125 protein-coding genes and 2 tRNA genes (1 of these 127 running past the window's edge) are annotated in these 109,277 nt (G+C 63.8%); 44 read left to right on the top strand and 83 right to left on the bottom strand.

Translation table 11 applies throughout. From position 1 onward, the window contains the following. The coding region (locus HKK80_RS06935; protein WP_411798885.1) for a hypothetical protein at positions 1-218 on the top strand (218 nt) is incomplete at its 5' end. A gap of 14 nt (positions 219-232) precedes the next feature. On the opposite strand, the gene HKK80_RS06940 is transcribed toward HKK80_RS06935, so the two are convergent. Both HKK80_RS06940 and HKK80_RS06945 read right to left on the bottom strand, forming a co-directional pair. Further along, positions 233-415 carry an HVO_2922 family protein gene (locus HKK80_RS06940; RefSeq protein ID WP_411798886.1) on the bottom strand — a complete coding sequence of 61 codons (183 nt, stop codon included), beginning with the start codon at positions 413-415 and terminating at the stop codon, positions 233-235. Positions 416-458: 43 nt separating this feature from the next. Continuing rightward, entirely contained in the window at positions 459-788 is a 330-nt protein-coding gene (locus HKK80_RS06945) for a hypothetical protein (RefSeq protein ID WP_411798887.1), read from the bottom strand. A gap of 126 nt (positions 789-914) precedes the next feature. Here HKK80_RS06945 and HKK80_RS06950 point away from each other — a divergent pair, with 126 nt between their 5' ends. Then, complete coding sequence (locus HKK80_RS06950; protein ID WP_411798888.1) at positions 915-2,105, top strand: redox-regulated ATPase YchF; 1,191 nt, start codon at positions 915-917, stop codon at positions 2,103-2,105. Between the two features lie 5 nt (positions 2,106-2,110). On the opposite strand, the gene HKK80_RS06955 is transcribed toward HKK80_RS06950, so the two are convergent. From HKK80_RS06955 to HKK80_RS06965, 3 genes are all read right to left on the bottom strand, one after another. Further along, complete coding sequence (locus tag HKK80_RS06955; RefSeq protein ID WP_411798889.1) at positions 2,111-2,632, bottom strand: CinA family protein; 522 nt, start codon at positions 2,630-2,632, stop codon at positions 2,111-2,113. Positions 2,633-2,704: 72 nt separating this feature from the next. Further along, positions 2,705-2,977, bottom strand: coding sequence for a hypothetical protein (locus HKK80_RS06960; RefSeq protein ID WP_411798890.1), 273 nt, complete (start codon positions 2,975-2,977; stop codon positions 2,705-2,707). Next, positions 2,977-3,360 carry a helix-turn-helix domain-containing protein gene (locus HKK80_RS06965; RefSeq protein WP_411798891.1) on the bottom strand — a complete coding sequence of 128 codons (384 nt, stop codon included), beginning with the start codon at positions 3,358-3,360 and terminating at the stop codon, positions 2,977-2,979. The genes HKK80_RS06960 and HKK80_RS06965 overlap by 1 nt, the downstream gene beginning before the upstream one ends. Positions 3,361-3,662: 302 nt before the next feature. On the opposite strand from HKK80_RS06965, the gene HKK80_RS06970 reads away from it, so the two are divergent. Together HKK80_RS06970 and HKK80_RS06975 are read left to right on the top strand one after the other, a co-directional pair. Next, on the top strand, positions 3,663-3,995 hold the full coding sequence (locus HKK80_RS06970; protein ID WP_411798892.1) for an ArsR/SmtB family transcription factor: 333 nt from the start codon (positions 3,663-3,665) through the stop codon (positions 3,993-3,995). A gap of 6 nt (positions 3,996-4,001) precedes the next feature. Continuing rightward, positions 4,002-4,301, top strand: coding sequence for a helix-turn-helix transcriptional regulator (locus tag HKK80_RS06975; RefSeq protein ID WP_411798893.1), 300 nt, complete (start codon positions 4,002-4,004; stop codon positions 4,299-4,301). Here the strand turns inward: HKK80_RS06975 and HKK80_RS06980 are convergent, their stop codons facing one another. Beyond that, positions 4,302-4,862 (bottom strand): TATA-box-binding protein, encoded by a 561-nt coding sequence (locus tag HKK80_RS06980; RefSeq protein WP_120102471.1) that lies wholly within the window; start codon positions 4,860-4,862, stop codon positions 4,302-4,304. A gap of 148 nt (positions 4,863-5,010) precedes the next feature. Here HKK80_RS06980 and HKK80_RS06985 point away from each other — a divergent pair, with 148 nt between their 5' ends. The 4 genes from HKK80_RS06985 to HKK80_RS07000 all read left to right on the top strand — a co-directional run bounded on the left by HKK80_RS06985 (position 5,011) and on the right by HKK80_RS07000 (position 9,420). After that, positions 5,011-6,408 (top strand): sensor histidine kinase, encoded by a 1,398-nt coding sequence (locus HKK80_RS06985; RefSeq protein ID WP_411798894.1) that lies wholly within the window; start codon positions 5,011-5,013, stop codon positions 6,406-6,408. 353 nt (positions 6,409-6,761) lie between these two features. After that, on the top strand, positions 6,762-7,808 hold the full coding sequence (locus HKK80_RS06990) for an ABC transporter substrate-binding protein (RefSeq protein ID WP_411798895.1): 1,047 nt from the start codon (positions 6,762-6,764) through the stop codon (positions 7,806-7,808). 56 nt (positions 7,809-7,864) lie between these two features. Continuing rightward, entirely contained in the window at positions 7,865-8,665 is an 801-nt protein-coding gene (locus HKK80_RS06995) for an ABC transporter permease (protein ID WP_411799024.1), read from the top strand. Beyond that, positions 8,662-9,420, top strand: coding sequence for an ABC transporter ATP-binding protein (locus HKK80_RS07000; protein WP_411798896.1), 759 nt, complete (start codon positions 8,662-8,664; stop codon positions 9,418-9,420). Before HKK80_RS06995 ends, HKK80_RS07000 begins: the two co-directional genes overlap by 4 nt. Positions 9,421-9,431: 11 nt before the next feature. Here the strand turns inward: HKK80_RS07000 and HKK80_RS07005 are convergent, their stop codons facing one another. Next, on the bottom strand, positions 9,432-10,583 hold the full coding sequence (locus tag HKK80_RS07005; protein ID WP_411798897.1) for a DUF63 family protein: 1,152 nt from the start codon (positions 10,581-10,583) through the stop codon (positions 9,432-9,434). A gap of 80 nt (positions 10,584-10,663) precedes the next feature. Continuing rightward, complete coding sequence (locus HKK80_RS07010) at positions 10,664-11,464, bottom strand: inositol monophosphatase family protein (protein WP_411798898.1); 801 nt, start codon at positions 11,462-11,464, stop codon at positions 10,664-10,666. Between the two features lie 92 nt (positions 11,465-11,556). Between HKK80_RS07010 and HKK80_RS07015 the strand changes: the two genes are divergently transcribed. Further along, positions 11,557-11,742 carry a hypothetical protein gene (locus tag HKK80_RS07015; protein WP_411798899.1) on the top strand — a complete coding sequence of 62 codons (186 nt, stop codon included), beginning with the start codon at positions 11,557-11,559 and terminating at the stop codon, positions 11,740-11,742. Here the strand turns inward: HKK80_RS07015 and npdG are convergent, their stop codons facing one another. Beyond that, complete coding sequence (gene npdG, locus HKK80_RS07020) at positions 11,743-12,411, bottom strand: NADPH-dependent F420 reductase (protein WP_411798900.1); 669 nt, start codon at positions 12,409-12,411, stop codon at positions 11,743-11,745. It abuts the gene before it with no gap. Positions 12,412-12,470: 59 nt separating this feature from the next. Beyond that, positions 12,471-13,346 (bottom strand): TIGR01548 family HAD-type hydrolase, encoded by an 876-nt coding sequence (locus HKK80_RS07025; protein WP_411798901.1) that lies wholly within the window; start codon positions 13,344-13,346, stop codon positions 12,471-12,473. Positions 13,347-13,506: 160 nt separating this feature from the next. On the opposite strand from HKK80_RS07025, the gene HKK80_RS07030 reads away from it, so the two are divergent. From HKK80_RS07030 to HKK80_RS07040, 3 genes are all read left to right on the top strand, one after another. Next, positions 13,507-14,028 carry an archaemetzincin family Zn-dependent metalloprotease gene (locus tag HKK80_RS07030; RefSeq protein ID WP_411798902.1) on the top strand — a complete coding sequence of 174 codons (522 nt, stop codon included), beginning with the start codon at positions 13,507-13,509 and terminating at the stop codon, positions 14,026-14,028. 115 nt (positions 14,029-14,143) lie between these two features. After that, positions 14,144-14,443, top strand: coding sequence for a DUF6516 family protein (locus tag HKK80_RS07035; RefSeq protein WP_411798903.1), 300 nt, complete (start codon positions 14,144-14,146; stop codon positions 14,441-14,443). Next, on the top strand, positions 14,430-14,867 hold the full coding sequence (locus HKK80_RS07040) for a transcriptional regulator (RefSeq protein WP_411798904.1): 438 nt from the start codon (positions 14,430-14,432) through the stop codon (positions 14,865-14,867). The genes HKK80_RS07035 and HKK80_RS07040 overlap by 14 nt, the downstream gene beginning before the upstream one ends. An 11-nt stretch (positions 14,868-14,878) precedes the next feature. Here HKK80_RS07040 and HKK80_RS07045 read toward each other — a convergent pair whose 3' ends face one another. The 6 genes from HKK80_RS07045 to HKK80_RS07070 form a co-directional block, all read right to left on the bottom strand. Further along, the gene (locus HKK80_RS07045) at positions 14,879-15,709 is read right to left on the bottom strand and encodes a DUF2797 domain-containing protein (RefSeq protein WP_411798905.1); all 831 of its coding nucleotides are present in this window, start codon (positions 15,707-15,709) and stop codon (positions 14,879-14,881) included. Positions 15,710-15,784: 75 nt separating this feature from the next. Continuing rightward, entirely contained in the window at positions 15,785-16,696 is a 912-nt protein-coding gene (locus HKK80_RS07050; protein ID WP_411798906.1) for a cation diffusion facilitator family transporter, read from the bottom strand. A 111-nt stretch (positions 16,697-16,807) separates the two neighbouring features. After that, positions 16,808-18,001, bottom strand: coding sequence for a mechanosensitive ion channel family protein (locus HKK80_RS07055; protein ID WP_411798907.1), 1,194 nt, complete (start codon positions 17,999-18,001; stop codon positions 16,808-16,810). A gap of 76 nt (positions 18,002-18,077) precedes the next feature. Continuing rightward, positions 18,078-18,953, bottom strand: coding sequence for a class 1 fructose-bisphosphatase (locus tag HKK80_RS07060; RefSeq protein ID WP_411798908.1), 876 nt, complete (start codon positions 18,951-18,953; stop codon positions 18,078-18,080). Further along, on the bottom strand, positions 18,953-19,774 hold the full coding sequence (locus tag HKK80_RS07065) for a class I fructose-bisphosphate aldolase (RefSeq protein ID WP_411798909.1): 822 nt from the start codon (positions 19,772-19,774) through the stop codon (positions 18,953-18,955). Before HKK80_RS07065 ends, HKK80_RS07060 begins: the two co-directional genes overlap by 1 nt. Positions 19,775-20,017: 243 nt before the next feature. Further along, positions 20,018-20,389: a DUF3209 family protein gene (locus HKK80_RS07070; RefSeq protein ID WP_411798910.1), complete on the bottom strand. Its 372-nt coding sequence runs from the start codon at positions 20,387-20,389 to the stop codon at positions 20,018-20,020. 105 nt (positions 20,390-20,494) lie between these two features. Here HKK80_RS07070 and HKK80_RS07075 point away from each other — a divergent pair, with 105 nt between their 5' ends. Further along, entirely contained in the window at positions 20,495-21,364 is an 870-nt protein-coding gene (locus HKK80_RS07075; RefSeq protein WP_411798911.1) for a hypothetical protein, read from the top strand. On the opposite strand, the gene HKK80_RS07080 is transcribed toward HKK80_RS07075, so the two are convergent. The 11 genes from HKK80_RS07080 to HKK80_RS07130 form a co-directional block, all read right to left on the bottom strand. Next, entirely contained in the window at positions 21,336-22,556 is a 1,221-nt protein-coding gene (locus HKK80_RS07080; RefSeq protein WP_411798912.1) for a CbiX/SirB N-terminal domain-containing protein, read from the bottom strand. The two genes, HKK80_RS07075 and HKK80_RS07080, sit on opposite strands and share 29 nt — an antisense overlap. Continuing rightward, on the bottom strand, positions 22,553-23,236 hold the full coding sequence (locus HKK80_RS07085; RefSeq protein WP_411798913.1) for a cobalamin biosynthesis protein: 684 nt from the start codon (positions 23,234-23,236) through the stop codon (positions 22,553-22,555). The genes HKK80_RS07080 and HKK80_RS07085 overlap by 4 nt, the downstream gene beginning before the upstream one ends. Beyond that, positions 23,233-23,499 carry a ferredoxin gene (locus HKK80_RS07090; RefSeq protein ID WP_411798914.1) on the bottom strand — a complete coding sequence of 89 codons (267 nt, stop codon included), beginning with the start codon at positions 23,497-23,499 and terminating at the stop codon, positions 23,233-23,235. Before HKK80_RS07090 ends, HKK80_RS07085 begins: the two co-directional genes overlap by 4 nt. Position 23,500: 1 nt before the next feature. Beyond that, positions 23,501-24,433 (bottom strand): precorrin-3B C(17)-methyltransferase, encoded by a 933-nt coding sequence (gene cobJ, locus HKK80_RS07095; protein ID WP_411798915.1) that lies wholly within the window; start codon positions 24,431-24,433, stop codon positions 23,501-23,503. Positions 24,434-24,435: 2 nt separating this feature from the next. Continuing rightward, positions 24,436-25,329, bottom strand: a complete 894-nt coding sequence (locus HKK80_RS07100; protein WP_411798916.1) for a precorrin-3B C(17)-methyltransferase — start codon at positions 25,327-25,329, stop codon at positions 24,436-24,438. Next, a complete protein-coding gene (cbiG, locus tag HKK80_RS07105; protein ID WP_411798917.1) occupies positions 25,326-26,327 on the bottom strand; it encodes a cobalt-precorrin 5A hydrolase in 1,002 nt (333 codons plus the stop codon). Before cbiG ends, HKK80_RS07100 begins: the two co-directional genes overlap by 4 nt. After that, positions 26,324-27,295 carry a cobalt-precorrin-4/precorrin-4 C(11)-methyltransferase gene (locus HKK80_RS07110; protein ID WP_411798918.1) on the bottom strand — a complete coding sequence of 324 codons (972 nt, stop codon included), beginning with the start codon at positions 27,293-27,295 and terminating at the stop codon, positions 26,324-26,326. The genes cbiG and HKK80_RS07110 overlap by 4 nt, the downstream gene beginning before the upstream one ends. After that, positions 27,292-28,011: a cobalt-factor II C(20)-methyltransferase gene (locus HKK80_RS07115; protein WP_411798919.1), complete on the bottom strand. Its 720-nt coding sequence runs from the start codon at positions 28,009-28,011 to the stop codon at positions 27,292-27,294. The genes HKK80_RS07110 and HKK80_RS07115 overlap by 4 nt, the downstream gene beginning before the upstream one ends. Next, positions 28,008-28,601, bottom strand: coding sequence for a precorrin-6Y C5,15-methyltransferase (decarboxylating) subunit CbiT (gene cbiT / locus HKK80_RS07120; protein ID WP_411798920.1), 594 nt, complete (start codon positions 28,599-28,601; stop codon positions 28,008-28,010). The genes HKK80_RS07115 and cbiT overlap by 4 nt, the downstream gene beginning before the upstream one ends. A 193-nt stretch (positions 28,602-28,794) precedes the next feature. Then, entirely contained in the window at positions 28,795-29,226 is a 432-nt protein-coding gene (locus HKK80_RS07125; RefSeq protein ID WP_411798921.1) for a type II toxin-antitoxin system VapC family toxin, read from the bottom strand. Next, positions 29,227-29,496 (bottom strand): AbrB/MazE/SpoVT family DNA-binding domain-containing protein, encoded by a 270-nt coding sequence (locus HKK80_RS07130; RefSeq protein WP_411798922.1) that lies wholly within the window; start codon positions 29,494-29,496, stop codon positions 29,227-29,229. It lies immediately after the preceding gene. Positions 29,497-29,622: 126 nt separating this feature from the next. Between HKK80_RS07130 and HKK80_RS07135 the strand changes: the two genes are divergently transcribed. Further along, on the top strand, positions 29,623-29,940 hold the full coding sequence (locus HKK80_RS07135) for an RPA12/RPB9/RPC11 RNA polymerase family protein (RefSeq protein WP_411798923.1): 318 nt from the start codon (positions 29,623-29,625) through the stop codon (positions 29,938-29,940). Between the two features lie 227 nt (positions 29,941-30,167). On the opposite strand, the gene HKK80_RS07140 is transcribed toward HKK80_RS07135, so the two are convergent. The 4 genes from HKK80_RS07140 to cobN are packed head-to-tail and all read right to left on the bottom strand — an operon-like array spanning position 30,168 to position 36,847. Continuing rightward, positions 30,168-31,472, bottom strand: a complete 1,305-nt coding sequence (locus HKK80_RS07140; protein WP_411798924.1) for a cobyrinic acid a,c-diamide synthase — start codon at positions 31,470-31,472, stop codon at positions 30,168-30,170. Beyond that, positions 31,469-32,233: a cobalt-precorrin-7 (C(5))-methyltransferase gene (locus tag HKK80_RS07145; protein WP_411798925.1), complete on the bottom strand. Its 765-nt coding sequence runs from the start codon at positions 32,231-32,233 to the stop codon at positions 31,469-31,471. Before HKK80_RS07145 ends, HKK80_RS07140 begins: the two co-directional genes overlap by 4 nt. Beyond that, positions 32,230-32,973, bottom strand: coding sequence for a precorrin-8X methylmutase (locus HKK80_RS07150; protein WP_411798926.1), 744 nt, complete (start codon positions 32,971-32,973; stop codon positions 32,230-32,232). The genes HKK80_RS07145 and HKK80_RS07150 overlap by 4 nt, the downstream gene beginning before the upstream one ends. Continuing rightward, positions 32,966-36,847 (bottom strand): cobaltochelatase subunit CobN, encoded by a 3,882-nt coding sequence (gene cobN, locus HKK80_RS07155; protein WP_411798927.1) that lies wholly within the window; start codon positions 36,845-36,847, stop codon positions 32,966-32,968. The genes HKK80_RS07150 and cobN overlap by 8 nt, the downstream gene beginning before the upstream one ends. Positions 36,848-36,878: 31 nt before the next feature. Here cobN and HKK80_RS07160 point away from each other — a divergent pair, with 31 nt between their 5' ends. Both HKK80_RS07160 and HKK80_RS07165 read left to right on the top strand, forming a co-directional pair. Further along, the gene (locus HKK80_RS07160; protein ID WP_411798928.1) at positions 36,879-39,053 is read left to right on the top strand and encodes a VWA domain-containing protein; all 2,175 of its coding nucleotides are present in this window, start codon (positions 36,879-36,881) and stop codon (positions 39,051-39,053) included. A gap of 101 nt (positions 39,054-39,154) precedes the next feature. Next, complete coding sequence (locus HKK80_RS07165; RefSeq protein ID WP_411798929.1) at positions 39,155-40,408, top strand: Glu/Leu/Phe/Val family dehydrogenase; 1,254 nt, start codon at positions 39,155-39,157, stop codon at positions 40,406-40,408. A 12-nt stretch (positions 40,409-40,420) separates the two neighbouring features. On the opposite strand, the gene HKK80_RS07170 is transcribed toward HKK80_RS07165, so the two are convergent. Then, positions 40,421-40,822, bottom strand: coding sequence for a thioredoxin family protein (locus HKK80_RS07170; RefSeq protein WP_411798930.1), 402 nt, complete (start codon positions 40,820-40,822; stop codon positions 40,421-40,423). A 116-nt stretch (positions 40,823-40,938) separates the two neighbouring features. On the opposite strand from HKK80_RS07170, the gene HKK80_RS07175 reads away from it, so the two are divergent. Next, positions 40,939-41,400, top strand: a complete 462-nt coding sequence (locus HKK80_RS07175) for a pyridoxamine 5'-phosphate oxidase family protein (RefSeq protein ID WP_411798931.1) — start codon at positions 40,939-40,941, stop codon at positions 41,398-41,400. Between the two features lie 49 nt (positions 41,401-41,449). Then, the gene (locus HKK80_RS07180) at positions 41,450-42,361 is read left to right on the top strand and encodes a PLP-dependent cysteine synthase family protein (protein ID WP_411798932.1); all 912 of its coding nucleotides are present in this window, start codon (positions 41,450-41,452) and stop codon (positions 42,359-42,361) included. Positions 42,362-42,388: 27 nt separating this feature from the next. On the opposite strand, the gene HKK80_RS07185 is transcribed toward HKK80_RS07180, so the two are convergent. From HKK80_RS07185 to cyaB, 5 genes are all read right to left on the bottom strand, one after another. Continuing rightward, positions 42,389-44,104, bottom strand: a complete 1,716-nt coding sequence (locus tag HKK80_RS07185; protein ID WP_411798933.1) for an ATP-binding protein — start codon at positions 44,102-44,104, stop codon at positions 42,389-42,391. A 188-nt stretch (positions 44,105-44,292) separates the two neighbouring features. Next, the gene (locus tag HKK80_RS07190; protein ID WP_411798934.1) at positions 44,293-44,745 is read right to left on the bottom strand and encodes a DUF5804 family protein; all 453 of its coding nucleotides are present in this window, start codon (positions 44,743-44,745) and stop codon (positions 44,293-44,295) included. Between the two features lie 37 nt (positions 44,746-44,782). Beyond that, positions 44,783-45,913, bottom strand: coding sequence for an ATP-binding protein (locus HKK80_RS07195; protein WP_411798935.1), 1,131 nt, complete (start codon positions 45,911-45,913; stop codon positions 44,783-44,785). 41 nt (positions 45,914-45,954) lie between these two features. Further along, positions 45,955-47,157, bottom strand: coding sequence for a methionine adenosyltransferase (locus HKK80_RS07200; protein WP_411798936.1), 1,203 nt, complete (start codon positions 47,155-47,157; stop codon positions 45,955-45,957). A 72-nt stretch (positions 47,158-47,229) separates the two neighbouring features. Further along, complete coding sequence (gene cyaB, locus HKK80_RS07205; protein WP_411798937.1) at positions 47,230-47,775, bottom strand: class IV adenylate cyclase; 546 nt, start codon at positions 47,773-47,775, stop codon at positions 47,230-47,232. 134 nt (positions 47,776-47,909) lie between these two features. On the opposite strand from cyaB, the gene HKK80_RS07210 reads away from it, so the two are divergent. Next, positions 47,910-48,851, top strand: coding sequence for an FKBP-type peptidyl-prolyl cis-trans isomerase (locus HKK80_RS07210; RefSeq protein WP_411798938.1), 942 nt, complete (start codon positions 47,910-47,912; stop codon positions 48,849-48,851). Between the two features lie 40 nt (positions 48,852-48,891). Here HKK80_RS07210 and HKK80_RS07215 read toward each other — a convergent pair whose 3' ends face one another. Beyond that, positions 48,892-49,221 carry a hypothetical protein gene (locus HKK80_RS07215; protein ID WP_411798939.1) on the bottom strand — a complete coding sequence of 110 codons (330 nt, stop codon included), beginning with the start codon at positions 49,219-49,221 and terminating at the stop codon, positions 48,892-48,894. Positions 49,222-49,326: 105 nt separating this feature from the next. Between HKK80_RS07215 and HKK80_RS07220 the strand changes: the two genes are divergently transcribed. Together HKK80_RS07220 and HKK80_RS07225 are read left to right on the top strand one after the other, a co-directional pair. Beyond that, positions 49,327-49,497, top strand: coding sequence for a hypothetical protein (locus HKK80_RS07220; protein WP_411798940.1), 171 nt, complete (start codon positions 49,327-49,329; stop codon positions 49,495-49,497). After that, entirely contained in the window at positions 49,494-49,706 is a 213-nt protein-coding gene (locus tag HKK80_RS07225; RefSeq protein ID WP_411798941.1) for a CNNM domain-containing protein, read from the top strand. The genes HKK80_RS07220 and HKK80_RS07225 overlap by 4 nt, the downstream gene beginning before the upstream one ends. Positions 49,707-49,718: 12 nt before the next feature. On the opposite strand, the gene HKK80_RS07230 is transcribed toward HKK80_RS07225, so the two are convergent. The 3 genes from HKK80_RS07230 to HKK80_RS07240 all read right to left on the bottom strand — a co-directional run bounded on the left by HKK80_RS07230 (position 49,719) and on the right by HKK80_RS07240 (position 51,742). Continuing rightward, positions 49,719-50,093: a YlbF family regulator gene (locus HKK80_RS07230; RefSeq protein ID WP_411798942.1), complete on the bottom strand. Its 375-nt coding sequence runs from the start codon at positions 50,091-50,093 to the stop codon at positions 49,719-49,721. A 50-nt stretch (positions 50,094-50,143) separates the two neighbouring features. Further along, positions 50,144-50,923, bottom strand: coding sequence for a sulfite exporter TauE/SafE family protein (locus HKK80_RS07235; RefSeq protein WP_411798943.1), 780 nt, complete (start codon positions 50,921-50,923; stop codon positions 50,144-50,146). Between the two features lie 162 nt (positions 50,924-51,085). Further along, positions 51,086-51,742, bottom strand: coding sequence for an alpha/beta hydrolase (locus HKK80_RS07240; protein WP_411798944.1), 657 nt, complete (start codon positions 51,740-51,742; stop codon positions 51,086-51,088). Positions 51,743-51,895: 153 nt separating this feature from the next. Here HKK80_RS07240 and HKK80_RS07245 point away from each other — a divergent pair, with 153 nt between their 5' ends. Then, on the top strand, positions 51,896-52,360 hold the full coding sequence (locus HKK80_RS07245; protein WP_411798945.1) for an Lrp/AsnC family transcriptional regulator: 465 nt from the start codon (positions 51,896-51,898) through the stop codon (positions 52,358-52,360). Positions 52,361-52,384: 24 nt separating this feature from the next. Here HKK80_RS07245 and HKK80_RS07250 read toward each other — a convergent pair whose 3' ends face one another. Beyond that, positions 52,385-53,401 (bottom strand): amidohydrolase family protein, encoded by a 1,017-nt coding sequence (locus HKK80_RS07250; protein WP_411799025.1) that lies wholly within the window; start codon positions 53,399-53,401, stop codon positions 52,385-52,387. 305 nt (positions 53,402-53,706) lie between these two features. Between HKK80_RS07250 and HKK80_RS07255 the strand changes: the two genes are divergently transcribed. From HKK80_RS07255 to dph2, 3 genes are all read left to right on the top strand, one after another. After that, positions 53,707-55,200: a proton-conducting transporter membrane subunit gene (locus HKK80_RS07255; protein WP_411798946.1), complete on the top strand. Its 1,494-nt coding sequence runs from the start codon at positions 53,707-53,709 to the stop codon at positions 55,198-55,200. Continuing rightward, positions 55,190-57,658 (top strand): DUF2309 domain-containing protein, encoded by a 2,469-nt coding sequence (locus HKK80_RS07260; protein ID WP_411798947.1) that lies wholly within the window; start codon positions 55,190-55,192, stop codon positions 57,656-57,658. The genes HKK80_RS07255 and HKK80_RS07260 overlap by 11 nt, the downstream gene beginning before the upstream one ends. A gap of 133 nt (positions 57,659-57,791) precedes the next feature. Further along, positions 57,792-58,850, top strand: a complete 1,059-nt coding sequence (dph2, locus tag HKK80_RS07265) for a diphthamide biosynthesis enzyme Dph2 (protein ID WP_411798948.1) — start codon at positions 57,792-57,794, stop codon at positions 58,848-58,850. 19 nt (positions 58,851-58,869) lie between these two features. Here the strand turns inward: dph2 and HKK80_RS07270 are convergent, their stop codons facing one another. Further along, positions 58,870-60,651, bottom strand: coding sequence for a histidine kinase N-terminal 7TM domain-containing protein (locus tag HKK80_RS07270; RefSeq protein WP_411798949.1), 1,782 nt, complete (start codon positions 60,649-60,651; stop codon positions 58,870-58,872). Positions 60,652-60,873: 222 nt separating this feature from the next. Here HKK80_RS07270 and HKK80_RS07275 point away from each other — a divergent pair, with 222 nt between their 5' ends. From HKK80_RS07275 to HKK80_RS07295, 5 genes are all read left to right on the top strand, one after another. After that, a complete protein-coding gene (locus HKK80_RS07275; RefSeq protein WP_411798950.1) occupies positions 60,874-61,839 on the top strand; it encodes a C-terminal binding protein in 966 nt (321 codons plus the stop codon). 77 nt (positions 61,840-61,916) lie between these two features. Next, on the top strand, positions 61,917-62,756 hold the full coding sequence (locus tag HKK80_RS07280) for an MBL fold metallo-hydrolase (protein WP_411798951.1): 840 nt from the start codon (positions 61,917-61,919) through the stop codon (positions 62,754-62,756). 228 nt (positions 62,757-62,984) lie between these two features. After that, on the top strand, positions 62,985-63,194 hold the full coding sequence (locus tag HKK80_RS07285; protein ID WP_411798952.1) for a hypothetical protein: 210 nt from the start codon (positions 62,985-62,987) through the stop codon (positions 63,192-63,194). Positions 63,195-63,333: 139 nt separating this feature from the next. Beyond that, positions 63,334-65,646 (top strand): hypothetical protein, encoded by a 2,313-nt coding sequence (locus tag HKK80_RS07290; protein WP_411798953.1) that lies wholly within the window; start codon positions 63,334-63,336, stop codon positions 65,644-65,646. Positions 65,647-65,718: 72 nt separating this feature from the next. Beyond that, complete coding sequence (locus HKK80_RS07295; RefSeq protein ID WP_411798954.1) at positions 65,719-66,618, top strand: hypothetical protein; 900 nt, start codon at positions 65,719-65,721, stop codon at positions 66,616-66,618. A 2-nt stretch (positions 66,619-66,620) separates the two neighbouring features. Here the strand turns inward: HKK80_RS07295 and HKK80_RS07300 are convergent, their stop codons facing one another. The 18 genes from HKK80_RS07300 to HKK80_RS07385 form a co-directional block, all read right to left on the bottom strand. Continuing rightward, positions 66,621-67,676: an Mrp/NBP35 family ATP-binding protein gene (locus tag HKK80_RS07300; RefSeq protein ID WP_411798955.1), complete on the bottom strand. Its 1,056-nt coding sequence runs from the start codon at positions 67,674-67,676 to the stop codon at positions 66,621-66,623. A gap of 60 nt (positions 67,677-67,736) precedes the next feature. Then, on the bottom strand, positions 67,737-68,237 hold the full coding sequence (locus HKK80_RS07305) for a hypothetical protein (protein WP_411798956.1): 501 nt from the start codon (positions 68,235-68,237) through the stop codon (positions 67,737-67,739). 107 nt (positions 68,238-68,344) lie between these two features. After that, the gene (locus HKK80_RS07310) at positions 68,345-69,133 is read right to left on the bottom strand and encodes an isopentenyl phosphate kinase (RefSeq protein WP_411798957.1); all 789 of its coding nucleotides are present in this window, start codon (positions 69,131-69,133) and stop codon (positions 68,345-68,347) included. After that, positions 69,133-70,149, bottom strand: a complete 1,017-nt coding sequence (gene mvk / locus HKK80_RS07315) for a mevalonate kinase (RefSeq protein ID WP_411798958.1) — start codon at positions 70,147-70,149, stop codon at positions 69,133-69,135. Before mvk ends, HKK80_RS07310 begins: the two co-directional genes overlap by 1 nt. A 443-nt stretch (positions 70,150-70,592) precedes the next feature. Continuing rightward, positions 70,593-71,528: a hypothetical protein gene (locus HKK80_RS07320; protein WP_411798959.1), complete on the bottom strand. Its 936-nt coding sequence runs from the start codon at positions 71,526-71,528 to the stop codon at positions 70,593-70,595. A 77-nt stretch (positions 71,529-71,605) separates the two neighbouring features. Then, the gene (rpsB, locus tag HKK80_RS07325; protein WP_411798960.1) at positions 71,606-72,499 is read right to left on the bottom strand and encodes a 30S ribosomal protein S2; all 894 of its coding nucleotides are present in this window, start codon (positions 72,497-72,499) and stop codon (positions 71,606-71,608) included. After that, positions 72,496-73,695: a phosphopyruvate hydratase gene (eno, locus tag HKK80_RS07330; RefSeq protein WP_411798961.1), complete on the bottom strand. Its 1,200-nt coding sequence runs from the start codon at positions 73,693-73,695 to the stop codon at positions 72,496-72,498. Before eno ends, rpsB begins: the two co-directional genes overlap by 4 nt. Continuing rightward, the gene (locus tag HKK80_RS07335) at positions 73,692-73,865 is read right to left on the bottom strand and encodes a DNA-directed RNA polymerase subunit K (RefSeq protein ID WP_142444403.1); all 174 of its coding nucleotides are present in this window, start codon (positions 73,863-73,865) and stop codon (positions 73,692-73,694) included. Before HKK80_RS07335 ends, eno begins: the two co-directional genes overlap by 4 nt. After that, positions 73,862-74,056: a DNA-directed RNA polymerase subunit N gene (locus tag HKK80_RS07340; RefSeq protein ID WP_411798962.1), complete on the bottom strand. Its 195-nt coding sequence runs from the start codon at positions 74,054-74,056 to the stop codon at positions 73,862-73,864. The genes HKK80_RS07335 and HKK80_RS07340 overlap by 4 nt, the downstream gene beginning before the upstream one ends. 12 nt (positions 74,057-74,068) lie before the next feature. Beyond that, a complete protein-coding gene (locus HKK80_RS07345) occupies positions 74,069-74,467 on the bottom strand; it encodes a 30S ribosomal protein S9 (RefSeq protein WP_120099941.1) in 399 nt (132 codons plus the stop codon). Then, the gene (locus HKK80_RS07350; protein WP_411798963.1) at positions 74,461-74,898 is read right to left on the bottom strand and encodes a 50S ribosomal protein L13; all 438 of its coding nucleotides are present in this window, start codon (positions 74,896-74,898) and stop codon (positions 74,461-74,463) included. Before HKK80_RS07350 ends, HKK80_RS07345 begins: the two co-directional genes overlap by 7 nt. Beyond that, complete coding sequence (locus HKK80_RS07355; RefSeq protein ID WP_411798964.1) at positions 74,895-75,248, bottom strand: 50S ribosomal protein L18e; 354 nt, start codon at positions 75,246-75,248, stop codon at positions 74,895-74,897. Before HKK80_RS07355 ends, HKK80_RS07350 begins: the two co-directional genes overlap by 4 nt. Before the next feature lie 27 nt (positions 75,249-75,275). Further along, positions 75,276-75,360, bottom strand: a tRNA-Leu gene (locus tag HKK80_RS07360). Between the two features lie 164 nt (positions 75,361-75,524). Continuing rightward, a complete protein-coding gene (locus HKK80_RS07365) occupies positions 75,525-76,274 on the bottom strand; it encodes a DNA-directed RNA polymerase subunit D (RefSeq protein WP_411798965.1) in 750 nt (249 codons plus the stop codon). Position 76,275: 1 nt separating this feature from the next. Next, the gene (locus HKK80_RS07370; protein ID WP_120099951.1) at positions 76,276-76,665 is read right to left on the bottom strand and encodes a 30S ribosomal protein S11; all 390 of its coding nucleotides are present in this window, start codon (positions 76,663-76,665) and stop codon (positions 76,276-76,278) included. 3 nt (positions 76,666-76,668) lie between these two features. Continuing rightward, entirely contained in the window at positions 76,669-77,196 is a 528-nt protein-coding gene (locus HKK80_RS07375; protein WP_411798966.1) for a 30S ribosomal protein S4, read from the bottom strand. After that, positions 77,193-77,741, bottom strand: a complete 549-nt coding sequence (locus HKK80_RS07380; RefSeq protein ID WP_411798967.1) for a 30S ribosomal protein S13 — start codon at positions 77,739-77,741, stop codon at positions 77,193-77,195. The genes HKK80_RS07375 and HKK80_RS07380 overlap by 4 nt, the downstream gene beginning before the upstream one ends. A 20-nt stretch (positions 77,742-77,761) precedes the next feature. Then, positions 77,762-77,847 (bottom strand) — tRNA-Ser (locus HKK80_RS07385). Between the two features lie 188 nt (positions 77,848-78,035). Between HKK80_RS07385 and HKK80_RS07390 the strand changes: the two genes are divergently transcribed. After that, positions 78,036-78,242 (top strand): hypothetical protein, encoded by a 207-nt coding sequence (locus HKK80_RS07390; protein WP_411798968.1) that lies wholly within the window; start codon positions 78,036-78,038, stop codon positions 78,240-78,242. 6 nt (positions 78,243-78,248) lie between these two features. Here the strand turns inward: HKK80_RS07390 and HKK80_RS07395 are convergent, their stop codons facing one another. From HKK80_RS07395 to HKK80_RS07420, 6 genes are all read right to left on the bottom strand, one after another. Continuing rightward, positions 78,249-79,403, bottom strand: coding sequence for an ABC transporter ATP-binding protein (locus HKK80_RS07395; RefSeq protein WP_411798969.1), 1,155 nt, complete (start codon positions 79,401-79,403; stop codon positions 78,249-78,251). Positions 79,404-79,436: 33 nt separating this feature from the next. Further along, entirely contained in the window at positions 79,437-80,360 is a 924-nt protein-coding gene (locus HKK80_RS07400; RefSeq protein WP_411798970.1) for a carbohydrate ABC transporter permease, read from the bottom strand. Continuing rightward, entirely contained in the window at positions 80,357-81,349 is a 993-nt protein-coding gene (locus HKK80_RS07405; protein ID WP_411798971.1) for a carbohydrate ABC transporter permease, read from the bottom strand. Before HKK80_RS07405 ends, HKK80_RS07400 begins: the two co-directional genes overlap by 4 nt. A gap of 24 nt (positions 81,350-81,373) precedes the next feature. Beyond that, positions 81,374-82,654, bottom strand: coding sequence for an ABC transporter substrate-binding protein (locus tag HKK80_RS07410; RefSeq protein ID WP_411798972.1), 1,281 nt, complete (start codon positions 82,652-82,654; stop codon positions 81,374-81,376). Between the two features lie 447 nt (positions 82,655-83,101). Continuing rightward, positions 83,102-84,637, bottom strand: coding sequence for a sodium:solute symporter family transporter (locus tag HKK80_RS07415; protein WP_411798973.1), 1,536 nt, complete (start codon positions 84,635-84,637; stop codon positions 83,102-83,104). A gap of 157 nt (positions 84,638-84,794) precedes the next feature. Beyond that, on the bottom strand, positions 84,795-85,550 hold the full coding sequence (locus HKK80_RS07420; protein ID WP_411798974.1) for an MBL fold metallo-hydrolase: 756 nt from the start codon (positions 85,548-85,550) through the stop codon (positions 84,795-84,797). Between the two features lie 324 nt (positions 85,551-85,874). On the opposite strand from HKK80_RS07420, the gene HKK80_RS07425 reads away from it, so the two are divergent. From HKK80_RS07425 to HKK80_RS07445, 5 genes are all read left to right on the top strand, one after another. Continuing rightward, on the top strand, positions 85,875-88,646 hold the full coding sequence (locus HKK80_RS07425) for an ATP-dependent helicase (protein WP_411798975.1): 2,772 nt from the start codon (positions 85,875-85,877) through the stop codon (positions 88,644-88,646). Between the two features lie 73 nt (positions 88,647-88,719). After that, entirely contained in the window at positions 88,720-88,905 is a 186-nt protein-coding gene (locus tag HKK80_RS07430; RefSeq protein WP_411798976.1) for a hypothetical protein, read from the top strand. Between the two features lie 3 nt (positions 88,906-88,908). Next, the gene (locus HKK80_RS07435; protein ID WP_411798977.1) at positions 88,909-89,562 is read left to right on the top strand and encodes a VOC family protein; all 654 of its coding nucleotides are present in this window, start codon (positions 88,909-88,911) and stop codon (positions 89,560-89,562) included. A gap of 130 nt (positions 89,563-89,692) precedes the next feature. Then, the gene (locus HKK80_RS07440) at positions 89,693-90,706 is read left to right on the top strand and encodes a hypothetical protein (protein ID WP_411798978.1); all 1,014 of its coding nucleotides are present in this window, start codon (positions 89,693-89,695) and stop codon (positions 90,704-90,706) included. Positions 90,707-90,730: 24 nt separating this feature from the next. After that, complete coding sequence (locus HKK80_RS07445; protein ID WP_411798979.1) at positions 90,731-91,306, top strand: hypothetical protein; 576 nt, start codon at positions 90,731-90,733, stop codon at positions 91,304-91,306. A gap of 37 nt (positions 91,307-91,343) precedes the next feature. Here HKK80_RS07445 and HKK80_RS07450 read toward each other — a convergent pair whose 3' ends face one another. The 6 genes from HKK80_RS07450 to HKK80_RS07475 all read right to left on the bottom strand — a co-directional run bounded on the left by HKK80_RS07450 (position 91,344) and on the right by HKK80_RS07475 (position 96,603). Further along, entirely contained in the window at positions 91,344-94,082 is a 2,739-nt protein-coding gene (locus tag HKK80_RS07450) for an AAA domain-containing protein (RefSeq protein WP_411798980.1), read from the bottom strand. Positions 94,083-94,127: 45 nt separating this feature from the next. Further along, entirely contained in the window at positions 94,128-94,508 is a 381-nt protein-coding gene (locus tag HKK80_RS07455) for a hypothetical protein (protein ID WP_411798981.1), read from the bottom strand. Between the two features lie 3 nt (positions 94,509-94,511). After that, a complete protein-coding gene (locus tag HKK80_RS07460; protein WP_411798982.1) occupies positions 94,512-94,889 on the bottom strand; it encodes a transcriptional regulator in 378 nt (125 codons plus the stop codon). Between the two features lie 67 nt (positions 94,890-94,956). Further along, positions 94,957-95,415: a type VII toxin-antitoxin system HepT family RNase toxin gene (gene hepT, locus HKK80_RS07465; RefSeq protein ID WP_411798983.1), complete on the bottom strand. Its 459-nt coding sequence runs from the start codon at positions 95,413-95,415 to the stop codon at positions 94,957-94,959. Beyond that, entirely contained in the window at positions 95,412-95,846 is a 435-nt protein-coding gene (mntA, locus tag HKK80_RS07470; protein ID WP_411798984.1) for a type VII toxin-antitoxin system MntA family adenylyltransferase antitoxin, read from the bottom strand. Before mntA ends, hepT begins: the two co-directional genes overlap by 4 nt. Positions 95,847-95,877: 31 nt before the next feature. Next, entirely contained in the window at positions 95,878-96,603 is a 726-nt protein-coding gene (locus tag HKK80_RS07475) for an SOS response-associated peptidase (protein WP_411798985.1), read from the bottom strand. Positions 96,604-96,689: 86 nt separating this feature from the next. Between HKK80_RS07475 and HKK80_RS07480 the strand changes: the two genes are divergently transcribed. Beyond that, on the top strand, positions 96,690-97,448 hold the full coding sequence (locus HKK80_RS07480) for a ribonuclease H-like domain-containing protein (protein ID WP_411798986.1): 759 nt from the start codon (positions 96,690-96,692) through the stop codon (positions 97,446-97,448). A gap of 5 nt (positions 97,449-97,453) precedes the next feature. On the opposite strand, the gene HKK80_RS07485 is transcribed toward HKK80_RS07480, so the two are convergent. Beyond that, positions 97,454-98,869, bottom strand: coding sequence for a polymer-forming cytoskeletal protein (locus HKK80_RS07485; protein WP_411798987.1), 1,416 nt, complete (start codon positions 98,867-98,869; stop codon positions 97,454-97,456). 129 nt (positions 98,870-98,998) lie between these two features. Here HKK80_RS07485 and HKK80_RS07490 point away from each other — a divergent pair, with 129 nt between their 5' ends. After that, positions 98,999-99,199, top strand: coding sequence for a DUF5800 family protein (locus HKK80_RS07490; protein WP_411798988.1), 201 nt, complete (start codon positions 98,999-99,001; stop codon positions 99,197-99,199). A 55-nt stretch (positions 99,200-99,254) separates the two neighbouring features. Next, positions 99,255-100,436 (top strand): redox-regulated ATPase YchF, encoded by a 1,182-nt coding sequence (locus HKK80_RS07495; protein ID WP_411798989.1) that lies wholly within the window; start codon positions 99,255-99,257, stop codon positions 100,434-100,436. A 27-nt stretch (positions 100,437-100,463) separates the two neighbouring features. Here HKK80_RS07495 and HKK80_RS07500 read toward each other — a convergent pair whose 3' ends face one another. From HKK80_RS07500 to HKK80_RS07515, 4 genes are all read right to left on the bottom strand, one after another. Beyond that, the gene (locus HKK80_RS07500; protein WP_411798990.1) at positions 100,464-100,814 is read right to left on the bottom strand and encodes a 4a-hydroxytetrahydrobiopterin dehydratase; all 351 of its coding nucleotides are present in this window, start codon (positions 100,812-100,814) and stop codon (positions 100,464-100,466) included. Positions 100,815-100,904: 90 nt separating this feature from the next. Next, positions 100,905-101,198: a type II toxin-antitoxin system RelE family toxin gene (locus tag HKK80_RS07505; protein WP_411798991.1), complete on the bottom strand. Its 294-nt coding sequence runs from the start codon at positions 101,196-101,198 to the stop codon at positions 100,905-100,907. Continuing rightward, positions 101,191-101,385, bottom strand: a complete 195-nt coding sequence (locus HKK80_RS07510; RefSeq protein WP_142444431.1) for a hypothetical protein — start codon at positions 101,383-101,385, stop codon at positions 101,191-101,193. The genes HKK80_RS07505 and HKK80_RS07510 overlap by 8 nt, the downstream gene beginning before the upstream one ends. 86 nt (positions 101,386-101,471) lie before the next feature. Next, positions 101,472-102,602, bottom strand: coding sequence for a pyridoxal phosphate-dependent aminotransferase (locus tag HKK80_RS07515; RefSeq protein ID WP_411798992.1), 1,131 nt, complete (start codon positions 102,600-102,602; stop codon positions 101,472-101,474). A gap of 89 nt (positions 102,603-102,691) precedes the next feature. Between HKK80_RS07515 and HKK80_RS07520 the strand changes: the two genes are divergently transcribed. Together HKK80_RS07520 and HKK80_RS07525 are read left to right on the top strand one after the other, a co-directional pair. Next, positions 102,692-103,177 carry a hypothetical protein gene (locus tag HKK80_RS07520; RefSeq protein ID WP_411798993.1) on the top strand — a complete coding sequence of 162 codons (486 nt, stop codon included), beginning with the start codon at positions 102,692-102,694 and terminating at the stop codon, positions 103,175-103,177. Positions 103,178-103,208: 31 nt separating this feature from the next. After that, positions 103,209-103,430 (top strand): hypothetical protein, encoded by a 222-nt coding sequence (locus HKK80_RS07525; protein WP_411798994.1) that lies wholly within the window; start codon positions 103,209-103,211, stop codon positions 103,428-103,430. Positions 103,431-103,460: 30 nt separating this feature from the next. Here the strand turns inward: HKK80_RS07525 and HKK80_RS07530 are convergent, their stop codons facing one another. Together HKK80_RS07530 and HKK80_RS07535 are read right to left on the bottom strand one after the other, a co-directional pair. Continuing rightward, positions 103,461-104,096 (bottom strand): rubrerythrin family protein, encoded by a 636-nt coding sequence (locus HKK80_RS07530; protein WP_411798995.1) that lies wholly within the window; start codon positions 104,094-104,096, stop codon positions 103,461-103,463. Positions 104,097-104,303: 207 nt separating this feature from the next. Next, the gene (locus HKK80_RS07535; RefSeq protein ID WP_411798996.1) at positions 104,304-105,170 is read right to left on the bottom strand and encodes a sulfurtransferase; all 867 of its coding nucleotides are present in this window, start codon (positions 105,168-105,170) and stop codon (positions 104,304-104,306) included. Between the two features lie 261 nt (positions 105,171-105,431). Here HKK80_RS07535 and HKK80_RS07540 point away from each other — a divergent pair, with 261 nt between their 5' ends. Together HKK80_RS07540 and HKK80_RS07545 are read left to right on the top strand one after the other, a co-directional pair. Then, positions 105,432-106,229, top strand: a complete 798-nt coding sequence (locus HKK80_RS07540) for a sulfurtransferase (protein WP_411798997.1) — start codon at positions 105,432-105,434, stop codon at positions 106,227-106,229. A gap of 88 nt (positions 106,230-106,317) precedes the next feature. Then, positions 106,318-106,782 (top strand): hypothetical protein, encoded by a 465-nt coding sequence (locus tag HKK80_RS07545; protein WP_411798998.1) that lies wholly within the window; start codon positions 106,318-106,320, stop codon positions 106,780-106,782. 85 nt (positions 106,783-106,867) lie between these two features. On the opposite strand, the gene HKK80_RS07550 is transcribed toward HKK80_RS07545, so the two are convergent. Then, positions 106,868-107,062: a cold-shock protein gene (locus HKK80_RS07550; RefSeq protein ID WP_021039690.1), complete on the bottom strand. Its 195-nt coding sequence runs from the start codon at positions 107,060-107,062 to the stop codon at positions 106,868-106,870. Between the two features lie 172 nt (positions 107,063-107,234). Between HKK80_RS07550 and HKK80_RS07555 the strand changes: the two genes are divergently transcribed. Then, the gene (locus tag HKK80_RS07555) at positions 107,235-107,423 is read left to right on the top strand and encodes a hypothetical protein (RefSeq protein WP_411798999.1); all 189 of its coding nucleotides are present in this window, start codon (positions 107,235-107,237) and stop codon (positions 107,421-107,423) included. On the opposite strand, the gene HKK80_RS07560 is transcribed toward HKK80_RS07555, so the two are convergent. Next, positions 107,404-108,150: a 4-phosphopantoate--beta-alanine ligase gene (locus HKK80_RS07560; protein ID WP_411799000.1), complete on the bottom strand. Its 747-nt coding sequence runs from the start codon at positions 108,148-108,150 to the stop codon at positions 107,404-107,406. The two genes, HKK80_RS07555 and HKK80_RS07560, sit on opposite strands and share 20 nt — an antisense overlap. A gap of 81 nt (positions 108,151-108,231) precedes the next feature. Then, positions 108,232-109,277: the final stretch of a hypothetical protein gene (locus tag HKK80_RS07565; RefSeq protein ID WP_411799001.1), read on the bottom strand. The gene runs 1,162 nt beyond the window's last position; the window shows 1,046 of its 2,208 coding nt (coding positions 1,163-2,208); the start codon falls outside the window, past its right edge; it ends in the stop codon at positions 108,232-108,234.

Below are 109,277 nucleotides of genomic sequence, written 5' to 3' on the forward strand. Positions count from 1 at the left end.
TAAGCTCGTCAGCGTTCCGCGCAGTACTGGAGTGGGAGACCCTCTGGGAGCCGTGGTTCGCCGCCACCCATTCATACCTTCATTCATCATCCCGCGAGTCACACCTCTGGCTCGCTGACAACAACGCTCGGTTCCCGGGAGCGACAGCAACGCTCCGCACCGACAGCAGTCACCGCGAGCAACAGCTATCGCTGTCGCTCGCGGGTGTCAGCCGTTGACCCGCGCCGAACCGTCACTCGGCGTCGACGAGCTCGGCCTCTGGGGCGTTCTGTTTGACGCTCTCGATGCCCTGCTTGCATTTCTGTCGGCTCGCGTAGCCCTCGCCGCTGTCGGCGATGATGTTTCCGTTTGTGTGGACGAGCCGCCATCGCCACTGATCCGCGCTGTCGACGAAGAGTTCGAATGTTGCAGCCATAGTGGGAAAACGTCCCACAGTGGTATTGTTCTACCGGCCGTCGCTACTCGTCGGTTGCCGGTGCCGGCAGCTCGTGATCGACGACCGTTCCATCGGGCTGCAACGTAACGCTACCCAGCGTGACCGTCTCGCCGGGGGCACTCTCAGCAGCGATCGCCCGCAATGTCGTCTCCTGATCGAGGTGCTGCCAGGTGATCTGTTCGACCAGCTGTTGGAACTCGTCGGGATCGCGCCACCCCGAGTCGATTTCGCTTGGCACGTGGACGACAAATCTGAGCTCGTCGTCAGTGACGTGCACACCGACGACAAACCGGTCACCGTCGTCGGCTGCGTCGGTCGCCTGCTCCGTGTCGTCGCTGTTGGCATCGTCCATACAGACCGCTTCGCCGAGCGGTCGCAAAACGGCTGTGGGTTGGCTGTCGGCCGTGACAGACGGTACCAGCCGACTACGCGCCGACGGGTAGAACGGTTTTTGTCCGGCGGTCGACCAGACTCGACAATGAGCTATCGGATCGGCCTGGTGGGCAAACCATCGGTCGGCAAATCCAGTTTCTTCAATGCAGCGACGAAAAACGACGTGCCTGAGGGAGCCTACCCGTTTACCACAATCGATCCCAGCGTCGGCGAGGCCTACGTCCGCGTCGACTGTGCGGCCCCGGAGTTCGACGAGACCTGCACGCCGAACGTCGGCGTCTGCCGTGACGGCACCCGCTTTGTGCCAACAAAACTCGTCGATGTGGCGGGGTTGATCCCCGGTGCTCACGAGGGCAACGGCCTTGGCAATCAGTTTCTGACCGATCTCAACGAGACTGACGCGCTGATCCACATCGTCGACTTCTCCGGACAAACCGACAGCGAGGGCGAACCCACCGAGGGCCACGACCCACGCGAGGACATCGATTTCCTCGAAACCGAACTCGACATGTGGTATCTCGACATCCTCGAAAAGGGAATTGAGAGCCACGAAGGGAAATATGAGGGCGCGGACGCGAAGATCGAGGTCGACCTCGCTGAGCAGATGAGCGCGTTCAAGACCAACAAAGACGAGATCAAACAGCTCATCCGCTCGCTCGGCCTCGAACTTGATACCGACAAGTGGGACGAGGGCGACCGCGAGGCACTCGCTCGTGAGATCCGCAAGCGCACGAAACCGATGCTGATCGCGGCCAACAAGATGGACACCCCCGAAGCCCAGGCCAACTGGGAGGCAATCACCGCCGATCCCGACTACGACCACCTGACATTCGTTCCGGTGAGTGCTCACGCCGAGGGGGCACTGAAACAGGCCGCCGACAACGGCGTCATCGACTACACGCCCGGTGCTGACGAGTTCGATATCGTCGGCGACCCCTCGACCAAACAGGCAGCCGGCCTCGAACAGATCCGGGAGTTTATCACCGAGTTTGGTGGTACCGGCGTTCAGCAGGCCATCGAGACCGCGCTGTTCGATGTGCTGGGCTGTATCGCGGTGTTCCCGGGGAGTGCCAACGGCAGCGACGACACGGATGGCGTCTTCCGCGATTGCTTTATTCTCCCCGAGGAGTCGACAACTGAGGATTTCGCCTATTTCCTCCACTCTGATATCGGCGACGGGCTCCTCCACGGGATCGACTGCCGGACGGAGCGACAGGTCGGCGCGGATCACGACCTCGCCCACCGCGATGTCGTCGAGATCGTCTCGACGAACTGAACAGGTCAGTCGCTGGCGTCGTCGATCGCCGCCGATAGTGCTTCAAGCGCGTGGGTCGCGCTTTTTCGTTTCACGGCTGCGCGGTCGCCGTCGAAGATGTGTCGATCCACGCGAACAAAGGAGTCCTCGCTGCCCCACGGGGCGGCGTAGGCGACGCCGATGTAGACGAGCCCGACCGGCTTGTCGTCGGTGCCGCCGGTGGGGCCGGCGATCCCGGTCGTCGAGAGGGCCCATGTTGTTTCGGCGGTATCTCGCATCCCTTGGGCCATCTCGGCGGCAACAGCCTCGCTGACCGCGCCGTTGGCGTCGAGTGCCTCCCGGGAGACGCCAAGGGCTGTCTGTTTCGAGCTGTTGGCGTAGGCGACGACGCCGCGGTCGACGTACTCACTCGCGCCGGGGATGTCGGTCAGCCGAGAACAGAGCAGCCCGCCGGTCAGCGATTCGGCAACCGCGATCGTCTCTTCACGGTCGGCAAGCCGGTCGCCGACCGTTGCTTCAATCGGCTCGTCGTCGGTCGTGGTGTCCATACCGGCTGTCGTTGAGCCGGTGGTTTGAATCATCTGATCGGTGCCCCTGATTCCGAGGTGAGTGCGGCCTCGTTATTCGATAAACAGGGAGTAGGTGATCACACTGAACCCGATCGCCGTCAACACGGCGTTGATAGCGATCCCAACATCGAGGCCGACCTCAAGCAGTTGGTGGGCGATCCCACCAAACAGCGCGCCAAGGGTGACAAAGCCGAAGCCGATCATCAGCCCACGCAGCGAGGGATCACCCGTTCGGCGATAGGCTTTGAACGCGAAGTAGGTGATCGCACCCCCCAACACGAGGATCGCGGCCATCACGCCGATGATGACAGTTTCGAGATGCATTATGTCTCCTCCCGCATCTGTGTCCACAGCTCTTCGAGCCGGCGGTCGGCGGTCTGTTCGCCCGCCGGTCGCTCGACGGTGACGACCAGCTGCTCGTCGTCGTTGACGGAGACGGCAATCTGGTTGAAGCCGCGGGCATACAGCGTCGCATGCTGGCCGCTCCGGCGGATCTCCGTCGACTCCGTCAGCAGGTTGGCATCGGTCAGCCGGTCAAGCTTGCGATACATTGTCGACAGGGGGATATCACACGCATCCGAGAGTTCGTTTGCCGTCATTGGTTCTGAGAGTTCGGTGATAATCGCTCTGGTAGGTTCGTCGCCGAGTGCGTTGAGAACCTCCTCGCTGGTAGGAGCATCGTCCCGTTGTGACGGGTCACGCACCATTGAGTACCCGTTGTGCCGATGCGTGCATAAACGTACTCGTTCGCGGGCTCGGTGCCCGATCCCGACGACGCGGACAGTCGTGACTGGTGTGTGTCACATATCGCTGCTGCCTGCCACCCAACTACTGCGTTTCTGCCACCCAACTACTGCGTTTCTGCCACCCAACCACCGCGTTTCTGCCCGTGAAATCCGCGTGGGCGATTTATATACCATCAGTGGAAAGAATCCGATAGCGTCCCCATGTATCATCGACTCCACCGGTTCGCCGGCATCGATCGATCGCTCCGCGGAGGTGCCTGCTGATGCACGCCCTCTCGAAACGACCCGAATCGACACCTGCGTCCGACACCGACACGCGCGTTGTGCGCTTCGATCACGCCGACTTTGGCGATGTGTTGGCGGCGATCCACTCCGACACCGCCCGGGAGATCCTCCTGAGTGTCCGCGAGGAACCGCTGACAGCCTCGGAGATCGCCGACCGCGTCGACACCTCGGTGCAGAACGCCAGCTACCACCTCACGAAACTCGCCGATGCCGGTCTCGTCCGGGTCTGCGACAACGTCTACTCCGAAAAAGGGTGTGAGATGAAATGCTACCACGCCGTCGACACGGCGTTGCTGTTGACAACGGAGTGAACGGTGATGAAAGAACTCAGCGCGTTCCAACGCGATCTCCTGTTTGTGATCGACGGGATGGACGAACCCTACGGTCTTGGGATCAAAGCCGATCTCGAAGCCTACCGGGAGACGACGATCAACCCCGGGCAGCTGTATCCAAACCTCAACGCCCTCGTCGAAAAAGGGTATCTGACCAAGCAACAAAAGGACGATCGGACGAACCTCTACGTGCCAACCGACCGCGTCGCCAGGGCGATCGCCGACCGGCGTGCGTGGGAGGACGAACAGTGCTCTGAGACGGAGCGGCCAACCCCCTCGCCGTGATCAGCCCGACAGCCCGAGTTCGGCGATCCGCTCAGTCATGTTTTCGACGCCGGCGGTCGCATCCTCGGGTTTCTTGCCGCCGGTGATGACGATCTTCCCGCTGCCGAACAGCAGGATCACGACCTCGGGGTCGTCCATCCGGTAGACGAGCCCGGGGAACTGCTCGGGTTCGTACTCAACGTCTTCCAGCCCCAGCCCGATCGCCAGCGCGTTGAGGTTGAGGCTGTCGCCGAGATCCGCACTGGAGACGATGTTTTGGACCGTGATCTCGGGATCATCACCGACCGGGATGCCGAGGCCGCGGAGCTTCTCGAAGACGATATCGAGCGCGCCGTGTACCTCGTCGGTGCTGGCCGCGCCGGTACAAACGATCTTCCCCGATCGGAAGATCAACGCGGCGGCTTTTGGGTCTTGGGTGCGGTAGACCAACCCCGGGAAGTTGTCGGGGTTGAAGTCCGCTCCCGGGATGTCGGTCGCAAGTGCTTCGAGATCGAGTTCCTGACCGATCCCTGTCGAGGCAACGACGTTTTGGATTTCGATAGTTTCTGTCGGATCGACCATGTGTCAGTAGTACGTACGACCGATAGAACATGAACCAATATAAAAGTGGTACATAAACGCCTGATAAAAGCCCCCGCCACCATCGGCTGTGCGCCAGCAGCTCAGAACAGCCCAACGATCTAGTGGCCCCATCGACATCGTTCGCACGATGGTCACACCGTCGGAACGCTGGAAGCGGTACGGCGGGTTGGGGATCGCTGTCGTGGGGTTTCTCATCACCCGGCTCTTTGTCGCCGAGACGATCAGTGCAGGGCTGCCGCTGCCGTTTCTGCTGGCGAGTCTGCCGCCGCTGGTCGTCGGCCTTGGGCTGACGGTCTTTGGGGTGATCCTCACGGTTGGCCGGTTCTCGCCGACCTACGTGCGAACAGTCACGGTATGGTGTGGCCTCGGGATCGGCGGCCTCGTCGCGCTGTTGGTGGCGACACAGCTCAGTACGATCCTCCGCGATGGGATGATGACAACGCTGCTTGGTTCACAACTCCTTGTCGGTAATCTCCTCGTGGGCGGTGCGGTCGTCGGCGTCCTCATCGGGGACCGGTCGGCCGCCAACAGCCGCAAGCGACAGGAGATCCGGCGGACGGCCAACCGCGCGGCGTTCGTCAACCGCCTGCTCCGCCACGACGTGCTCAACGCCGCCGCGATCATCGAGGGCCACGTCGGTCTGCTGGCCGAGACGCCCGACCGCCCGGAGTCGATCTCGGCGATCGACGACGCCGCCGGCAGGATCAAGCGGACGATCACCGAGGTTGGCCGGATCGCCAGCCCCAACGAGGACAGCGAGATCACACCGGTGCCGCTTGCGGGGGTGCTGACAACGGCGATCGACGATCTTCGTAAGGAGTATCCTGACCGGGAGATCCAGGTTGAGTCGGTACCCGACAAGCTAACGGTCGCTGCCGACGACCGCCTCGATATCGTGGTCACCGAACTGGTCGAAAACGCGATCCGGTATGGCGACGACGACGCTGTCGGTGTTGCGATCGAGTCGACGGCGGGGGCGGTTGCGATGCACGTCGTCGACGGCGGCCCCGGGCTCCCGCCGGCACAACGCGCGTTGCTGACGATGGGTGAGTTTCCGGAGTACGACGATCCGGGTGCCGGCTTCGGCTTACAGGCGGTCAGCCTGCTGGTCGAGCGGTACGGCGGGCAGATTACGACCGCAGGCGGTGCGGGCGGCGAGGAGCCACACCGGATCACGGTGCGATTCCCACGGGAGCCGCTGTCGGGATCGGTGACCGAAACAGCCGGGATCAGCGTTATGGCCATCGGTCGCGCGACGATAGCCGGGCTGTTTGCCGGGGTGGTGATGGGAGCGTTTCTCCAACTCTCCGCGGACTCGCTGCCGGTGATCGGCGCGCTCTACAGCGTTGGCAACCCCGGCATCGGCTGGCTGACACACCTCTTTCACAGCGTGATCTTCGCGCTGTTGTTCGCCACCGGCTACCAGTACACCGACCGCGGCGCGTCGCTGTCGCCGCGGCTGGGGCGTCGCTGTTCGGGCTCGGGTGGGGGGCGGTGCTGTGGTTTGTCGCCGCCGGGTTCGTGATGCCGGCGTGGCTGTCGATCCTTGGTCAGCCGGCAACGCTTCCGAATCTTACGCCGATCGGCCTGCTCGCTCACCTCCTCTGGGGGCTCACCCTTGGGGTAAGCTACACGCGACTCGGCCGTCTGTCGTGGTTCGAACGGTGCGTTCGGTGGTATCGCGGCTAAGCTGATCGGTGGGGTGTGGAATACCGGAACTCTTTGCGCCTATATCTGACACACCCTGCTACGGCAAACAGAATCATGCAGCCGCATCACCCGGTTCGGACGGGGGTTTCGGCTATCGGTGAGTATTCGATATCGGCAGGTATCCGACCTATCCGACGCTTAAACCACGCCGATAGCCGATGGGTAGTAATGACGGACACCTACGCACCCGTTTCCAGGCGGGCATACCTGAGCGGGCTGGCAACAGCCGGTACAGCAGGGCTCGCCGGCTGTGCAGGCGGTGGGAATGGTGGTAGCATCGACACAGTACGCGTCGCACATATGCCGATCTATCCCGACATCCAGTCCCATATCATGCTGGAGGAGGGCTACTTCGAGGAGCTCCCGGTTGAAGTTGAAACCGAACTCTTCTCCGATGGGCCGAGCATCGTCCAGGCCTCCGCAACCGGCGAGTACGACGTGATGCTGTTCGGGATCATCCCGGCGATGATCGTTATCGATCGGGGGATCCCTGCGAAAATAACGAACGCGAATATCGTCGATCCGATGTTGATTATGGGCACCGAGGAGTTCGCCGACGATTACGAGGACTCCGGCGCAGACGCCTTCGCCGCCTTCGAGGAAGAAACCGGCGAACGCTTCGAGTTCGGTACCTATCCACCGGGCTCAGTTCCGGATATCACACTGCGGTACTGGCTGATCGAGGAGCTGGGGCTGGAACCCGGCAACGATGTCGATGTGACCTCGCTGGGCGGTGCAGGCCCGGTTCGGCAGGCGTTGCTTTCCGGACAGATTGATGGGACGAGCATGATCGAGCCGGTGCCGACGATCGCCAAACGGCGTGACGCCGGCTACACCGATCTCGACTGGAGCGGGAACTTCTTCCCTGGCGGTCAGCCCGGTGCGGTCACACTCATGCACGAACGCATCTACGATGGCGCGCCCGAGATCGCCGAAGCGTTCGTCGAACAGCATATCCGGGCGACGGAGTTCGTCGAAGAGAACCCCGATGGGGCCGCCCAGGCGACGAGCAACGTCGTTGGGCCGGAGGCACTGCCCGTCGAGGACGCCCGCGCCGCGCTTGACTCCCGAGCCTCGAACTTCATCTCCGATCCCCACCGGATCGAGGATGGGACGCCGATCTTCGCCGACTGGGCCAACCGCCTTGAGCGCACAGAACAGGAGCTGACCAACGACCAGCTCTTCGAGTTCAGCCACTACGACACCGTCGCCTAACCGTGAGCATCGACACAAGCACCGACGCCGAAAGCGGACTGTTCGCCGACAAGGAGCTGATCACTTCCGGCCGCCGACAACGACTCCTTCGCGGGGCCGTCGGCTCGGCGGTCTTTCTGGTGGTGTGGCAGGTCGCCGCGATGCCGGTGCCGACCTACCTGCTACCGACGCCACTTGAGGTCGCCCAAGCCTTTGTCGTCGAGTTGACCGCGCCAGCCGTCTTCACCGTCCCGCTGCTCGATGCCGAGATCGGGCTCACCAGAATGCTCGTCAATCTCTCCGATAGCCTCTATCATTACATCCCGGGGCTGTTTGTCGGCGGCGCGGCCGGGATCGGCTTCGGGATCGCACTTGGCTGGAGTGAGCTGCTTGACGACGCGATCACGCCCGTCCAGCGCGTGTTGCGCCCGATCCCGCCGCTGGCGTGGATCGCCTTTGCGATCGTCTGGCTCGGTGTCAACCACCGCGGTGCGGCGTTCATCGTCGGTATCGGGGCCTTTTGGATCAATTTCTACAACGCCTACGCCGGGGTCAAAGGTGTCCCCCAGAGCACGAAGGAGGTCGCCGCCTCCCTCGGCGTCGACGACGATCTCACGATGATCCGCAAGGTTGTCGTCCCGAAGGCGAGCCCGGAGATCATGACCGGGATCCGCACCAGTATCGGCCAGTCGTGGATGATCGTCGTCGCCGCAGAGCTGTTCGGCGCGCCCGGCGTTGGCTTCCAGATCATCAACGCGGCCCAGAACCTCGCACTCGACGTGAGCGTCGCCTACATGTTCGTCATCAGCATCGTCTTCCTAATCAGCGACGGGATCTTCCAGCGTGTTGAATCGAGGGTGCTCGTATGGCGGGAATGAGCCAACAACCGACCGACGGGAAGATCGTCGTCGACGGGATCGATAAGCGATTCCGCTCGGAGTCGGGGATGGTCGACGCGTTGCGTGACGTGAACTTCGCCGTCGAGGAGGGTGAGTTCGTCTGTATCATCGGTGCCTCGGGGGCGGGGAAAACGACCCTGTTCCGCATTATTGCCGGCCTCGAATCCGCAACTGAGGGAACCGTCTGGCTCGACGGCGAGTCGATCGATGGCCCCGGCACCGACCGCGGGATGGTGTTTCAGGAGTACGGCCTGTTCCCGTGGCGCACCGTCCTGAAAAACGTCACCTTCGGGCTTGAGGAGCGCGACCTCGACAAACAGGCCCGGCTACAGCGGGCCCGCGAGATGATCGACCTCGTCGGCCTCGATGGCTTCGAGGACAGCTACCCCAAGGAGCTCTCCGGCGGCATGAAACAGCGCGTCGGCATCGCCCGCGCGCTGGCCGTCGATCCCGAGATCCTGCTGATGGACGAGCCGTTCGGCAGCGTCGACGCCCAGACCAAACAACGGCTCCACGAGGAACTGCTCGATATCTGGTCGGCAACAAACAAGACGGTCTTGTTTGTCACACACGATGTCGACGAAGCCGTCACGCTGGCCGACCGGGTGGTCGTCCTGACCGGGTCGCCGGGGTCGGTACACGAGGTCGTCGACATCGAGCTTGATCGACCACGCTCCCGGACGGACGACGCCTTCGCCGACTACGAACAACAGTTGCGGGATGCGATCGAGTAGGAGGCTCCGAATCACACCCCAAACGTCGCCCGCAACACGTCCCGCGTTCCGGGGCCGAGCCCGACAGCCAACACCGCGACCAACAGCAAAATCGAGTACCGCGGCGACTCCTCCAGCAGGTCGGGTTCGAACACCCAGATGACAAACGTTGCCGCCGCCAGTTTGAGCAGCAGAAACGGCCAGGTGTCGCCGGTAACCGCCAGCACAGACGCCGGCAGCACCGCCCCAGTAATATCGACAACGGCCGCGTTCACCGGGTGTTTCGGGACGAGATTCGGCCCTGCGCCGAGAGCCGGCATCCAATCGAGCCCGACGACGTTGGCGACGCCGTCGACCGAATGGCCCCACAGCAACACCACGCCCATCAGGCCGGTGCCGGCGTTGATCGCCGGTGCGACCCGCTCGATGAGCAGCCACGTCGCCGCCGCCGACAGCGTGGCACCGACGGCCACCACCGCAAGCACCTGGGGCCGTAGGCTGACGTACGTTGTCGTCGCCGCGAGATAGGTGAGATAGCCGACACTCGACGCAACCAGCAGCGTCCCGATGGCGGCGACCGGATACTCGTAGGCGTCGACGACGCCGCGGTTCTCAAGGGCGACCCCGACGCCGACGGCCCCAAGCGTCACCGCAAACACCGTCACGTAGATGAACGGGCTGATGATGAGCGCGCTCCACGGGAAGGCAATCAGCGGCTCACTCCCCGCGGCGAGGGCGGCGATCCCCGCGTCCTCGATTGTGCGGAGCGCGCCGCCGAACAGCATGAACGGGAACAGCGCGTAGAACAGCGACCGGCTGTCGCCGATCCCAAGCCGGCGAAGGAGCAGATAGACGCCGACGAGTGCAAGCAATAGGACGAGCACGTAGCCAACCTCCGAGACGAGCGTGTAGCCCGGGTAGGCGACGATCTCGCCGGCTGTCTCGGCGGATGTACATTCGCCAGCCGAAAAGAGATACGACACCTCACCCCCGCGGTTCACCGCACACTGCGCGCCGTTGCCGTCGGCGGCGACCGGCCCCCAGAAATACTGCCAGATGAAGCGGTCGTAGACCAACTCGCGGGCGAGCAGCGAGCCGACAATGAGGAGGGTCGTCAGCGCGGCGGTCACGCCGAGCCACAGCCGCTCTGGGTCGGCATCGACGCGGGCGGAGAGACCGGCCATACGGGTGGTTCCGGCCGAGACTGAGTTGAGGGTTCCGGTCTCCGGCGGCTGTGTGGCCGGCGCGACCACCCGCAGGCAGGCTACGCCGTGTCGTCGATCCCACGGGTCGCCGCCAGCAGCGACTCATGGAGTTCGCCGTTCGAGACGACTAATCCCTCCGAATCGTGTCGCCACCGGTCGCCGTGGCGGTCGGTAACCCGGCCGCCGGCCTGCCGGACGAAGTGGACGCCAGCGACACTGTCCCACGGATAAGAAACGAGATTCGTGAATCCGCCGTCCAGCGAGCCGGCGGCGATCAGCGAGAGGGTTGCCTGCGCGGAGCCGAAGCGTCGAAGGTCGTCATAGCGGGTGACGAGCTCCCGTGTCGCCGCCGCGTATTGATCACGGTTTTCAGCATCCCACAGCATCAGCGGCGAGACGGTCGATAGCTCGGGATCACTCGTCTCGCTGACGCTGATTTCGCTACCGTTCAGATAGGCCGCCTCGCGGTCGGCGGTGTAGCTGTCGCCGAGTGCGGGCAAGACGACGGCCGCACCAACCGGTTCGCCGTCCTCGACGGCGGCGACAGCGGTTCCCCACACACGGATGTCGTTGACGAAGTTGGTCGTGCCGTCGATGGGATCGACGATCCACGCCGGCCCCTCCTCGGGGACGGTTTTCAGCGCGTCGTCTTCCTCGCCGACGACTGGCTCGTCGGGGTAGTTAGCTTCGATCACCTCGATCACGCGGGCTTGGGCGTTGCGGTCGGCCTGCGTGACGAGGTCAGTGTTGCTCGTTTTGGTTTCGGCGGCGATGCCCGTTCGGAACGATTCACGCGCGAGTTCCGCACCGGCGGTCGCGGCGCGCTCGGCGACGGCCGGCCGGCTGTCGGTGTCGTTCACGGCTTCGGTATCGGCCGACCACGTTCTATATCCGTCGCTTTCGGTTGTCACAGTCTTTTTTCGTGTCGCCGCTCGACAGCGACATATTCCTGATGGGCTTGTTCGACCGATTCCGAGGGTGGGTCACCGGCGACGACGAGCCAGCGACGGGCCCCGAGTCCGCTGAGAACCTAGCCGACAGAATCACCATCGACGACGCGGAAGCCACCTCGCTCCGCGCGATCAAACTGCCCGATCAAGAACGCAACGGGCTCAACGCCGACGAGCGCGACCCCTGATCAGTCGAACCGGACGCCCAGATCGTGGAGGCCGTCGTTGTTCATGGCGACGTTGATCAGCAGCGGCGTCACCGACTCGATTTCAGCCGCGTTGGCGAGGCCGCCAGCGTCGAGCGCGCGAAGCCCGTCGATATCCTCGGCAAGGCTGCTGACGGTCGCTTTTGCGTCGGTATCGTCGGCGACGACGAGCGTGTCGATCCCCAGATCGGAATCAAGGTCGGCCAGCCGGCCGGCCGCGAGGTTGTGGAACGCGCCGACGACGGGAACCCCGTCGGGAGCCGCGGCGGCCGCGATGGCGGTGACGCTGCCGGCGTCGGGCGGGTGGTAGTGGAAGCCGTCCTCGTCGCGCTGCATGCCGGTTGCCGGCGAGATGAGGATGTCGCCGTCGGCGAGGTTGTCGGCGACGGCCTCGACCGTGTCGGCGACGTGGTATGGCGGGACGGCAAGAACGACCACATCGGCACGGTCGGCGGCCATCGCGTTCTCGAAGCCGGTGACCTTGGCGTCGACGCCGCGACCGTCGAGTTCGGCCTCGTAGTCGTCGGCCGCCTCGCGGGCCTTTTCGGGGTCGCGGGAGCCGATGACGATGTCGTGGTCGGTGTCGTGGCCCCACCGGAGGGCCAGCCCTTCGCCGATCTCACCGGTGCCGCCGAGAAGTGCGATTCGCATGGTCGGCTTCGGGGTTGTTCGGGTGTAAGCGTTACGTGACCGGCGGCCTGCCCCGGTATCTATTCGCGGTCGGCAAGATACGCCGGCAGGTCGTTGACGGAATCGAGGACGGCGGTCGCGCCCGCACTCTCGAAGGCTTCCCGGCCTTCGTCGCCGGTCAGTCCGCCGGTGAGGACGCCGATTCCTTCGTACTCGCGGCTCTCATCCTCGCTGGCCGCGTTGACCGCGGTTCGCACGTCATCGAGGGTGTCGCCGACGAATATGAGCCGGTCGGCGTCGAACCGCTCGGCCAGCGTCAACAGTGCGTAGGGATGTGGCTTCCCTTGCTCCCAGTTATCCATCGTAAATCGGTGGTCGTCGTCGACCGCCAGCCCGACGCGGTCGAGGGCGATGGTCGCCTCCGCGGCGGGCCGGCCGGTGACAACGCCGACAGCGTAGCGATCGGTCAGCGTCGCTAGCGTCTCGCTGTCGACGAGCACTGGTTCGTCGTGGATGTAGCCTGCGGCGTCGAACGGCGGCTCGTCGCCCTCCAGTTCCGCAAAGAGGTCGTCCCCAAGATAGAGGGCCTGAAACACCGTCCGGAGCCGATCAGGATCGAAGGCGTCGACGACAGCGTCGTAATCGCCCGCCGAGAGTTCGGCATCGAGTACGGCCTTCGCGCCGGCACGGCCGCCGCCAGCGTCGGCGATCCGACCGGCGAACGTCGATACGTCCTGGTCGAACCCCTGTTTGCGGGCGAGGACGTAAAGCGCGATCGCGTCGGTGACCAGCCAGTCATTGTTGAAGCCGCCGGCGTCTTTGAGCGGTTGGATCGCCCCGCGGTCGAGCGTCTCGCCGTAGACCCGCCGGACGGATTCGACGACCGCCCGCCGGTAGGAGTCGGCAACGTCGACCAACACGCCATCGATATCGAGAACCACCGCGGTCGTCTTCATTGCCGACCTCTTGCCGGCGAGGCGAAAAAACGTACCGAGACAGCGCGGCGAGTCGCTGGCTCAACCGCCAGACGCGTTCAAGTCGAGCCTTGTCAGACAACCGCACGACGCCACCGCCCTCGTCGTGAAATTTAAGAACCGGCTCGCCGTATACGATTCCATGCATGCCGACATCGTGCCGATCGGGGACGTACCCGCCCACGTCAAGCGCGAGTCGTCGGCTGTCCTGCGATCCGTCTACGACTGTGAGGTGACGGTGCAGGACAGCCAGTCGATCCCCGACGGCGCGTTCGACCAAAACCGTAATCAATACCGGGCCGAGGATTTCATCGAACTCGTCAGTCGCGTCGGTGCCGGCGACAAAAACATCGGGATCACCGCCAACGATCTCTACTACCGCCGCCGCAACTACGTCTTCGGACTCGCCTACCTCAACGGCAACGGCTCGGTGATCTCGACACACCGCCTCCGCACCTCCTCGGACGGTGGGATATCCTCGAAACCCGAAGATGAGGTGTTCTCCGACCGCGTCCGCAAGGAGGTCGTCCACGAGATCGGCCACACGCTTGGGCTGGAACACTGCGACAACAACAAATGCGTGATGAGCTTCTCGCCGACAGTGCGTGAGGTCGATGTCAAGGAAGAGAACCTCTGTGGCTCCTGTAGTCGACTGTTGCGGTAAGTGTCGGTTGTTACATTTTCAGATCGGTTCCGTCTGCTACGTAACCCCGATCGACAGCTGTTGTGGCCGCTGCTTCTATATGCTATCGGGTGATAGGTGATATACGACGGATGGTATGGCTGACGGTACTGTCGTTATCGATCGCAACTTCGAGTTCGATGCTGCCGCTGGCACCAGGGTCGAACTGTTTGCCGTCGAATCCTCGACGGCACCAGGCGGCTACGCCTACCGGTTTCAGTACTACGACCCGGACGGCGAGGAAGCGATCCTGCGGTACGACAACGCCCACGACAGCACTGTCGGCCCCCACCACCGCCACCATGACGGCGAGGTCACGGGCATCGAGTTCACCGATCTCGAAACCCATCTCGCCCGCTTCCGCCGGGAGGTACACCGACTCAATGAGCAACGATAACCACACGACACCCGCACCCGAGGCGACACGCTACCCGGAGACGCTTCGCATCACGATCCAGTCCGGCTCCGCGGCGTTCGACGCCGCTCTCACTGAGGTTGCCGACGACCCGAGCGAGACTGACGCCGCTGTCGTCTCCTTCGAGACAGCGGCAGGGCTTCGCAAACTCCTGACCGACCGACGGCTCGAACTCCTGCAATCGCTGCTCGACGAGCCAGCCGACAGTATCACCGCGTTAGCTGAGCGGTTAGAGCGGAACTATTCGGTCGTTCACGATGATATCGATCTACTGGCCGATACCGGGATCGTCAAATTCCGACACGCAGGGCAGTCGAAGGCCCCGTTTGTCCCCTACGAGACCATCGAGTTCGACGTGACGATCACCGCGTCAGCGGCCGCTGGCGATACCGAATTACCGGTCTGAGCAGTCCACGCTCACTCGAACGACCCGAGACTCGACTGCAGTTCGCGGCTCTCTCTGCCCTCAGTCACGTCGTAGCCCACCAACTCGCGCATGTCGACAGCGTACGTCGAGCCGCCGCGGTCGACGATCAGCAGTCGGCCTTTCGTCCCCCGGACGGTGCCGGCTGCGACGGTTTCGGCGACCGGCTGGCTGTCGAGATCAAGGCCGTACTCGAAGTCAAATCGCTCGATCGGCTCGAAATCGGCCAGCAGATCCTCCCACGCATCGGTATCGACGCGACGACCGAGCCCGGCACGTTTGGTCGGCACGCGAACGCGGTCGGGTATCTCACGGGCGATCTCGGCTTCACGCTCGCGGGCGATCCGGCCGTTGGCGACGGTGGCGATGTGGGCCGCCCGATCCGCGCCCTGCTCGCGGAGCCGGGTGTCGAGTCGCCACTCCTTCGTGACGCCGACTTTGAATGTCGCCGGCGCGAACGCCGCGAGGTAGATCGCGTGGTCGTCATAACAGTCCATCTCATCCTTCAGGCAGGTGCCGGTACAGCGCGCACAGACCCACGTGCTGTCGTGGTCGGGGCAGTACGGCGCGGTCGGATTCGAACAGGCGATATGACTGTCGTCGTGGATCGTCCCCGCGCAGTGGCGGTCGCCGAGGCTGTAGTCGAGTTCGGTGCCGGGATCGATCGCGCGGTAGGTGATCTCGCTGGTGGTATCGCTGGCGTCGTCGACAGTGGTATCGTTGCCGTCGTCGGCTGCGGCATCGACAGCGGCGTCGGCGGTACGGCTGTCGGCTCCGCCCAACAGGAGCCCGCCATCGGCCGCATCGTAGCCAACGATCTGCACAACTGTGGTTCGAGAGCCGGGGGTAAATCGCTATCCCTCGGTCTCGACGCCGTCGCCGCCGACGCATGGCGACGCTCAGTCGGCAGCAGGGTCGGGCACCGCGTCCTTCCACTCGCCGAGGCCGGCCGGATCGAGATGGATGTGGGCGTCGCCAACGTCGGTGAGGGCGGTGAGCTCGTCGACGAGCTCGGATTCGATGTCGTGGGCCTCCCGGATCGTCAACTCGCCGTCGACCTCGACGTGGACTTCGACTTCGATAACGGTGCCGTCATAGAAGACGGCCAGATCGTGGTAGCCAGCCACGTCGTCGTGGGCGGCGAGCACGTCCTCGACGGCCCCGCGCTGGTCGGCGGTCGGTGCCGCACCGACGAGGTAGCCGAGGTTCTCGCGGCCGATGGCGACGCCCTGATAGACGACCAACAGGCTCACGACCGCGCCCGCGATCGGATCGAGGATCGGGAATCCCAGCCGGACGCCGATGATGCCGATGATCGCCGCAATCGTCGTATAGAGGTCGTTGAGACAGTCCTTTGCGAGGGCGGTCAGCGCGGTCGAATCCAGTCCGACGTTGGCCCGCTCGGTGTACCAGTAAGCGAGATACATATCCGCCATCGCAAACCCCAGCGCGCCGAGCAGGTAGTAGCTGAACTCGATGTCGCTGCCGGCAAGCAGGCCGCGAACGGACTCATAGAGGAGGTAGCCGCCGAGGACGACGATCACCGCGCCAACGAACATCGCGGTGAGGGGTTCGATCCGCGCGTGACCGTGTGGGTGGGTTGCATCGGCGTCGTCGAAGGAACTCGACCCCCACACGAGGACGACGCCGCTGGCGACAAGATCGGCCACCGAGTGGGCCGCGTCGGCGACCAGCGCGACCGAGCCAAAGACGATCCCGACGGCTCCCTCGGCGATGATCTTGACGAGATTGGCGACAACGTTGACCCACGAGGCGCGGCGAAACCGGCGTCTGGCGTCCTCGCGGTGCATACCGGAGTGAGGGCCAGTCGAACCTTGAGGATTTGGGTTCACCGCGTCTAAAATCCGGGTTAGACCAGTCTACCGACGGATCTCATCGGTCGCCGACGCGGAGCTGCTCGATCACTCTTCGCTATCGGCTGTCGACGGCTGTGTCACCGAATCCGGCTCGGAGACATCCCGGCTGCTGACCGTTCGCTGCGGGAACGGGATCGAGATCGACTCGGTGGCGAACCGCGCTTTGACCGCCTCGACGACGCCCGCTGTCGCGTGCCAGCGACGCTGCGGCGTCGGCGGCGCGATCCAAAACCGGATATCCAACGTCACCGCCGACCCACCGAAGGCGACGGGGAAGACCTGCGGCTTGGGGTTGTTCTCGACCATCTTTACCTCCTCGACGGCCTCGCGGGCGACCGCCTTGGCGTGTTCGGGATCGTCGTCGTAGTCGATGCCGACTTCGAGGTGGATGCGGAGCTTCCCGTCGCGGCTCCGGTTGGTGATCGCCTGGTTGGCGACGTTGTCGTTGGGGATGACGACGTGTTCGCCGTCGAAGTTCCGCATGATGGTGTTCATGATCGTGATCTTGGTGACGATGCCCTCTTTCTCGCCGATCTCGACCCAGTCGCCGATCTCGAACGGGCGGGAGAACATGAGGACGAAACCGGCCAGCAGCGATCCCAGCGTCTGGCGGGCCGCCAGCCCGATGACGACACCGAGAAAGCCCGCGCCGACCAGCAGGCTGCCGATATCGATCCCCCAGATGCTAAAGACGGCGACGACGACGACGAGGATCAACGCCACCTGTAGCACCCGCGTTAGGATCTGCTCTTGGTGGGCGGTGACGCGTTTCGTGTTGGCCGTATACTCCTTGACGACATCGTGAATGAAGTCGTTGACGACGAACGCCGCAAGCAGGACAAGGCCCGTCGAGACGAACCGGCCGACCGCCGGCAGCGCGACCTGGCTGAGCCCGACCAGCCGGAGGGCCGGCCCGATCTGTCCCCAAATGACGAGCAACACAAACGCGGTTCCGGCGAGGACGAACAGCTGGAGCAGTCGAACGAGAATCGTCACGAGGACGCCGACCGGCGCGACCGAGTCGATCCGCTCGTAGGTTTCGCTGGCCGACTCGCCGAACCGACCCTTGACCCACCCCGTGACAGCCAACCGGGTTCGGGTTGCAACCCGCGGCACGAGCAGGAAGCCGATCACCACCGCGCTGATGGCGATCAGGATACTCGCCGCGATCCGCAGTTCCGTCGAGACGCCGTCGACCAACACGGACTCAACCCATGTGGTGACGCCGGAAACCGTCATACAAACGCCTGACGCTATAGCATAAAAACGATGCTGATGTCGAAAAGCCACCCAGCAACCGACGGGGCGGTCGCTCTCAGTCGTGGGCCGCCAGCGTCGCTTCAAGCCGGTCGATCATCTCGTCGTTGCCGAGATGCACCGGCACGCGCTGGTGGAACTTCTCGGGGTCGACATCGAGGATCGACTGCGTCCCATCCGAGGACGACCCACCGGCGGATTCGATGATGTAGGCGATCGGGATCCCCTCGAATTGGAGCCGTAGTTTTCCGTTTTCGGCCGATTTGAGCGCGGGATACGAGAAGATCCCGCCGTAGGTAATCACCTGGTTCACGTCGGCGACCATCGCGCCGCCGTAGCGCAGCTTGTACTCCTGTTCGATGGCGCGGATGAACGCCGAAAAGCCAGGCGTCCAGTCGGGCACCCGACCGCCCATCCCGTAAACGGTCGGCTCATCGGGGAGTGTCACGTCGTCGTCGATCACGTCGATCTCGCCGTCGCCGACGTTTGCCTCGGTGACCTGTCCATCGCGGGCGTAGGTCATTGTCAAGATCGGGCCGAAGAGGACGAACCCGGAGGCGAGCAGGCGGTCGCCGCCGGCCGGGAGGTCGCCCTCGTAGACCGCGATGATCGTCCCCATCGGGCTGTTGGGTTTGATATTTGAGGAGCCATCAAGCGGGTCGCAGGCGATGGACACATCGCCACTTCCCACGTCGATCGGCTCGGCCTGCTCCTCGCTGGCGTAGGTGCCAACACCGTCGATGCCGCCGAGAGCCTCCTCGATGAGTTCGTCGGCGTAGGCGTCGGCCTCCAAGCGCGTTTCGCCGCTGGGATTGACCTCGTCGCTTTTGACGCGCCGGCCCGGCAGCGACGCGCGGATCTCGGGGGCAAGCTCGGCCAGTGTCTCGAAGATGGCGTCAAGCTCCGCCTCGTAGTCGCTGGTGTCAGCCACCATTAGAGTGCCTCGGGGTTGGTGGGTTCGACGCCCATCACGTCGAGCGCGTCGGCGACGCTGGCGTCCTCGAAGATGACGGCTTCGAGCCCATCGAGGATCTGTTCGGGGTTATCCCGCTGGAAGACGTTGCGCCCGACGGCCAGCCCGTTGGCACCGGCCTCCATCGCGTTGCGAACGGTCGTCAGGAAATCCTGATCGTCGGTTTTCGAGCCGCCGCTCATGACGACCTTCGAATCGGCGGCCTGTGTGACCGCATGCGCCATCGCCTCCGGCGAGCCGGGATACTTGACCTTCGTGATATCCGCGCCGAGTTCGAGCCCCAGCCGCGTCGAGTAGGCGATCGTCGAGGGGGTTGTTGCGTTCTTCAGCCCTTGGCCGCGGGGGTACGACCACATGACGACGCCGAGGTCGTGGTCGCGGGCGGCCTCCTGGGCGTCGCGGAACTCCTCGACCATCTCGATCTCGTGGTTTGAGCCGCCGTAGACGGTGAAGCCGATGGCGTCCGCGCCGACCTCGACGGCGTTTTCGACCGTCCAGTTGACCGCCGAGTTGGGCTCACCCATCCAGAGGTTCGAGGTGCCGTTAAGCTTCGCCAACAGCGTCACCTTGTCCTCGTAAGAGGGGTAGTAGCCTTCGGCGATCCCCTTCTGGACGGCGACCGCGGTGACCGCGTCGTGGGTGCCGATCTCGAACACCCGGTCAGGGTCGGCTGTCGCGGGGTTCGGCTCGAAGTCAACCGGGCCGTGTTCCAGACCGTGGTCGTACGCCAGAATCAGGGACTTCTCGTTGCGAGTGATCGCGGAATCAGCACCAGGGATCATCGTTTGTTGGATCGGTGAACTACAGTAAAAGTGCTATGGGAAATGTACGTGTCCTGAGATATATGATTCCGCACCGCTCTCCGATCTCACCGCCGATATCCCGCTGTTCGGTGCTTTGCTTTGTGTGTACAGCCGCCGTTAATACAATGATTGTTGGTGTAGATACCGGGTGAATCAATCAATCGCCAGCATCTCACCGTTTGCTCGCTGGTTGGAACCGATCTGTCCGCACCGACGACCGGTCTACTCCTCGACCGGGAACGCCTCGTGGAGTGTATCGTGGGCCTCGCCAAGCCCCTCGAAGACGCTCTCACCCTGAGTAGTCAGTCGGTGAATCGCCAACTCAGCGTCGCGGACGGCCACAAGCCGCCCACGAAGATAGTCATACTCGGGGTCATCTGCGTCTGTTGTGGCGATTTCCTCTTCGAGGTCGACCAAGGCGGCATCAAGATGGCGCTCGATTGCCGACAGCGTCTCAGCCTCGGCCAGCGCGCCGATCGGCCCGGTAAGATGGCCCTCCAACTCCTGCTCGGCGTGTTCGCGGGCTGCGGTGTCGTCGGTTCCCAGTACGTTCATCAAGCCGAGTTTGAGCGCTTCGAGTTCGTGACAGCTCATGGGCGTCGTTGGGATCGGCGGGCGATTAAACCCAGTGTTTGCCCTGAGTCGTCGGCGAGAAAAGCATTTACCATCACGGCTGGAGGTCAAAGGTGGTTCCCACTGATGGCCCCCACAATCGACAGTGAAACGCTCCTCTACGTGCTTGGCGTCGTCTTTGCGCTCGGCACGCTGGCGTTTTTCGCCAGCAACGTCGCCTTCGACCTCTCGATTACCGTCACGGCGGCGTTGCTGTTGGTGGCGTTCGTCGCGTTATTGATCACCGGGCTTGCTATCGACCGCGAACCGCTCGATACGGTCGCGTTCGCGGTTGCGGGGTTGGCGTATGTGGTCTTTCTCGGCTATATCGCCTCGCAGTACAACCCCGCGGCGTCGACCGTGTTCGTCCTGCTTGCGGCGTCTGCAGGGCTGTTCGTGGGGCTCGGCTACGCACTGCAAGAAAACCGGCTAACGGTTGACCGCCGGACAGCCCGCCTCGCGTTGCTCGGGCTCGCAGCCGCCGGCATCCTGTTGATCGGTGCCGACAGTATCGGCGAACTGGAGACGACGATCGAACTCGACGACGAGGTCGGCCTGCACGGATCGACACCGGCCGAAGAGCCCGTCGTCTACGGTGACCAACGGATCGGTACGCTCACCATCCGCAACCCGACGCTGTTCACCAGACCAATCGATGTACCGCCGCTGGAGGGCTGTCTCGCCGGTACCGACGACCGCCGACGCACCAGCGTCGATGTCAGCTACGAGCCGCGACGCTACCAACTGGCCGACCGACTGCGGCGCGACGAGACGGTAACCGCAACCCTCCGGCTTCAGTTCGATCTCCCGGCCAACGCGACGGTCGCGGGGCAGCGGGTTCCGATCGAACGCGCCGACAGCTGTGCAGTCACGCGCTCGGAGCCGACGCTGCTCGTCGTCGATAACAGCCAAAGAGAGGCAGCTTCCGCTACAGCGTCTGATCGACCAGATCGCTGACGATGCGATCGCGGTCGAGATGCGAGGAGACGATGCGGTCGGTGTCCGCCGCGTCGACGCCACCGTACCAGACATTTTCCGGATAGACAGCGACGATCGGCCCTTCCCCACAGCGGCCGAGACACGAACTCCGGGTGATGCGGGCGTCACACTGCTCGGAATCGCGGGCTGCCTGCCGGAGGCCTTCGAGGACAGCCGGCGCGCCGTCGGCTGCACAGGTCTGGTTGGTGCAGACGGCGACGTGTTTTTCTGGCGCGTCGTGGGTGTGTGGCTCGTCGTCGATATCGCTGCGATCGGCGTGAGTCTCTTGATGCGTGAGCGCGCGCAACATCGCTCGCGCGCCGCCGGTGTCCTCCTCGTACCCCGTCAGGTCGACCTTGTACTTGCAGGTGTCACACGACATTTCGACGCTGTCAGTGCGGGCCTCCTGCCAGCGGTCGCCCAGCACATCGAGCAGCCGCGAGTCGGTGCCGAGCGGGTCGCCGGCGATGGCGTCAACGTAGGGGTACTCCGCATCAAAGTCGTCAGTCCACTCCCGAATCCGGCCGGTCAGCACGCCGTCGCCGAGCATGTAGGGAACAACGACGACGGCGTCTGGTCGCTGTTTGGCGAGTATCGATAGCGAGTCGTCCAGCGTCGGCTCTGTGATCCCGATGAATGAGGCTTCGACGGTGCTGAACTCTCGGCCCTCGTGGAGCAGCCGCGAGAGCTTGTGGAGATCGGCGTTGGCGTCGGGGTCGCTGGAGCCGCGCCCGCAGACGACGACGGCGACATCGTCCTCCTCGCGGTCAACACCGAGTTCCGCTTCGACGGCGGCCGCGCGGTCGTCGAGTAGGTCGACAATAGCGGGATGAATCCCGAGGTGCGCGCCGTTGTTGATCTCGACGCCGTGCGTCGAGCGGGCGCGCTGGACGGCCAGCGGCACGTCGTTTTTGACGTGGCTGGCCGCGAACAAGGAGAGTTGGACGACGGTGATCGAATCAACTGCGGCGGCCAATCCCTCGATACCGTCCTCGATAGCTGGTTCGGCGAGTTCGAGGAAGGCCGCATCAACTGGGATCTCCAGTCGGTCTTCGAGCATCGCCGCTAACTCCCGAACCTGCTCGTTTGACTTCTCGCGGCGGGAGCCGTGGCCGACCAACAGGACGGCCTCGTTATCAACGCTTTCGATGGTATCGTGGAGCTGACTCATGCTTCGAACTGTGAGCGATCAAAGTCGACATCGGTTGCCTGATCGAGACTCTGAACCAGTTTCCGGCGGCGACTCGGCGCGAACAGGCCTGTCGCCGCCGTCTTCTCGTAGAGCCACATGCCGAACTCGGCGGCTGCGTCGTCGTCGACGCCGAACCAGTAGCCGCCAGAGGAGGTCTCCGATAGCTCCCCGTACGGCGCCTCGGCAGGGCAGTCATCGAGCAGCTCCTGGACGAGTTCGAGCAGTGCGGCGTCGTCGTGGACAAACGAGACGCCGACGGTGCCGCTGGAGGATTTGAAGCAGATCGTTCCGCAGCCCTCCAGGATGCCGCGAAGCAGGTCGCGACGGTGATCAGCAAACGCCCCGAAGCGGTAGTTGCCGCGGCCGTCGACCGGCAGCCCGAGCGCGCCGCTCATCCCGAAGAGGTTGTCGCTCGTGACCGCGACCGTGTACTCGTCTTCAGTCTTCGTGATGTCCGTGTTGTGAGCGTAGTCGCGGGTTTTCCGGTCGTGGTCGATCTCGCTGCCGACGATCTCGCTGATCGTCTCGGCGGCGGCCTCGTCGTTGGTCGTCACGGTGAGACGGTCGTTCTCGATCTCGCCGTTGCCGGCGACGCGGCCCCAGAAGTAGGCCGTCGAGGGGTGGCCTGCCAGCAGGTCGTCGGGGACGGCGACGCTCATCGGTCGACCTCCTCGACGACGATGGCGTTCGTGGGACAGGCCGCTGCAGCCTGTCTTGCCTCCTCGATGCGGTCGTCGTCGAAGGTAGCGATCACGTCGCCGTCGACGGTCTCGACCTCGCCGTCGCCGTCGTAGACCGGGTCGCCGTCGGGGTCGATGGTGGCGAGGCCGTCGTCGTCCTCGACGAACCGGGGGTCGCGGGTGAGACAGGCGAAGATGCCGTCGCAGGGCTCTTTTTTGAGAGTGACTTCGTAGGTTGTCATGTTAGTAGTCGTACTTCGTTTCGTAGCCACGCGGGGTGACCATCCGGTCGTCCCAGACGTAGGTCTCCTCGTTGCCGACGAGGATCGTCGTCGTCATGTCGATGATGTCCTCCTCGCCGAGCTCTTCGAGCTGGTCGAGCGTCGTGATCATCACTTGTTCATCTTCGCGGCCCGCGCCGTGGACGATGCCGACCGGCGTATCAGGGTCGCGGTGGGCGAGCAGGATCTCGCAGGCCTTCTGGAAGTTCTCGCGTCGCTTGCGGCTCCACGGGTTGTAGATGACGATGGTGAAACTCTCGCCGGCCGCCGAGTGCAGCCGGGATTCGATCTCCGGCATCGGCACCAGATGGTCGGACAGCGAGATCGACACCGTGTCGTTGACCAGCGGCGCGCCCAGCAGCGCCGAACAGGATTGGGCCGCCGGGACGCCGGGGACGACCTCGTAATCGAGCATCGAGGCGGTCGCACCTTTTGACTCAATGATTTCGAGCGCAAGCCCCGACAGGGCGTAGACGTTGGGGTCGCCGCTGCCGATGATCGCCACATCGTTGCCGGCGAGCGCGCGGTCGATGGCCTCCTCCGTCCGGGAGACCTCGCCGCACATCGGCGTGTCGTAGAGTTCGTCGGCTTCCTCGGTGATTTCGTCGGGCAACAATTCGATGTAGGTCGTGTAGCCGACGATGTGTTCGGCATCGAGGAGGGCAGCGCGAGCGCGCTGTGTCATGCCCTCGGGGTGGCCGGGGCCGAGGCCAACAGCCGTCAACTGGCCCGGTTCGGCGTCGAAGTCGTCGACCGTTGAGCCGACCTTTTCATCGACTGACTGCTGTTTCGACGAGCCGTCGCTGGATTTGGCGGTGCAGCCGCCGGCATCGTCGCTCGATTCGTTTGCCTGTTCCGCTGCCGTCTCCGCTGTCGTGTTAGTGTCCGTACTCATGGTTAGAAATCCTCCACGTCACGCCCGCCGCGCGGGGTGACAAGGAACGTCCGGTAATCGTTGCTCCAGGTTTCCGTCTCGTGGTTGCCGATGATCAGCGAGGTGCCCATCCCCGACACTTTGTCGTCGTGGGCGGTCGCCTCGCCGAGCGTCGTGATAACGTGGCTCTCGCCGTTGCGACCGGCGTCGGCGCGGCCGGCGTCGTTGACAATCGCCACTAAGGCGTCGTCGGTTCGCTCTTCGCGGACGATGTCGACGGCCTTCTCGTAGTTGCGCCAGCAGTTGTAGAGGACGATGACAAAATCGCTGATCGCGGCGGCGCGCAGTTTCTCCTCGATCTCCTCCCACCCGCGCCACTTGTCCGACAGCGAGATGGTGCAGAAATCGTTGCAGAGCGGCGCGCCGACCATCGCGCCGCCGCCGAGCGCGGCGGTCACGCCGGGAACGATTTCGATTGGGATATCCGTCGCGGCTTCCTCCTCGGCCATCTTGAAGATCAGGTCGGATTTGCCGTACACGGAGGGGTCGCCACCCGAGACGTGGGCTACGTCGTCGCCGGCGCGAACGCGCTCGAAGGCGACCTTGGCCAACTCGATCTGCCGACCCATCGTCGAGCGGATGATCTCCTGTTCGTGACCGTTCTCGCGGGTGACCCGGCCCTCGTCATTGACCTGTTCTGCGGGCGGCAGCGTGCCGTCCTCCCGCAAAAACGCCTGGTAGAGGTCGGAGGCGATCACGCAGTCGGCCGTCTCGATGACCTCCTTGGCACGTTTGGTCATGTCGGCCGGCAGGCCGGGGCCGATGCCGACGACCGAGAGGACGCCGAGGTCGTCGGGGCGGTCGGTTGCCGTCGCCGCGGTGTGCTTCCCGTCGGCATCGACTGAGTCGCTGCTCATTGGCCGATCGCCACCGTCACCTCGTTGTCGTAGCTCTGCTTTTCCAGCAGGAGTTCCTGGTTGCGGCCGCCGGCGATGGCCGAGGCCTCCGAGATACCGGGCCAGCCGATGAGTTCCTTCGATTTCGACGGACTCGGTCCCTCGTGGTCGAGCAGGGTCTCCTTGTCGAAGGCGACGACGCCAAGGTCGAGTTCTTCCGCGGCTTCGAGCAGCCCCTCCTCGTCTTCCTTCCGGGTCGCCGTCGCGACGAACTCCACGTCGTCGAACTCGTACTCGGTTTCGGCGAGGGCGTTCTCCCACGCCGCGATGAACGAGTCCGCCGCCGCGCCGGAAACGCTGCCGGTGCCGAGGACGATTCCCTCGTCTTTGTTTCGCTTCAGAACGGTCACGTCGTCGCCGACGAGAACCGCCTGCGGGCCGTCGAGTCGAGCGACCGGGCCGAGTTCGTCGTCAAGAACAGCAAGATTGGTCTGGATCGTCGAGCGGCCGTTGACGACGTGGGTGTCCATCGCCTTCGCCTGGGCCTCGACACCCTGCTTGCCGGCGGCCTCGCTGGCCGTGGTCATCGCCGGGATCGCACCCATCGTGGCGAGGTCCTGGGCGACCTGGTTCGCGCCGTGGTGGCCGCCGGTGATCGGGATCGCCCACGTGAGTTCCTCGTCGACGACGCAGATCGCGGGGTCGTCCCACTTGTCGTCGAGCAGGTGGGCGGTTTTCCGCATGGCGATTCCGCTGGCCATCAGGCCGATGAAGCAGTCGTACTCGCCCCAGTGCTCGTCGAAGACCTCGCCGTGGTACCCGATGATGTCGATGGACTCGTAGCGGTCGGCGAGTTCACTTGCGATCTCTTCGGCGGTGTCCATCTTCCGGCCGAAAGAAATGATGGCGATCTCCTCGGCGACTTCGCCGTCACTGTCGGGGGTGCTACAGTGGCCGCCGCTGTCGGAGTTGTCGCTCGTCTCGCTGTTCGTCGTCGTGGATTCGTTGTCCGTGCTCATTGTGTTGCCTCCGTTGTGTCCGGGTTCGCACTGTCGTCTGTCGTCTCTGTCTCGTCGTCGCTCGCGTCGCCGCCCGCCTCATCGCCATCACTGTCGGGGCCGCGATCCGCCCAGCCGTCGTAGAGGTAGGATCGCTCGTAGCCCGCGCCGGTCACGGCGTCGCCGATGATCACCATCGCGGAGGCGCGGTAGCCGGCCTCCTCGATTTTCTCGCCAATCGTGCCGATGGTGCCGTAGATCACGTCCTCGTCGGGCCAGGAGGCGTGGTAGACGACGGCGACCGGAATCTCGGGATCGTGGCCGTCGTCGATGAGTCGATCCATCGTGTCGGCGACGGCGTGGGTTCCGAGGTAGATACAGGTCGTCACGTCGCCCATCTCGACGAATTCGCCGATGTGATCGTCCTCCTCGGTCAGGGTCTTGCCCTGCGGGCGGGTGAACGCGACGTGGTTCGAGACCTCGTTGAGCGTGAGTTGGGTGCGGAGGGTCGCACTCGCCGCAAACGCCGAGGTGACGCCCGGGACGAAGTAGGTGGGAACGCCTTCGTGTTCGAGGGCGTCCATCTGTTCGAGGGCCGCGCCGTAGATGGCGGGGTCGCCGCTGTGGAGCCGGACGACGTTGTCGCCGTCCTCGTGGGCGTCCCGCATCAACGGGATCAACTCCTCGAGATCCTTCCCGATGGAGGAAACTGTCTCGGCGTGATCGCAGTACTCCTCCAGCAGTTCGCTGTTGACCAGCGAGCCGGCGTGAACGACGAGGTCGGCTTCTTCGAGCAGTTCTTTGCCAGCAACCGTCAGCAGCCGTGGGTCGCCAGGGCCGGCACCGACGAATGGAATCCCGTCCTGCTCGTCGCCAGCGTTGTGTTCAAAAATCCGGTCGTCGAGTTCGGCGCGTCGCTGCTCGCCTTGGGCGTCAATGGCGGATTGGGGATCGGTTTCGTCGGCGTCAGTCTCAGCTGGCTCGCTCATGCGCGCTCCTCCACCCCGGTCGCGTCGCCCAACTCCTCGAATCGGGCGGTCGCGGGTTCGATATCGAGGTCGCGCTTGACCGCATACGCTAGCGTGTAGTAGTCGCGTTCGTCGATTTCTGCTGGATCGTCAGTGATGACCGTCTCGCCTTGCTCCATGTAGAGCCGCCGACCGTAGGTCACGTCGTAGCCCGCGGCGACCAGCTTCTCGTGGGTCGTCGGCGCGTCGGTGACCTTGAACAGGATCATTCGGTCGGGGCCGGTCGGCGCGTGGCCGTTGGCGGCCTCCCGTAGCGCGAGTCCCGCGCCGGCTTCGATTTCGACATCAAACGCGGTCGCAAACGCCGTCATCGCGCTGACGCCGGGGACGATCTCGATATCCACATCGGGATGGAACGCGTCGAGCGTCCGCCGCAGGTGGCCGAACGTGGAGTAAACGTTCGGGTCGCCGAGCGTGACGAAGGCGGCGTCGCCGTCACGGGCCTGGGGCGCGATTTCTTCGGCGGCTTCCTTCCACGCCGCTCGCAGTTTTTCCTCGTCGCGGGTCATCGGGAAATCGAGGTCGCCGATTTTCGATTCCGGGACGTGGTTCAGCGCGACCGTCCGCGAGAGGCGGCCTGGCGAGTAGACGACGTCGACGCGTTCGAGAACGTCCTTGCCGCGCACCGTTACCAGATCAGCCTGTCCAGGGCCGAGGCCGATACCGTAGAGTGTCACTGTGTGGCCTCCGCTGGTTCGCCGTCGCTTTCGTCGTCACTGCCGCTCGCACTGCCAACGAGCATGTAGACCGGGTTGTCGGAGTTGAAGCTCGTCGCGCCGGCGAGTTCGTAGCCGTGGCTCACCTGGAACTGGACGACCTCCTCCAAGATCTCTCGCTCGCGGAACGCTTCGGTCGCGTGGCCGGCGACTTCCAGCCGCGAGACGTTCATCACGATCCGGTCGATTTCGGTGTCGACGGCGTGGTCGAGGATGGCTTCGAAGTTTCGGCTACCGCCGAGAAAGAGCGCGTCAGCGTCATCGGGCAGCCTCTCGGGGGCTTCCGCGTTTCGGAGGTCGATATCGGCGGTGACTGTGTCCTCGTTGGCCGCGAGGTTCTGTTCGGTCACGTCGAGGCGGTCGGCCTTGCGTTCGAGCGCGGTCACGCGGCCGGCGCGGCGGGCGGCCTCGATGGTGACCGCGCCGGTACAGGAGCCGACCTCCGCGAAGTGATCGTCCGGGCCGAGGTCGAGTTTGCCGAGTGTGACCGACCGGACTTCCGACTTGGTCGGCCCCGCTTTGGCGTCGTGTGGCAATGCGATGGGCATCATCCCGACTCTCAAACCGGATCGATAAAACAATTGTGCTTGGGGTAGCGAAAGTTCGCTTGTATACGACACCCGGTGATCATCTGAACGGGAGAGACAAGACAGGTAGCTACACGCGCAAGCGGTTCAGCAGGATGCGTTAGCCGCCGTTCTTCACAGACAACAGCCTGCTTGCCAAAACAGGGCAGCAGCATCCTCAATCGAACGGATTCTCTGCCGCCTCCAGCCGCGAAATGCCCTCGATCCCGTCGAAGTCGTCGTCGAACGAGTACAGGTACTCGATCCCGGTTCGCTCCATGTACGCCGCGATGGTCGCATCACCGAACGAGAGCCGCTCGTGGCTCTCGAATAGCTCGCCAGCCCGGTAAAAATCCTTCTGGGCGCACTGCACGAGTTCGAAGCCCGCCGAATCGGCAAGCCGGCTGCGTAGATCGACGGCGATATCGTGTCGCTTTCGCTCGTGAATCCAGTTCAGCGACTCCAACAGGACGTAGTTCGTGACGTGGGCGGTCGGCAGCGCGCCGCTGTCGATGCCGTACACGATCTCCTCGGCGCGCTCGTGGCGCGCCGTCTGGCTCGTGTCCTTGTAGTCGATGAGAATATTGGAATCGACGACGGCGACCGCCATTCAGGCGTCCTCCGCGAACGCCGGATCGTCCTCGCTGCCGGCGAGGTCATGCGTGTCGAGGCTGTCGCCACCCATCGGGGCTTTCAAATCGTCGTCGAAGGCTCCGTAGCGTTGTTTGACGACCTCGACTGAGAGGTCGCCACTGTCGTCAGTAGTCCAGCGGAGTTTGTCACCGGGTTCGATGTCGAGTCGGTGGCGTAAGGCGGCCGGAATCGTGACCATGCCCCGGTCGCTGACTGTCGTTTCTTTGGGCACCTCGTCGGCGGCCATACGTCGCAGTAGCGGCTCACGCAAAATACATGTTGCGCTACATGTTCACGTGCGCTCACACTCGACTACTCAGTAGCCGGTGGATCGGTAACACATATATCCGACACCCGAGTATCTCGACGGTGTATGCAATTCTGCGACGAGTGCGGGTCGCTGATGCACACGGCGGGCGACACGTGGGTCTGTCGCTCCTGTGAGAACGAGGCTCAACGGGACGCCGACGCTGAAGCGGCGATGACGACCCAAGACGGACAGCAAAACGACGAGGCACCCGCCGTTGCCGACGCGACGCAGGAGGCCAGCGAGACGGTTGAAGAGCCCTGTCCGGCCGAGAACTGCGACAGCGACCGAGCCACCTCCGAGATGATGCCGAAGCCGGGCGGCTCCTACGAGGTTCGGCTGTTCACCTGCGTCGAGTGCGGCCACAAATGGCGCGCGTCCTGACGGCGTCTCTTGTTGCCTCTGACAGAGCCTCGGCAACCCAGAATTCGCACACCGGTAACCCCTGCTAATTCGTCGACTTCACACTCTGCATCCTCTTCCTTCACCCTCTCTTTCTATATCCCCGTTGTCAGCGACGATCTGGTCGCCGTCGTCGCCGTGAATCCGTGGTTTCCGACAACGGTGTCGGCGAGCGCGACGAGTTTCATCACTGGGGGAGGTGCGCCAAATCAGTCTGACAGCGACTCGATGAAGCGGTCGAAGGCCCCGCTCGCGGCGTGCACGTGGGCATAGGTTCCGAGCGAGTCGTAGGCCAGCAAGCCGTCGTGGTCGCCGTCGATGCCGTCGCCACGGCGCACCTCGAAGGCAAACCTGGCGTCGCTGTCGACGCTGGCCTCCGAGTAGTGGAACTCGTGGCCGCGAAGCGTTTCGCCGCGGTCGGCCGTCAACGTCCCCGTCGTCGCGTCGAGTTCAACGTGATCGAGTGCCTGATACCGGTCGCGCATCGTCACGTCGGCCGGCAGAATCCCGGCCATCGGGTGGCACTCGCTATCGGTCGTCGTCAGCGTTTGCGCCATCGCCATCAGGCCGCCGCACTCGCCGAACACCGGCAGGCCGTCGCTCGCGCGGTCGGCGAGATCGTCCAGCGTCGGCGACGACGCCAACTCCGCGGCGTGAAGTTCGGGGTAGCCCCCCGGCAGATAGACGCCGTCGCAGTCGGGGAGTGGATCGCCAGCGACCGGCGAAAATGTCCGAACGGTCGCCCGCTCGCGGAGCCGTTCGATAGTTGCGGGATACCGGAAACAGAAGGCGGCGTCGCTGGCGACCGCAACGGTCGCGCCCGTCGGTTCGGCTGCGGCTGGTTCGGCGTCGATAGTGGGTTCGCGTGCGACTTCGACCAGTCGCTCGGTTTCGAGGGCTTCGGCGGCTTCGTCGAGTACATCGTGCGGGAGTGCGGCTTCCGCGCCCATTTCGAGGCCGAGATGGCGATCCGGGATTTCCAGGTCACCGGACGGCGGAATCCGCCCGAAATAGGTCATCTCGTCGGGTAGTGCGTCCCGAATTCCCTCTTCGTGGCGGCCACCGTGGGCGCGCTGGGCGACGACGCCTGCCACGTCGATCTTGCGGTCGATGGTCGCCGCGTACTCCCGGAAGCCGTAGGCCGTGGCGGCGACGCTCTCCATGCCGGCCTTGGCGTCGACGACGAGAACGACCGGTAGACCGAGGGATTCGGCGACCATCGCCGTACTGGAGCCGTCGCCGTCGTAGAGGCCCATCACGCCCTCGACGACGCAGATGTCGCCCTCGCCGCGGGCGTAGTTGCGAGCGAGGCCAGCCTCGCCTTCGAGCCACAGGTCGAGCGTGCGGGAGGGCCGGCCCGCAATCGCCTCGTGGTGGCTCGGGTCGATGAAGTCCGGGCCGGCCTTCGCCGGCTGCACCTCGTAGCCCGCGTCGTCGAGCGCGCGGATGATTGCGAGGGTTGCGACTGTCTTGCCGACCCCCGAACTCACGCCGGCGAGGACGAACCCTTTCATACGACCTCCCGGCGGATAGCGAGCACCGACAAGTCCGAAAACGGCGTCGAGTCGGTTCCCGAACCGCCGGCGTGGTCAGCGAGTTCACCGAGCGACAACCGCGTGATGGACTCGTCGTCGTGAGTGAGCTTTTCGAGCACTAGCGCATCAAGCGTAGGATCGGCCCCCGCTTCCAGCAGCCGAGCCGCGATATCGCCGGGCATCCAGTCGAACGGCCGAGGCAGGACGAGTAGGTGTCGGTCGCCTGCGGCTGTGGTCAGCCGCTGGAGGTCGTCGCTGATGTCACCGCTCTTGTGCAGCGTGACGAACTCCGTGTCCTCCATCGGTGTGCGGGCGCGACTCGCCGCGATCTGTAACGATGAGATGCCAGGGATCACGCGTACCGGCTGGTCGACCACGTCCTGCACTTTGCCGACGAACTGGTAGCCGGAGTGGTTGGGATCGCCCATCAGCACGGCCGTCCCGCGCTCGCCGTCAGCGACCCGGTCGGCGAACGTCGTCAGGGCCTCGCGTTCGTCCTTGTAGCCGCAGGTCAGCAACTCGGCGTCGGTTTCATCGGCGATGAACTCAACGACGGTCTCGAAGCCGACGACGACATCGGCGTCCTCGATTTCGCGGCGGCCGCGCGGCGTCAGGTAATCGAGATTCCCGGGGCCGATTCCGACCGCGTGAACGGGATCAGCGTCGCCGTCGAGCGTTTCTGGTTCGGCTGCCGCAACGGTCGCCGGATCGGGGCCTGAATCGAGGTCGTACTCGCTCACGACTCAGACTCCAGGTCGATATCGCCGTCGCGCACGTCGCTGGCGACGTGGATCAGTTCGTTCGTCAGCGCGGCCGCAAGCCCGCTGCCGCCGCGGCGGCCGACGTTCGTAATCGCGGGTACGTCGTACTCGGCGGCGACCTCCCGTATCCGTTCGCGGCTCTCGACAGCTTTGACGAAGCCGACCGGCGTTGCGACGACGACGGCGGGTCGCGTGCCGTTTTCGATACAATCGGCCAACGCGAAGGCGGCCGTCGGCGCGTTGCCGACGACAGCGATGGCATCCTCGTAGACGCCCTGTTTGTCGAGTTCGAGCACCGACGCGGCGGTACGGGTCATCCCAGTTTCCTTGGCGAGTTCCGCGCCGTTGCCGATGGCCTTGCGTTTCTCGCAGTTGTGGCCGCGGCCCGTCACGCCGGCTTTCGACATGGTGATGTCGGTGACGATGGTCGTCTCACGGTTTACGGCTCGCGCGCCGGCCCGGATAGGCGCGGCGTCATCCTCGTTGCCAGCGTCGTCGGTACCGGTGAACCGCAAGAGATGCTGGAACTCGATGTCGCCCATCGAGTGGACGGCCTTCTGGCGGAACCGATCCGCGAGCGTCTCGTCGGTGACGAACTGCCGGACGATGTCCATACTCGTCTCGGCGATATCCATCGCCTCCTGTGTCGTCGCGCCGAGGTCGGCGTACTCCTCGTCGACACCGTCGCTGTTGCCCGCTTCGGCGTCCTGTTCAGTCATCGGCTGCCTCCGCAGGTGCCTCGCTCGCTCGCGCTTCGAGGTCGCCCTCCACGCTGAGGTTGATATCGCGGAGCTGATCGACGGTTTCCTCGTCGGCGTCCCACAGCTCGCGGTCGATGGCCTCCAGCAAGGTGTCGGTAATCGATTCGAGGGCCCACGGGTTCACGTCGCGCATCCACTCCTGGCGGTCGTCGTCGAAGGCGAACTTCTCGGCGACGTCCTCCCAGAGCGTGTCGCTGACGACGCCGGTGGTGGCGTCCCAACCGAGGACGACATCGACCGTCGTCGAGAGGTCGCCCGCGCCCTTGTAGCCGTGGTCTTCCATCGAGTCGAGCCAGTCGGGATTGAGGACGCGAGCGCGCATCGCCTTCCGGACTTTTTCCTCGTTCGTGTAGACGTCGACGTTCTCGGGATCGGAGGAGTCGCCGACGTAGGAAGCGGGTTCGCTGCCGGCGATTTCCGAGACTGCGGAGATGAATCCGCCGTGGAACGCGTACCAGTCCGAGGAGTCGAGTTCGTCTTGTTCCATCGTGTCCTCGATCTTGACCGTCGCATCGACGCTTGAGAGGCGTCGCTCGAAGCTGTCGTGGGCCTCGCTCACTTTCCCGCGTTTGCCCATCGCGTACCCACCCCACTGGACGTATACGTCAGCGAGGTCGCCACGGTCGTCCCAGTTACCCTCGTCGACGGCTTTGTTCGTCCCCGCGCCGTAGCCGCCTGGCCGGGTCGTAAAGACGCGGTTCGTTGCCGCGCTCTTGGCCTCGTCGGGATCGAGCCCCTCGGCTTCGAGTTCTTCGGCTTCCTCCTCGACGTGTTTCTTGATGTAGTTCATCTCGTGGGGTTCGTCGAGATCGACGACTGCGGAGACGGCGTCGTGAATGACACCGGCTGCGGCGGGGAACGCGTCGCGGAACAGCCCCGAGACGCGTGTCGTTACGTCGATCCGTGGGCGACCGAGTTCGTCGAGGTCAATTGGCTCCACGTCGTCGATCCGGCCGGCGTCAGTCCAGACCGGCCGCACGCCCATCATCGCCAGCACCTGGCCGATGGTCTCGCCTTTCGTTCGGACAGTTGGTGTTCCCCAGGCGACGACACCGATCTCCTCGGGGTACTCGCTGTGTTCGTCGTGGTGGCGGTCGAGAACGCCCTCAGCGACGTTTTTGCCGACCTGCCACGCGTATTTCGCCGGCACCTTGCGCGGATCGAGCGTGTAGAAGTTCCGGGCGGTCGGGAGCAGGTCGACGCCGCCGCGAGTCGGCGCGCCGGAGCCACCGGGCGGGACGTAGTCGCCGTTGAGCGCGTCGGCCGTGCGTGGCACCTCGTCTTCGGCACCCCGGACGCGCGGGGCGGCCTCCTCGCAGATGAACGCGAGTGCCTCCCGCAGGTCGTTGTGCGCGCCGGATTTCGCCCGCCCGTCGCCGAGTGTGTCGATATCGACGACGAGTAGGTTGATGTTGACTTCGTCGTCCGGCCCGGCTTCACGCTCGGAGTCCGGTACGTCGAAGTCGTGGTTGGCGAGGGTTTCGACCAACTCGACACAGGTCTCGTGGACGTGGTCAGCGGCCTCGGCGTAGGTCATCCCGAGAGCGTCGTCGTACTCGCCGGGGTGGTTCCGCATCGCGTCGTAGTCGACGCCGAGCGCGCCGGCGACGCTCTCGCGGAGGCTCGGCGTATTCCCGTTTTCGAGGCGTGTGAGCGCGACGAGATACTCGACGAGGCGGTCGTCGACCGGTGGCTCGCTCATCGTGTGCAGGCCAAGCCGGATCTGGGTCGTCTTCACGTCCGTCAGATACTCGTGAATCCGCTCGACCAGTTCGTCGATTGCGAGGTCGTCGCCAGCAACGTCGCCCTCGGCGAGCGTCGAGCCGGCCTCGTCGGGGCCGCGAACCTCCATTTGCTCGTCGATCTGGCCGCTCGTGCCGAGTTCGACTGCGAGATCGAGGTCGTCGACGCGCTCGCGGATGAGGTCTTCGAGCTGTTCGCCGTCGTCGCTGCGGGCGTCTTCCATCCCGGCCTCGCGGTACTCGTTGGCAAGCTCTTCCAGTTCGCTCAATTCGTCGTAGGTACCGGCGTTGGCCATCACGGGCGTCAGGTAGTCGACGATAGCGGCGTAGGAGCGTCGCTTCGCCTGGGTCCCCTCTCCGGGGTTGTTGACGATGTATGGATAGACGTTCGGCAGATCGCCGATCAGCTGGTCGGGCGCGCTCGCGCCGTTGAGCCCGACGGTTTTGCCGGGCAGCCACTCTAGGGAGCCGTGAGTACCGAGGTGGACGACGGCGTCGGCCTCGAACGAGTTTCGCAGCCAGGCGTAGAAGGCGTAGTAGTTGTGTGGCGGCTGGAGATCGGAGTCGTGATACACCTTCGCGGGATCCATGCCGAACCCACGCGGCGGCTGGACGGTGACGAGTACGTTGCCGAATTCGGCACCGGGAATCGCAAACGGACGGTCGGGTGGGTCGCCCCACTCGTCGATAATGTTTTCCTGAAACCGTTCGTCGGCGTCGGCGAACCACTCGCGGTACTGGTCGGTCGCAACGACATCGACCGAGCAGTCGCGTACGTCCTCGGGTGCGACCCAGCGGTTATCGAGCGTGAGCTGGCTGGTGAGCGTGTCGATCAGTTGCTGGCCCGACGCTGGGTGGCTGTCGCCGAGGTCGTAGCCGCGAGCGTCGAGTTCGTCGAGGAGGTTGATCGTGCTCTCGGGGGAGTCGAGCCCGAAGGCCGTCCCGATGCCGTCGTCGCTCGGCGGATAGTTGTGCAGGACGACGGCGACGTTTTTCTCGTCGTTGTCGAGATGGCGCAGCCGCGCCCAGTTGACCGCCAGGCGGGCGGCGTGGTCGACGCGCTCTTCAATGGGAAAGTGGTGTTTCGGCGCGCTGCCGATGTCGGCGGCGTCGTCCATCCGCTCCTTGCCGGAGATCGGATGGGTGATGACGTTGCCGTCGAACTCGGGGAGAGCAACCGACAGCGCGAGTTCGAAGCCCATCACGCCGGTGTCGCTCGACTCGTACCGCGACCGCGAGCGCATCGTCGTGATCGTCTGGAGGACGGGGACGCCGAGGCGGTCGAGGAACACGTCCTCGGCCGAGTCGCCCTCGTCGCTCGCCGAGCGGCCGCGTTCGTCCATCGACAGCGAGAACATGAACGAGGAGAGGACGGCATCGACAATCGGTTCGCCGTCTTCGAGCAGCCAGTTGTCGGTGACCCACTCGGCGTTCCCTTGGCCCTCCTCGTCGGCCGCAGGGTTACAGAAGATCGGCAGCGCGTTCGCGCCCTGCGATTCGAGTGCGCGGACTTGAGCGTCGACGTAGCGGGTGTTCTCGTGTGTCCAGTGGGATTCGTAAAACCAGATCGCGACGGTCGGTTTCTCGGGGTCGAACGTCTCGCGGAGGGCGTCGTACTCGATGCCGGGATGATCGGGGTGATAGACACCCTCGGTCGGGAGCTCTGTGGGGTCGTCGTACTCGGTGTCGACGCCGCCGTACTCGCTGGCGAGGAACCGACAGCAGTTCTCGACGTTGATCGTCCCGCCGCGTTCGAGATACTCGTAGACCAGATCGCGGTCGGCGTCGGCGACGGAAGTGTCCTCGAAAGCGAAGGCGTCGCCGGTTCCCTTGACGATCAGCGGGACGCCCAGCTCGCGCAGGCGTTCGACGGCGTACTCGTAGCCCGGCATGCTGTCCTCGCCGCCGTGGAGCCAGAGAACGACCGCCGCCGCATCTTCGCAGTCGTCGACGAACGCCTCCACGTCCGTCTGGTCGTCGAGGTCGCCCTCCGAGCGGACGACGAGATCGATACCATCGAGTCGGCCCGCCGCCCGCTGGACGGAGCCGAGTTCGTTTTCCGTTGCCGTATAGAGGCCAATCCGTGTCATCTTTATAAACCAGCGTTGTAGTAGCGCAAGTATGGTTGCAGACCCGGCGAGCAAAAAACTGTCGTCAGTTCCTTTCCCCGCTATCGTCGGCCAAGATGACCTCAAACGGGTGCTGCTGCTCGCTGCGACCCACGACGACCTCAGCGGCGCGGTCATCACCGGCGAGAAGGGCACCGCCAAATCGACCGCAGTGCGCGCTCTTGTCGACTTGCTGCCCGAACAGCAGGCTGTCGCCGACTGTCCCTACGGCTGCGATCCCGACGATCCAGCCAGCCAGTGCGAGGACTGCCGCGCCCGCGAGCGTGATGGCCTCCCGGTCGAGACACGACAGGTGCCGCTGGTTACGCTCCCACTTGGAGCGACCCGCGACCGCGTTGTCGGCACGCTCTCCGTTGAGGATGCGATGGCCGGCGACGCCGAGTTCGATCCGGGGTTGCTTGCGGCGGCCAACCGGGGAATACTCTACGTCGACGAGATCAATCTGCTGGACGACCACTTGGTCGATGTTTTGCTCGATGCAGCCGCCAGCGGCGTCAACACGGTTGAACGCGACGGGATCAGCGTCACTCACCCTGCCGAGTTCACGCTGATCGGGACGATGAACCCCGAGGAAGGAGATCTCCGCCCACAGCTCCGCGACCGCTTCGATCTGCAGGCGACCGTGACGGGCTGTCAGGATCTCGACGACCGCGTCGACATCATCGACCACGCGCTGGCCGAGGGCGACGACGATGCTGCCACGGGATACGGTGATGCGGTCGCCGATCTCCGCGAGTCGTTGCGGGTCGCCCGCGAGTCAATCGACTCCGTGTCGCTGCCGACTGAGTTCAAGGAATCCATCGCCGAACTCTGTACAGACGCCGACGTCGACGGTCATCGCGCCGACATCGCCACGGCGCGGGCGGCGATCGCTTCGGCCGCGCTGGACGGACGACCGAAGGTCATCGAATCGGACGTAGAGGAAGCAGCGAGATATACCCTGCCGCATCGACTCAAGAGCCAGCCCTTCGAAGAGCCGCCTGATCCCGAGGAGTTGTTGGACGACCATTTTGACGACGATGACAACGGCAGCGAGGAGGATACTGAAAACACCGCTGACGGCGATGACGACGAATCTGACGACGCTGCGGACGCGGAATCGTCTGAGAGTGGAGACGAAGACGAGTCCGACGACACCGAAGACGGGCGCGACGCTGAAGGCAACGAAGACGCCGGTAGCGACACAGACAGCGACAATTCTGGAGACACAAGCCCGCAGCCCGGTGAAATCGATGGTGGGCAAGGCGATCAGCCCGAAGACGAAGACGGTAGCGACGACCGCGACGAGCCTGGGCCGGACGAGCACGACGACGAGACCGAGGGCACCCCGCTCATGCCCGGCCAAAAGCGGGCTGGCGTCGGCAACGCGGCCGCCCCCGATATCGACGATGCTGTCAACGACGCCGAAGCCGATGCCGAAGGCACTGCAGCCGGCCACCGCGGTCACCAGCAACAGGCCGGCGGTCGCGGAACGCGCGTTCGCACTGAGCCAGCGACGGGCGAGGCCCCGGTCGATGCCGCCGCGTCGGTGCGGACAGCCGCGAGTCGCGGCCACAGCCAGGTCGAGGCCGATGACCTCCAGCAGTCAGTGCGGGAGCGCGAGCAGGCGGCGACGGTCGTCTTCGCCGTCGACGCCAGCGCGTCGATGACGCCGGCGATGCAGACCGCGAAAGGTGTCGTGCTCGAACTCCTGCGGGACGCCTACGAGGCCCGCGACGAGGTCGCCTTCGTCGCCTTCGGCGGCGACGACGCGGAGGTGGTGTTGCCGCCGACCCGGAGCGTCTCGCTGGCGGCCCGCCACCTCAAATCGTTGCCGACGGGCGACCGGACGCCGCTGCCGGCCGGCCTCTCGACGGCTGCGGCCGTCCTTGAGGATGCTGACTCCCCGCTTGGCGTCGCGGTGATTATCACCGATGGCCGGGCCAATGTCGCCGACGGGAGTCCCACCCAGGCGACCCGCCGGGCAGCCGGGCAGTTGGCCGGCCCCGATACCGCTGTCGTTGTCGTAGCCGCCGGGGAGTCCGACCGCGGGCTCATCCCGACAATAGTTGCGATGACTGGCGCGAAGACCGTCTCGCTGGATGAACTTTCACCACAGGTTGTCGCCACGGCAGTGGCGCAGGCCACCCAGCCCGGTGGTGCAGGGCCGTCCCAGCCTGATTCCTGAACGCACGCCTATCGCGTCCAACAGCCGTCTGTGGTGCATTTATCGATCGCCTGCAGACCAATGACGACACAATTAAACTCCCCACAGCCGCCTGTTTGGGTATGGCTGACCAAGCCAATCCTTTTGAGAGCCTGCAGACGCAGATCGACGACGCGGCTGCATACACCGACGTTTCACCGGATCTCATCGAGCGGCTCAAACATCCCGAACGGGTCTTAGAGACGAATCTGTCCGTCGAGATGGATGACGGCTCGATCGAGGTGTTTGAAGCCTACCGCTCGCAGTACAACGGCGACCGCGGCCCCTACAAGGGCGGGATCCGCTACCATCCGGGCGTCACCCGCGACGAGGTCAAGGCACTCTCCGGCTGGATGGCCGCGAAATGTGCGATCGTGGATATCCCCTACGGCGGCGGGAAGGGCGGGATCGCCGTCGACCCCTCGGCGTACAGTGACAGCGAGATCGAGCGGTTGACACGATCATTCGCCACAGAGTTGCGGCCGCTGATCGGCGAAGATCGGGATATCCCTGCGCCGGATGTCAACACCGGCCAACGGGAGATGAACTGGATCAAAGACACCTACGAAACCTTGGAGCACACCACTGCCCCGGGCGTCATCACGGGGAAAGCCATTGATTCCGGCGGCTCCGAGGGTCGTGTTGAGGCGACAGGCCGGTCAACGATGTTAGCTGCACGGGAGGCCTTCGAGTGGCTCGGTCGTGATCTTGCTGACGCAACCGTCGCTGTCCAGGGGTACGGCAACGCCGGTGCGATCGCCGCCCGGCTGATCGATGAGGCCGGCGGTACTGTGGTCGCTGCCTCGGATTCGACCGGTGGAATCTACGATCCCGATGGGTTCGATGCGGCGGCGGTCGCCGACCACAAGGCCGACACCGGCAGCGTGGTCGGCTACGGCGACAGCGAGGAGCTCACAAACGAGGAACTGCTCACACTGGATGTCGATCTGTTGATCCCGGCGGCCCTCGAAAACGCGATCGACAAATCGCTGGCAGCCAACGTAGCGGCTGATCTCATCGTCGAGGCCGCAAACGGGCCGATCACGCCCGCGGCCGACGAGGTGCTGACCGAGAAGGATGTCTACGTCGTCCCCGACATCCTCGCCAACGCGGGCGGCGTGACCGTCTCGTACTTCGAGTGGGTTCAGAACCGCCAGCGATTCTCGTGGACGGAAGACCGCGTCAACGACGAACTCGAACGCGTGATCACGACCGCCTTCGATGGGTTGATCGATACTTTCGAGGCAACCGACACGCCGAACCTCCGGACGGCGGCTTACGTTGTGGCGCTTGAACGCATCGTCAGCGCGTACGAACAGGGCGGCAACTGGCCGTAATCAGGGCACCAGTTAGTCGTCACCTGAGACGGCGTCGTTTGTGAGCACCCGCAGTTCCGATCCGAGCGTGACCGCAATCGAGTCCTCAGCCGACTCGACGAACCGGGCAACCTCTTCGCCGTCGCGTTCGACCACAACCGTCGGAATGTACTCGATCCCGTATTCCTCGACGCCCGGCCCGGTTTTCGAGCCGTCGTCTTCCTTTTCGACCGGGTAGTGTTCGATCTGGTCGTCGTCGACACCGGCGTATTCGAGAGCCGCGCCGAACGCCGGGAGCTGTTGTTGGCAGTCGATACACCAGTCGCCACCCCAGACGTGGAAGGTGTAATCGTCGTCGCCGAGGGCGTTGAGCGCGTCTTCAGTTCCTGGCTCCGGCTCCCAGTCGTCAGCTGGGGTCAGCGTCTCAAGTTGCATACCCGCCGTTTGCCGTCGACCGGCTTAATCGTCTCGCCGTGGCGGCCGCCGACTGTGGCGGAGCTTTGAACTATCGCACCCGCTTGTTTTTGGGATTCGCCCACCTACCTAGCGGTATGGTTGATTCCCTCCCAGAGGCCATCCAACTGAACGAGTCGGAGATCGATGCGTTCCTTGATCGTGTCGACACCGGCGTCCTCTCGTTGTCGACGCCAGCCGACGAGCCTCCACACAGTGTCCCCGTCTCGTTTGGCTACAACGCCGCCCAGACCGCCTTCTACTTCCGCATCGCGGATCTCCCGCCCGAGGAGAAAGGCGAACTAGACGGCAGAGCGGTGTCGTTCGTCACGTACGCGAACGCGGAGGACGACGACGGCTACGTCAGTGTCGTCGCCGAGGGCGCACTCGAATCGACAACGCGGGGTGATATCGCCACGGAAGCCCTCGCGGGGTTCGAAGGCGTCACCATCCCGTTTGTGGATATTTTTGGTGAGCCGCCGGCGGAGGTCGAGTTTTCCTTCTACCGGCTCGTACCGGAGACGCTGACCGGCCGCAAAGAGGTGCCAACGGAGCCATGAGGCATCCGAAACCGCTGTTGCCTTAGGCCTGAGACGCAAACCGCCGCCAATGGACGACACCATCCTAGATACCATCGGCTCGCCGTTGGTCGAGGTTGACGCCCCTGACGGCGCGACGATCGCCGCGAAGATCGAATCCCAGAATCCGGGCGGTTCCGCGAAGGATCGCGCCGCGCTGTGGATGATCGAGGCCGCCGAACGCGACGGCGACCTCGCGGCCGACGACACCATCGTCGAACCGACAAGCGGCAACACGGGCATCGGGATCGCCATGGTCGGCGCGGCCAAAGGCTACGACGTCCAGATCGTGATGCCGGCCTCGAAATCACCCGAACGCCGGTCGATTATGCAGGCTTACGGAGCCGATCTCGAACTCGTCGAGGGCGATATCTCCGACGCCAAGGATCGCGCCGATGAACTGGAGGCAGAGAAAGACTACGTCCAACTCCGGCAGTTCGACAACTCCGCAAACCCCCAGGCGCACTACGAGTCAACTGGGCCCGAGATTCTTGAGCAGATCGGCGACCGCGAAGTCGACGCGCTGGTCGCTGGCGTCGGCACCGGCGGGACGATCACCGGCATTGGTCGGCGGCTCCGCGAAGAGTTCCCGGAGATGGAGATCGTCGCCGTCGAACCCGACGACTCGGCCGTCATCTCCGGCGAAGAGCCGACCGGCGACAGCTTTCAGGGGATGGGGCCGGGGTTCATCAGCCCCAACCTCGATACCGACCTGCTGGACTCGGTCGAGGTTGTCTCCGCCGACGACGCCGAAGCCGAGTGTCGCCGACTCGTGGGCGAGGAGGGGATCTTTGTCGGCCAGTCAAGCGGCGCGTCGAACCTTGCGGCCAAGCGCGTTGCCGAGCGACTGGTCGACGACGGGGTTGCTGATCCGCTTGTGATCACGGTCTTCTGGGACAGCGGCGAGCGGTATGTCTCGACGGGGATGTTCGACAACGAGTAACGAGAGCAGCGACCGCGGAACCCCGATTCAGTCTGCCGCAGCAGTTGCTGCGGTGGCCGTTTCGGCGCTGGGTTCGGTCGGGAGAGTGATCGTGACGACAGTGCCGCGCGGTTTGCGATCCGCGAATGCGATCTCGCCGCCGAGTCTGACGGCACCCCATTTGACCGCCCAGAGACCAAGGCCGCTACCGTGGTCGAGATCGTCCTCATCGCCGGATTCGATAACGGCTCGTTCGGTGTTGGGGATGCCAGGCCCGTTATCGGCGACCGAGACCTCGACACCGTCATCGGTTGCGCGTGCCCCGACCGTGACCACCGGCGTCGGCGCGTCGTTGTGAACGATGGCGTTCTCGACGAGGTTATCGAGAACGTGAGCCAACACCTGTTCGTTGACCGGTGCCCGGAGTGAGTTGTCGATATCGACCGAGAGCGTGGCGTCGGGGTACTCCGAGCGATACTCCTCGATGACCGCCTCGCCGATAGCGGCCAGCGACGCGGCCTCCTCGACGGCCGCTGTGGTCGCCATCATCTGTTCGACCTGTCGGGCGCGTTCGCCCGTCGCGATGAGATCATCAGCCGAGGAGACGATGGTCTCGGCGTGATCGACGTACTCCTGGCCGCCGTCGGCGATCAGCTCCGCGCGCCCTCTGATCTTGTTCATCTCGTTGCGAAGGTTGTGTCGGAGCACCCGGTTGAGCACCGAGAGCCGCTGTGAGCGAACCCGTTGCTGGGTAACATCGGTGAACACGATGGCGTACCCCGGTTGTCGGTCAAACTGGTCGCTGACAGGCGAGACGGTCGCCTCGAACTGCCGGGAACCGTCGGGCCCGGACAGCTCAACTGTGTCGCTGTCCCGCAGTGTGTCGAGGTCGAATCCGACACACGCCGACAGTGGCTCGGCGGTCGCAGCCGCCGGCTCGACGCCGAACGCGTCGGCAGCGGCGTCGTTGAGCGTGACGATCCGCTCGTCGCGGTCGACGACGACCACGGCGTCATCGAGGTCGGCCAGTACCGTCTCGGGGCCGAGCGTCCCCGCCGCCGGGGCCGCATCGAAGATGCCGCCGCGGGTGACCGCAAACCCGACGGCCGCGAGACTCAGCGTGTAGCCGGTCGCGTTGAGCCCGATGATCGAGCTGGTGCCGACGCGGTTGGCGATTGCTGGCGTCACCATGTAGGCCAGCCACGGCCAGACGGCGACAAAGGAGAGGACAGCCGCGAGTCGGCGGTCGAGATAGTCGTACTCGGCGACGGTCAGCGCAAGCAGGGCCACCCCGGCGATCATGACGCCGCCCGCGTAGTAGAGGCCGATCTGCTCGGCGAGGGCGGCAAATCCGAGCGGCGCGGGCACCGCCGGTGCCGTCGGCCCGCCGCCGGCCATCGACCCGGAACTCTCCGGGGAGAGGATCAGCGCGATCCCGCCGGCCAATGCTACCGCGACCGGCGCGAGAAACGCCGCCTTCCGGCGCGGCGACGCGAGGTAGGGCAGGCCGTAGTATTCGATGACGAACCAGGTGAACGCCGCCGGGATCGCAAGCACCGTGAGCAGCCAAACCACCGAGAGCGATGTGAGCGCGCCCGCGGCGGCGGCGTCGGCGACCGCCAGTGACCCGACGACGCCGACAAAGAGCGCGAACGGCCGCAGGGCAGCCGTCTCGCGCCGTCGGGCGACCCAAACGGCCGTGGCCAGCAGGCCGGCACCGGCCACGCCCATCACGACCCGCGCCGCCAGCAACGGTGCGATCATCGGGGCTCACCCCTGTCGGTACGCTGCAGTCGCTTCGGTCGGGATATGTGCATACACCAACACGTCCTCGAAAATCAGGGAAAAACGTTTTCCCAATTTCGTGCAGGATTCGACCAAATTGGTCTGTTAGAGCCTGTAACCGTCGAACTCATTGAGCCAGGTGGTCGATTTATATGCTTGTATGCGAGCTACCCCGAAAACTCCGCATCGGTCACCCGGACGACGAGCGTGTCGTCGACATCCCGCAGATCGTAGTCGGGGATCTCGCCGTCAGAGCGGGTAACGTACATCGGTTCGACGAGCGTGTTGTCCTCGACACCGAACACACAGAGCCGCTGGTCGGTCTCTTCCGGCGGGCGTTCGCGGTCGCGGACTTCGGTGGCGAGATCCCGAGACAGCCACTCCGTCTCGCTGATGCTGGGTTCGTTGATCAGCGCGTGGTCGACAAACCGCACCAGATACCAGTTGAGATCGTTGAGCAGGGCGACAGCCGCGCCGAGGCTCACCGTCTCAAGGGCGACCGAGTTTGTATAGGGTTGGCTGAGATCGTAGGTTGCCAACGCCGCGCGGGCGGTCTCCCGGGAGAGCAGCTCGTACCGAAGATCACCCTCGTCGGTTCCGATGAGACAGACACGCGTCACAATCGGAGGGAGTCAGTGCCACCGCATAGTGGTTTCGCTATACGGGGTCGGTGCGGAACTCAAACCGCGCGCCGCCGCCGTCGGCGTCGGTCACCGACACCGTCCAACCGTGGGCTTGGGCGATCCGGCGAACGATCGCCAACCCGAGGCCGCTGCCGGTGCCGGAACTTGAGACGCCGGCCTCGAAGATATCCTCCCGTTCGTCCTCCGGGATCCCGTCGCCGTTGTCGGCAACGTAGAACCCCTCGTCATCGCTGAGTTGGCCGACAGTAATCGAGAGGCCGTCGAGGACGGAGTCGGCTGGCTCGTCGTCGCCGTAATCGTCCGGCAGGCCGGCGGCGATCGGATCACCACCGTCGTCGCTGTCGTCGTCCTCAGCTCCGTGTTCGATCGCGTTCCGAAACAGATTCTCCAGCAGTCGCAGCAGTCGCTCCGGGTCGGCATCCAGCTCCATCCCGGTGGTGACGGTGAGCGTCTCGTCGTTGCCGCCGACGGTCTGCCACGCCTGGGTGGCCAGCTCCTCGATATCGACCGGTTCTGGATCGGTGACCTCGTTGCCACCGCGGGCCAAGGCGAGTGAGTCCTCGATGATCTCCGACATCCGATCGTGGGCGAACTCAACGTGGGCGATCAGTTCCTCGTCGACGCTCTCGTTGTCGCCGATCAGCTCCATGTTGCCTTTGGCGACGGTGAGTGGACTCCGGAGATCATGGGAGACGACGGAGGCGAACTCCTCAAGCCGGTCGACCTGTCGCTCCAGCTCCGCGCCGCGGCGTTTGGTGCGTCGGCGCTCGATATCGAACAGGCCGAACCCGATCCCAAGGGCGGCTCCGCGGGCGGCGGCGGTGGTGAGTGCTCGGAGCAACTCGATCTCCGCGGCTCCGGCCGCATACAGCGAGAGCGCGGTCAACAGCTCGAAACCGCCGATGGCGATCGCGCCGACGAGACACCAGCCGGCCAGTCGCACGATATCCCAGTCGGGGCGATCCGTGGTCTGAGCCCAGTAGCCCGCCCCGATCACCAACGCCGAAAACAGCAGCGTGAGCACCCCATCTGTGATCAGGCCGACAAGGCCGTCGTAGGCCCCGGAGACGATCCCGTAGACCGTCAGCTGGGCGGTCGCAACGCCGATCCCGGCGATGACGCCAATGCCCAGTTGCCGACGCATGCCTGACTCACCGACTGGCAGTAGTAAAACGGTACTGCTTTTCAGAACGTCGACAGCTCGCCATCGATGACCTGCCGGGTGATATCTGTCACGTCGGCAAGCTCTCTGTCGATGATCGCTCGGATATCCGCCTCCCGGTCGGCGACGGCGACGCCGTCGGCGGTGACGACCTGTGCGTCGGCGACGTGCGGCTGATCGATCGGCTGGCCGATCTGACTCAGGAGGCGCAACTGGAGATCCCGAATCCCATCGACCTCGTCGACGACCGATTCGGCGATCTTCGTCGACAGCAGATTGTAGATCTTCCCGATGTGGTTGACGGGGTTTTTGCCGCTTGTGGCTTCCATACTCATCGGTCGGTTCGGCGTGATAAGGCCGTTGGCGCGGTTGCCGCGGCCGACCGAGCCATCGTCGCCCTGCTCGGCGGAGGTGCCGGTGACGGTGAGATAGATCGAGCCCTCCTCGTAGTCGTCGGCCGTGTTGACATCGACGCTTACCTCGCGGTCGGTGATCCCCTCGGCGAGATCGGTGACATACTCCCGAACACGATCGACGGCGTCGATGTAGGCGTCGAGATCGGCGATATACGCGTCGACCATGGCGGCGGCGACGGTGATGGTGATCTGGTCGCCTTCGCGTTTGCCCATGATCTTCACATCGGGGCCGATCTCCGGGTTGTCGGCGACGTACTCGGTGTTGAGCTTGCGCTCGGCCGTGTGGACGATCGCCTCGGTTTCGGTCAGCGGTGCGTGACCGACGCCGAAGGAGGTGTCGTTGGCCATCGGGACGGTCGCGCCGTCCTCGCCGAAGACCTCCTGAAGATCGCCGGAGCCCTCACCGAGTCGCACGTCGACGATCACATCGGCCCCGGGATCGAGTTCCGGGATCGTCTCATCGAGATACTCCCGGGCCGCGGTCAGCGCGGTCGAATCGACCGGGAGCTGTTGGCCGTCATACTCCTTTGTGGCGCGGCCGACAATAAGGAGGTACATCGGTTCGATCACCTCGCCGCCGCCGAAGGCAGGCGCGGCGCGACCGGCGACCAGCTGGGTCTCGTCGGTGTTGTAGTGGAGCACCTTGCCGACGCGGTCGAGATACAACGCCGAGAGCGCGCGGGAAACCGCCTCCGCAACGCCGTCGCTGATCGAATCCGGGTGGCCGACCCCCTTGCGCTCGACAATCTCAACCGACTGATCCTCGACCGCCTGCCGGTCGAGTTCGCTAACCTGAATATTGCGACTCATTGCCGGCCCTTTGCTATCGGTCGTGCTATAACTTGCGGAAACTTCTCGCCGTCACAAAATAACCATGAAACATCAGTCGTCAGCTGCCAGCAGCAAACCGAGATACGAGGTGCGGATCTGTTCGTCGGGGTCAAGCCCGAGTCGTTCCAGCAGCCCGATCGCTTCCTCCCGGGCGGCTTCGACCTCGGCCTCGGGTACCTCACGTTCGATCTCGACGAACTCACCGAGCCCATCGACCGCATCAAGGACGACGGTGTACTCGTCGAAGTCGAAGTATGTTCGATCCTTCTCGACGACGGCAGCGGGCTCGAACCCAAGTCCCGCGAGCACGCCCTGGAGTGCCTCGTCGTCGTTGACGGCTGTCTCGTGCTCTTCCCGCGTTTTTGAGGCCGCCTCTATGAGGGGGCCCTTGTAGGTGAGCTTTGTTACGTCGTCGCCATCGGCGGGCTCCTCCCGACGGATGCGGAGGGCTTCATCGGTGTCTGCGAAGGATCGATGTGGGGCGTCGTAGTAGGTGTCGACCTGCCGGCGGTGCTCGACCCAATTGGCACCCACGTCATCGAGTCGTTCCCGGAGTGACTCGTGGTCAGCCCGTAACTTGAGTTCGACCTCGTACATAGCCGTCTCGACCGCGCGAACGGCAAAGACTCCTGTGGCTTGCGGTGTCGAGGTTGGTTACCTCCAGGCGTGTCGGCGTGAGGCGGTGGCACCGAACCGTGCTTCTTAAGGGTACCTCGGCAGTGTATCGGGGTATGAGTGAAAACGAGGCCGAGGCCGCTGACGCCGACGACGCCGACGAGTCCGCCGATGGATTGCAAGACGGCGATTTTGTTGAACTCGACTACACGCTCCGGACGACCGATGACGACGAGGTCATCGACACGACCCACGAGTCGGTCGCCGAGGAGGCCGGCATCGCCGACGAGGAGAACCGCGATTTCACCCCGCGGACGATCATCGTCGGCGACGGCCACGTCTTCGAATCCGTCGACGAGTCGCTGCGCGGCAGCGAGGTCGGCGACGGCGACAGCGTGATCATCTCCCCGGAGGAGGGGTTCGGCGAGTACGACCCCGAGGAAGTCCGAACGGTCAGCGCCGAAAAGATCCCCGAGGATGACCGCTACCCCGGCGCAACAGTGCAGATCGACCGCCAGCAAGGCCACATCGAGACGATCATCGGCGGCCGCGCCCGCGTCAATTTCAACCACCCGCTGGCCGGCGAAGAACTCGAATACGAGTATGAGATCGCTTCCGTCGTCGACGACCGCGAACAGCAGGCTGAGGGGATTCTCGGCATGCACCTCCAGCAGGTGCCTGATCTCTGGATCCAGACCGACGAGGTCGAGGAGGAGGTCACTGTCGAACCCGATGAAGATGATGAAGACGCCGAGCCGACGACGGAAACCCAGACCGTCGAGAAGGAGACCCTCTACATCGAGGCGACTCAGCAGTTGACGATGAACCAGCAATGGATGATGGGCAAATCCCAGATCGCCCAGGAGATCACCGACAAACTCGGTCTCGACCGCGTGATCGTCCAGGAGATCCTCGACGGCGGCGGGATGATGGGCGGCATGGGCGGCATGATGGGCGGCGGCATGGGTGGCGGCGATGTCGAGGAGGCCCTCGACGATGTCGACCTCGATGACGTTGACCTCGACGCCGACGAACTCGCCGAAAGCCTCGACGAGTAAGCCTCACCGCGTTTTTTACCCGTTATCCGCGCCCGCTGCGTTAGTCCCAGACCACAGAGTGTGGCTGCTGTCGCTGCCGCGGCTGTGCGATCACCGGACAGTCGAATCGCCGGCGGAGCCAGCGCGGGACACTGCTGGCATCGAGCAGTCGAACCCGATCGGTGACCGGCGACCCAATCCCTGCGAGCACGCGGTCGGCGGCATGCAGCGAGACGCGACAACACCGCACACAGATGGTCAACTCGGTCGGCGATCGGGTCGGTGGGAGCCGCCCACAGCGTGTCGCTTTCACGACGACCGGGCTGGTGGCCGCCGTGGCAGCCCGTACCGCTGCTTTGCTCACGCCAGGGGTGGCGACCGCGAGATGCATACCCCGGGTGGTCGCGGGTTCGTATCTAAACCTACGGCTCCTGGTTTTTCGTGCTCTCCCCGCCGGCTACCCCATTCAATATGCCTGCCGGCCAACGAAGCCAGCATGCGATCGCTCACGCTGCTTGTCCCGTCGTTTGTCGCTGTTATCGTACTAGTGGGTCTGAGCGCGTTCTTCTCCAGTAGTGAGTCGGCGATCCTCTCGCTGTCCGACCAGTGGATCGATTCGGCTGCCGGCGATGGTGCCCGTGACAGCCAGACCCTCCGGTTGCGGTGAGCGTGTTGATCCTCGTCTTCGGCGAGATCGTCCCAAAATCATACGCGCTCGGCCACGCCGGGGCGTGGAGTCATCGGATTGCCCGGCCGATCGCCGCGATCGAACGCCTGTTGGGCCATGTTGTGGCAGTGTTTATTGTGGTAACCCGGTGGCTCACAGTGTGGATCGGTGGCGGCCAACAGATCGAAACACCGTACGTCGACGAGTAGCCAGCCCGCGGTTCAGTCCTGACAGCAGCCGCCGGCTTCGCCGCCAAAGTCGACCGCCAGCGGCTCGGAGATCGCCTTGTTGACCGCTTCGAGTTTATTTTGGAGTTCCTCTTGGGCCTCAAGATAGTCTTCCATCAGCGGCATGCTGTGGAGCTCTTCTTGGGCTTCCTGTACCTCACGCATCGATTCGCGGTCGGCTGTGCCCGCTTCTCGATCGAGCATGAACTGGTGGCGAAGCTCCTCGAACTCCTTGATCGCCTCCTGGGTTTCGGCGTCGTTTTCGACCGCCTCGCTGGCCTCGCGAAACGCCGTGTGTTCCGGGCTGTCAGCGATCTTTTCGCCGAGTTCTCGACCCAGATCCTCCAGTGTCGCGGTTTCAACGCTCATAGGTGATATTAGTGATCGATTCGCTTCAATGTGCCGGACGGTTGGTCGGCTCAGGCGATCCCCAGCCCGCCGAGGACGAGCCGACCCCCAACGACTGTGAGCAGCCCGAGGACGGCGATCTCTCGCTGTCGACTGCTCACACGCCGCCTGAGCCACCGCCCGGCAGCAACGCCGAGCACCGAGGGAACGACCGCCGCCACCGAGAGCCCGACGACCGCCAGCGACGGGTACAGCCCGAACGCCGCGGCCGCGCCGACCCGGAGGGCGTTGATGCCGAGAAAGACCATCGCCACGACGCTGACAAACAGGCCATGGGAGAGATCGATGCTTCGAAGATAGGCAACAAGCTGCACGCCGACGTTTGTCGCCCCAAACAACAGCCCCGACACCCCACCGACAACGACCATGACACCGGTGTGCTCGCGGTCGACGCTACCGCCACCGAGAGACGGCATGGGCACCACCGACCCCCGGCTGAGCACGAACGCCAGCGTGATGAGCCCAAGGCCGACCCGGACGGGTGCGCCCGGCAGCCGGTCGATGACAACCATCCCGAGGAGCGTTCCCACGAGAGCCGCAAGCACCAGCGGCCAGAACCGCCGGCCGCAGCTCCCCAGCTCCGCGACCGACAGCTCGCTGACGAGTGTCGCGTTCGCCGAGAGGATCGGGATGATCATGAGGACGACCGCCGTTGAGGGCTCGATCACCGTCGCCAACGCCATCGTGCCGACAAGCGCGAACCCGAAGCCGGCCAGCCCGTTGACCGTTCCGGCGACGAACAACACGGCTGCGAGCACTACGAGGAACGCCGGTGAGAAGCCGCCGATCATCGCTGTGCTCCCGTGATCGTTGCAACCGCGGTGCTACGGTGGGTCGTCGACCTCGCCGCCGGGGTGTTATCCGTCGCCACAGCAGCCCATTGTGTCGGGGGAAAATAGCTCTCCCCCGGTTGTGTACGCCGCGTGCGACGCCGGTTCGCTCGGTACGCGCGTTCAGGCCAGCTGTCGCTCGACAAAATCGAGCAGCCCCTCGTGTTCGGCGGGGCCGATCCCGTGGCCGCCATCGAAAACGGTATATTCGACGGCCGCGCCAAGGGTTTCGAATCTGTCGGCGGCAGCCTCGGTGCGGGCGGCGGGGATGATCTCATCGGCCTCGCCCGCGGCGATAAACACCGGTTTGTCGGCGATCCCGTCGGGGTCGACATCGCTGTGTGAGTCCGGCAGATAGCCGTGCAAGGCGACAACCCACTCGTAGCGGTCGGGGTCATCAAGTAGCAACGAGAGGCTGGTGATCGCCCCCTGACTAAAGCCCAGCAGCCCAACGTTGTCGGCGTCGATCTCGTAGGCGTCGACGGCGGCGTCGATGCTCTCGGTGACGAGCCCGCGGCTGCGCTCGAAGTCGGCCGCGTCGGGCTGGCTCTGATGGAGGCCGCCGCCGGAGAGATCGAGCTCGTACCACGTGTAGCCGCCCTGCAGACGGTCTGGAGCACGCAGACTCACGACGTGGAGGTCGTCCGGCAGCGACCGAGCGACCGGCAGGAGATCCTTCTCGTTGGCACTGCGGCCGTGGAGGACGACGACCGCGGGGGCTGGCTCGTCGCTCGGCTCGTCGGGGGCGATATGCACATGGTCGAGTGGTAGGTTGCTCATGGTCACCAAAGCGGGGCGGGCTACATTAATAGGGGCGTAACACCGATGCCACCGGTGTCGGCGTCCCACGATATCACCGGTTCGAGCATGGGTACGCCGTGGCCACCGCCCCGGTGGGCGAAGTTCTTTGAGCATACTGGCTCAAAACAGCCCATGGAGAACGGACATATCGACGATGTCGACCAGGCGATCCTGCACGCGCTACAGGAGGACGCCCGCAACTTTTCGTCGGCCGATATCGCCGAGCGAACCGGCACCTCCGACAGCACGGTTCGCAAGCGGATCCAGCGGCTCGAAGCCGACGGCGTGATCAAGGGGTACAGCGCGGATGTCGACTACCAGGGGTCGGGGTATCCGCTGCGGATGTTGCTGTACTGTACGGCGTCGATCGCGGAACGCGGCGATCTGGTCGCCGACATCCTCGCCATCGACGGGGTGATTTCCGTCCAGGAGTTGGTCACCGGCGAGGAGAATCTGCTTGTCACCGCCGTCGGCGAGTCGGATAGTGACATCACACCCGTCGCCCAGGAACTGCTCGATATGGGGCTGACCGTCGCCGACGAGGTACTCGTCCGGAGTCACGAGACCACACCGTTCAGCGAGTTCGCCCCCGAGTAACCAGCCCGTATCAACGAGTCCCGTTCAGAGCACGACCTGTTTGACATCCACCCCGGTCGCCCGGCGAACGACCGCCGACACCGGATCAACCGTCCCCGAGAGGTTGTTTGAGTCGCCGTCGAGAACCAGCAGGGCCGCCCGGCGGCCGGCCTCGATCACGCCGCAGTCGAGAGCCGCGATCTCCGCGCCCGCCCGCGTCGCCATCCGCAACACCTCGCGGTCGGTCACCTCGAAGGTCTTTGCCGTGTAGGCCATCTCGCGGAACATCGACGGCGGGTTGAGCATGACGTTGTCCGTCCCGAGAGCGACCGTCGTGTGGTCGAGTAACTCGCGGATCGGCGGGCGACCGACGCCGAGGACGGCGTTGGCGCGCGGACAGACCGCGATCGGCACCCCTTGCTCGGCGACCCGCTCTAGGTGCTCGGTTTCGGCGTGCACCATGTGGATCAGGAGTTCAGGGTCGTAGTCCAAGGCCGGATGGATGTCGGTCGCGTCGGGTTCGCCGGCATGGATGGCAAAGGGTTTGTTCGCCTCGCGGGCCGCGGCGCGCTCGGCATCGAAGGTATCGTCGTTCGCGCCGCTGGCCCCGTAGCCGTCGGCGATCTCCAGCACTGATGCGGGCCCGCTCCCGAAGATGAACGCGTCGGTCGCGGTCTCGCTGGCGGCGGCACGGAGGGCCTCGGCACCCGCCGCACCCGACTCTCTGAAATCGAGGTGGGTCGCCGTGCCCGTTTGTTCCATAAACCCGAGGGTGCGGCGCATCGCGGCGACGAGTTCCTCGCGGCTCGCAGCGGCCAGCCGCCGGTGTTTTTCGCTGTCCGGCGGCGCGACCGCCGCCTCAAGCCCGAGCCCCACGCCGGCCTCCTTCGCCACCGAGTCGCCGATGTGGGTGTGGGCGTTGACGAACGCCGGCAGGACGATGTCGGTTGACGCCGTGGCCGCCTCCTCGATGGCCGTGATCTGCCCGTCGTCGACGACGACCCGGCCCTGGATCGGGTCGAAGGCGTCCCCGGCGAGGATCATCCCCTCAAACTGTTGCATGTCCCAGTCCATCAGTTCAGCCCCGATATGTGTTTCCACCCCGGCCTCACGGCTGGTCGTTCGATCCGAAAACACCCCCTCTCGGCCGGTCGTCTGTGTGGCGTCGCGTCGATAGATCGCCGGCACCGGCGGCCGAGCCCGATGTTCCCCCGTCCTTTGAGACCATAATGTTCTATAATTTCCTTTGAGAGAACGATCTGGTACAATAAACAGATTTAATGCACAGTTTGTTCTACAGGTGAGCGAACACGACCAGTTTCCGTCGGCACCGGTCGCCGCGACGGATCGGTCGGTCGACCCAACACATGACAGATGGCACCCAGCACAGATCGGTCGGATCGCTCCCAGCGATGGAGAACCACGCTGCCCGCGTCCCCGCCGCGCTCACCCGGCTCGTGTGGGCGATGTTTCTCGGGACGCTCGTTCTTGCGGGCACGTTCGCCCGAACCGACCCGACGTGGGCGGTCGAGGGCCTCGTTGTCATCGACGGCCTGACGGTCGTCATGTGGACGGTCGTCACCCTCTTCAGCGGGATTGTCCACAGCTACGCGCGCCGGTATCTGGCCGGCAATCCCGCCGAAACCCAGTTCTTCACGCGCGTCTTCGCGTTCACGCTGGTGGTGATGGTCGTCGTCGCCGCCGACCACATCGCGCTGTTCGCGGCGGCGTGGCTGGCGATGGGGCTGCTCATGGCCGCGCTGATCGGCCACGTCGACGGCTGGCCGCAGGCGCAGGCCGCGGCCCGCACCGCCCGCCGCTACTTCGTCGGGAGTAGCCTCGTGATCGCCGCCAGCCTCGCGCTGCTGTGGTCGGCGACAGGCGCAACCACGATAACAGGGATGCTCGACGCCGTCGGCGGGCTGTCGACGACGACCGCGGTGCTCGCCGCCGCCGGCCTCGTCGTCGCGGCGATGATCCAGTCGGCGTTGCTCCCGTTTCACACGTGGATCCTCTCGTCGATGACCGCGCCAACGCCGGCCTCCGCGCTGATGCACGCCGGCTTCGTCAACGCCGGCGGCGTCCTGCTGGCGCGGTTCGCGCCGGTCGTCACCGTTGAACCGCCAGTGATGCTCGCCATTGTCGGCGTGGGCGCGGCCAGCGCGCTCGGCGGCAAGCTGCTAAAATCCGTGCAGTCGGATATCAAGGGCCAACTCGGCTGCTCGACGGTCGGCCAGATGGGCTTTATGATCATGCAGGCCGGCCTCGGCTTCTTCGGTGCGGCGATCACCCACCTCATTCTGCATGGCTTCTACAAGGCCTACCAGTTCCTCTCGTCGGGAACCGCGGTCGAACACACAAGCCCGTCGGCGGTGAGCCACCACACGGTCGGCTTCAACGGCGTCGGCACCCTCATCGTGACCGTCGTCACCGGGCTCCTCGGCGGCGCGCTCTTTGCGATCCTGACCGGGAAGGGAACGATCGTCAACGGCGGGTTGCTGTTGACCTTCTTCGTTACCATCGCCACGCTGCACGCGGCTCGCAGCACGGTACAGCACACCTCGCTGCCGGCGACCGTTCGCTACGCGGCCGTCCCGTTGGTGTTCTTCCCGGCGATCATCATCTATGCGGTCGTCTATGAGGCGATCTCGTTCATGCTGGCCGATCTCCCGGTCGTCACGGCGTCGACGGAGCTGACCCTTCTGCATGGTGGTATCGCCGTCGTCTTCGTCGGCGTCTATCTCGCCATCGAGACCGGGATCCACGAGGGCAGCGGCCGCCTCTACGTGACCCTGCTGAACCTGACACAGCCCGTGTCCGACTCCCTGCTGACGACAACGGAGGACTACAATGAGTACTGAACCCACACTCGACGACAGCATCGACAGCGCGGCAACCACGGTCGGCTCGGTCTGGCCGATCCACTCGTTTGTGACGGCCAACCCCCTCGCGGGGTTCGAAGACCAGCCCTTCGAGGCGGCGGTCGCGGACGCGACCGATCTGCTGGGCGGTCGTGGCTACCCGAGTGCGCAGACGTTCCGCACCGCGCTGGCCGACGGCCGGATCGACGAGGCGATCCTCCGGTCAGAGCTCGCCGACCGCGGCTACGACGCCGACCCGGAGACGCTGCTCGGCCGCGTAGCCGAGGCAGAACACGACGACAGCACCGACACGGAGCACGAAAGCGACACCGATCGCGTCGACGCGGTCCTGACGAAGTGGCTGCCGGCGTTCCTCGACGAGGGCCGGGCCCACTGGGCGATGCCCAACCGCGAGGATGGCTTCTACAACGCCTTTCGCGCGCTGGCTCCCCACGACAGCGAGGTTCCTGATTCCGGTATCGTCGCCGACCTCCCGGCGTCGCCGACAGCGGCCATCGAAGCCGTCGTCGACGACTATCCCACGGCCCAGTGGGAAGCGATCTTTACCGAACAGTTGGCCGCGCTGCCGGGGTGGACAGGCTTCATCAAACAGCGCGTCGCCGACGACAGCGAGTGGCAGTCCGAATACCCGATCACGCTGGCGGGCTACCTTGCGGTGCGGCTATCGCTGCTGGACGGCTTCGGCGTCGACCTCACCCCAACAGACGCCGAGCGCGCCGATCCCGACGCGGCCGACGAGATCGCTGCTGGCTTCCTGCACGCCTGGGAGGCGACCTACCGCGAGGAACTGGTCGAGACGGTCGCCGCCGAGAGCGAGGCGATGGCCGACAGCGAGGCGACCGTCGATGGCGACGAGGCGGCCGACGACAGCGGGACAGCGGATCGCCCGGACGCCCAACTGACCTTCTGTATCGACACGCGCTCGGAGGTCATTCGCCGCCACATCGAGGCCGCCGGTAACTACGAAACCCACGGCTACGCGGGCTTTTTCGGCGTTCCAATCGAGTACAACGGCTACGACTCCGACGTGTCGGTCGAAGCCTGCCCGCCGATTCTCGATCCCCAACACCGGATCACCGAACGCCCGGCTGACGACGAAACGCAGGCGACACACGACCGCGTCGGGGGGATCCGTGAGGCAGCCCACGAGATCATCGAGACGCTGCAGGCCAACGCGGCGAGTGCCTACGGCTTCGTCGAAAGCAGCGGCAGCGGCTACGCCCTCGCACTGGCGGCGCGGACGCTCGTCCCCGGTCGCGTCCACGATCTGTTGGATGCCGTCGACGACGCCGAACCCGACAGCCACGAGTTCTGTGAGCCGATGGTACACCATCAACACACCTACGCCGGCGACCTCCCGGTTGGGCTGACGACCGACGAGAAGGTCGAGTACGCCGCGACGGCCTTTGAGCTGATGGGCATCGACGAGTTCGCCCGCGTGGTCGCCTTCGTCGGCCATGCCAGCGAAACCGAAAACAACCCCCACGAGGCGAGTCTGGACTGTGGGGCCTGCGCCGGCAATCCCGGCGGGCCGAACGCCCGTGTCCTCGCGTCGATCTGCAACGACGACACAGTACAGAAAAAACTCCGCGAGCGCGGCCACGAGATCCCCGATGATACAGTCTTCGTCGCCGGCGAACACAACACCACGACCGACGAGATCGACCTCTACGACAGCGGCGTTCCCGAAAGCCACGCCGACGATCTCGACCAACTCCGCGCTGACCTCACGACGGCACGCGAGGCCGCCGCGGCCGAGCGCGCCGACGCGATGGGTGCCGAAGCCACCGACGCCATCGGCGAGACCGAACGCCGCGCGGCCGACTGGGCCGAAACCCGCCCCGAGTGGGGGTTGGCCGGCAACGCCGCCTTCGTCATCGGGCCGCGTGACCTCACCGACGACGTGAACCTCGATGGGCGTGCGTTCCTCCACTCCTACGACCACACCACCGACTCGGAGGGCGACGCGCTGGAAGCGATCCTCACGGGGCCGATGGTCGTCACCCAGTGGATCAACACCCAGTATTACTTCTCGACGGTCGATTCGGGCGTCTTCGGCAGCGGCTCGAAGATCACGCATAATCCGGTCGGCAACATCGGCGTCTATCAGGGCAACGGCGGCGACCTGTTGGCCGGCCTCCCGCTGCAGTCTGTGGCCGCCGGCCCCGACGATCCATACCACCAGCCGCTGCGGCTCTCGACGGTCATCCACGCACCGGTCGACCGCGTCGAGGCGATCCTCGCCGACCACGACGAGCTTACGACGCTGCTGGACAACGAGTGGCTGTCGCTGACGGTCGTCGATCCGACGCGTGAGCATACGGCGTTCCACTACGACGGCGAGCTCTCGTGGACAGGGACTTCCGAGCGTGAACCGACTGCCGAGGACGCCGAACCGGCTGTCGAGCCGGCGGCAACGGTTCCCGCTGACGACTAGTGGCGACGGCTCCTGCTGCTGACTACTGACGACACCCCCGCTGACGGCTTGCTGTGATGACCACACGACGGCCCTCCACCCGTCCATTCAGTAAAACGCCGTGGTTATACGGCTCGGGCGGAAAGAAGGCGCAATGAGTCAGGACGCCAGCGACGACAGCTACTCCGAGGGCGATCTCCGGAACACGGGGATGGATCTCCGCCACGACCGCGAGTGGGATTACGAACTCGAACGCATCGTCGACGAGATCGACGAGCGCGACGCCGAGAAGGTCGGCCTCCAGTTCCCGGAAGGCCTCAAACGCCGCGGCCCCGCGGTCGCCGACGACCTCCGGGAAGTCGTTGACGACGACGTGACGATCATGCTGTCGGGCCAGCCCTGCTATGGGGCCTGCGATCTCGATACCTACCTCATGCGTCGGACGGACGTGTTCGTCCACTTCGGCCACTCGCCGATGAAGGAGTCCGATCAGATCATCTACGTGCCGCTGTTCTCCAACGTCGATCCCTTCCCGATCCTTGAGGACTCCCTTGCGGAAATCCCCGACCCCGACGACGACCCCGCGGTCGGGCTGGTGACGACCGCCCAGCACATGAACCGCTTCGGCGAGATGGTCGACTGGCTGGAGGAACGCGGCTATGAAGTCCACACGCGCAAGGGCGACGACCGTCTCACCTACGAGGGCCAGGTGCTCGGCTGCAACTACGCCTCCGCCGATATCGACGCCGACAACGTGCTGTATGTCGGCGGCGGGAAGTTCCACCCGATGGGGCTGGCGATGGAACACCAGGACAAACACATCGTCATCGCCGACCCCGTCAACAACGTGGTGACCGTCGCCGACCCCGAGCAGTTCCTCAAACAGCGGTACGCCACCGTCCACAAGGCGATGGACGCCGAGAAGTGGGGCGTCATCTTCTGTACCAAGATCGGCCAGGGTCGCTGGGAGACCGCCGAGGAGATCCTCGACAACAACGACAACGCCTACCTGATCACGATGGACGAGGTCACGCCCGACCGACTCCTCAATTTCGATATGGACGCCTTTGTCAACACCGGCTGTCCCCGGATCACGACCGACGACGGCCCGCAGTTCCACAAGCCGATGGTCACCCCCGGCGAGTACGAGATCGCCATGGGCAACAAACCGCTGGACGAACTCGAATTCGATACGTTCCACGGTACGTGGTAGGGCGGTCGGCAGCGACCGATCAGTCTTGCGGTGATTCCCGCTTGGCCTGTGCGTCCCCGTCAGTAGCAGGGCGTACCCCGGTGATCTCGAACCGGGCTCCACCGTCGCTGCTGTCGGTCACGGTGATCTCCCAGCCGTGGGCCGCAACGATATCCTGAACGATCGCCAGCCCGAAGCCGGTGCCACCACTCGCGGCGGTGTAGCCGCTTTCGAACACATCCTCATGGTCGACCGCGGCGATCCCGGTTCCATCATCCGATACGTAAAATCCGGCTCGCTGCCCGTCGTCGGTTGTCAACTCCCCATCGCCAACCACACCGACCTCTACGGTCACCGCCGTCTCGTTGTGCTCGGCGGCGTTCACATAGAGGTTCTCAAACACCTGTAACAGCCGATCACGGTCGGCCGCGATCTGTACCGACGCCGGAACCGAGAGCTGTAACTCGCAGTCGGCAACATCGCTGTACGTCCACGCTGTCTTTGCAGTCGCCGCAAGGTCGACCGGATGGGTGTCTTCGATCGTTTGACTCGTGCGAGCCATCGTGAGCAGGTCATCGATCATCGACTCCATCCGTGTCAACGCGTGCTCGGCTTCCGCGATCTCCTCGCTGTCACACTCCCAGCCAGCGATCTTGAGCCGCCCCTGTGCGACGTTGAGTGGACTCCGGAGATCATGCGAGACGATGCTGGCGAACTCATCGAGATGCTCGTTTTGTTCGCGGAGCTGTCGCTCACGCTGCTTCTGTTCGGTGATCTCATGAAGTCGGATCAACTGCCCCGTCTGCGCGCTGGTTTGGTTTTCGATCGGGACACTATCCATCGTAAAGCTCCGTTCTGTGTCGGCCTCCGAGAGTGTCGTTTCGCCTGAACCGGTTGTGGTAAACCACTCGGTTGGGTCGGAAAACGACGCGAAACAGGCTGTCGCGGACATCCCACGCCAGTTTTCCGGGGCGTCGATCAGTTCCCGCGCCGCAGGATTACAGTCGACGACGCGGTCATGATCGTCAAGCATTATCACCGGATCAGCCAGCTGTTCGACAAGCTGTTTCCGCCCAACAGGGGCGACTTCGAGGAGTCGATACCGAAAGATCGCAACCGCGAATGCGACAGCGGTAACGCCAAACGAGACGTGGGTGAGATTCCACTCCGGTGGAAGAATCCCCGCAAACAACAGCGAATTCACACCCAGTATTACTCCGATACCGACCGCAAGGGCGACCGCCTGTCCCCGGTATATCTGCCCACGATTTTTCAGCAGGTAGCGGACGACAATGCCACCGCTTGCCAGCATAACCAGATAGATGTACAGCTGGTAGATTCGGAACGCAGGCTGTAGCGTGAGATCCAGCACAACCCACTCGGTGAAGGTGACCCCAGCGATCGTTACCGGCCCCTGAGTGGTCAGCCCATTAGACGCCAGCATGAGCGAGGGATTCAGTACGACCGCGATCCCGACTCCACCGATCGTCGCCAGCGCGACCCCGGCTGTCCAGCGGTTTACCCACTCTGTCTGTCCCGAATACGCCAGTGCAAACCACGCCAGGGAGTAGGCCAATCCAGGGACAAGGAGGATGTTACCGAAGTTGTTGCCGACGAATATCAGTGCTGGAACAGTAATGATATTGATAAAAATAGCGGTGAGCTGCCATACACAGATCACAAACAACAGCACGATAAACGCCTGTAGTTCGGCTGCCTGCCCCCGGCGATGATACTGCCGGATAGAGTAGATCAGCAGCGACGCCGTGACCAGCAGGATACCCACAAAGACAGGCACCTCTGGTTGGAGTTGAAACGTCATGGCCGGCCGACTGTCATGCTCCCGTACCAACCGAACGAGGAAAACAATACTGACTTATTGTGATATCTTGTCGTATTCAGCTGGCATCTCACCACATCCTATATGCGTCGCCCGGGAGAGCAACCAATGGTAGACTCCTTTCAGCAGTTGCTTATCGCTGGGAGGCCCACCTGGTGGGAACCAAGGAGACGGTTCATATGCCTGCAGGCAGAATGAGCGCGTATGCCAACTGTTGTTGTTAACGACGATCCGATGATCCGTGCTGAAACCCTTGAGGCTGTTCTTGGTGAGACAGCAACTGTCGTGACGGCTGACCTCCAGACAACCGACGACATCATCGAGGCGGCCGCCGACGCCGCAGCCCTCGTTGTCGATGTACAGACCGACGTGCCGGCGTCGGTCTTCGAGGCCTGCGAGAACCTGGAGATCGTTGCTCGCGCGGGCGTCGGCGTCGACGGCGTCGACATCCCCGCGGCGGCCGACCACGGCGTTACCGTCGTCAACGTCCCCGACTACTGCCGCGAGGAGGTCTCGACGCATGCGGTCTCGCTGCTGTTGGCGTCGCTCCGCCGGCTGAACGTCTACGATCGCTCGGTGAAAGGCGGCGACTGGGACTGGGGTGTGGGCGCGCCGATCCACCGACTGACCGGCGAAACGGTCGGCTTCCTCTCGTTTGGTCAGCTTGCGAAAGCGACCGCCGAGAAGCTCGCTGGCTTTGACTGCCGGGTTGTCGCGGCTGACCCCTACGTTGAAGCCGAGGAGATGGAGGAGTTCGGAGCGGAAAAAGTCCCGTTCGACGACCTGCTGGCGGAGGCCGATCACGTCTCGATCCACGCGCCGCTGACCGACGAAACGCGAGGGATGTTCGACCGGGAGGCCTTCAAACAGATGAGCGAGACCGCCGTCCTCGTCAACGTTGGTCGCGGCCCGATCGTCGAGGAAGCGGCGTTGCTCTGGGCGCTCGAAAACGACGAGATCGCCGCCGCCGGCCTAGATGTCTTGGAGGAAGAGCCGCTGTCGAACTCGGGGTTGGCCGACCGCGACGACGTGATTCTGACGCCGCATACCGCCTTCTACTCGGAGGAATCGCTGACCGATCTCAACGAACACATCGGCAACGACATTCTGTCAGTCTTCGACGACGAAACGCCCGACGGCTACATCGATCCCGAGGCGGATTGGCTGTAAACAACGGCCCCCAGCAGGTTGCCAACGGCTCCGCCGCGACAACAACGTTTAGAACGACCCGGGCCGGATAGCCGGCCATGACAGTCAGCGACTGGGGCGATTGGCTGCCGACCGCCGTCGCCGATGCCGACCCCGAGACCGTCGCCGTCTGGTATCTCGGCTGTAACGGCTTCGTAATCAAGGGCAGCGAGGGGACAACGATCTGGATCGATCCCTACGTCGGCCTCGGCGATCCGCCGCGGACGATCCGGATGATCCCCGTGCCGTTCGATCCCGAGGATGTGCCGGAGTCGGGAGCCGACGCCGTGTTGGCGACCCACGAACACACCGACCACACCCACGGCCCGACTCAGGGGCCGATCCTCGAACGCACGGGCGCGCAGTTCTACGCACCCGACGACAGCCTGTCGGTCGCCTTTGACGACGAGGAGTGGCTCGACAGCTACGATCTCTCGGACTCGCAGTTCACCGAGGTCACAGAGGGCGACAGCATCGAGATCGGCGAGTTCACCGTTGACGTGGTCGAAACCCACGACCCGGATTCGACCCATCCGGTCGGCTATCTGATCCAACACGAGTCGGGGACGATCTTCCACGCCGGCGACAGCAAGCCGGCCGACAGCTTCGTCGAGTTGGGTGAGGAGTATGATATCGACCTCGGCATGCTTGCGTTTGGAGCTATCGGCAACATCCCCGACAAGGAGACCCGCGAGCCGGTGCGAACGAAGTGGTATGCGACCGAAAACGAGACGGTGAAATCGGCCTCGGATCTCCAACTCGATCGCCTACTGCCGACCCACTGGGATATGTGGAAAGGGATGACCGCCGATCCGACCGTGCTCCACCACCACACCGCCTCCTACGCGTATCCACAGGAACTGGAGATCGTTGAGATCGGCGATCGCGTTGAGCTCTGACCGGGTGGCCAGCGGTTATCCATCACGGCAGCGGTACGCAAAAGACCACTATTTTGTTCAATCATAGGTTGTTTGTCCACATTTAATCGGCTTTCGGCGTTGTATATACGCATATAATCGCATCCATACAGACACACCAACAGTTAAGTCGGTTGCGATCCTCCAGATTGATGAAGTCAACCGAGAAACACACAACAGGCGTTGTGTGATCACAGGGAGAACAACACAATGATGACTGACTACGACTTCCCGGTGTGGTTCTGGGATCCGGAGACGACCGACGAAGACCGCAGCAACTGGATGACCCAAGAGCGGTGTCGCCGCCAGGCGATGCGCCAGCAGACCGCCTACCGCCGTCGCGTGGAACGCTCCGCCGAACGGCTGGCCCGACGCGAGGCGGCCAGTCCGGCGACAGTCGCTGTCGAGGAGTACCGCTGAGGTCAACACTGCTGTCTGTGCTGTAGTCGCCCGGTCGATCTTACCGGTACCGTGCTGGTGGGACTGACAGCGGCCAGCAGTGGTATGTGACCGGCCACCAGCCCGCACATTTTAAGTCATTGGTTGAGTAGAAGGTTCCATGAGCCAGGGGCCACAGACGGATGACCTCGTGACGGTGTCCAACGACGGTGTTGTCGTCGAGAAGACCGTCACAGCCGAGGAGTTCCCCGTCCCAGCCGTCGTGTTTACACTGACGTCGAACACCGATGTGCCCGTTCATGTTCGGCTAACCGACCAGATCCCGAGTTCCTTTCCGATGGAGCGGATCGGGTTCCATCCGGACTTTCACAGCGACGCGTGGACGGCCTACAAGAACCACCGCGTCGAGTTCGAGTACACCCTCGATCCAACCGAGACGGTCGAAACCGTCTACGGCATCCGGACTGATGACCCCGACGACCTCGAACAGTTCCTGACCGACCCCGAGATCAAGGAGATCGCCACCTCCGAGGACGACCCGACCGACATTGAGGGGGTTCTCGGCCCGGACAACAGCCAACTCGTCCGTGAGGTGTTGGCCGGCGAACGCTCCTCGCTGCCCGGCGCGGACGCCGGTGAGACACCGCTTGACGGCCCTGTCAACCCCAGCGAATCGGATGTCGACCCCGAAACGCCACCCGCGGAGGCCGGCGACGGAACCCCACCAGCCGACGCGGCCCCGGCGGCCGCTCCCGACGATGAGGCCGCTGCCGACGCTGTCGACGACACCACCGCCGACGATGACGGTGCAGCCGTCGATGCCGAGACGGCGGCCGACGACGAGGCTGCTGAATCTGATCCCGAGGCGGGTGAGGACGTCGATCCGCTCGACGCCGTTGATGTCGACGCCGATCCGACCGATGACGACGAGTGGGGGCCGGCAACCGGCACAGACGCCACAGACGACCCGACCGACGATGAGGAATGGGGGCCGGCAACCGGGGTTGACGAAGAGCCTGAGACGGAGGCAACCGATGATGAGCCGACGGCAGCCGATGATGAACCGATGGCGGTCGATGACGACGCCGAATCCGATCAGGATGACGACTCCGACGGAGACACCGACTCCGACGTAGATGCCGAATCCGATGTCGGCGCCGAACCCGATGTCGACGATGAAAGCGAGTCGGATGGGATCGATACCGATGTCGAGAGCGAACCAGCCGACGAAACCGAAACCGACGAGGAGTCCGCGATCGGCGATGAACCCGATGTCGACGACGAATCCGGTGTCGACGATGAGTTCGATGCCGACGATGAACTCGATACTGACACCGAACCAGAACCCGAGGCCGGTGGTGACGACGCCGAGCTGATCGACGAGAGCGAGGAGGACGACACGGAACCCGCTGCCGACGATGACGCCAGCGACGACGAGGACGACGCTGACGAGGACACCATGACCCAGTCACCCGCCGACGACGCAACAGCATCGACAGCAGCCGACGAGTCAGCGGCCGCGGCGACCACAGCCGATACCGCCGAGGGGATCGCGGCCGCCCTCGCCGAGGAGCTGCGCGCCGGGACGATCTCCGAGGAGGACCGCTCGGTGATCAAATCCGAACTCGGGTTGGGGCTCCCCCGAAGCGCGGAGGTGCGGATCGAACGCCTCCAGTCGCAGGTCGATGAGCTGGTCACCTACACGGACGCCCTCGAAGCGTTTATCGACGAGCACGGGACGAGCGAGGACATCTTTGATAGCTTCCAGGCTGATCTCGAGGAGCTGTCGGCGACAGTCGAAGCGCTTGAAGCCGAACTCGACGCTGACACGGCCGACAGCAACGAGGCGATTGACGCGCTTGAATCCGAGGTTGCGGCGGCCACCGAGGAGCTGACAACGCTTTCAGAGACGGTCGACAGCCACGAACAGACGCTCGATGCCCTCGAATCCGACGTGAGTGGACTTGATGAGCGACTGGATGAGACGGACGCAACCGCGACAGAGGCCGCCGAGACGGCCGCCGCGGCCAGCGACACCGCCGACGATGCTGCCGACACAGTCGAGGAACTCGAAGCCGACCTTGCTGACGCCACCGACGAGATCGAACACGTCGTCGACGAGATCGACTCGCTTGCCGAGCAGGTCGACACCGTCGATGCCACCGTCGACGATCTCGATGCGACCGTTGCCGACACCCAAGACGAGGTTGCGGAGATCCGCGCGGAGCTTGCTACCGTTGAGGGGGATCTGGGCGACAATATCGAGTCGCTGTGGGATACCCTCCAGGAGATCGAGGAGTTGGCCGACTCGGCCGCCGCCGAGGAGGAGGTCGCCAGGATCGAAGCCCGGATCGACGACGCCGAGGAGGGGATCGAAGCCCGGATCGACGACGCCGAGGAGGGGATCGAAGCCCTCGAACAGTTCCGTGAGGGGTTGAGCTCCGCCTTCGGCGTTGGCGACGACGATTCCTAACCCCGCTGGCCGTGTCTGTCTGTGGCACCGAAAACGGAATCCGTTTAGTTGGGGGCCACGAGAGTCCGTCTAATGACCGCGACGATCCCGGTCGCCGTGCCGCGAAAGGGCCGGCCGCTGGAAGCGGTGCTTGAACGGGTGGCCACCGTAGCCGATATCGACGCGCGTGCTGACAGCATCATCTCCACGCTGCGCTACGAGAAGGCGCTCACGAAAGACACCAAATCGGTCGATACAAGCCCATACGAACGGCTGGCCGACTACAGCGAGACTGGCGATCCCGCCGCCCCGGAGTACACGCTCTTGCGGGATGACCGAGATGGGTTCCCGCGACGGGTCGTCTTCGATAGTCTCACCGTCACACTCGATGGGATCGAGCTCCGGTTGATCGGCCGCGAGGAGCCGTTTCGCGCGCTGCGCACCCACGAGTTCGCCCTTGGCTTCGACAGCGCGGATCTCGTCTTGGAGGAGGTCGTCGAACTCCGCCCGGCGGGGATCGCCTCACTGGCGGAGATCAACGCCCGGATCAACCCCCAGGATACCGATGTCGCTGTCGTGACCGGCCTTGGGGATACGGTGTATCACACGCTGTTGGCGACGCCGGCGGCCATCGGCGAGGCGGCGACACTCGACCGTGCGTTTGTCGCCGACTACCAGGGCCCGTTGTGTATCTCCCCCCGATACGAACGGCTTGTCGAGGCCGTTCTTGGCACGGAAGCAACCGACAGCATCGAGTTCGTTTATCCAACCGAGACCGCCGAGGAGGAGGCCGCGATCGCCGACACCGGCCTCGGGGTCTATCTGACGGTCACCGGCTCGACCGCCCGCGAACACGGCCTCGTCCTCGGCGAGCAGCTGTTCCCGAGTGAGACCGTGCTTATGGAAAACACCGTCGAGGCCGGCTCGACGGTCGCCGAGGTCGAGGAGTTGCTCACCGATCCGGGGATCGACACCGCCCTCCAGGTCGAGTAACGCTACTTCTCGGTCTCGTTGGCGTGCGTGTTCGCCTGTTGTCGCCGAATGATCCCGACGTTGTTGGCGACGCGCTCGGTCATCGTTTTGAACGCGGTCGCGGTCTCGCCGTCCGATCGGACGATCGGCTCGCCGCCGTCGCCGCCGGCTCTGATCGCCGGATCCAGCGGGATCGCCCCGAGGAAGGGGAGATTTTCCTCGTCGGCGAAGGCCTCACCGCCACCGGCACCGAAGATGTCGTGGCGGCCGCCGCAGTCGGGACAGCGGAACGAGGACATGTTTTCGACGATCCCCAACACGGGGGTTTCGTGTTCGCCGAACATCCGCAACCCTTTGACCGCGTCGTCGATGGCGACCTGCTGGGGTGTCGTGACGATCACCGCCCCCGTTAGCGGCAGGGTTTGGAGCACCGTCAGCTGAGTATCACCGGTGCCTGGCGGGAGGTCGACGACGAGGTAATCCAGTTGCCCCCACTCAACATCCTCGACCAGTTGGGTCAGCATCTTGTGTACCATCGGGCCACGCCAGATCACCGGGTCGTCGGGGCCGACGAGGAAATCCATGCTCATCAGTTTGAGGCCGTACTGCTCCGGCGGGATCAGCGTTTGTTCCTCGGTGGCGTTCGGGGCCTCGTCGCTGTCGACCATGCGGGGAACATTTGGCCCGTAGATGTCGGTATCGAACAGCCCGACCCGCGCGCCGCGCTCGGCCAACCCCGCCGCCAGATTCACCGACACCGTCGATTTGCCAACGCCGCCCTTCCCGGAGGCGACGGCGATGATATTCTGAATGTTTGGAAGCACCTCCTCGTCGGTGTGGAGCCCTGGCGGCATCGCCGCCGTCAACTCGATCTCACGGTCGGTGTCGGCGAGGGCCGCTCGCACGTGTTCGGCGATCTGTGATTCGTGGGGGGCATACGGCGCGCCAAGCGCGATCGAAAGCCGGATCCTCTCGTCGTCGACATCGACCGCGTTGACAAGCCCGAGAGAGACGATATCGTCGTCGAGATCAGGATCCTCAACAGTCGACAGCAGCGACCGCACGTCGTCGGGGTTCATACCTGCGAGTCGGCGAGTCCGCCGAATAAGCGTTTGGTCACGGGCACAGGGCGGGTGACGCTACTCGATATCGACCGTCGCATTAGTGGTCTGTTGGTCGTTCACCCGCAGTTCGACGGTGTACGTGCCCGGCTCCTGTGGCGTGTCGAGCGCCGGATACTCCACGGTGACGATATCACCTGCTTGGAGGGTGTACCCCGTATCGAGGGTGATATCGAAGGAGTAGGCGTTGTTGTTGACGCCGCTGATGTGGGTTTCGTTGAACGTCCGGTCGGTGGTTCCATCCCCGTCGGTGTCGACACCGATACTGATCTGTTCGTGTTGGGCCGCGCTCACGACAAACTCATCTCTGGGATAGGTCGCGCCGATCGCGGTTAGCTCAGCCCCGGCCGCCGACTCGTCGACGCTGATCCCGATCGACTGTGTCACATTCGTCGCGCCGGCGGTGTCGTTTTCGATCGTTGTTTCGTTGGTCGCGGGAGCATCCGACGCGGGCAGCCCGCTACATCCGGCGGTGGCGATGATCACCACGAGACCGACCGTCCGAAGAAGCTTGTTCACACAGATCAGCACGTTTCTGTCGGTGAATACCTTTGGGACAGCAGCTCTCCGCCTGCTGTCGGGAGGGCGGCTGCGCCCCCGACAGCTCCGTCCGAGCACGGGTGACGCTACCGACCGTCGATCAGTGTTCCGGCCCGCTCGCCGGCGAAAAACCGCCCAATCGCATCCGGCCCGAAGATGTAGGCTGGCGCGCCTAACGCAAGCAGCTCTCGCACCTTAGCGGCCATCCCGCCGCTCACGTCGGTCGACTCGCTGTCGCCCAACGCCGCGGCGACCGACTCGAAATCGGTGATCGATTCGATCACGGTGTCGTCGCTGTCGAGGACGCCCGGCACCGTCGAACAGAGACCCACGCGCGACGCGCCGAGTCGCTCGGCCACCCCAGTTACTAGCTCGTCGCCGCTCAGGACGGTCACACCTTTCGCGGCGTGGGCGACGACATCGCCGTGTAACACAGGCACAAACCCCTCGGCGCGCAGCCCCGCGACCGCGGTCGTCGGCAGCGACAGCCCGGCGTCGGCGTCGCGGGCAGCAGCCGACAGCGGATGGACGGGGACAGCAGGGACGCCCGCAGCCTGCAGCCGCTCGACGACGACGCTATTGAGCCGTTTCATCGCGCCGTGGATCGCCGTCACCGCCGCTGGGTCGTGGGTGCCCTCGGTCGTCGACACACCGTGGTCGGCGGCGTGAACATGGCCGAAGCTGCCGCCGCCGTGGACGATGAGCAACTCGGCGGTGCCATCGTCGCCATCCACAACACCGGAATCAGCGATCGCCGATATCGCGCCGTCGAGGGCGTCGTCGTCGACGGTTTCGGGGCTGTCTTTGTCGGTGATGACGCTGCCGCCGAGTTTGAGGATCGTCAGATCATCGCCGGGGGTCACATCGTCTGGCATTATTCATCCTCCAGGCGGACGCCCTCGGTGGCGAGTTCGGCGCGGAACGCCTGCTCACAGTCCGTCGTATACTGGAGGCTGGTCTCGGTTTCGTCGGTCGCATCGAGGGCGACGATACAGCCCCCGCCGCCCGCGCCGGTGAGCTTCGCGCCGTCCGCGCCGGCCTCCCGGGCCGCCCAGACCATCGTATCCAGTGACCGCGAGGAGACGCCGAGCGCCGACAGCAGCCCGTGGTTGAGGTTCATCAGCTCGCCGAGTTCGCCGATCAGCTCCGCGCTCGGGCCGCCGCCGGGATCGGCTCCCGTCAGCAGCGACTCGCCTTTCCGCACGATGTCGCCGATCGATTCGATCGTGTCGGCGGCGACCTCGTAGCGGTCACGCAGTGAGCGGACGCCGGCGACCAGTTGGCCGGTGTCACCCGCGCCGCCGTCGAAACCGACGACAAAGGGGAGTGCGGGCGTCGCCAGCCGGCTGCAGTCGTCGCCTTCGACGCGAACCGCCCCGCCCATCGTCGAGCAGAAGGTGTCCGCGCGGGAGGCCTGCCCATCTTGAACATCGTACTCGGCCTGATAGGCACGGTCGGCAAGCTCTCGGCGGTCGAGTGGCTCGCCGAGTGCGCGCGTGGCGGCGTCGATGCCGGCGACGACGACGGCCGCCGAGGAGCCCAGCCCCGCCCCGAGTGGAATCTCGCTGTCGACTTCGATATCAAAGCCGGCGTCGGGGGCGTCGGCCGCCTCGCGGGCCTGTTCGACCGCGGCGTCAACGTAGCCTGTCGCCGCATCCAGCAGCGGTTTCGGCACGTCGACATCCGGCCGGTCGTCGGCGCTGTCGGCGTACTCGACGGCGAACCCATCGAGGGTGAGATCCTGTGCCTCGACGCGAACGTGGCTGTCGGCGCGCGGTTCGACGGTGACCGTCGCCCGGCGTTCGATCGCGCACGGAACCGCCGGCTCGCCGTAGACGACGGCGTGCTCGCCGAAGAGGTACACCTTGCCCGGCGCGCTCACGACCGTCATCGCTCACCCGCTCCTGTGGGGTAGTGGGGAGTTGCCGTCGGGTTTGTCATCTATATTCACCGCACTGTAGCGTAGGTTTTTATATGGTTGCATGCGAACGTGGGAATGTGAACGCCACCCACACTGTGGTTGGCACTCACGTGTTTGGGGTGCGGCCCTCGCCCTCCTCAAACGGGATCAGGGAATGCACGCGGCGTCCGCACGGTGGTGCGGACATTGGTTTTCACTGTCTGTGCGTCGACTCCGGCACCGAGATGCGGAGTAGTGGTTCTGTTCGATACAAGGAGCTATGACTGTATACTCATTTCCCCGACAGTCTCGCCGGTCTGTAACACAACTGTCCTGTTTCTCTGTTGAAACCTGTCGAAGGCGTCGCTACCACTCGTTGTGAGGGTGAGATTCGTGTCGATATTGTATATTCAAACGCCGTGTGGGGTGCCCGGTCACTCCGGCTGATGGATGTAGAGCCCATAGCGGTACAGCTGCTCGCCATACCACAGCAGCTTCCCGTTCAGGCTGTCGTCGGCGGTCGCAACGCCGAGGGCCGCCAGCACCGCCTCGTACTCCGTCGACAGCGGCGTTGCTTCCGTATACTCGCCGCCGACCGCGCGATCCAGCAGGTCGCGGGCTGCCGCCGACAGCGACCCGTCGTCGAGTTCGGCGTCGATCTCGGCGGCGAACACCACCTCGCGGAACCCGGCCTCGTCGTCGGCAACGGGGATCGCTTGCGTTGTCTGCTCCGTCTCTGTGATCGATTCGGTGGTGATAGAGACGCGGTACGGAAAGCCGCCGTCTTCGGTCATCGAGACGACTGCACCGTCGAGGTCGCCGCTCGCCAGCCGGCTGTCGCGCTCGGCCGGCCGCCGGAGGACGTAGGCGTCATCCCGGAGCAGGTCAGCCGACGCCCCCGCGCCGCGGGTCGCGCTGTTGGAGTGGAGGATTTTAATTACTCGCGCACTCGGTCGGTCGAGGCTGTCGACGTGGATTGCAGTGTCGCCAGCGTTCTCGCTTTCGAGGGCCTCGACACGAACCAGCGTTCGATCCATCTCCTGCCGACCAGTGGCCGCGCTATCGATCTGGAAATATCGCTCCTCGCCAGCGACGTAGCTGTCTTCCGGCAGCGGCGTGAAACCGTAGGTTCTGTGTGTGCCATCAGGGATGATAGCGGCCAGCGCGGTGCGGGCTGGATCGCCGAACAGCGCGTCGTCGCTCGGCTCGTACAGCGCGTGCTCGGTTGGGCTGGCGTCGATCGTATCGATGCTGAGCGTGTATTCGGTCGACTGGTCGCTATCATCGAGGCCACCGCTCGCACAGCCGGCCAGCCCGGCCAGCATCGCTGGGGCGGTCGCTTGGAGGAGTCGGCGTCGACTCGGGGACATACGCGGCCCTTCGACTGGGGATACTTGCGACTGTCGAATCGGCGACAGAATGAAACGGAAATCTGCGAAAAAGCCCGCTACAGCGCGTCTTCGAAGTCTTCGAGCTCGTAGAGCGTGCCGGCGTTGCGTCGGTCGAGCGTCTCGTTGGCAAGCAGCCAGTAGACAACGCTTAGCGCGCGGCGACCCTTGTTGTTGGTCGGGACAACGAGATCAACATTGCTGACCTGGTTGTTGGAGTCACACATCGCAATCACCGGGATGCCGACGGTGATCGCCTCCTTGACTGCTTGGGCGTCGCCGATCGGGTCGGTGACCACAACGACATCCGGCTCGATGTAGCCGGCGTAGTCGGGGTTGGTCAGCGTCCCGGGGATGAACCGCCCGGTGCGGGCGCGTGCGCCGATCGCCTCGGCGAACTTCTCGGCCGGGAACCGGCCGTACTGCCGGGAGGAGGTCACGAGGATCTGCTCGGGATCGTAGTTTGCCAGGAAGTCCGCCGCCGTCCGGATGCGGCTGTCGGTCTGACTCACATCGAGCACGTAGAGCCCATCGTCACGGACGCGGTGGATAAACCGCTCCATATCGTGGGTCTTCTGTTGGGTACCGATGTGGACACCCGCGCCGAGATAGTCCTCGACGGGAATGAGGAGATCGGCCTCGTCGTCCGGCATCACGTCGTCGTCGAACGGCGTGGCTTCCTCCTCCTCCTCAGCCTCGGCGTCAGCTTCGGCTTCGTCGTCAGCGTCGGCTTCGGCGTCAGCATCAGCAGCCTCCTCGGCCGCCGCAGCGTCGGCCTCAGCGTCGTCGCTGTCAGCGTCGGCGTCGCCGTCTGCCTCGGTTGCTTCGGCCTCCTCGGCAGCCTCGCTGGCGGCGTCGGTGGCGTCCGGTTCGTCATCGACAGGCTCCTCGGCGTCGGCGTCGGCCGCCTCGGCGTTGTCCTGTTCTTCGAGTTCTGTGTTGTTGTCGCTCATACTGCGTCGTCCGCGATTCGGATCAGTTCGTTTAGCTTGGCGGTGCGTTCGCCGGCAACGGTGCCGGTCTTGATGTAGTCGGCGTCGGTGGCGACCGCCAGATGGGCGATCGTCGTATCCTCGGTTTCTCCCGAGCGGTGGGAGATGATCGTCTTGTAGCCGTGTTTGACGGCTAGCTCGATCGCATCGAAGGTGTCCGACAACGAGCCGATCTGGTTGGGCTTGATCAGGATGCTGTTGGCCGCGCCGGCGTCGATGCCGTCCTGCAGCCGCGAGACGTTGGTGACGAAGAGGTCGTCACCGCAGATCAGCGTCTGGTCGCCGACCTGCTCGGTCAACTCGGCGAAGGCCTCGTAGTCGTTTTCGTCGAGTGGATCCTCGACGTAGGCGAGGTCGTACTCTTCGACGAGATCAGCGACGTACTCGATCTGTTCGTCGGTCGATTTCTCGCCGTCGCTGTACTGGTAGGCACCGTCTTCGTACATCTCGGCGGCGGCCATATCGAGGCCGAACTTGATCTCGAAGCCGACCTCCTCGGCGACCTGTGAGACCGCCTCGTCGACGATCTCGAAGGCTTCGTCGTCGTCGATCGGTGGGGCCCACGCGCCCTCGTCGCCTTTGCCCGCGCCGATTTCGCGCTCATCGAAGATGTCGCCGATCTGCGCGTGGACGGCGGCGTTGGCGAAGACGGCTTCCTCGACGCTTGGCGCGCCGACTGGAGCCGAGAGGAACTCCTGGATGTCGGTGGCGTCTTTGGCGTGTTCGCCGCCGCCGACAACGTTGCCCAGCGGGATCGGGAAGTTGTCGCCGCGGAACGCGCCGCCGAGATGCTGATAGAGTGGCGCGCCTAGCGTGTCCGCGCCGGCCTTGGCGGCGGCCATCGAGATGGCGACCGCGCTGTTGGCACCGATCTCCGAGAAGTTGTCGGTGCCGTCAGCCGCCCGCAGTGCGTTGTCGACCGCGCGCTGGTCGCCCGCGTAGACGGTGTCAACCAGCCGTGGCACCGCGTGTTCGCGGGCGTTGGCGATGGCTTCCTTGGCCGGCAGTTCGATCGCTTCGTACTCGCCGGTCGAGGCACCCGAGGGTGCCGCGGCGCGGCCGAAGCCACCGGCGTCGGTGAGTACATCTGCTTCAACCGTGGCGTTCCCACGGGAGTCCAGTACGCGTCGGAGTGAAACGGAGCTGATTCGTGTCATTGGTCTCGGTTGATCGTAAACGGCAGGACGCCCGCGTCGTACTCCTCGGCGGCGATGAGGATCGGCTCGCTTTGGTCGGTCTCGACGAGCACTGGGGCCCCATAGGAGATCTGCAGCGACCGCGCGCCGAGAATGCGGGCCTTCTCGTAGCGGTTGTAGTGCATGCTCATTGGTATGGGGCAACGACGTCGACAAGATCCGTGTGCGATACCATCATGCGCCGACAGCAGTGGCGGGTGATCCCCAGGTCGTCGAGTACCTCCGCGGGGTCTTCATCGCCCTCGCTGGCGCGTGCCTCGAATGCCTCGTAGTGTTCACCGATGACCGTGCCACAGGTGAAACACCGGACTGGGATCATCATGCGTAGGTCACCTCAGCGGTAGGACTTCTGGTAGCGCGCCCGTGCACCCGGGCCGCCCCACTTTTTCTTCTCGGATTGCCGAACGTCGTTGACGAGCAGCGAGCGATCAAACTCGCGGTAGGCCTCGCGCAGTTCGGCATCGTTGTGATGCTGGACGAGCCCGCGGGCGAGGGCGGTGCGGACGGCGTCGGCCTGGCCGCTGAAGCCGCCGCCCTCGACGGTCACGTCGATGTCGACGCTGTCTCGCAGATCGTCGTCGGCGATGCGGAACGGTTCAAGCATCTTGAGCTGTGCCATCTCCGGCTCAACCAGCTCGACGGGCTGGGAGTTGATCCGGACACGGCCCTCACCCTCACGCACGGTTGCGCGGGCGATGGCCGTCTTCTTTTTACCTGATGTGTTGGTTACCATGTAACGTTTGCCCCCAGTTTCTCTGAGATCTCGCCAAGCGAGATGAACTTGATATTCGAGAGCCGATCCAGTGAGGTGCCGTCAAGCACCTCGCCGTCCTCGTCGTAGGGGTTGCCGAGGTAGACGCGGACGTTCTCGAAGGCCTCCCGGCCGTGATCCTGTTTGTACGGCAACATCCCGCGGATCGCGCGCTTGAAGATGCGATCCGGTCGTTTCGGGTAGTACGGCCCGCTGTCGGAGCCGACCTCGGCGCGTTTCCGGTAGGTCTCCATCGTCGACTCCGGATTGCCGGTGATGACGGCGTCTTCGGCGTTGACGACAGCGATGCGGTCGCCATCAAGTGCCTGCTGGGCGACCTCGCTGGCGACGCGACCAAGGATGCAGTCTCTGGCGTCGATGACGACATCGACGTCGAACTTGGCCGCGCTCATCGAATCACCCGGACGTTACTGCCCTCAGGATTGCTGTCGAGGGCTTCTTCGAGTGTCACCGCGTCGCCGACCTGCCCGATCTTCCGGCGGGCGGTCGCAGAGAAGTCGACGGCGGCGATCGTGACGTTTGTTTCGAGCACACCACTGCCCAGCACCTTGCCGGGGACAACGACGGTTTCGTCTTCCCGGGCGTATCGCTCGATACGACCAAGGTTGACTTCCGCGTGGGTGCGCCGTGGCTTTGCGAGACGGTCGGCGATATCGCGCCAGACACCGGCATCTGACTCGCCTGCGACCGTCCGTAGCTCGGCGATGAGACTCTGTAGTCTCGGATTCGTTTTGCTGCTCATGAATACTGCTCCTGAGAGAAATCGGAGTGCAGGGAGCAGGATTTGAACCTGCGGACCCCTATGGGACAGCGCCCTGAACGCTGCGCCGTTGGCCTGACTTGGCTATCCCTGCACGCACTCCGAGGTACCGCACACCACGGCTTACCTGTTTCGATCCCACGCCGGTCTGTCATCGACCGACGGCCACGGCTCGGCGGCCACACGGCTACAGGGCCGGGGCGGCGAGCGCGTGAGTGGATCGAGTGTGTCATGGTGGTGTCCGGTGGGTGCAGTCAGCTAAACGGTGACTGCGTCGTGTAGTTCGTCCGCGCGGTCGCCGAGCGATTCGGCGGCGCGGAGCACCAGTTCCTCAACATCGAAGGAGCCGTCGGTCTCGACGTGGAACACGTAGGCTCCGGGCACGTCTTCGACGGTCAGCTCCGTGCCGGGATACTTGTTCGTGAGGTCGTGATCGAACTCCTTGGTGAGGACAACCTCGCCCTCGTCGGTTTCGATCGCCCCACGCAGAATCTCCGGCTCCTGTTCGTCGAACTCGCCGATGTCGTCACCGACGGTGACCGACTGGAGGTGGCGGAAGCCGACAGCCACGCCGCCCTGCTGTTTGGCGTGTTCCTTGCCGGGTTCCAACACCGCATCGGCCTCGAATTCGAGGCTGTGGCCCTCTTTGAGCTCGACGATCGGGATGTTTTCGTCTGCCGGCTGCACCAACTCGTCGCTGGATTCGATATCGCCGGAGTAGGCCGTTGCTGGCCCCTCAACATCGAGGGCGACGGTGACGGTGTCGCCGATCTCAAAGTCGTCCAGCGGCGTCGTCAACGGGACGAGACCCAATCGCAGGCCGATCATCTCGTCGAACATGACCGAGGAGTTCTCGGTAAACCGAACGGTGTCGATGGCGAACGTCGGCACATCGGCGACCATCGCCCGGCGGAAGCCGTTGGCTAACGCCGGCGTCAGCCCGCGAACAACGAAGCGGGCCTGCCGATCGTCGCGTTCGATGATCTGAACGTCGAATTGGCCTGACATACTAGAGTCGCTTGTTTTTCGGCGCGCGTGTCCCGTCGTGCGGGATCGGGGTTACGTCCTCGATGCGGCCGATTTCGATGCCAGCCCGGGCCAGCGCGCGGATCGTCGCCTGCGCGCCAGGGCCGGGGGATTTGTTGCCGTTGCCGCCGGGGCCGCGCACGCGAACGTGGACGCCCTCGATGCCCGCGGCCTTCGCCTTCTCGGCGACGACCTCGGCCATCTGCATGGCGGCGTACGGCGACGCTTCGTCACGGTTCTGCTTGACCACGGTACCACCGGACGATTTGGCCAGCGTTTCCGCGCCGGTCTGGTCGGTGATCGTGATCAGCGTGTTGTTAAACGAGGAGAACACGTGGGCGATGCCCCACTTGTCGTCTTGTGATTCGCTCATTGGTTACTCCTGGGCCTCCGCCCGGGCTGGATGCAGGTCGTCTGCGAGTGGGCTGGTCTCATCGTAGCTGATCGCCGACTCTTCGGCGACCTCGACGGTGCGGGAGGGCGTCGTCGCCCGGGCACCGTTGACGGTGATGTGGCCGTGAGAGATGAACTGCCGGGCCTGCTGTGGGGTGCTGGCCAGGCCATCCCGGTAGACGACCGTCTGGAGTCGTCGTTCGAGGATGTCGGTGACCTCAAGCGACAGAATGTCGGTGATCGTGTCGTTGTCGCCGAGGATCCCGTAGCGGCGGAGCTTGGCGAGGAACTCGCTGCCGGCTTCGGCAGCGGCCTCGGTGTCGCCCTGTGCCTCACCGATGAGACGGCGGGCCTCCCGTCGGATCGATCGGAGTTCCGACTGGGCGCGCCAGAGTTCCTCTTTGTTTTTCAGGCCGTAGCGACCGACGAGGCCGCTTTCTTCGGCGATCCGTTCACCCTGGTAGGGGTGGTTTGGCGTCTCGTAGCCGACGGTGTTTTGGCCGGTTGTCATTCGTCGTCATCCCCTGCGGCCGCCTCTTCTTCGGCGGCCGCTTCCTCTGCTTGCTCCTCTTTGATCCGCTCGACGTTGACACCGATCGTCCCTTCGGTACGACCGGTGGATTTGGTGCGCTGGCCGCGAACCTTCTGGCCGCGCTTGTGGCGGATCCCCTTGTAGGAGTCGATCATCTGCATGCGGTTGATGTCCTGTCGGCGCTGCTCTTCGACCTCACTGCCGACGATGTGGCTGGACTCACCGGTAAAGAAGTCGTCTTGCCGGTTGACCATCCACTCGGGCATGTGGTCGTCGAGGTTTTCGACGACATCGACAACGCTGTCGATCTCGTCGTCCTCAAGCAGGCCGAAGGTGGCTGTACGGTCGATATCGGCCGCCTCGGTCACGATGCGTGCCGTGCGCTGGCCGATACCGTTCATGTCTGTGAGACTGCGTTCGACGCTCTTCGTGCCGTCAAGATCGGTCTGTCCGATCCGGACGAAGTACCGGAGGTCTTCGTCGTCCTCCGCCGTCGAACCGTCTTCGGTGTCTTCTGCACTCATAGCTAGTTCAGTTGTGCGAGCGTTGCGGCGGGGATTCGAACCCCGGAGGCAGTGACGCCACAGAGTTAGCAACCCTGCGCCTTGGGCCAAGCTTGGCTACCGCAACCCGCGGTTGTCGGTCATATTGTCGCCCCCATGGACTCGGGGCCGGTTGCCCCTACAGTACTACGAGTAAGCGAAGCCTTGTCGGTTACTTAAGGGTCACGGATAGTCGGAGGCATGCGGCGGTGTCGCATGGCTGTCAGCGACCGCGAAAACCGGATTCATTTTAGTAATCCACCGAAACACTGAGATATGACCGAGCAAAGCGACGACCCCGAGGTGCCGATTATCTGTGAGGAATGCGGCACCGAGACGACGGTGCCACTGTCGGAGCTTGAAACCCAACTTGATCGACACAACGAGAACCGCCACGACGGGGCAGAACACGCGACCGTCGATCCGACGCTCAAATCCCAACTGCAGGATCTCGTCGCCGAGGATCTCGGGCTGTTCGAGTAGCGACCCTTACAACACCTGCGTTGTTACGTCCTCGGAGTCGAAGGTACGGTTGTGGAGTGCAACGCCGGTGTCGGTATCGAAGAGGTGGATCGAGTCCGGCGGGAAGGTGGCGATGACCTCGTCGCCGGCCGACACATCCCGGAGCCCGCTGACGGTCGCGGTGAACGTCACCGGGTCGTCGACGCTCCGATCGAACGTCAGGTGGATCGTGTTCTCGTCACCCCGCGGTTCGACGACATCGACAGTTACCTCAAACTGATAGTTGTCGCTGAGCCCGCCGGGCTCTTTGATCCGGATATCCTCCGGGCGAATCCCGAAGACAACACGTGCGTTGCCGGCGATAGCCTCCTGTTGGGCCGGTTTGAGCGGATACTCAAAGCGGTCGATGATGAGGGTGTCGCCGTCGACGTCCATCTCGAAAAAGTTCATCGAAGGATCCCCGATAAAGCCCGCCACGAACCGGTTGTTCGGCGTGTGGTAACACTCCAGCGGCGTGCCGACCTGCTGGAGAATCCCGTCGTCGAGGATGGCGATCCGGTCGCCCATCGTCATCGCCTCCGTCTGGTCGTGGGTGACATAGACGGTCGTCACGTCGAGGTCGTTTTGGATGCGCTGGAGCTCCGTCCGCATCGTCGCCCGCAGTTTGGCGTCAAGGTTGCTCAGTGGCTCGTCCATGAGGAATGCTTCGGGCGCACGCACGATTGCGCGGCCGAGGGCGACACGCTGCTGCTGGCCGCCGGAGAGCTCCGACGGCGTGCGATCCAGCAGTTCCTTGATCTCCATGAGCTCGGCGGTGTCTTCGACCGTCTCGTCGATCTCCGCCTCGGCCATGTCGGTCGACTCCTCCAGCCCGAAGCTCATGTTCTCGCGGACGGTCATATGCGGGTACAGCGCGTAGGACTGAAACACCATGGCGATATCCCGCTCGGCCGGTGGCTTCTCGTTGATGCGCCCGCCGGCCAGCCGGATCTCGCCGCTGGTGATGGTTTCGAGGCCGGCGATCATCCGCAGCGTCGTCGACTTCCCGCAGCCCGAGGGGCCGACCAACACGAGGAACTCGCCGTCCTCGATGTCGACCGAGACCTCGTCGACTGCGGTGATCTCGTTGCCGTCGTCTTCGGTGAATACCTTCGTGATGTCGTCGAGTGTCAGGTCTGCCATGGGTTGGTTCCTCCTGTGGGTTCAGTCGTCATGCTATGCGGTGACCCCCTTGGCGAACTTGTCGCCGAAGAAGATGTACACCAGCAGCGTCGGCAACGCCGCCAGCAGCGCGGCGGCCATCCGTAAGGGGAAGTTGGTGCCCGACTGGGAGACGCCGATGCCGACGAGTTCCTGTGTCACCACTGCCGCGTCGCCGAACTGGACGATGGTGAGCGCGAACAGGAGATCGTTCCAGATCTGGGTGAACTGGTAGATGAACACGACAGCAAACATCGGGATCGACAGCGGCAGGATGATGCGGCGGTAGATCGTCGCCACCGACGCGCCGTCCAGTTGGGCGGCCTCGACCATCTCGTCGGAGAGCTTCTTGTAGTGGGCACGGAACAGTAGCGTACAGATCGGCAGCCCGTAGGCCGTGTGGGTGATGATGAGCGCGACGAGCTTCCAGTGGTAGGCCTCCACCAGCGGCAACGCCGCCAGCGGTTCGAACAGTTCCCGCAGCGGGACGACGTTGTACCAGAACTGCGTCAGCGGCACCAACACTGCCTGATAGGGGATGAAGATCCCCGCGACGAAGAGGACGTAGATCCCGATCTGGCCGCGCCAGTCGACGGTCGTCAGCCCGAAGGCGGCCATACTGCCGAGCAGCCCCGAGAGGATCGTTGCTGGCACGACGAGGATGACGCTGTTGACCAGGCCCTGGCCGAGACCGTCGATGGCCCCCTGCCACGGCTCCAGTGAGAACTCGCCCGTCCCCGGTACCAGCGGCTCCAGCGGCGGGAGATACGGGAAGTTCCCGGTGTAGGTCTCGGGGCTGATGATCGAGGTCATCACGCCGGTCTCGATGGGGATGAGGTAGAACGCGCCCATCCCGACGAGGACGACATAGAGGATGATCCGCCGCAGCGAGTGGCCGAACAGCGACCGCTCGCCGGCCCGGCCTGTCTCGGTGCTCATAGTTCACCCCGCTGGTACTGGGTGTAGATGTACGGCGCGACGATAGCGAGTGCCATGATGAACAGGATCACCGCGATCGCCGAACCGAACGCCCAGTTGCCGTTGCTGTAGGCCTCCCGAACCATTCGGGTGGCGAGAATGTCCGCGGACGGCCCCGGCTGGTAGCCGCCGTACATCGAGAACAGGAAGTCGAAGGCCTTCAGCGAAAAGACGGTGAGCACGACGAGCGCGCTCACCGTGGCCGTCCTGAGCTGTGGGATGATGATCCGCCAGTACATGCGGAGCGTGCTCGCGCCGTCGACGCGGGCGGCCTCGAAGTGGCTGGTCGGGATCGCGCGCAACCCGGCCAGATAGACGATCATCGCGTAGCCGCTGAACTGCCAGATCAGGGCAAACGCGACGGCCGCCAGCTTCAGGTCGGGGTTCTGGACGATCTCGACGGGGCCGAGGCCGACAGCCTCGAACAGGAGATTGACGAGCCCGGTGTCGACGTTGTACATGTAGAGCCAGAACTTCGCCGTCACGACGAACGACAGGCTCATCGGCAGCAGGTAGATCGTCCGGAACGTGTTCTCGAAGCGGATCCCCTGGTCGACGAGGATCGCCATCACGAGCCCGAGGGCGAGACAGACGACCGAGAACGACACCATCAGGACGACGGTGTTCCACGCGGCGTTCCAGACTGGCTCTATCGACAGCGACGACCACGAGGGCGTCCCGCCGAAGAAGGCGATCACGTAGTTTTCGAGGTCGAGCGCGGTGTAATCCGGCGAACCGAGCCCCTCGAAATCCGTCAACGAGAGGAAGATGTTCCAGATGATCGCCCCGTAGATGAACAGCCCCACCAGCAAAAACGGCGGGAGCCAGAAGGGGGCCGACCGCACCGAGTCGCGGTCGAGGATCGAGCCAGCCGAGGCTGTGCCGCCGTCGGTGCGAATCCTACGGTACGCCGAGAGGCGTCGTCTCAGGACAGTGAGTGGGTTACGCATAATACGGGAGTAGATAGATCCCGCTCAGTTGAACGCGTTGACCAGTGCCTCGGCCGTTGCGGCGGCGTCGTAATCCTCGAGGAACCCGCTGAACGCGCTGCCGATGTTGGTAGCGACGCCGGGTGAGACCGCCAGCCCGTGTTGGATCGACGGCGGCTGGTTGTCGGCGGCGTTGAAGTCCTCGAACTGATCCTGCTGGAACTCGTTGAGGGCGGAGACGTCGGCGTCGCTCCGTGGCGGGATCGACCCCTTCTCGGCGTTGAACAGGACCTGTCCCTCCGCGCTGCCACAGTAGCTGAGGAACTGCCGGGTCGCCTCCGGCGAGGGGTTGTTCGCCATGTAGGGGAACGAGTCCATGTTGAGCAGGTAGCTCCCGCTCGTGCCGGGGTAGGTCACCTGGCCCCAATCGTCGCCGTAGTTGAAGTCGTCCGCGTTGCTGTAGGCACCAGCAGCCCAGTCGCCCTGGTGGATGAAGGCGGCGTCGCCCTCCATGACCATCGTGTTGGCCTCGGTGAAGCTGATCGACGAGGAGTCACTCGGGTAGTACTCGCTGAGGTCGACGACCGACTGGAGCGCGCTTTCGACCTGATCAACGTCGCCGTCGCCGCTGATGAACGCCTCGTAGCCGTCGATGCCGGCCTGGCCGAGCAGGATGGTCTCCCACAGCTGGACGGTCGACCACGCACCGCTGGTCTGCTGAGCGAAGGGAACGGCGTCGGTGTTCTCGGCGACGGTCGCGCAGGCGTCGACGACATCGCTCGCCGACGAGAGGCTGGCAGGGTCGACGCCGGCCTCGTCGAGGACGGCTGTGTTGTAAAACAGGTTGTTGATCCGGTGGATGTTGAGCGGGACGGTGACGTAGGTTCCGTTGAGCTGGGCCTGTTCCTGCGGCCCGGCGAGGTAGTTCTCTTTGAGGTCTTCGTCCCACACGTCGCCCTCGATGTCGGCGAAGGCGCCCTCGAACTTTTCGAGGGTCTTGCCCGGCCACGTCTGGAACGTGCTGGGCGGGTCGTTGGCCTGTAGCTTGTTGAGCACGACCTGATCGAGGTTGCTGCGGGCCGCGCCGTCGACCGGCTCCTCGGCGAACTCGATATCTGGGTGTTCCTCCTGGAACCCCTCGATGAGGGCCTCGATTGCGGCGTTGCCGTCGCCGGACGACCACGCGTGGAGTAATTCGAGTTCGTTTTCGACGCTGCTGCCGTCGTCACCGCCATCGCCGCCATCGCCGCCACCACCGCCGCTACAGCCAGCCAGCCCGGCGATAGCGGCAGCGCTGGTTGTCGTGAGGACGGTACGGCGTGACACATTGGGTTCGTGTTCAGACATTGGGTATCATTCCTCTTGGGGATCGTGGTGCCGGTATACTGCCCGGTAGCTACCGTCAACCGCAACACACGAATCCACTAGATCACACTAAAACACTAAAACGCATTAACAATTATGTAGAATATAAGTTATATAGAATTTCGAAACCGGATACTATACACAATTTGTAAACTGGTTCTGATTGCAACTTTTGCAGTATTTGCGACAGAAGATGAGTGGTACAACAGTCTAATCAACAACATCTCCAAGGCATTCCCGACTGAATCAAACGTTCATTACACCAACCGCGACAGCCAGGCGGTTCCACCAGCGACAGGACAGCTTATCGACGACCGCCGACGAGCAGCCAGCCGATGTAGCCGAAGGCGACCAACACCGCCGCAATCGATCCCCAGACGATCCCACCAAACAGGAGGCTTCCGATCATCAGTCAGCCGCCTCCGAGGGTTCCGCACCATCCTCAGTTGCCGCCTCAGTTCCGGAGGGATCGATGGAGCGAATCTCCGTCGTCAACGACTCGAAGACGAAGGCGTCGCCACCGACCGCAGCGGCACCAGCGGTCACGACCGTCGACACGGCGGTCGCCCCGAGGAACGCCGGCAGGAACGCCGGTTCGGGGAGCACGCCAGCGATACCGGGGATCGTCGCCACGAGCCCGCGGAGCATCGGGAAGTAGGCGATGCCGACGACGAGGCCGGCGAGACTCGCCGCGAGCGCGCCGCCCTGTGTGAGCTGTCGGGAGTACAACCCCCAGATCAACGGGACGAACACCGCCGCCGCAAGGAGGTCTGCCGTCAAAAATAGCGAGAGGACGCTATACCCTTGGGCACCGATGATCACCGCACCGACGGCGACCGCGGCGGTGAGCCCCCGGCCCGTGCGGCGGAGCGAGCGGTCGTCATCGACATCGACGAGCCGGGCGAGATCGACCGTGACAAGGCTTGAAATCGCGTTCAGCATCGTATCAGCCGAGCTCATCACCAACAGGACGGCCAGCAGGACGACGGCGAGGGCGATGACATCCGGGAGGGCCTCCGTTACGACAAGGAAAAACGAGATCCCGGCGGTCTCGGCGGAACTGAGCCCGAGGCCGGCCGCGGCGATGCCGAACAGCCCCGACAGTAACACCATCGGAATCACGGTGAGGCTGGCGACGCCGAAGGCCCGACCCAGTGTCGCCTCGCTGTCGGCCGCATACACCCGCTGCCACATCCCCTGATTCAGGAAGTTGGCACCGAGGATAGCAAAGACGATGTAGAGGCCGAATTCGAGGCCGGGCAGGTAGCCCGGATCGAGCAGCGTCGGATCGGTCGCCATCGCCGTCCGGTAGAGTTCGTCCGTCCCGCCCAGCGAGACGACCGCCGCGGCAAAGCCGACCGCCAACAGCGGGAGGATCACCAGCGTCTGGATCGTGTCGGTGAAGATGCTGGCGACGAGGCCGCCGTAAGCCGTATACAGCAGGACGAAGCCGCCGATAACGGTCGCCGTCTGCCACGGCGGGATGCCGGCGATGAGTTCCAGCCCGCCGGTGACCGCCGTCATCTCGGCGGCAAGGAAGATGAACATGTAGAACACGGAGACGACGAGGACGAAGACGTACATCGCCGGGCCGAACCGGACGAGGACGAACTCCGTCAGGGAGTGGCCCGTCGGCATCAACTCGCGGATTCGCTTGCCGACCGGGATGAAGAGCAACAGCGGGATCGCACTCCCGATGGCGTACCCCATAACAGCCGTCATCCCACCGAAGGCCGCGCCCGCCTCCGCGGGGCTGAAGAGGATCCACGCACCCATCGTTGAGGCGATCAGCGTCGCTGTCGTCATCCCCGTGCCTGTGGAGTTGCGTGCGGTCAGCAGATCCTCGACGCTGCCCACGCGCCCACGGGAGTACCACAGCCCAGCGACGGTGAACACGGCCAGCGTGGCGATTGTGAGGCCGAGGCCGAGACTGGTCGAAACCATGCTATGCGCCCTCCGACCGCCACCTTCGTGCGTCGTCTCGTCGAGACATCCGTTCCAGTAGAGCACTGCCGCCCGCGACCTATATAATTGACGAATATAACCGCTGAATAACTCAGTTATATGCGGCGACGCCGGTCGTGAGAGGCCCCCAGCCCGGTCAGGAAACCGACACCCGGAGCCCGTCGCGGGCGACGTGTACCTCGCCGTCGAAAAATTCGGCGACGGTTGCACACATCTCTTCGTGGTTGCCGTCGGCGTGCGGGTAGAGATGCGTCAGATAGAGATGTGCAACGTCGCTGTCGGCGACGGCCTCGCCGAGTTGGCTCGGCGTCGGGTGGCCGTCAACATCGACCGAGTCGGGGAACGAACAGTCGTGGGCGACGACGCGGCAGCCCTCGACAAACCGCGCCATCCCCGCGAAGGCTTCGGTGTCACCGGAAAACGCGAACGCTGCCTCGCCGCCGGCATCGACCGCGAACCGATAGGCGAGGCCGTCTATCGAGTGGCGTGTCTCGCGGCTCTCAACCCCGAAGCCGGTGACAGTGATCTCCTCGCCGGCGACGATCTCCCGCACTTGGAGATCGACCCGGCCATCGAGATAGCTATGGACGGAGAGAAGGCCATCGAGGAGCCCCTTCGTACCGACTGGGCCAACGACCTCCAAGTGTTCCTCGCCGGCGAGCCAGCGCGCTTTGAGCAGCGGGAGCAGGTCGGCGACGTGATCGAGATGGAGATGGGTCAACAGGACGGTGCTCACATCCTCGTATCCGATCTCGGTCGCTGCGAGTCGGTGGAGGACGCCACTGCCGCAGTCGATCAACAGCCGACGATCCTCGTGCGTCAACAGGAGTCCGGTCTGCATACGGTCGCCGGTCGGCATCGCGCTGCCCGTCCCGAGAAACGTGACCTGCATACCGGCGTGTACGGGCCAGCGTGGAAAGCGATTGCGACACCACTACCGACTGCCAGCAGTGATCAAAAGCAACCGGGTAACCAATGGGCTGGTAAATCGACCAACCGCACGCCTGGCGGACTGAAAGGGCGAGACGCGCTGGGCGAAGCCGGACGACGCAAGCACTGCAGGAGCGAACGAAGTGAGCGACGAAGCGCGCAGCGAGTCCCGCGAGCCGAGCGCGTCGAGGGCTTTCTACGTTGTGTTCCTTGTCCCGGTTACTCGTCTGAATCCACTCTCGTATCCCCCACAACCGACTTACGCGAGCGCGACCAATTCAGCCCAATGGCGGATTCCGGTCGGGATCGACTCATCGACAGCGACGCCGACTACGAGTTCGATCCCGAGACCGTCGACATCGCCGACGAGGACGTGCTCTCCTTGCTCGAACCTGCTGTCGCTGACTGGTGGGTCGACCAGTTCGGCGCGTACGCCGACGGCAACGGCGGCTTCTTCACGCCACCGCAGCGCGGCGCGATCCCCCACATCCACGACGAGCAAAACGCCCTGATCTGCGCGCCGACCGGCTCCGGCAAGACGCTGGCCTCGTTTGCGGCGATCATCAACGAACTCTTCGCCCGCGAGCAGGCCAGCGAGGACGGCCTCGACAACTCGGTGTACTGTCTCTACATCTCGCCGCTGAAATCGCTCGCCAACGACATCCACCGGAACCTCACCGTCCCGCTTGAGGGCATCGCCGACCGGCTGGCCGAGGACGGCGTCGACACCGACATCCGGCATGCGATCCGCCACGGCGACACCAGCAGTAGTGACCGGCAGGCGATGCTGGAGACGACGCCGCACATCCTCAATACGACGCCGGAGACGCTGGCAATTTTGCTCAACAGCCCCAAATTCAAGCGGAAACTCGAAACCGTCGAGTACGTCATCGTTGACGAGATCCACAGCCTCGCGGAGAACAAACGCGGCACCCACCTGTCGGTCTCGCTGGAACGGCTGGAAGCAATGGCCGAGACCTCGCCGACGCGCATCGGCTGTTCGGCGACGGTCGAACCGTTGTCGACGGTGGGCGAATTTCTGGTCGGCCGCGACGAACCGGGCGGCGAGCCACGCGAGTACGAACTCGTCGACAGCCGCTTTGTCAGAGAATTCGACATTCAACTTGAGTGTCCGACCGACGACCTGATCAACACGCCCAGAGAGATCGTCCAGGGCCGATTCTACGACCGCCTGCACGAACTCATCGGCGACAACGACCAGACGCTTGTCTTTACCAACACGCGGTCAGGAGCCGAGCGTGTCCTCCAGACCTTGCGGGAGCGATTTCCCGCAGAGTACGACGACGCAAATTCGGGTTGTCACCACGGCAGTCTCTCGAAGGATCGTCGCAAAGAGATCGAGACTGGCCTCAAAGACGGTGATCTCTACGTAGTCACCACCTCGACGAGCCTCGAACTCGGGATCGACATGCCACACCTCGATATGGTCGTCCAAGTGGGGTCACCGAAATCCGTCGCCGCCCTCCTCCAGCGGATCGGCCGGGCGGGCCACCAGCTCGGCGAGACGGTCGCCGGCCGGGTGATCGCACTCGACCGCGACGAACTCGTCGAGTGTGCCGTGATGCTCCGGAAGGCCGAGGAAGGCTTCGTTGATCGCGTCTTTATTCCCGAGAACGCTGCCGACGTGGCGTCCCAGCACGTCTATGGGATGGCGATCAACGCGGTGCGACCAGAGGCAGAGATCAAATCGATCCTGCGGCGCGCGTATCCCTATCGCAACTTCGACGACACCGAGTGGGAGCGACTGATGCGGTATCTCACCGCCGACTACGCCGGCCTCGAATCGAAGGACGTGTACGCGAAAATCTGGCGGGACACCAACGACCCGCCCGAGGGCGAGTATCATTACGACGAGTTCCCCGTCGGCGAGCCGCTGATCGGCAAGCGCGGGCGGCTCGCGCGGGTGATCTACATGACCAACATTGGCACTATTCCGGACTCCTTCAGCTGCGACGTGCTCACCCGCGAGGGCGACGAGTGGGTCGGCAGTCTCGACGAGAACTATCTCGACACGCTCGAACCCGGTGATGTATTCGTCCTCGGCGGCTCGAACTACGAGTACAGCTACCGCCGGGGGTCGAAGGTCTATGTCGACCCCACCAGCGCGCGGCCGACCGTCCCCTCGTGGTTTTCGGAACGGCTACCCCTCTCGTACGATTTGGGGCGCGAAATAGTGGACTTTCAGGGACAACTCTGCGAGCGATTCGAGTCCGGTGGCGTCGCCGGCTGCCGAACGTGGCTGCGGGAGTTCCCGATTGACGAAAACGCGGTGCGGGCGATCAGCCGGCTGTTCGCCGAACAGATCCAGTATCTCGGCCGCGACGCGGTCAGCACGCCTGACCGCATCGTGATCGAGGAGGAACTGGATCGCGCCGAGTACCAGCGGCGGTTCTACGTCCACTCGAACTACGGCCGGCAGTTCAACGACGGCCTCTCACGGCTGGTCGCCTACCACTGCGCCCAGCAGGCGACCGCGAACGTGCAGGTCGCCGTCGCCGACAACGGCTTTTCGGTACAGATGCCGCTCAACCGCAAGGTCGACATCGCTGGCATCATCCGCGACCTCGATCCCGGTGACGTGACGACCGATCTGCGGGCTTCCCTCGACGGCACCGACCTGCTGCAGCGGTATTTCCGCATCAACGCCACCCGGTCGCTGATGATCCTCAAGCGGTACAAGGGCCACGAGAAATCCGCGGCCCAACAGCAGGTCTCCAGCGAGATGCTGCTGTCGTTCGCGCAGGATCTCGATTCCTTCGCCGTGATCGAGGAAACCTATCGGGAAATCTTGGAGGACAAACTCAACGTGAGCGGAATTCGTGAGGTGTTGGAGCGCGTCGACCGCGGCGAGATCGAGGTGATCGCCCACGAGGTCGATTCGCCAAGTCCGCGCGCCTTCGGCCTGGCGACGCTGATGGCCAGCGACGTGGTGCTCGCCGAGGACGAAAGCGCAGTCCTCCAGGAGTTCCACGAGCGCGTGCTGGAGTCGATTGACGAGGAGTCACCGTCGGCCTCGGAGGCTATTGAAACCGAGTGATGGCGATCCAGTCAGCACCACCAGCGGGCAGTACCGTCGGAATACCTATCGGGCAGACAGCACACCATAGCGTATGGATCGCCGAAGAGTCCTCTACGTCGCCGGCTTCATCGGGGCGTCGATCTCGTACATCTTCAACGTCCTCGCCTTTACCGGACAGTTCGATCTCTGGAGATGGACTGTCTTCGTGGTCATCTTCGGCCTCGTCTTCGTTGCCTTCGAACGATTCATCCTGTGGTCGGAAACCCTTGACTCGTGAGCAATGCGATTCGAGCGCGTCTCGATTCCGGCGACCGACCCCGACGCGCTGAGCGACTGGTACGGCCGGACGCTCGGCGTTGAGGCCACGGGCGACGGTGTCGACCTCGGTGAGACCACACTCCGATTCGAGCCCGCGACCGAGTCGGCACCGCAGCATCTCGCGCTGCGGACGCCCGCCGACAGCGACGCCCTGACCGCGTGGCTCGCCGAGCGGGCGACGATCCACCCCGTCGAGGGCGCCCAATCCCGGCGGTTCGACTTTCTCGACGCCGACGCCGTCTACGTCGCCGACGGCGCGGGCAACGTCCTCGAATGTCTCTGCTACGATGGCGATGCGGCCGAGCCACTCGCGGGCGGGGTGCCGATAGCCGGCGTGACCGAGGTCGGGCTGCCGGCTCCCGACGTGCTGGCGCTCGTCGAGTGGCTCGAATCGGCTGTCGGGCTGTCGGCGTGGGGCTCGCCGAGCGAGTCGTTCGCCTGGGTCGGCGACCGCCAGGCGCGGTTCGTTGTGCTGCCCGCCGGCAGCGAGTGGTATCCGACCGAGCAGGTGGCCGACAGCGAGCCGATCAGCGCGACCGTCGTCGATAGCGACGCGACACCAGGGACGTACGAGCATCCGGAGTTGCAGTACGAGATTACTGTCGGTAAGCCATAGTACGTTTTTTGCGCTAATTTAGTTGAGGTAGCCCCCAATCTCAAATAAAAAGAGAGCGACCTGCTCAGCCATCTTATACTGATTCTTTTTCACCGGGAATGTTTTAAGCACTCTCTCAGTTAATATTTCTATGTCCGAGCGTGGGGAATCTGAGTCCTCTGCTACATTCGATTATTCTGGCTATCTAATATTTGAACCCTTTCAGACCAAAGTACAGGGCCGTTTAGAGGCTGATTCAATTGACGAGGCAAAGCATGAAATAGATCAGCACCTACCAACCTTTGAACGAGGCACTCCAGAATCACCAGCAAACGGGTTTGAGATAATAGATATCAGAAAGAAATTGGAAAATTCAGGGATACTAAATCAATATTCAGAAGTCAAGGATACAATATCGTTCAAACATATCCGAGAGGCGTTTGAACTAGTAGAAGTATATGAAGATGGGGAATACGTGGAAGCTCCCACTGTTTCGATCAACACAGTGGATGTATATTGGAACTACCCTGATTTCATATATCTTAAAGGTGCAAAGGCAGATCGAGAGAAGACATTTTCTCGCTTACGGAATCTGTTTGTTGATTCGCTTTATATGAAAAAAATCTCTTTTGATCATGAATTTTTCATTTGGCTATTTTATAAACATTATCTTGATGAGGAGGCAGAAGGAGTACATATTGATCAGTTCCATGATGTGGTTCTGACTGGTGAAAGTGATGAGTTCGGGAGAGAAAATAAGATAATGGGATCAAGCGATGTACTATCTTCATCTACCGTGTTGTCAGGGCTGCTTCATGGAAAAGAACTAACAAAAATTGAGGGTGCATTTAGACACAATACTGGGACAATCATAGCAAGCATAAGCAATGAAAAGGTACACATCAAATCAGGATCAGGCTCTATTGCTCAAAAATCATCTATAGAGCGTATATCCACAGCAATATCATTCTTAACTGATCTTTGCAGAGCTCATTCAACTTGGACAAAACTACCTCCTGAGGATAAGTATCCACCACCGCAATTTTTCAGAGAATTATATGAGGATGCTTTGGATCAAGGGACAGAGGTTAAGTCAATCTCATCAGATGTTTTGTATAAATATGCTGATCTGAGAGACGAAGATTTGAATCAAACTGACGAATAACATGAATAGGTTTCAGATGTTTCAATGACTCTCATTGCCCGGGTAATTCATTGGGGAAGAAGAACTACGGGGGGAATAGTCAGTATCCTGATTGCTGGCATATCTGCTATTCTGCTGATATTAGCCTCAAATATTGTTGCGAGAATCGGCACAGCAATAATAGCATTTGTTGCAATAGGAATTATCATAGGTTCAAGACTGGTTGCACAGGATATCTCACTCACCTGTATCCAAGATGAACCTGAGCCGCGCTCTGCTGCCCGATCCCAGCATTATAAGGAATACGATTTAGAAGATGGGTACATCGAATTAGAGGTTTATATTGACATTCCTGACTGGAAACATGAATTCGAAATTGAGTTGGACGTTGCAGAACCATTCAAACTATCGGCTTGGAATCTACCTGACTCAGTACATTTCAACAATGATGAAAATATGATTTTTAGCCGTCAAAAAATCCATGGGTTCACATTTACCCTGCAAGCTGGAGGTGAGCCTGAAGAACTCGGTATTGGAGATCATACATTGACATTTATCGATCATGATTCAAAAAATGAGGTTGATACTATTCAATTGGAGACTGGAAGCACAAAGGAATAACCCAATCAACCGCCAAAACGGAGATTTATGAGTACTCTCACCGATCCGCCCACTCTAGCATCCGCTCGTAGAACGGCTCACTCGACAGCGCGGCCCAATCACCGACTAACACGAGCCCCTTTTTCGCCCGCGTCAGCGCGACGTTGATCCGGCGGTGATCCTCGAACAGCGGCCCCTCCAACTCGCCGGTCGCCACGAACGAGAGGACGATGACCTCCTTGCTTGAGCCCTGGAACCGGTCGACGGTATCGACGGTCACATCGACCCGGCGGCTGATCTCGGCGACCTGCGCGCGGAACGGCGCGATCACGCCGATGTCCTCGGGGTCGACGCCCGCCGCGATGTAGCTCTCGACGATTTCGGCGACGCGGTCGGCCTCGACGGGGTTGGTGTTGCCGACGCGCTCGCCGTCGGGGTCGACGAAGGCGACGCCGTCCCGTAACTCGGCGGGCAGTGCCGCCGGATCGACGAGGTCGCCGACCGACTGGCCCGCCACCTCGCCGCTGGCCGGCCGGAGCGCGCCGTCGTAGAATTCGGCGGAGGCGAAGGACTGAATCCGCTGGCTCATCCGGTACTGTTCGGTGAGCATCACGCTCGCCTCGGGATAGGCCTCGATTAGCCGCTCGAACAGCGACCGCGCGAGCGGGTTCCCGTCCTCATTCACGTCGCTACCGACGGCGGCAGTCGGATCGCCGCCAGCGTCAATGTCGTCGCCAGCGGGCTCGGCAGCCTGGACGACCGGCGGCAACTGCTCGTGGTCGCCGACGAGCACGAACCGCTCGGCGCGATTCAGCGCGGCCAAGGCGGCGGGCTCGGTGAGCTGGCTGGCCTCGTCGACGACCGCCACGTCGAACGCCTGTTCGCGCATCACGCGGGAGCCACAGCTCGCCGTCGTCGCCGCCACCACGGGCGCGCTGTGGAGCGCGCTGGCCAGCTCGCCGGGGTCGCCCTCGGTGTCGAGCCGCACGTCGAGCATGTCCTCCCGAATTCCGGTCGTCGTCCCGACGCGCTGGATGTCCTCGAAGCCCTGCGCGCGAAGGGCCTCTAAGGCGTTGTCGACCGCCCGGTTGGTAAACGCCGTGAGTAACACCCGATCCCCGCGAGCGACAAGCGCGCGGATCAGCCGCGCGATGGTGTACGTTTTCCCCGTGCCTGGCGGGCCGTGAATTAGCGCGCAATCCTCGGCGTTGACCGCGAGGTTCACTGCCCGGTTCTGTCCCGCGTTGTTGTCGATAAACGTCTCCTCGCCGTCGCCGAATTCGGGTTCGCGCCGCCCGAAGAGGATGTCCTTGCGGTCGTCGCTGCTCTTCAGCACGGCGTCGTGCAGCGCGGTCAGCATCCGATCGACCGACAACTCGGAGGGGTACACGTCAAGCCGCCGAAGTTCGACCGGCTCGTCGGCCGTGACGACGATCTCCTCGTCGAGTTGTGTGATGCGGCAGAGTTCCGCGTGGCCGCCGACAGGGTCGCCATCGCTGGCGAGCGCCACGTCGCCCTCCCGAAGTTTGGACACCGACTCGGGTGGTTTGTTCGCACGCAGTTCCCAGCGATTACCGTCGATCTCTTTCTGGCCACTGGGTTCGAGGTCGATCAGCGCGCGGTCGTCGTCGGCTCGCTCCTGGGCGTCTTGCTCCCACAGTTTCCGATACTCGGCGTGGACGGCTCGCCGCTCGGCTTCGATAGCGTGATAGAACCGCTCGAAGTATTCCTGCTCCGCTTCGGGCACCGCATTTCCGATCTGGCCGGCTTTCGACTCCTGGTCGAGTCGCCCGGAGACGACCATGCAGGTGTCCTGCTCGAAACAGTACTCACATTTCGCGTCGGCCTCGTAGCCGGTCGGCACCTCGCGGCGGGCCTCCATCGCCGCCAGCTCGTTGCGGCTGCGGACGACGAAATCGAGCAGGCCCTTCCCAACCGAGAACTCCTTGGCTGGCGAGAGATCGCCGGACTCCTCGTTTCGCTCCAGGGTCGTGTTTTTCGTATAGAGTAAGGTTCCGGTGTCTGCGTCGACGCCGCGTTCCTCCAGCATCAGCGCGTAGCAGGCGGCCTGAATCTTGTCCTGAAACCGTGGGTCGCGGTTCGTGTTTTTCCCCGTCTTGAGTTCGACCGGCATCCCGCGGCGGAGCGCGTCGGCCCGCCCCTTCAGGCCGAAGGTTGGGCTGATGAGCGTGTATTCGGATCGCCAGTTGTCTTCTTCTGTTAGGGTTCCCTGCTGGAGCCAGCCCTCGATAGCGGCGGCGTTCTGTTTGACCTCACCTTCGACTTCGGCCACGTCGCGCCCCAAGACACCGAGTTCGAGGCCGGCCTCTTCGACGCGGTCGGCGACGGCAGTATCGAGGTCGCGGCCACGGAGCAGGTCGCCGAAGACATCGTGGACAATAGTCCCCTTAATCACGGGATAGTTCAGCGGAATCGCGGACAGTTTGTTGAGGTAGTACATCCGCGGGCACTGCACCCACGACCGGACGCTGGTCACGTCGACGATGAAATCCGGTTCGAGAACGACGTAGGAGTCGCCGCCAGTGCTGTAGGTCGTCGCTCCCTGATACTCGCTTTCTTCGGGATCAGTAAGGAGCAGATCCATCCCGGTCTCGGCGTCCTCAGCCGTATCGGCCCACTTGCCCCACAGCGTCACATCGACGGCGTCGTCGCCGTCGGTCGGGGTGCCGTCAGTCGGCCGCACGCGGAGTTCGGCCATGCGTCGCTCGCCGTGCTCGGTGTCGACCGTCGTCGCCTCGTCGCAGGCGACGATTTCCCCGCGAAGCTCGTCGGTCACTACCGGGACTCTGCGCGGCGGGCTGAAAAACGCTGTCGGTGCCGACTATCCTCCCGTGTCGTCCTGCTCGTCAGCGGTCTCCTCAGCGGTCGAATCCAGAACCGCATCGGCGTACGTCTGCCAGTTCGAGAGGAGTCGTCGCCGAGCGTCCCCGAACGTGTACTCCTGACCGAACCACTCCTTCCGCTGTGGTGATGCATAGAGGTGATCGAAGTGCGGTTCGCCGTGGCTGGTGTCGATCCGCGCGACCTCGGTGTGACTCTCGATGGGGTCGTCCGACTGGAAGTGCAGGCTCAGTCCCCACTCGTCGGCATCGGCCGGTATGGAAAACGAGTCAACGGAATCGGGATCGGGCTCAACGAACACGGAGAGAAAGAACTCCCGACCGCGATACGCCGGCAGCGACAGCGTCCGGAGTTTTTGCATCCGTTAGTAGACGACCGGCTCGATCACGACGTGGTTGTGTTTCAGTCGTGGCCGCTTCGCCGTCCCATCTCCCGATCCCTCGTACTCGATCATGTCGAGTTCGGCGAGCCGATTGAGATCCTTGCTGACCGCACCCTTGTCGCGGTCGAGTTGCCGGGCGAGGTCGCTCACCGAGTCGACAGCCGAGCCGTGCTGGTCGAGGTGCTGGACGAGTTCGAGCCGACCCTCGGTGAGGATATCACGGCCGGACTCACGCCGCACCACGAGGAGATCGGTATAACCTTGCGCGTTGAGATCGGCGGCGAACTCGTCCTGTTGGAGCAGCCGGTCGGCCACGGTCGACTCCGACGATCCGCCGGTGTCGGTATCCGGCTGTGACATACCGTTGCCTACGACCTCAACGGTCATAATCCTACCGGTAGGCTTGGAACTGCGGCTATAGAACCGATCAGTCCGTCTGATCGGATTCCGAAAGATACTGATCGATCCGTTCGACGAAGGCGACGTATCTATCGAGGGAGTTCTGCAACGCGTCGTAGACGATGTCGTCGTTGACGACTGGGCCGTAGGTGTGGGCGAGCACATCGCGGAAGCCGACAGCAGCCTGGAGCTTCTCGCCGAGTTCGGCGTCGATAACGCCGACCGCTTCCAACTCGGTGACAACTGCTTTGCGCCGATCCGGAACCGTGTCCTGTTCGATACGAAGTACTGTCTTGCCGACATCGATCACGGCGGCGGTCAGTTTCTCGAACTTTCGCTCGACGGCGTCACGCCGCAGTCGGTTCTCGTCGCGTTTGTACGCCGCCCGCGAGACACCCTGGAGGTCGCGGAGTTCGGTGACGGTTCGTTCGATGGCCTCAACGCCGTCGGCGATCCGTGCGAGCAGGTCGGCCGGCGGGTTGCTCATCCGTCCGGCTCCGTCAGTCGGTCAGCGGCGGCGGCAACTCGGTCGCGGGCGCGCTCGGCCGAGGGGCGCTCTCCTGTCACGTTCGCCGTGAGTTCCGACCGCCGGTCGTTGCCGACGAGAACCTCGCCCTCATCGAAAACGACGGTCGCAAACGACTCGTCCATGGTGTGGACATCGACGATATCGACATCGGTCGAAAGGGCCGATTCGAGGTCGCCCACGAGCTTGAGATACACGTCGCTGTAGCCGTCGTCGGTTGGTCGGTGCGTCCCGAACTCGACGGCGAGGTCGATGTCGTCGGCAGTAGCTATCGATTCGCGTGCGGCTGACCCGAACAGCATGGCGAACGAAACCGGATGCGCCGACAACACGCGCTGGATCTCCGCTCGGATCGACCCATCCGTGTCGCTATCGGCATCAGCACGAGCCATACAGCAAAATACGCCTCGTAGAGTCAAAGTATTATCCCTGCACTGGGTCGTCGGTGGCAGACTCCGTTGTCACCGGTTCGATTAGTTCGGGATCGTCGTTGGCGGGGCTGTTGACGCGCTGGGAAACGCGGAAGTACTCGAACTCGTCGTCGGGGTAGGGGTCGAGCAGGCCGACGACTGCGTCGCTATCGCCATGGAGCCACCGCTCTTCCTCGTCAGGTGCGAGCACGACAGCCATGCGATGGTGAAGTTCCGAAATTAGGTCGTTCGGCTCGGTGGTAATCACGGTAAAGGTCTCCAGCTCGGGGTCGTCGCTGTCGTCGCCACCGCCACCAAAAGAATCGAGCCCGAGTTGCTGGGTCGGCGGCTCCCAGCGTTCCCACAGCCCGGCCATCGCAAACGGACGGTCGTCCTCGAAGGCGACCCGATAGGGTTCCTTGCCGTTGCCGAGATCTGCCCACTCGTAGAAGCCGTCGGCCGGTACGAGACAGCGACGCGATTCGTAGGCATCGGCGAAGCTCCGTTTCTCCCGAACGGTCTCGGATCGAGCGTTGATCAGCCCCTGTTTCTCGTCGGCCCACGAGGGCGTCAACCCCCACGTGAAAAACTGCAGTCGGTCGGGCTCGTCGCCAGTGATGACCGGCAACTCCTGTCCGGGCGAACAGTTGTATCGCGGTTCGAACGAGTCGGGAACCGCGACATCAAATCGTTCGGCGAGGCGTTCCGGCGACGTATGCAGGGTGTACCGGCCGCACATAGATAACCCTCGGGCCGCGATGGCTTAGCTGCCGTGATCCGCGCCGAGCCGGAGAATTAAACTACACCCGTCGCCCGGATAGATGTGTGCGCATCGAGAACAGCTTCATCCCGGTGGGCGGGGTCGGCGAAAAAACTGAGCGCAAACTCTGGGCCAACGGCGCGACTGACTGGGACTGCTTCGATCCCTCGCTGGTCGGGCCGACGACCGCCGAGAAAATTGAGTCGTTCATCGACACCGCGCGCGACCACCTCGCAGCGGAGAACCCCACGTTTTTCGATCAGACCTTCCCCAGCAGCGAGCGGTGGCGGCTCTACGAGAATTTCCGGGACGACGCCTGTTTCTTCGATATCGAGACGACCGGGCTGGACGAACACCGCGACATCGTCACGACCGTCAGCTACCATCAGGCCGGCGAGACGACGACACTGGTTCGTGGCGATGATCTGACCGCCGACAGCATACAGGCCATGATCGACGACGCCAGCCTGCTGGTCAGCTTCAACGGAATCCGGTTCGATCAGCCGTTCCTTGCGACATCGTTCGGACTCGATATCGACACGCCGCATCTCGATCTGATGTACCCCTGCAAAACCGTCGGGCTCGACGGCGGGCTCAAACAGGTCGAACGCGATCTCGGGATCGAGCGCGACCGCCCCGACATCTCAGGACGGGACGCCGTCCGCTTGTGGCGGGAACACGAAGCCGGCGAGGATGGCGCGCTCGACACCCTCATTTCCTACAACCGCGAGGACGCGGTCAACCTCAAAACGCTGGCCGACGAGGTGACCACGACACTGCACGAACGAGTCTTCGAACAGGCGCGACAGCAGTCAGTCGAGTAGCGCGGTTAGGAATCCGACGCAGAATCAGGGTCGCCACCGTCGCCGTCGCTTTCGAGTGCGATATCGTCGCTTTCGGCGTCGGTGATGATGACCGCGTCGTCGGTATCGTTGCTTTTGCCGGCCGAACTGTTGCTGTCATCGCTGTCAACATCGTCAGTGTTGTCAGCAGCAGCCTCGGTTTCGGACGTTTCGTCGGCAACGTCGCCAGCGAGGTAGTGGCTGCCGACCGTTTTCGCCGCCGAGCTGTCAGGTTCGGATTGTTCGTCGTCAGCTTCGGAGTCCGTCTCAGCATTCGACTCATTGTCGGCGTCGTCACCGACAGTGTAGGCGGCACCGACCGGATCACCGGCTGTTTCGGTGGCCTGCTTGCCAGTGGCCGCCGTATCGTCAACGGCGGTGTCGTCGGCTGAATCCGCTTCGGCTACGTCGTTGCCGGCGGTATAGGCCATCTTCGGCCCCGAATCCGTGTCGTCCGCGTCAGTAGCCTCTGGTTCTTCGGTATCCGTGTTCGCTGAGTCACCGTCGTCAGCACCATCGCTATCTTCAGCTGTCTCTTCGTCGGCGTCGTCGCTCGCTTCGTCCTCGGTTCGGCGGATCAGCTTCATCTCGCCGCGGGCAAGCAGCGTGCCATCGACTTCCGCGCCCTCGTTGACGACGAGATCCTCACAAGCAACATCGCCGCGGATGTGAGAGCCCGCGGCGAGCGTGATCATCCCGCCGCGGGTCGTCACGTCGCCGATGACGACCGTCCCCGCGCCGACCTCGATATCGTCGCGGGCGCGCAGGCTGCCGAAAACGGTCGTGTTCTCGCCGATGACGATGGATTCGGCGCGGATGTTCCCGTGGAGCCGGCAGTCGTCGCCGATCTGGGCGGGCGTCGAAACGCGCCAGGCGTCATCGGAGATTTCCGCCCCACGGGGGACGACAAGCGGTGATCGCTCCTCGATGCCCTCGCCGGCCAGCGCGGAGGCGAACTCGTCGGCCTTGTCGGTGTCGCCCACGCGGAGAAACTGCGAGAGGACAATGAAATAAAAGACGAGGACGGGAACAGGGTTTCGGGTGACGATCCAGCCGTTGGCCTCGAAGCCCTCCTCGATGGTCACGTCGTCGCCGATGTCGAGGTCGCCAGAGACGAGCAGTTGGCCGTTGATCTCGACGCGCTCGCCGATGTAGGCGTCCTCGCCGGCCAAGACGCTGCCGTCGGTTGTACACCACATATCGAGCCGGCAGTCGCCGTCGGCCTCGATCTGGCTCCCGAACTCGACGCGCTCGCCGGCGGCGATGGTTCGACCCCGCAGCCCGAAATCTACGGTGCTGTTGCTCCCGATGAGGATGTCGCCGTCGGTGACGACATCGTGTTCCTCGACGGTCGTTCCGTCGGGAATCTGCAGCTCATCGAGCGGGTTCTGCGGGGGGTTCACAGACCGATCCAACACGCCGCGGCTATTAAACCGTCCGCAAGACGGGTGGCTGACACGTCGGTGTGGGGCCGACAACCCACCGCCGACAGCCTCGTGTTGTTTTTACTGCTTGGGAGCAACCGTTCGGGTATGACCGCGCTTTCCTTCGACGAAACCGGCGTCGATGTTGTCTACAACGGAACCGAGTTCCGCCTCGAAAAGGATCTCATCGAGGATGCGATCCAGAAGTCTTACCCGGATATCACCGACCACGAGGTACTCCAGATCGTCGAGGAAACGCCCGAACTCTCGGGTGAGCCGCGGCGGATCGCCGACATCATCGACAGCTAAGCCGAGGACGTCGCAAGACCGAAAGACAGTTTCCAGCCGTCCGTGAACGGGTGGTATGCTCTCTCTCGCGCTCGCGGGGAAACCAAATGCGGGCAAATCGACGTTCTACACGGCGGCGACGCGCGCGGATGTCGATGTCGCCAACTATCCCTTCACCACCATCGACGCCAACCGCGGCGTCGCCACGGTGCGCACTGACTGCCCCTGTCTCGAACTTGAGGAGCGATGCGGTAACGACCGCTGTCACGACGGGAAACGCTACGTTCCGATCGAACTCTACGACGTGGCCGGTCTCGTTCCCGGTGCCCACGAGGGGCGCGGCCTCGGCAATCAGTTTCTCGACGAGCTGACGAACGCGGATGCGATCCTCAACGTCCTCGACGCCTCCGGCAGCACCGACGAAGAGGGCGAACCAGTCGAACCCGGCAGCCACGATCCTGTTGAGGATGTCGAATTCATCGAAGCAGAGATGAACCAGTGGCTGACGGGCATCATCGACCGTAACTGGGAGTCGGTCAAACGCAAATCCCGCTCGCCCGATTTCGACATCAACGACGCGCTGACCGATCTGCTGACCGGCTTCGGCGCGACGACCGCCGACGTGGCGACCTGTCTCCGCGATCTCGACTACCCCGACGACCCGATCCAGTGGGACGACGCGGACAAGGAAGCTCTCGCCGCGGCGATTCGCGCCCAGACGAAGCCGATCATCCTCGTCGCCAACAAGGTCGATATCGCCGACGACGAGACCCTCGCCCGGCTACGGGAGGCCGCCGAGATCGTCATCCCCGCGACAGCCGACGGCGAACTCGCGCTCCGCCGGGCGGTCGAGGCCGGCGTCGTCGACTACGATCCCGGCGACGAGGATTTCGAGATCACCGGCGATATCAGCGACGAGCAGGCTGCCGGGCTTGAACAGATCCGCGAGGTGATGGCCGAACACGGCGGCACCGGCGTCCAGACCGCACTCAACGCGGCCGTCTACGATCTCCTGGATCAGATCACCGCCTTTCCTGTGGAAAACGAGACGAAGTGGGTCGATGGGCAGGGTAACGTCCTTCCCGACGCTTTCCTCCTGCCGGAGGGGTCGACGCCGACCGATCTCGCCGCCAAGATCCACTCGGATATCGCCGAGGGATATCTCCACGCTGTCAACGGCAAAACGAACCGCCGAATCTCTGATAGCTACGAACTCGAAGACGGTGACGTGATCAAGATCGTCAGCACGGCGAGTTAAGATCGATCGGCGTGAGCGGCTGCCGCGTTACAATTCGTGGTCGGCGTATATCTCGTCCATCTTTGCGGCCATCACAAAGTCGGCTTTGCGGAGCCCATCGATCTCGTGGGTGAAGAGCTCGACGCCGACTTCACCCCACGTGAGACTGAGATCCGGGTGGTGCCACTCCTCCTCGGCGAGTTCCCCAACAGCGTAGGTGAACTCCAGGGCATCCCGGAAATCATCGAACTCGTAGGCCGCCTCCAGGTGGTGGCCATCGATAACGTCCCAGACGCCGCTGTCAAGCTCTTTGAGATACTCCTGACACTCCTCGTCGTCGAACGGCTCTTGATCGTCGCTGCAATCTGCAACTGGTTCGGCTGCCAGATCTGATACCATATCGGCGACAACGCGCCCCACGGGTTTGTATCTTGACGCCCGGGCGAGAGCAACGTGACCAGATCTTGGCACGACGACCCGCTGGTGTGATCAAAAGCCGTATCGTTTGTGTGCTTCGTCGATGGGAATGATCTCCAGAACGCGCACTTCTTTGTCCGCCTCAAGTACGGTGTAGATCGCGGTGTAGGTACGCGAGATGTGTAGCCGGAATCGATCGCGCCGACCGTCGATCGGCAGCTGCTCTTTGTCACCACGCCCGCGGCCAGGATAGGGGTTGTCCCCGAGATACCCAAGTTTCTCCTTGCAGATTCGTTCGGTTTTCTCGTCGGCGACAGCGAGAAACGCATCCGCATCCTCACCGAGCAAGATGTCGTACTCAGCCATCCGAGAGTTCGGTTAGCTCCGCTCGATCTTGGTCTTCGAGGGCTTGAAACCGCTGTTCTAACTCTTGGCGGCGACGGTGCTGTGCAAGATCCTGTAGTAGCTCATCGTAGGTCTCACCGGGCTCTTTCAGCTCGTGAAGCTCCTTCCGTGTTTCCTCGGTCACCGGGATTCGTTTGTCTGCCGACATGCTCTACACACATGTATCGGACTGACAGTCTTAACAGTTTGCTCAAACACTGAATGTAGCACGCAACCGCCGGGTTGTCTGCGAAGCTATCTACCGGATCGAACCGCGGCCGCCGCCTCACCCATGATCTCGATCGCCTCCCTCAAAGCGTCCTCGTCGGTCGCATATGAGATCCGCGCCAGCCCCGCCCCCTGCTCGCCGAAGGCATCGCCAGGGACGACGATTACACCGCGATCAATACATTCCTCGACGAAGCCGTCTGGAACCCGCGGCATAGCGTAGAATGCCCCCTGCGGGGTCGGACACTCGATGTCGTGATCGGCCAACCCATCAAGCAGGATATCACGGCGACGCCGGAACGAGTCGGTCATCTCGCTGACAACGTCTTGGGGGCCGTCCAGGGCGGCCTCGGCGGCGAACTGCGCGGGCGCGCTCGCGCAGGCCTGGGTGTACTGGTGGACGCGCAACATGCGTTCGATCCGGTCGCTACTGGCGGTCACCCAGCCGAGTCGCCACCCGGTCATCGAAAACAGCTTCGAGGCGGAGTTGACGACGACGACGTTGTCGCTTTCGGCGTACTCCAGCGGCGAGTGGTGCTCGCCGTCGAAGACCGTGTACTCGTAGACCTCATCCGACACACAGACCACGTCATGTTCGTCGGCGATCCGGGCGAACGCGCGGATGTCGGCCTCGTCGGCGACTGCGCCGGTCGGGTTTGCGGGTGAGTTGATGACGAACGCCGCGGTGCCGTCGGTGATGGCGTCCTCGACGGCCGCGGGATCGAGCGTCAGATCCTCGCGTAACCCGACCGGCACCGACTCGCCGCCGACCAGTTTCGTCAGCGCGTCGTAGGAGACGAAGCCGGGGTCGGGAATGATGACCTCCTCGCCGGCGTCGACGTGGGCGGCGAGTGAGAGGTGAAGGGCTTCGCTGCCGCCGGAGGTGGCGATCACGTCATCGGGGTCGATGTCGAGACCCTGATCCCGCCGGTATTTTGCGGTGATCGCCTCCCGGAGTTCCCGTCGGCCCTTGTTTTCGGTGTAGCCGTCGGCCTCGCCGGCCTCGATGGCGTCGACGGCGGCCTGACGGGCGTGTTCCGGCGTCGGGAAATCCGGCTGGCCCAACCCGAGATTGATGGCGTCGTCGCCGGCGGCCTCGAAGACATCCCGAATCCCACTGATCGAAACCCGTTCCACACGGTCGGCAAATCGTCTCATACCCACATACGGGGCGACCGCGCCCATAGCCTTTCGCACTCGGCGGCGGTGATCGAAACGCTCAGGGGTCGCTCGGCCATACCGTCGGTATGGAACGTTCCGGACTTCGGTATGCTGCCGGCATCCTCGCGCTTGCGGTCGCGGCGATCCATGTCTCTTGGGGGTTCCCACGGCTGGTGTTGTATATCCAGACCGGCCGTGTGCCCGACCCTCGCCCGCTTTTGTTTGTTGGTTCGGCTGTCCTCATCGTCCTGGGTATCGCTCGCGTGCTCGACGGGCGCAACGAGCGGGCGATCTATCTGGCCGGCATCGCGCTGATGGGAACCTACATCGTTGGCTATGGGCTGTGGCACACCGGGCTCGAACACGGCGGCTTCTGGCCGTGGGGCCCCGAGCCGATCAGCCACAGCGATCCCGCCTGGCAGGTGCTCATCGATCACATGCGGACAGACGAACTCGGCGTCGTCTCAAAACTGCTTGAGGCGACGCTTGCTGGCGTGTTGACACTGCTGTACCGGCACGACGACGCTACGGACTCCGGCAGCGACATCCCTGCCATCGTCCGCGGGGAGTAACGTTTTATCACCGGTGGCCGTGGACTCGGGCGTGAGCCGACTTCGGGCGATCATCGACCGCCTCTACGCCTTGGAGACGAAGCTGCTGGAAGACCTTGCGGTCTCGGCGATCCTGTTTGTCGGCATCTCGCTGCTGTGGGAACAGGCTCCCGACGCGTGGCCACAGCTCATCTACTATCTCGCGCTGGCTGTCGCGCTGTTCGGCTACTTCAGATTTGTGAGCCCACCAGAAACACCCGATCGCGGCGCGTAGCTCTCATTGTAGAACGCCCGCAACGACGCGTTAGCAGACCGGTTTGGGGTTGACACCCATCGCTTCTAGCGACTCGGTGTACTCGTCGTAGGCGGCCTGAATCGCCTTGGTTGCGGCCTCCTGGGCGCGCTCGCGGTCGGCATCGTCGGCACAGACCGCCGCAACGAGGTCGGCCGCCGCGTCGATCTGTTCGGAAACGTCGCTGCCGAGCCCCCGGAACAGACTCGCTGTCTGGGGGTCGGCCTCGCCGGTGAAGTAGCCGGTGTACTGCTCTTTTGATTTCTTGGCAACGAGACAGCGACCGACAAGGCCGCCAACGCGTTCGACCGTGTTATCGAACTCACGCAGCACCGACTGAATCGCGGGCACGTCGTTGTCGGCGGCCCGCGGCGGGTCGTCGAGTTCGGCGGCGACCGTCTCGAAGTGGTCGGCCTCTTCGTCGGCAACGGTCGCAAAGAGGTCGGCTGCCTCAGCGTTGGCCTCGTTGTCGGCCCACGCAGCGAAGGTCTCGCTGGCGGCGTCCTCGGCGATTGCGGCCGCCCGAAGCACGGGTTCCGGATCGAGGTTGCCGTCGGTTTCGGCGTACAGTGCTTTCGAGGAGCCGAGCCGTGAGAGCGCGGTCTGGTTGGCCTCGCTGACGGCATCGACGAATTCGCTGGCTGTCATATTCGGGTGTAGACTGCGAGGGGTCTTGAGTCCTGCCAGTTCGATGGCGTCGCTACAGCTGTCGTCGTCCTTGTATCACGCAAAAAATAACGGCGTTCGAGATTCGGTGCTCGGATGTCGCTGCCAACTCGGGGAAATGGCGTCGCTGGCTCGCGGGTCGTTTCTCCCCGCTCGCCTACCGAGACGCTCCGACGGTCGCGTCTCGCGTTAGTCGTCTGCTTCGCCCGTCTCGATCGGCGCGCCAACGAGGTTCCCCCACTCGGTCCACGACCCATCGTAGTTGATGGTGTCGTCGTAGCCGAGCAGTTCGTGCAGCGCGAACCAGGCAACCGACGAGCGCTCGCCGATCCGGCAGTAGGCGACGGTCGTCGAGTCGCCGTCGATGCCTTTCTCAGCGTAGAGTTCCTCGATCTCATCGGCGTCTTTGAACGTGCCGTCATCGTTGGTGACGGCTGCCCACGAGATGTTCTGGGCACCGGGGATGTGGCCGCCGCGCTGGGCGGTCTCCTGGAGGCCAGTCGGCGCGAGGATCTCCCCGGTGAACTCCTCGGGGGAGCGCACGTCGACGAGCGGCAGGTCGCGGTCGATGGCGTTCTCGACATCGTCGCGGTAGGCGCGGATGGACTCCCGTGGACCGGAGGCGGTGTAGTCGACCGCGGAGAACGACGGCTCCTCGTCGGTCGTTGGGTAGTCGTTGTCGATCCAGTACTCGCGGCCACCGTCGAGCAGCTTCACGTCGTCGTGGCCGTAGTATTTGAACTGCCAGTAGGTGTAGGCCGCAAACCAGTTGGCGTTGTCACCGTAGAGCACCACGGTGGAATCCTCGGTGATGCCGGCCTCACCGAGCAGGGCCTCGAAGTCCTCCTTCGTGAGGATGTCGCGGGTGGTCTGATCCTGCAGATCCTCCTCCCAGTTGAAGCCGATGGCACCGGGGGCGTGGCTCTCCTCGTAGGCCTCGGTGTCAACGTCGACTTCCACGAGGCGATAGTCGGGGTCGTCGCTCTGGAACTCATCGAGATGGTCTTCGGCCCAATCGGCCGAGACCAGGACGTCTTTGGAGTAGTCTGATGACATACACGCCTTCGTTCACCCCCTACCCGTATAGACCTACACCCAACGGTGGTTTCGACCGGTCCTAAACGATCCCGGAGAGTTTTGCAGGGATCGACGCCGACGACCGGCCACCGCCGTCGCCGAGGCCGCCGCAGTCCGTGCCGGCCGGCTGCCGACCCACCGTGGTTCCCCAAAAACAGGCAATTGTCTCCGCTATCCGCGAACACCGGCGGCCATCGGCCGCGGCGAACGGTTGAATGGCCGGGGGGACAAACGGCGTGTATGCCCGATTCACTATTGGTCGACCCTGAGTGGCTCGCTGCCCACCGGGACGACCCCGCTGTACATCTCGTTGATGTACGCGAACTGTGGGAGTACGACACGATCGGCCACATCCCCGGCGCGGTCACCATCCCCTTCGACAGCTACCGTGACGACGACAGCCCCGATCCGGGGACGCTGCCCGGTGCCGACGCGTTTGGACAACTGCTCGGCGAGGCTGGCATCGACCCGGATGACACCATCGTCGCCTACGACGACACCCACGGCGTTTTTGCTGCTCGGTTGCTCGTGACGGCGCTCGCCTACGGCCACGAGCACGTCGCCCTCCTCGATGGCGATTTTAGCGCGTGGCAGCGAGCTTACGAGACGACGACCGAGTCGCCGACCAACGAGGCTGTCAGCTACGAGATCGACGGGCTTGCCCCAACAGCACCGATCGTCGACCGGGCGGCCGTCGAGACGGCGATCGCCGACGAGACGGCGACCCTGCTTGACACCCGCAACGAGGCCGAATACGACGAGAGCCACCTGCCGGGGGCGATCCGGATCGACTGGCGGGAGTTTGTCGACGACGAGAGCCGCGGCGTCAGACCGGCCGCCGAGATCGAAACGCTGCTGACCGATCGGGGGATCAGCACCGACCGCGACCAGCGGATCATCCTCTACTGTAACACCTCCCGCCGCCTCAGCCACACCTTCGTCGTCCTCCGCTCGCTGGGGTTCACCGATGTCGTCATCTACGAGGGGAGCATGACCGACTGGGAAGCCGCCGGCGGCGTGACCGAGACCACAGCGTAACCGGACTGTGCAATGATGTATCCTAATGAGCCAGTTGACCGCCAACAATCGCGGATCTCATTTACGCAGTCACGATCAAGGGGGTTGTATGACTGATCGGCAGCCCGATGACTCGGCGGCACCCGATCCGACCGTCATCGAGTATCTTGTCGTCACCGTCGGGGATGTGGTCGCCGCGCTGGAGGCGACACTTGGCACCGGTCGGGACACCGTCCTGCGGATCACGCCGCCGTTTAGCGGGCGGATGCGGGCACGCTTGCATGTCGCTGGTGGAGAGGGGACGTACGACAGTTCGGAGCCGATCCATATCGATCCGCAGGCTCTCGTCGAGCCGGTGCCGTCGTATCCGACCGCGGCGGAGACGGCCGCGGAGTTGGACAACCCCGAGGATATCAACACCGAGCGACACGAGGCGGCCCACAGCGAGCGACTCACCGCGTGGCGCGAGACAGTCCGCCGATCGATCGCCGACGAGGCAACCATCGAGACGCCGGCGGGATCGATCAGCGTCACGGTGCAGTCACTCGGTGGGCCAGAGACCGATACCGACTAGGCAGGCTATCGACTGTTTGCTGTCGCTGGCGATACGGTGGCACCGCTAGGTGGCGAAAAAATACGAAAACCCGATCGTTGACCGTCTACAACCGCTGTAGGTTCGTCGCTCGGGGGCCTTTGTCTGCCTGTTCGATATCGAACTCGACCTCTTCTCCCTCTTCGAGATCAGGGCCGCCAACGTCTTCCATGTGGAAGAACACGTCGTCGTCCGACTCTTCTGTTTCGATGAATCCGTAACCGCCTGTGTCGTTGAAGAACGCAACCGTACCTTGTGCCATTCGCAACTACTCCAGCCGAAAGTTCGTCGCTCAGATACATATATTTATGGGTCATCTCAGATCGCAGGGTTTGTTGGCTCTTCTGTCGCCTCAGGCTGGTTCCGTGAGCGATATCGACGGGTTGAGGCCAATTTCACCCGAATTTAAATATCTGAGCAGCGGACACCCTTGTATGGGGGACGACGACAACGACCCACTCGCCAGGCCGTCCGGACGCGATTTCGGGCTGGGGCCGATCATGGTGGTGCTGCTGTTGCTCATTACGCTCGCCATCGCCGGTATCGTCGGACTGCTCTTTCTCGCCCCGGATCTCGTTGTGATCTCGCCAGGTGCTGTCGACGTTATCGCTCCCCGCGCCTGATCGCTGCCTCGGCGTCGGCGAGGGCCGCATCGGCATCGAACGCCGCAACGACCTCCGTTAGCTCCGCCGGTGTCAGCTCACGCAGATCGACAGCATGTTCGGTCATGTTCGGGACGGCGCGGATGATGTTGTCGACGACCGGGATCGCCGCCGTCTGGGCCGACCGCGACAACGGATTCAGATCGATGACGATCTCGGTTTTCCCGAGGTCGGCAAGGGCTTCCGCGCGGTCGCCATCTTCCAAGGGGACGACGACAACGTCGGCCGCGCCGATCCCGTCGGCATCGACTTTCGCGCGTTCGTGGCTTAGATTCGGGATACGGCCGTCGGCCGTGAGGCCTTTCACTTCGTCGGCCCCGTGTTCGCGGAGGTGGTCGGCGATGGCTTTCATCCGTTCTTCCGTGCGATTGAACAGATTGACCTCGATGTCGGCGTCGACGGCGGCGGCGAGGTCGACGATCTCCGCAGCGACTAGCGCGGCGACGTTACCGTTGACCGAGAGTACCGGATGGTCGGCCAGCAACAACTGGGCGGCTGCGGCGCGTGCGGCCTCATCAGCGCTCGGAATGGTTTCCTCGCCCAGCAGATAGTCGAAGGCCTCACCGCGACCCTCGGCGATCAGCCCCTGTTTGCTCGTGATTCCGTTCTCGACGCCCTCCTCGATGCGGTGGCGCGTCAGCAACGACTGATACCGGGGGTGATCTTCCGGCAGATCGATCTCGCTCATTGTCGGCTGTTGGACTCCGGCGGCAAAACGTTCGCTCTTCGGCGTCGACATCAGCCACGACGCAGCCACGCCGCTCGCTGGTCAGAGCTTGTCGGCCGCCAGTGCTTGGTCGGAGCGCCGCCGTGACTGCTCGACTCGGCGTTCGCTCGCCCGCTCGATGTCGTCGGGCAGCGAGTCGCTGGCCTCCGCCAACCGCGTGGCGGCGCGCTCAAGCCGATCTTGGACGTTGGCGAGGCTCTGATCGGCCTGCCCGCGGTCGCCGGCCGCAGCACGTTCGGCGGCCCGACGGGCGGATTCGGTGATGGCCTCAAGTGCTCGTCGCAGGCCACGAACCGCGTTTTCCGACCCCTCAAGCGTCTCGTTGCGGCCGGCTCTGTCGGAGCTACCGTCCGAGTCGGCCGTCTCGTTCGTTTCGTCGCTATCGGTGGTCTCGGTGTCGTCGTCAGAATCGTCGCTGTCGCTGTCATCGCTGTCATCGCCCTCCTCGACCGCTGCGACGGCGGCACTCGTCTCCTCGGCCACGTCGGCGAGATACGTCGCCAGCGAGGCCTTGCCGGTTTGGGGGTTGTCGAGTCGAACCCGCTCGTCGGCCTCGGTGGCGGCTTGGTTGACGCGGATCGCGCCGATTTCGTCATCGCTGTCTCTGACTTCGGTCGTGTACGCGCCGCCGCGGTGAACGTAGACGGCGTCGGGCCCCGACAGCGGCGCGTCGTAGAGCCGGCCGGCGAAGTCGTCCTCGACGGCGAGATCGGTGAGGTCGCTGTCGGATTCGCTGGGGTCGACTTCGAGTTTCGTCGCGTTCTCGCGGGCGACAAGCGGGATCGATCCCTCGACGCCGGCCGGCGTTACCCCGCTGTCCGCGACACCGACCGTCTCGCTGTGGGGTTCGACGCCGGCCCCGTTGACGGTCAGCCGGTGCTCGCCCGCGGGCACGTCGTCGACGACGGCGACGCCATTGAACGTCGGGACGGCCTCGGGGTCGCTCTCCAACAGCGCGACGCCTTCGACCCCGAGGTCGGCGGTCGTTAGCCCCTCGTTTTCGGGAGCGTCGTCGTTGCTGACGGCCTGTGAGAGGCTGGCAACGACGGTCGATGCCGAGGCCCGCGCGCCGATGGCGTCGTACCGCT

It is taken from the genome of Halonotius sp. F2-221B, assembly GCF_046719765.1.
Lineage (GTDB): Archaea > Halobacteriota > Halobacteria > Halobacteriales > Haloferacaceae > Halonotius.

Excerpts from the sequence above, each read along its gene's own strand:
- HKK80_RS06940 (WP_411798886.1), bottom strand. The coding sequence starts at position 415 with ATGGCTGCAACATTCGAACTCTTCGTCGACAGCGCGGATCAGTGGCGA.
- HKK80_RS06945 (WP_411798887.1), bottom strand. The coding sequence starts at position 788 with ATGGACGATGCCAACAGCGACGACACGGAGCAGGCGACCGACGCAGCC.
- HKK80_RS06950 (WP_411798888.1), top strand. The coding sequence starts at position 915 with ATGAGCTATCGGATCGGCCTGGTGGGCAAACCATCGGTCGGCAAATCC.
- HKK80_RS06955 (WP_411798889.1), bottom strand. The coding sequence starts at position 2,632 with ATGGACACCACGACCGACGACGAGCCGATTGAAGCAACGGTCGGCGAC.
- HKK80_RS06960 (WP_411798890.1), bottom strand. The coding sequence starts at position 2,977 with ATGCATCTCGAAACTGTCATCATCGGCGTGATGGCCGCGATCCTCGTG.
- HKK80_RS06965 (WP_411798891.1), bottom strand. The coding sequence starts at position 3,360 with ATGGTGCGTGACCCGTCACAACGGGACGATGCTCCTACCAGCGAGGAG.
- HKK80_RS06970 (WP_411798892.1), top strand. The coding sequence starts at position 3,663 with ATGCACGCCCTCTCGAAACGACCCGAATCGACACCTGCGTCCGACACC.
- HKK80_RS06975 (WP_411798893.1), top strand. The coding sequence starts at position 4,002 with ATGAAAGAACTCAGCGCGTTCCAACGCGATCTCCTGTTTGTGATCGAC.
- HKK80_RS06980 (WP_120102471.1), bottom strand. The coding sequence starts at position 4,862 with ATGGTCGATCCGACAGAAACTATCGAAATCCAAAACGTCGTTGCCTCG.
- HKK80_RS06985 (WP_411798894.1), top strand. The coding sequence starts at position 5,011 with ATGGTCACACCGTCGGAACGCTGGAAGCGGTACGGCGGGTTGGGGATC.
- HKK80_RS06990 (WP_411798895.1), top strand. The coding sequence starts at position 6,762 with ATGACGGACACCTACGCACCCGTTTCCAGGCGGGCATACCTGAGCGGG.
- HKK80_RS07000 (WP_411798896.1), top strand. The coding sequence starts at position 8,662 with ATGAGCCAACAACCGACCGACGGGAAGATCGTCGTCGACGGGATCGAT.
- HKK80_RS07005 (WP_411798897.1), bottom strand. The coding sequence starts at position 10,583 with ATGGCCGGTCTCTCCGCCCGCGTCGATGCCGACCCAGAGCGGCTGTGG.
- HKK80_RS07015 (WP_411798899.1), top strand. The coding sequence starts at position 11,557 with ATGGGCTTGTTCGACCGATTCCGAGGGTGGGTCACCGGCGACGACGAG.
- npdG (WP_411798900.1), bottom strand. The coding sequence starts at position 12,411 with ATGCGAATCGCACTTCTCGGCGGCACCGGTGAGATCGGCGAAGGGCTG.
- HKK80_RS07025 (WP_411798901.1), bottom strand. The coding sequence starts at position 13,346 with ATGAAGACGACCGCGGTGGTTCTCGATATCGATGGCGTGTTGGTCGAC.
- HKK80_RS07030 (WP_411798902.1), top strand. The coding sequence starts at position 13,507 with ATGCATGCCGACATCGTGCCGATCGGGGACGTACCCGCCCACGTCAAG.
- HKK80_RS07035 (WP_411798903.1), top strand. The coding sequence starts at position 14,144 with ATGGCTGACGGTACTGTCGTTATCGATCGCAACTTCGAGTTCGATGCT.
- HKK80_RS07040 (WP_411798904.1), top strand. The coding sequence starts at position 14,430 with ATGAGCAACGATAACCACACGACACCCGCACCCGAGGCGACACGCTAC.
- HKK80_RS07050 (WP_411798906.1), bottom strand. The coding sequence starts at position 16,696 with ATGCACCGCGAGGACGCCAGACGCCGGTTTCGCCGCGCCTCGTGGGTC.
- HKK80_RS07055 (WP_411798907.1), bottom strand. The coding sequence starts at position 18,001 with ATGACGGTTTCCGGCGTCACCACATGGGTTGAGTCCGTGTTGGTCGAC.
- HKK80_RS07060 (WP_411798908.1), bottom strand. The coding sequence starts at position 18,953 with ATGGTGGCTGACACCAGCGACTACGAGGCGGAGCTTGACGCCATCTTC.
- HKK80_RS07065 (WP_411798909.1), bottom strand. The coding sequence starts at position 19,774 with ATGATCCCTGGTGCTGATTCCGCGATCACTCGCAACGAGAAGTCCCTG.
- HKK80_RS07070 (WP_411798910.1), bottom strand. The coding sequence starts at position 20,389 with ATGAGCTGTCACGAACTCGAAGCGCTCAAACTCGGCTTGATGAACGTA.
- HKK80_RS07075 (WP_411798911.1), top strand. The coding sequence starts at position 20,495 with ATGGCCCCCACAATCGACAGTGAAACGCTCCTCTACGTGCTTGGCGTC.
- HKK80_RS07080 (WP_411798912.1), bottom strand. The coding sequence starts at position 22,556 with ATGAGTCAGCTCCACGATACCATCGAAAGCGTTGATAACGAGGCCGTC.
- HKK80_RS07085 (WP_411798913.1), bottom strand. The coding sequence starts at position 23,236 with ATGAGCGTCGCCGTCCCCGACGACCTGCTGGCAGGCCACCCCTCGACG.
- HKK80_RS07090 (WP_411798914.1), bottom strand. The coding sequence starts at position 23,499 with ATGACAACCTACGAAGTCACTCTCAAAAAAGAGCCCTGCGACGGCATC.
- cobJ (WP_411798915.1), bottom strand. The coding sequence starts at position 24,433 with ATGAGTACGGACACTAACACGACAGCGGAGACGGCAGCGGAACAGGCA.
- HKK80_RS07100 (WP_411798916.1), bottom strand. The coding sequence starts at position 25,329 with ATGAGCAGCGACTCAGTCGATGCCGACGGGAAGCACACCGCGGCGACG.
- cbiG (WP_411798917.1), bottom strand. The coding sequence starts at position 26,327 with ATGAGCACGGACAACGAATCCACGACGACGAACAGCGAGACGAGCGAC.
- HKK80_RS07110 (WP_411798918.1), bottom strand. The coding sequence starts at position 27,295 with ATGAGCGAGCCAGCTGAGACTGACGCCGACGAAACCGATCCCCAATCC.
- cbiT (WP_411798920.1), bottom strand. The coding sequence starts at position 28,601 with ATGATGCCCATCGCATTGCCACACGACGCCAAAGCGGGGCCGACCAAG.
- HKK80_RS07125 (WP_411798921.1), bottom strand. The coding sequence starts at position 29,226 with ATGGCGGTCGCCGTCGTCGATTCCAATATTCTCATCGACTACAAGGAC.
- HKK80_RS07130 (WP_411798922.1), bottom strand. The coding sequence starts at position 29,496 with ATGGCCGCCGACGAGGTGCCCAAAGAAACGACAGTCAGCGACCGGGGC.
- HKK80_RS07135 (WP_411798923.1), top strand. The coding sequence starts at position 29,623 with ATGCAATTCTGCGACGAGTGCGGGTCGCTGATGCACACGGCGGGCGAC.
- HKK80_RS07140 (WP_411798924.1), bottom strand. The coding sequence starts at position 31,472 with ATGAAAGGGTTCGTCCTCGCCGGCGTGAGTTCGGGGGTCGGCAAGACA.
- HKK80_RS07150 (WP_411798926.1), bottom strand. The coding sequence starts at position 32,973 with ATGACTGAACAGGACGCCGAAGCGGGCAACAGCGACGGTGTCGACGAG.
- cobN (WP_411798927.1), bottom strand. The coding sequence starts at position 36,847 with ATGACACGGATTGGCCTCTATACGGCAACGGAAAACGAACTCGGCTCC.
- HKK80_RS07160 (WP_411798928.1), top strand. The coding sequence starts at position 36,879 with ATGGTTGCAGACCCGGCGAGCAAAAAACTGTCGTCAGTTCCTTTCCCC.
- HKK80_RS07165 (WP_411798929.1), top strand. The coding sequence starts at position 39,155 with ATGGCTGACCAAGCCAATCCTTTTGAGAGCCTGCAGACGCAGATCGAC.
- HKK80_RS07170 (WP_411798930.1), bottom strand. The coding sequence starts at position 40,822 with ATGCAACTTGAGACGCTGACCCCAGCTGACGACTGGGAGCCGGAGCCA.
- HKK80_RS07175 (WP_411798931.1), top strand. The coding sequence starts at position 40,939 with ATGGTTGATTCCCTCCCAGAGGCCATCCAACTGAACGAGTCGGAGATC.
- HKK80_RS07180 (WP_411798932.1), top strand. The coding sequence starts at position 41,450 with ATGGACGACACCATCCTAGATACCATCGGCTCGCCGTTGGTCGAGGTT.
- HKK80_RS07185 (WP_411798933.1), bottom strand. The coding sequence starts at position 44,104 with ATGATCGCACCGTTGCTGGCGGCGCGGGTCGTGATGGGCGTGGCCGGT.
- HKK80_RS07195 (WP_411798935.1), bottom strand. The coding sequence starts at position 45,913 with ATGCGTCGGCAACTGGGCATTGGCGTCATCGCCGGGATCGGCGTTGCG.
- HKK80_RS07200 (WP_411798936.1), bottom strand. The coding sequence starts at position 47,157 with ATGAGTCGCAATATTCAGGTTAGCGAACTCGACCGGCAGGCGGTCGAG.
- cyaB (WP_411798937.1), bottom strand. The coding sequence starts at position 47,775 with ATGTACGAGGTCGAACTCAAGTTACGGGCTGACCACGAGTCACTCCGG.
- HKK80_RS07210 (WP_411798938.1), top strand. The coding sequence starts at position 47,910 with ATGAGTGAAAACGAGGCCGAGGCCGCTGACGCCGACGACGCCGACGAG.
- HKK80_RS07215 (WP_411798939.1), bottom strand. The coding sequence starts at position 49,221 with ATGCATCTCGCGGTCGCCACCCCTGGCGTGAGCAAAGCAGCGGTACGG.
- HKK80_RS07220 (WP_411798940.1), top strand. The coding sequence starts at position 49,327 with ATGCGATCGCTCACGCTGCTTGTCCCGTCGTTTGTCGCTGTTATCGTA.
- HKK80_RS07230 (WP_411798942.1), bottom strand. The coding sequence starts at position 50,093 with ATGAGCGTTGAAACCGCGACACTGGAGGATCTGGGTCGAGAACTCGGC.
- HKK80_RS07235 (WP_411798943.1), bottom strand. The coding sequence starts at position 50,923 with ATGATCGGCGGCTTCTCACCGGCGTTCCTCGTAGTGCTCGCAGCCGTG.
- HKK80_RS07240 (WP_411798944.1), bottom strand. The coding sequence starts at position 51,742 with ATGAGCAACCTACCACTCGACCATGTGCATATCGCCCCCGACGAGCCG.
- HKK80_RS07245 (WP_411798945.1), top strand. The coding sequence starts at position 51,896 with ATGGAGAACGGACATATCGACGATGTCGACCAGGCGATCCTGCACGCG.
- HKK80_RS07250 (WP_411799025.1), bottom strand. The coding sequence starts at position 53,401 with ATGCAACAGTTTGAGGGGATGATCCTCGCCGGGGACGCCTTCGACCCG.
- HKK80_RS07255 (WP_411798946.1), top strand. The coding sequence starts at position 53,707 with ATGACAGATGGCACCCAGCACAGATCGGTCGGATCGCTCCCAGCGATG.
- HKK80_RS07260 (WP_411798947.1), top strand. The coding sequence starts at position 55,190 with ATGAGTACTGAACCCACACTCGACGACAGCATCGACAGCGCGGCAACC.
- dph2 (WP_411798948.1), top strand. The coding sequence starts at position 57,792 with ATGAGTCAGGACGCCAGCGACGACAGCTACTCCGAGGGCGATCTCCGG.
- HKK80_RS07270 (WP_411798949.1), bottom strand. The coding sequence starts at position 60,651 with ATGACGTTTCAACTCCAACCAGAGGTGCCTGTCTTTGTGGGTATCCTG.
- HKK80_RS07275 (WP_411798950.1), top strand. The coding sequence starts at position 60,874 with ATGCCAACTGTTGTTGTTAACGACGATCCGATGATCCGTGCTGAAACC.
- HKK80_RS07280 (WP_411798951.1), top strand. The coding sequence starts at position 61,917 with ATGACAGTCAGCGACTGGGGCGATTGGCTGCCGACCGCCGTCGCCGAT.
- HKK80_RS07285 (WP_411798952.1), top strand. The coding sequence starts at position 62,985 with ATGATGACTGACTACGACTTCCCGGTGTGGTTCTGGGATCCGGAGACG.
- HKK80_RS07290 (WP_411798953.1), top strand. The coding sequence starts at position 63,334 with ATGAGCCAGGGGCCACAGACGGATGACCTCGTGACGGTGTCCAACGAC.
- HKK80_RS07295 (WP_411798954.1), top strand. The coding sequence starts at position 65,719 with ATGACCGCGACGATCCCGGTCGCCGTGCCGCGAAAGGGCCGGCCGCTG.
- HKK80_RS07300 (WP_411798955.1), bottom strand. The coding sequence starts at position 67,676 with ATGAACCCCGACGACGTGCGGTCGCTGCTGTCGACTGTTGAGGATCCT.
- HKK80_RS07310 (WP_411798957.1), bottom strand. The coding sequence starts at position 69,133 with ATGCCAGACGATGTGACCCCCGGCGATGATCTGACGATCCTCAAACTC.
- mvk (WP_411798958.1), bottom strand. The coding sequence starts at position 70,149 with ATGACGGTCGTGAGCGCGCCGGGCAAGGTGTACCTCTTCGGCGAGCAC.
- HKK80_RS07320 (WP_411798959.1), bottom strand. The coding sequence starts at position 71,528 with ATGTCCCCGAGTCGACGCCGACTCCTCCAAGCGACCGCCCCAGCGATG.
- rpsB (WP_411798960.1), bottom strand. The coding sequence starts at position 72,499 with ATGAGCGACAACAACACAGAACTCGAAGAACAGGACAACGCCGAGGCG.
- eno (WP_411798961.1), bottom strand. The coding sequence starts at position 73,695 with ATGACACGAATCAGCTCCGTTTCACTCCGACGCGTACTGGACTCCCGT.
- HKK80_RS07335 (WP_142444403.1), bottom strand. The coding sequence starts at position 73,865 with ATGAGCATGCACTACAACCGCTACGAGAAGGCCCGCATTCTCGGCGCG.
- HKK80_RS07340 (WP_411798962.1), bottom strand. The coding sequence starts at position 74,056 with ATGATGATCCCAGTCCGGTGTTTCACCTGTGGCACGGTCATCGGTGAA.
- HKK80_RS07345 (WP_120099941.1), bottom strand. The coding sequence starts at position 74,467 with ATGGTAACCAACACATCAGGTAAAAAGAAGACGGCCATCGCCCGCGCA.
- HKK80_RS07350 (WP_411798963.1), bottom strand. The coding sequence starts at position 74,898 with ATGAGCGCGGCCAAGTTCGACGTCGATGTCGTCATCGACGCCAGAGAC.
- HKK80_RS07355 (WP_411798964.1), bottom strand. The coding sequence starts at position 75,248 with ATGAGCAGCAAAACGAATCCGAGACTACAGAGTCTCATCGCCGAGCTA.
- HKK80_RS07365 (WP_411798965.1), bottom strand. The coding sequence starts at position 76,274 with ATGTCAGGCCAATTCGACGTTCAGATCATCGAACGCGACGATCGGCAG.
- HKK80_RS07370 (WP_120099951.1), bottom strand. The coding sequence starts at position 76,665 with ATGAGCGAATCACAAGACGACAAGTGGGGCATCGCCCACGTGTTCTCC.
- HKK80_RS07375 (WP_411798966.1), bottom strand. The coding sequence starts at position 77,196 with ATGACAACCGGCCAAAACACCGTCGGCTACGAGACGCCAAACCACCCC.
- HKK80_RS07380 (WP_411798967.1), bottom strand. The coding sequence starts at position 77,741 with ATGAGTGCAGAAGACACCGAAGACGGTTCGACGGCGGAGGACGACGAA.
- HKK80_RS07390 (WP_411798968.1), top strand. The coding sequence starts at position 78,036 with ATGACCGAGCAAAGCGACGACCCCGAGGTGCCGATTATCTGTGAGGAA.
- HKK80_RS07395 (WP_411798969.1), bottom strand. The coding sequence starts at position 79,403 with ATGGCAGACCTGACACTCGACGACATCACGAAGGTATTCACCGAAGAC.
- HKK80_RS07400 (WP_411798970.1), bottom strand. The coding sequence starts at position 80,360 with ATGAGCACCGAGACAGGCCGGGCCGGCGAGCGGTCGCTGTTCGGCCAC.
- HKK80_RS07405 (WP_411798971.1), bottom strand. The coding sequence starts at position 81,349 with ATGCGTAACCCACTCACTGTCCTGAGACGACGCCTCTCGGCGTACCGT.
- HKK80_RS07415 (WP_411798973.1), bottom strand. The coding sequence starts at position 84,637 with ATGGTTTCGACCAGTCTCGGCCTCGGCCTCACAATCGCCACGCTGGCC.
- HKK80_RS07420 (WP_411798974.1), bottom strand. The coding sequence starts at position 85,550 with ATGCAGGTCACGTTTCTCGGGACGGGCAGCGCGATGCCGACCGGCGAC.
- HKK80_RS07425 (WP_411798975.1), top strand. The coding sequence starts at position 85,875 with ATGGCGGATTCCGGTCGGGATCGACTCATCGACAGCGACGCCGACTAC.
- HKK80_RS07430 (WP_411798976.1), top strand. The coding sequence starts at position 88,720 with ATGGATCGCCGAAGAGTCCTCTACGTCGCCGGCTTCATCGGGGCGTCG.
- HKK80_RS07435 (WP_411798977.1), top strand. The coding sequence starts at position 88,909 with ATGCGATTCGAGCGCGTCTCGATTCCGGCGACCGACCCCGACGCGCTG.
- HKK80_RS07440 (WP_411798978.1), top strand. The coding sequence starts at position 89,693 with ATGTCCGAGCGTGGGGAATCTGAGTCCTCTGCTACATTCGATTATTCT.
- HKK80_RS07445 (WP_411798979.1), top strand. The coding sequence starts at position 90,731 with ATGACTCTCATTGCCCGGGTAATTCATTGGGGAAGAAGAACTACGGGG.
- HKK80_RS07455 (WP_411798981.1), bottom strand. The coding sequence starts at position 94,508 with ATGCAAAAACTCCGGACGCTGTCGCTGCCGGCGTATCGCGGTCGGGAG.
- HKK80_RS07460 (WP_411798982.1), bottom strand. The coding sequence starts at position 94,889 with ATGTCACAGCCGGATACCGACACCGGCGGATCGTCGGAGTCGACCGTG.
- hepT (WP_411798983.1), bottom strand. The coding sequence starts at position 95,415 with ATGAGCAACCCGCCGGCCGACCTGCTCGCACGGATCGCCGACGGCGTT.
- mntA (WP_411798984.1), bottom strand. The coding sequence starts at position 95,846 with ATGGCTCGTGCTGATGCCGATAGCGACACGGATGGGTCGATCCGAGCG.
- HKK80_RS07475 (WP_411798985.1), bottom strand. The coding sequence starts at position 96,603 with ATGTGCGGCCGGTACACCCTGCATACGTCGCCGGAACGCCTCGCCGAA.
- HKK80_RS07490 (WP_411798988.1), top strand. The coding sequence starts at position 98,999 with ATGACCGCGCTTTCCTTCGACGAAACCGGCGTCGATGTTGTCTACAAC.
- HKK80_RS07495 (WP_411798989.1), top strand. The coding sequence starts at position 99,255 with ATGCTCTCTCTCGCGCTCGCGGGGAAACCAAATGCGGGCAAATCGACG.
- HKK80_RS07500 (WP_411798990.1), bottom strand. The coding sequence starts at position 100,814 with ATGGTATCAGATCTGGCAGCCGAACCAGTTGCAGATTGCAGCGACGAT.
- HKK80_RS07505 (WP_411798991.1), bottom strand. The coding sequence starts at position 101,198 with ATGGCTGAGTACGACATCTTGCTCGGTGAGGATGCGGATGCGTTTCTC.
- HKK80_RS07510 (WP_142444431.1), bottom strand. The coding sequence starts at position 101,385 with ATGTCGGCAGACAAACGAATCCCGGTGACCGAGGAAACACGGAAGGAG.
- HKK80_RS07515 (WP_411798992.1), bottom strand. The coding sequence starts at position 102,602 with ATGAGACGATTTGCCGACCGTGTGGAACGGGTTTCGATCAGTGGGATT.
- HKK80_RS07520 (WP_411798993.1), top strand. The coding sequence starts at position 102,692 with ATGGAACGTTCCGGACTTCGGTATGCTGCCGGCATCCTCGCGCTTGCG.
- HKK80_RS07530 (WP_411798995.1), bottom strand. The coding sequence starts at position 104,096 with ATGACAGCCAGCGAATTCGTCGATGCCGTCAGCGAGGCCAACCAGACC.
- HKK80_RS07535 (WP_411798996.1), bottom strand. The coding sequence starts at position 105,170 with ATGTCATCAGACTACTCCAAAGACGTCCTGGTCTCGGCCGATTGGGCC.
- HKK80_RS07540 (WP_411798997.1), top strand. The coding sequence starts at position 105,432 with ATGCCCGATTCACTATTGGTCGACCCTGAGTGGCTCGCTGCCCACCGG.
- HKK80_RS07545 (WP_411798998.1), top strand. The coding sequence starts at position 106,318 with ATGACTGATCGGCAGCCCGATGACTCGGCGGCACCCGATCCGACCGTC.
- HKK80_RS07550 (WP_021039690.1), bottom strand. The coding sequence starts at position 107,062 with ATGGCACAAGGTACGGTTGCGTTCTTCAACGACACAGGCGGTTACGGA.
- HKK80_RS07555 (WP_411798999.1), top strand. The coding sequence starts at position 107,235 with ATGGGGGACGACGACAACGACCCACTCGCCAGGCCGTCCGGACGCGAT.
- HKK80_RS07560 (WP_411799000.1), bottom strand. The coding sequence starts at position 108,150 with ATGAGCGAGATCGATCTGCCGGAAGATCACCCCCGGTATCAGTCGTTG.